Annotated in this window: 79 protein-coding genes, 1 tRNA gene, 2 pseudogenes and 1 riboswitch; of the genes and pseudogenes, 30 read left to right on the top strand and 52 right to left on the bottom strand. The window is 66.9% G+C overall.

Annotation, left to right across the window (positions count from 1 at the left end):
• Positions 1-27: 27 nt before the first annotated feature.
• From V5F66_RS20925 to V5F66_RS20910, 4 genes and pseudogenes are all read right to left on the bottom strand, one after another.
• Positions 28-659 (bottom strand): annotated as a pseudogene (locus tag V5F66_RS20925) (tyrosine-type recombinase/integrase).
• 268 nt (positions 660-927) lie between these two features.
• A complete protein-coding gene (locus V5F66_RS20920) occupies positions 928-1,461 on the bottom strand; it encodes a restriction endonuclease (protein WP_394094653.1) in 534 nt (177 codons plus the stop codon).
• Complete coding sequence (locus tag V5F66_RS20915; RefSeq protein ID WP_394094652.1) at positions 1,461-2,339, bottom strand: nucleoside 2-deoxyribosyltransferase; 879 nt, start codon at positions 2,337-2,339, stop codon at positions 1,461-1,463. Before V5F66_RS20915 ends, V5F66_RS20920 begins: the two co-directional genes overlap by 1 nt.
• A gap of 471 nt (positions 2,340-2,810) precedes the next feature.
• Positions 2,811-4,967, bottom strand: a complete 2,157-nt coding sequence (locus V5F66_RS20910; RefSeq protein ID WP_394094651.1) for a KAP family P-loop NTPase fold protein — start codon at positions 4,965-4,967, stop codon at positions 2,811-2,813.
• Positions 4,968-5,163: 196 nt separating this feature from the next.
• Between V5F66_RS20910 and V5F66_RS20905 the strand changes: the two are divergent.
• A pseudogene (locus V5F66_RS20905) lies at positions 5,164-5,334 on the top strand (IS3 family transposase); the annotation flags it as partial.
• A gap of 456 nt (positions 5,335-5,790) precedes the next feature.
• On the opposite strand, the gene V5F66_RS20900 reads toward V5F66_RS20905, so the two are convergent.
• The 3 genes from V5F66_RS20900 to V5F66_RS20890 all read right to left on the bottom strand — a co-directional run bounded on the left by V5F66_RS20900 (position 5,791) and on the right by V5F66_RS20890 (position 9,326).
• Positions 5,791-7,152 (bottom strand): hypothetical protein, encoded by a 1,362-nt coding sequence (locus V5F66_RS20900; protein ID WP_394094650.1) that lies wholly within the window; start codon positions 7,150-7,152, stop codon positions 5,791-5,793.
• An 874-nt stretch (positions 7,153-8,026) separates the two neighbouring features.
• A tRNA-Arg gene (locus V5F66_RS20895) sits at positions 8,027-8,103 on the bottom strand.
• A gap of 545 nt (positions 8,104-8,648) precedes the next feature.
• Positions 8,649-9,326 (bottom strand): GntR family transcriptional regulator, encoded by a 678-nt coding sequence (locus tag V5F66_RS20890; RefSeq protein ID WP_012112548.1) that lies wholly within the window; start codon positions 9,324-9,326, stop codon positions 8,649-8,651.
• Between the two features lie 295 nt (positions 9,327-9,621).
• On the opposite strand from V5F66_RS20890, the gene V5F66_RS20885 reads away from it, so the two are divergent.
• Both V5F66_RS20885 and V5F66_RS20880 read left to right on the top strand, forming a co-directional pair.
• Positions 9,622-10,992 carry a malonyl-CoA decarboxylase gene (locus V5F66_RS20885; protein ID WP_394094649.1) on the top strand — a complete coding sequence of 457 codons (1,371 nt, stop codon included), beginning with the start codon at positions 9,622-9,624 and terminating at the stop codon, positions 10,990-10,992.
• Between the two features lie 61 nt (positions 10,993-11,053).
• Complete coding sequence (locus V5F66_RS20880; protein ID WP_394094648.1) at positions 11,054-12,583, top strand: malonate--CoA ligase; 1,530 nt, start codon at positions 11,054-11,056, stop codon at positions 12,581-12,583.
• A gap of 85 nt (positions 12,584-12,668) precedes the next feature.
• On the opposite strand, the gene V5F66_RS20875 is transcribed toward V5F66_RS20880, so the two are convergent.
• From V5F66_RS20875 to V5F66_RS20855, 5 genes are all read right to left on the bottom strand, one after another.
• Positions 12,669-13,553, bottom strand: coding sequence for a transglutaminase family protein (locus V5F66_RS20875; protein WP_012112545.1), 885 nt, complete (start codon positions 13,551-13,553; stop codon positions 12,669-12,671).
• 180 nt (positions 13,554-13,733) lie between these two features.
• The gene (locus V5F66_RS20870; RefSeq protein ID WP_393999605.1) at positions 13,734-16,241 is read right to left on the bottom strand and encodes a circularly permuted type 2 ATP-grasp protein; all 2,508 of its coding nucleotides are present in this window, start codon (positions 16,239-16,241) and stop codon (positions 13,734-13,736) included.
• 501 nt (positions 16,242-16,742) lie between these two features.
• Complete coding sequence (locus tag V5F66_RS20865; protein WP_394094647.1) at positions 16,743-20,153, bottom strand: transglutaminase family protein; 3,411 nt, start codon at positions 20,151-20,153, stop codon at positions 16,743-16,745.
• A gap of 174 nt (positions 20,154-20,327) precedes the next feature.
• The gene (locus V5F66_RS20860; protein WP_012112542.1) at positions 20,328-23,537 is read right to left on the bottom strand and encodes an efflux RND transporter permease subunit; all 3,210 of its coding nucleotides are present in this window, start codon (positions 23,535-23,537) and stop codon (positions 20,328-20,330) included.
• 28 nt (positions 23,538-23,565) lie between these two features.
• Positions 23,566-24,873: an efflux RND transporter periplasmic adaptor subunit gene (locus V5F66_RS20855; RefSeq protein WP_394053580.1), complete on the bottom strand. Its 1,308-nt coding sequence runs from the start codon at positions 24,871-24,873 to the stop codon at positions 23,566-23,568.
• Between the two features lie 366 nt (positions 24,874-25,239).
• Here V5F66_RS20855 and secA point away from each other — a divergent pair, with 366 nt between their 5' ends.
• Complete coding sequence (gene secA / locus V5F66_RS20850; RefSeq protein ID WP_394094646.1) at positions 25,240-28,035, top strand: preprotein translocase subunit SecA; 2,796 nt, start codon at positions 25,240-25,242, stop codon at positions 28,033-28,035.
• A 138-nt stretch (positions 28,036-28,173) separates the two neighbouring features.
• Here secA and V5F66_RS20845 read toward each other — a convergent pair whose 3' ends face one another.
• The 3 genes from V5F66_RS20845 to V5F66_RS20835 form a co-directional block, all read right to left on the bottom strand.
• Positions 28,174-28,827 carry a Pr6Pr family membrane protein gene (locus tag V5F66_RS20845; RefSeq protein WP_394094645.1) on the bottom strand — a complete coding sequence of 218 codons (654 nt, stop codon included), beginning with the start codon at positions 28,825-28,827 and terminating at the stop codon, positions 28,174-28,176.
• Positions 28,828-28,962: 135 nt separating this feature from the next.
• Positions 28,963-30,282 carry a L,D-transpeptidase family protein gene (locus V5F66_RS20840; RefSeq protein WP_445329427.1) on the bottom strand — a complete coding sequence of 440 codons (1,320 nt, stop codon included), beginning with the start codon at positions 30,280-30,282 and terminating at the stop codon, positions 28,963-28,965.
• A 225-nt stretch (positions 30,283-30,507) separates the two neighbouring features.
• Positions 30,508-31,461: an acetyl-CoA carboxylase carboxyltransferase subunit alpha gene (locus V5F66_RS20835; protein ID WP_012112537.1), complete on the bottom strand. Its 954-nt coding sequence runs from the start codon at positions 31,459-31,461 to the stop codon at positions 30,508-30,510.
• 619 nt (positions 31,462-32,080) lie between these two features.
• On the opposite strand from V5F66_RS20835, the gene V5F66_RS20830 reads away from it, so the two are divergent.
• Positions 32,081-32,371 carry a YggT family protein gene (locus V5F66_RS20830; RefSeq protein ID WP_012112536.1) on the top strand — a complete coding sequence of 97 codons (291 nt, stop codon included), beginning with the start codon at positions 32,081-32,083 and terminating at the stop codon, positions 32,369-32,371.
• Between the two features lie 17 nt (positions 32,372-32,388).
• Positions 32,389-32,721, top strand: coding sequence for a DUF167 family protein (locus V5F66_RS20825; protein WP_393999611.1), 333 nt, complete (start codon positions 32,389-32,391; stop codon positions 32,719-32,721).
• Positions 32,722-33,314: 593 nt separating this feature from the next.
• Here the strand turns inward: V5F66_RS20825 and V5F66_RS20820 are convergent.
• The 3 genes from V5F66_RS20820 to V5F66_RS20810 form a co-directional block, all read right to left on the bottom strand.
• The gene (locus V5F66_RS20820) at positions 33,315-34,232 is read right to left on the bottom strand and encodes a TorF family putative porin (protein WP_041575084.1); all 918 of its coding nucleotides are present in this window, start codon (positions 34,230-34,232) and stop codon (positions 33,315-33,317) included.
• Positions 34,233-34,623: 391 nt separating this feature from the next.
• Positions 34,624-35,460, bottom strand: a complete 837-nt coding sequence (locus V5F66_RS20815) for a protease inhibitor Inh/omp19 family protein (RefSeq protein WP_394094643.1) — start codon at positions 35,458-35,460, stop codon at positions 34,624-34,626.
• Positions 35,461-35,635: 175 nt separating this feature from the next.
• The gene (locus tag V5F66_RS20810) at positions 35,636-36,604 is read right to left on the bottom strand and encodes a 2-hydroxyacid dehydrogenase (protein ID WP_394094642.1); all 969 of its coding nucleotides are present in this window, start codon (positions 36,602-36,604) and stop codon (positions 35,636-35,638) included.
• Positions 36,605-36,920: 316 nt separating this feature from the next.
• Here V5F66_RS20810 and V5F66_RS20805 point away from each other — a divergent pair, with 316 nt between their 5' ends.
• From V5F66_RS20805 to V5F66_RS20785, 5 genes are all read left to right on the top strand, one after another.
• On the top strand, positions 36,921-37,997 hold the full coding sequence (locus V5F66_RS20805) for an ABC transporter ATP-binding protein (protein WP_012112531.1): 1,077 nt from the start codon (positions 36,921-36,923) through the stop codon (positions 37,995-37,997).
• Between the two features lie 111 nt (positions 37,998-38,108).
• On the top strand, positions 38,109-39,422 hold the full coding sequence (locus V5F66_RS20800; protein WP_393999614.1) for an ABC transporter substrate-binding protein: 1,314 nt from the start codon (positions 38,109-38,111) through the stop codon (positions 39,420-39,422).
• 305 nt (positions 39,423-39,727) lie between these two features.
• On the top strand, positions 39,728-40,579 hold the full coding sequence (locus tag V5F66_RS20795; protein ID WP_393999787.1) for a carbohydrate ABC transporter permease: 852 nt from the start codon (positions 39,728-39,730) through the stop codon (positions 40,577-40,579).
• A 109-nt stretch (positions 40,580-40,688) separates the two neighbouring features.
• Entirely contained in the window at positions 40,689-41,576 is an 888-nt protein-coding gene (locus V5F66_RS20790) for a carbohydrate ABC transporter permease (protein WP_393999615.1), read from the top strand.
• 155 nt (positions 41,577-41,731) lie between these two features.
• Complete coding sequence (locus tag V5F66_RS20785; protein WP_012112526.1) at positions 41,732-42,232, top strand: TIGR00645 family protein; 501 nt, start codon at positions 41,732-41,734, stop codon at positions 42,230-42,232.
• Positions 42,233-42,251: 19 nt separating this feature from the next.
• Here V5F66_RS20785 and V5F66_RS20780 read toward each other — a convergent pair whose 3' ends face one another.
• The gene (locus tag V5F66_RS20780) at positions 42,252-43,106 is read right to left on the bottom strand and encodes an MBL fold metallo-hydrolase (protein WP_394094641.1); all 855 of its coding nucleotides are present in this window, start codon (positions 43,104-43,106) and stop codon (positions 42,252-42,254) included.
• A gap of 386 nt (positions 43,107-43,492) precedes the next feature.
• Here V5F66_RS20780 and V5F66_RS20775 point away from each other — a divergent pair, with 386 nt between their 5' ends.
• The 3 genes from V5F66_RS20775 (at position 43,493) to V5F66_RS20765 (ending at position 46,835) form a co-directional block, all read left to right on the top strand.
• Positions 43,493-43,633, top strand: a complete 141-nt coding sequence (locus tag V5F66_RS20775) for a DUF3096 domain-containing protein (RefSeq protein WP_394008472.1) — start codon at positions 43,493-43,495, stop codon at positions 43,631-43,633.
• A 111-nt stretch (positions 43,634-43,744) separates the two neighbouring features.
• On the top strand, positions 43,745-46,405 hold the full coding sequence (ppdK, locus tag V5F66_RS20770; protein WP_393999618.1) for a pyruvate, phosphate dikinase: 2,661 nt from the start codon (positions 43,745-43,747) through the stop codon (positions 46,403-46,405).
• A gap of 178 nt (positions 46,406-46,583) precedes the next feature.
• On the top strand, positions 46,584-46,835 hold the full coding sequence (locus tag V5F66_RS20765) for a GlsB/YeaQ/YmgE family stress response membrane protein (RefSeq protein WP_011996150.1): 252 nt from the start codon (positions 46,584-46,586) through the stop codon (positions 46,833-46,835).
• An 82-nt stretch (positions 46,836-46,917) separates the two neighbouring features.
• Here V5F66_RS20765 and V5F66_RS20760 read toward each other — a convergent pair whose 3' ends face one another.
• The 12 genes from V5F66_RS20760 to V5F66_RS20705 all read right to left on the bottom strand — a co-directional run bounded on the left by V5F66_RS20760 (position 46,918) and on the right by V5F66_RS20705 (position 61,277).
• Positions 46,918-47,691, bottom strand: coding sequence for a fumarylacetoacetate hydrolase family protein (locus V5F66_RS20760; protein WP_394094640.1), 774 nt, complete (start codon positions 47,689-47,691; stop codon positions 46,918-46,920).
• 273 nt (positions 47,692-47,964) lie between these two features.
• On the bottom strand, positions 47,965-48,849 hold the full coding sequence (gene sucD / locus V5F66_RS20755; protein WP_011995833.1) for a succinate--CoA ligase subunit alpha: 885 nt from the start codon (positions 48,847-48,849) through the stop codon (positions 47,965-47,967).
• On the bottom strand, positions 48,849-50,051 hold the full coding sequence (gene sucC, locus V5F66_RS20750) for an ADP-forming succinate--CoA ligase subunit beta (RefSeq protein WP_394094639.1): 1,203 nt from the start codon (positions 50,049-50,051) through the stop codon (positions 48,849-48,851). Before sucC ends, sucD begins: the two co-directional genes overlap by 1 nt.
• 465 nt (positions 50,052-50,516) lie before the next feature.
• Positions 50,517-51,770 carry a formyl-CoA transferase gene (gene frc / locus V5F66_RS20745; RefSeq protein ID WP_011996147.1) on the bottom strand — a complete coding sequence of 418 codons (1,254 nt, stop codon included), beginning with the start codon at positions 51,768-51,770 and terminating at the stop codon, positions 50,517-50,519.
• A 127-nt stretch (positions 51,771-51,897) separates the two neighbouring features.
• Positions 51,898-52,344: a PAS domain-containing protein gene (locus tag V5F66_RS20740; protein WP_011996146.1), complete on the bottom strand. Its 447-nt coding sequence runs from the start codon at positions 52,342-52,344 to the stop codon at positions 51,898-51,900.
• Between the two features lie 92 nt (positions 52,345-52,436).
• Complete coding sequence (gene frc, locus V5F66_RS20735; protein WP_011996145.1) at positions 52,437-53,714, bottom strand: formyl-CoA transferase; 1,278 nt, start codon at positions 53,712-53,714, stop codon at positions 52,437-52,439.
• A 138-nt stretch (positions 53,715-53,852) separates the two neighbouring features.
• The gene (gene oxc, locus V5F66_RS20730; RefSeq protein WP_011996144.1) at positions 53,853-55,607 is read right to left on the bottom strand and encodes an oxalyl-CoA decarboxylase; all 1,755 of its coding nucleotides are present in this window, start codon (positions 55,605-55,607) and stop codon (positions 53,853-53,855) included.
• A 46-nt stretch (positions 55,608-55,653) separates the two neighbouring features.
• Positions 55,654-56,289 (bottom strand): GntR family transcriptional regulator, encoded by a 636-nt coding sequence (locus V5F66_RS20725; protein WP_049776080.1) that lies wholly within the window; start codon positions 56,287-56,289, stop codon positions 55,654-55,656.
• Positions 56,290-56,629: 340 nt separating this feature from the next.
• The gene (locus tag V5F66_RS20720) at positions 56,630-58,096 is read right to left on the bottom strand and encodes a tripartite tricarboxylate transporter permease (protein ID WP_393999788.1); all 1,467 of its coding nucleotides are present in this window, start codon (positions 58,094-58,096) and stop codon (positions 56,630-56,632) included.
• A 368-nt stretch (positions 58,097-58,464) separates the two neighbouring features.
• Positions 58,465-58,980, bottom strand: coding sequence for a tripartite tricarboxylate transporter TctB family protein (locus V5F66_RS20715; RefSeq protein ID WP_011996141.1), 516 nt, complete (start codon positions 58,978-58,980; stop codon positions 58,465-58,467).
• A gap of 78 nt (positions 58,981-59,058) precedes the next feature.
• Positions 59,059-60,072: a Bug family tripartite tricarboxylate transporter substrate binding protein gene (locus V5F66_RS20710; RefSeq protein ID WP_394094638.1), complete on the bottom strand. Its 1,014-nt coding sequence runs from the start codon at positions 60,070-60,072 to the stop codon at positions 59,059-59,061.
• A 350-nt stretch (positions 60,073-60,422) separates the two neighbouring features.
• Complete coding sequence (locus tag V5F66_RS20705) at positions 60,423-61,277, bottom strand: IclR family transcriptional regulator (RefSeq protein ID WP_394094637.1); 855 nt, start codon at positions 61,275-61,277, stop codon at positions 60,423-60,425.
• Positions 61,278-61,482: 205 nt separating this feature from the next.
• Here V5F66_RS20705 and V5F66_RS20700 point away from each other — a divergent pair, with 205 nt between their 5' ends.
• Entirely contained in the window at positions 61,483-62,523 is a 1,041-nt protein-coding gene (locus V5F66_RS20700; RefSeq protein ID WP_011996138.1) for a 2-dehydropantoate 2-reductase, read from the top strand.
• A 174-nt stretch (positions 62,524-62,697) separates the two neighbouring features.
• On the opposite strand, the gene V5F66_RS20695 is transcribed toward V5F66_RS20700, so the two are convergent.
• On the bottom strand, positions 62,698-62,823 hold the full coding sequence (locus V5F66_RS20695; protein WP_393999621.1) for a hypothetical protein: 126 nt from the start codon (positions 62,821-62,823) through the stop codon (positions 62,698-62,700).
• A 442-nt stretch (positions 62,824-63,265) separates the two neighbouring features.
• On the opposite strand from V5F66_RS20695, the gene V5F66_RS20690 reads away from it, so the two are divergent.
• Entirely contained in the window at positions 63,266-63,847 is a 582-nt protein-coding gene (locus tag V5F66_RS20690; protein ID WP_011996137.1) for a YqaA family protein, read from the top strand.
• A 112-nt stretch (positions 63,848-63,959) separates the two neighbouring features.
• Here the strand turns inward: V5F66_RS20690 and V5F66_RS20685 are convergent, their stop codons facing one another.
• The gene (locus tag V5F66_RS20685; RefSeq protein WP_394052579.1) at positions 63,960-64,718 is read right to left on the bottom strand and encodes a hypothetical protein; all 759 of its coding nucleotides are present in this window, start codon (positions 64,716-64,718) and stop codon (positions 63,960-63,962) included.
• Positions 64,719-65,370: 652 nt separating this feature from the next.
• On the opposite strand from V5F66_RS20685, the gene gltB reads away from it, so the two are divergent.
• Positions 65,371-70,074 (top strand): glutamate synthase large subunit, encoded by a 4,704-nt coding sequence (gene gltB / locus V5F66_RS20680; RefSeq protein WP_394008461.1) that lies wholly within the window; start codon positions 65,371-65,373, stop codon positions 70,072-70,074.
• 295 nt (positions 70,075-70,369) lie between these two features.
• Entirely contained in the window at positions 70,370-71,791 is a 1,422-nt protein-coding gene (locus V5F66_RS20675; RefSeq protein WP_011996134.1) for a glutamate synthase subunit beta, read from the top strand.
• Between the two features lie 87 nt (positions 71,792-71,878).
• On the opposite strand, the gene V5F66_RS20670 is transcribed toward V5F66_RS20675, so the two are convergent.
• Both V5F66_RS20670 and zapE read right to left on the bottom strand, forming a co-directional pair.
• Positions 71,879-72,730, bottom strand: coding sequence for an outer membrane protein (locus V5F66_RS20670; RefSeq protein ID WP_394094636.1), 852 nt, complete (start codon positions 72,728-72,730; stop codon positions 71,879-71,881).
• A 106-nt stretch (positions 72,731-72,836) separates the two neighbouring features.
• Positions 72,837-74,024 (bottom strand): cell division protein ZapE, encoded by a 1,188-nt coding sequence (gene zapE / locus V5F66_RS20665; protein WP_011996132.1) that lies wholly within the window; start codon positions 74,022-74,024, stop codon positions 72,837-72,839.
• Between the two features lie 189 nt (positions 74,025-74,213).
• Here zapE and V5F66_RS20660 point away from each other — a divergent pair, with 189 nt between their 5' ends.
• Entirely contained in the window at positions 74,214-76,472 is a 2,259-nt protein-coding gene (locus V5F66_RS20660) for an FUSC family protein (protein WP_394094635.1), read from the top strand.
• 13 nt (positions 76,473-76,485) lie between these two features.
• On the opposite strand, the gene V5F66_RS20655 is transcribed toward V5F66_RS20660, so the two are convergent.
• Complete coding sequence (locus V5F66_RS20655; RefSeq protein ID WP_011996130.1) at positions 76,486-77,613, bottom strand: 2'-deoxycytidine 5'-triphosphate deaminase; 1,128 nt, start codon at positions 77,611-77,613, stop codon at positions 76,486-76,488.
• Between the two features lie 75 nt (positions 77,614-77,688).
• A riboswitch (SAM riboswitch) is annotated at positions 77,689-77,769 on the top strand.
• A gap of 80 nt (positions 77,770-77,849) precedes the next feature.
• On the opposite strand from V5F66_RS20655, the gene V5F66_RS20650 reads away from it, so the two are divergent.
• From V5F66_RS20650 to V5F66_RS20640, 3 genes are all read left to right on the top strand, one after another.
• Positions 77,850-79,070, top strand: a complete 1,221-nt coding sequence (locus V5F66_RS20650; protein WP_011996129.1) for an O-succinylhomoserine sulfhydrylase — start codon at positions 77,850-77,852, stop codon at positions 79,068-79,070.
• A 112-nt stretch (positions 79,071-79,182) separates the two neighbouring features.
• Complete coding sequence (apaG, locus tag V5F66_RS20645) at positions 79,183-79,575, top strand: Co2+/Mg2+ efflux protein ApaG (RefSeq protein ID WP_011996128.1); 393 nt, start codon at positions 79,183-79,185, stop codon at positions 79,573-79,575.
• Positions 79,576-79,708: 133 nt separating this feature from the next.
• Entirely contained in the window at positions 79,709-81,205 is a 1,497-nt protein-coding gene (locus tag V5F66_RS20640; RefSeq protein WP_394094634.1) for a TrkH family potassium uptake protein, read from the top strand.
• A 113-nt stretch (positions 81,206-81,318) separates the two neighbouring features.
• Here the strand turns inward: V5F66_RS20640 and V5F66_RS20635 are convergent, their stop codons facing one another.
• From V5F66_RS20635 to V5F66_RS20570, 14 genes are all read right to left on the bottom strand, one after another.
• Positions 81,319-82,074: an SDR family oxidoreductase gene (locus V5F66_RS20635; protein WP_011996126.1), complete on the bottom strand. Its 756-nt coding sequence runs from the start codon at positions 82,072-82,074 to the stop codon at positions 81,319-81,321.
• Positions 82,075-82,139: 65 nt separating this feature from the next.
• Entirely contained in the window at positions 82,140-83,264 is a 1,125-nt protein-coding gene (locus tag V5F66_RS20630) for a hypothetical protein (RefSeq protein ID WP_393999627.1), read from the bottom strand.
• A complete protein-coding gene (ccoS, locus tag V5F66_RS20625; protein WP_011996124.1) occupies positions 83,261-83,470 on the bottom strand; it encodes a cbb3-type cytochrome oxidase assembly protein CcoS in 210 nt (69 codons plus the stop codon). The genes V5F66_RS20630 and ccoS overlap by 4 nt, the downstream gene beginning before the upstream one ends.
• The gene (locus V5F66_RS20620; RefSeq protein WP_394094633.1) at positions 83,467-85,698 is read right to left on the bottom strand and encodes a heavy metal translocating P-type ATPase; all 2,232 of its coding nucleotides are present in this window, start codon (positions 85,696-85,698) and stop codon (positions 83,467-83,469) included. The genes ccoS and V5F66_RS20620 overlap by 4 nt, the downstream gene beginning before the upstream one ends.
• Before the next feature lie 211 nt (positions 85,699-85,909).
• Positions 85,910-86,428, bottom strand: coding sequence for a FixH family protein (locus V5F66_RS20615; RefSeq protein WP_394008446.1), 519 nt, complete (start codon positions 86,426-86,428; stop codon positions 85,910-85,912).
• A 32-nt stretch (positions 86,429-86,460) separates the two neighbouring features.
• Positions 86,461-87,918 carry a cytochrome c oxidase accessory protein CcoG gene (ccoG, locus tag V5F66_RS20610; RefSeq protein WP_157048027.1) on the bottom strand — a complete coding sequence of 486 codons (1,458 nt, stop codon included), beginning with the start codon at positions 87,916-87,918 and terminating at the stop codon, positions 86,461-86,463.
• Positions 87,919-88,344: 426 nt separating this feature from the next.
• A complete protein-coding gene (gene ccoP / locus V5F66_RS20605; RefSeq protein WP_011996120.1) occupies positions 88,345-89,229 on the bottom strand; it encodes a cytochrome-c oxidase, cbb3-type subunit III in 885 nt (294 codons plus the stop codon).
• A gap of 4 nt (positions 89,230-89,233) precedes the next feature.
• A complete protein-coding gene (locus tag V5F66_RS20600; protein WP_011996119.1) occupies positions 89,234-89,395 on the bottom strand; it encodes a cbb3-type cytochrome c oxidase subunit 3 in 162 nt (53 codons plus the stop codon).
• Between the two features lie 4 nt (positions 89,396-89,399).
• Positions 89,400-90,146 (bottom strand): cytochrome-c oxidase, cbb3-type subunit II, encoded by a 747-nt coding sequence (ccoO, locus tag V5F66_RS20595; RefSeq protein WP_393999630.1) that lies wholly within the window; start codon positions 90,144-90,146, stop codon positions 89,400-89,402.
• 10 nt (positions 90,147-90,156) lie between these two features.
• Positions 90,157-91,782, bottom strand: coding sequence for a cytochrome-c oxidase, cbb3-type subunit I (gene ccoN / locus V5F66_RS20590; RefSeq protein ID WP_041575075.1), 1,626 nt, complete (start codon positions 91,780-91,782; stop codon positions 90,157-90,159).
• Between the two features lie 355 nt (positions 91,783-92,137).
• Complete coding sequence (locus V5F66_RS20585) at positions 92,138-93,274, bottom strand: ABC transporter permease (protein ID WP_394094632.1); 1,137 nt, start codon at positions 93,272-93,274, stop codon at positions 92,138-92,140.
• Positions 93,271-94,266 carry an ABC transporter ATP-binding protein gene (locus V5F66_RS20580; RefSeq protein ID WP_394094631.1) on the bottom strand — a complete coding sequence of 332 codons (996 nt, stop codon included), beginning with the start codon at positions 94,264-94,266 and terminating at the stop codon, positions 93,271-93,273. The genes V5F66_RS20585 and V5F66_RS20580 overlap by 4 nt, the downstream gene beginning before the upstream one ends.
• Complete coding sequence (locus tag V5F66_RS20575) at positions 94,263-95,237, bottom strand: HlyD family secretion protein (RefSeq protein ID WP_394094630.1); 975 nt, start codon at positions 95,235-95,237, stop codon at positions 94,263-94,265. The genes V5F66_RS20580 and V5F66_RS20575 overlap by 4 nt, the downstream gene beginning before the upstream one ends.
• On the bottom strand, positions 95,234-95,833 hold the full coding sequence (locus V5F66_RS20570; RefSeq protein ID WP_157048025.1) for a TetR/AcrR family transcriptional regulator: 600 nt from the start codon (positions 95,831-95,833) through the stop codon (positions 95,234-95,236). The genes V5F66_RS20575 and V5F66_RS20570 overlap by 4 nt, the downstream gene beginning before the upstream one ends.
• A gap of 438 nt (positions 95,834-96,271) precedes the next feature.
• Between V5F66_RS20570 and V5F66_RS20565 the strand changes: the two genes are divergently transcribed.
• Positions 96,272-96,940 (top strand): transglutaminase-like cysteine peptidase, encoded by a 669-nt coding sequence (locus V5F66_RS20565; protein ID WP_011996112.1) that lies wholly within the window; start codon positions 96,272-96,274, stop codon positions 96,938-96,940.
• A gap of 97 nt (positions 96,941-97,037) precedes the next feature.
• Here V5F66_RS20565 and V5F66_RS20560 read toward each other — a convergent pair whose 3' ends face one another.
• Complete coding sequence (locus tag V5F66_RS20560; protein ID WP_394094629.1) at positions 97,038-97,568, bottom strand: gamma carbonic anhydrase family protein; 531 nt, start codon at positions 97,566-97,568, stop codon at positions 97,038-97,040.
• 148 nt (positions 97,569-97,716) lie between these two features.
• On the opposite strand from V5F66_RS20560, the gene V5F66_RS20555 reads away from it, so the two are divergent.
• On the top strand, positions 97,717-99,426 hold the full coding sequence (locus tag V5F66_RS20555) for an O-linked N-acetylglucosamine transferase, SPINDLY family protein (RefSeq protein WP_394094628.1): 1,710 nt from the start codon (positions 97,717-97,719) through the stop codon (positions 99,424-99,426).
• 142 nt (positions 99,427-99,568) lie between these two features.
• Positions 99,569-101,293 carry an O-linked N-acetylglucosamine transferase, SPINDLY family protein gene (locus V5F66_RS20550; RefSeq protein ID WP_011996109.1) on the top strand — a complete coding sequence of 575 codons (1,725 nt, stop codon included), beginning with the start codon at positions 99,569-99,571 and terminating at the stop codon, positions 101,291-101,293.
• Between the two features lie 13 nt (positions 101,294-101,306).
• Here V5F66_RS20550 and V5F66_RS20545 read toward each other — a convergent pair whose 3' ends face one another.
• Entirely contained in the window at positions 101,307-101,795 is a 489-nt protein-coding gene (locus V5F66_RS20545) for a low affinity iron permease family protein (protein WP_011996108.1), read from the bottom strand.
• A gap of 142 nt (positions 101,796-101,937) precedes the next feature.
• Between V5F66_RS20545 and V5F66_RS20540 the strand changes: the two genes are divergently transcribed.
• The 5 genes from V5F66_RS20540 to guaA all read left to right on the top strand — a co-directional run bounded on the left by V5F66_RS20540 (position 101,938) and on the right by guaA (position 106,864).
• Positions 101,938-102,294, top strand: a complete 357-nt coding sequence (locus V5F66_RS20540) for a hypothetical protein (protein WP_394094627.1) — start codon at positions 101,938-101,940, stop codon at positions 102,292-102,294.
• A gap of 79 nt (positions 102,295-102,373) precedes the next feature.
• Positions 102,374-103,036 carry a 5'-methylthioadenosine/S-adenosylhomocysteine nucleosidase gene (locus V5F66_RS20535; protein WP_394052606.1) on the top strand — a complete coding sequence of 221 codons (663 nt, stop codon included), beginning with the start codon at positions 102,374-102,376 and terminating at the stop codon, positions 103,034-103,036.
• A 10-nt stretch (positions 103,037-103,046) separates the two neighbouring features.
• Positions 103,047-104,348: an RsmB/NOP family class I SAM-dependent RNA methyltransferase gene (locus tag V5F66_RS20530; protein ID WP_011996105.1), complete on the top strand. Its 1,302-nt coding sequence runs from the start codon at positions 103,047-103,049 to the stop codon at positions 104,346-104,348.
• Between the two features lie 603 nt (positions 104,349-104,951).
• Positions 104,952-105,176 (top strand): hypothetical protein, encoded by a 225-nt coding sequence (locus V5F66_RS20525; protein ID WP_394094626.1) that lies wholly within the window; start codon positions 104,952-104,954, stop codon positions 105,174-105,176.
• Positions 105,177-105,289: 113 nt separating this feature from the next.
• The gene (gene guaA, locus V5F66_RS20520; RefSeq protein WP_394052610.1) at positions 105,290-106,864 is read left to right on the top strand and encodes a glutamine-hydrolyzing GMP synthase; all 1,575 of its coding nucleotides are present in this window, start codon (positions 105,290-105,292) and stop codon (positions 106,862-106,864) included.
• Positions 106,865-107,034: the final 170 nt, after the last annotated feature.

The raw sequence follows: 107,034 nt of genomic DNA, 5'->3' as shown, positions 1-107,034 counted from the left end.
GCGCCCTGCTCGGATGGCCGCCCAACGTCAGATTTCAGTGCGCTCTGCCAGCAGCAGAGCGTCCTCCACGTCGACGCCAAGATATCGGACTGTATTCTCAATCTTGGAGTGACCGAGCAAGATCTGGATGGCGCGGATGTTGCCGGTCGCTTTATAGATCATGGACGCCTTCGTGCGACGGAGCGAGTGAGTGCCATATTCCTCTGGGCGTAGGCCGATCGCGGTGACCCACTCGTCGACCAGGCGAGCATACTGCCTTGTGCTCATGTGGCGCGCGTGATCGATGCGGCTCGGAAAGGCATAGTCCTCAACGGTGCCGCCGCGCCGCTCCAGCCAAGCCAGCATGCTCGCTCGTACATCGCTGGTGATCTCGAACTGGACTGGCCGCCCTGTCTTCTGCTGCACGACGATCGCGCGAGTCCTGATCTCCGGACCGGCGACCAAGTCACGGATCCTGATCTTCACCAGGTCGCAGCCGCGAAGCTTGCTGTCGATGGCCAGATCGAAAAGCGCGCGGTCACGAATGCGTCTTTCGCGATCAAGGAAAAACCGAATTGCCCATATCTGTTTCTGGGTGAGAGGGCGCTTGGTGCCGACCAGCTTTCCGCATTCCAAGCTGCACGCTCGCGACTGGCATCATCAAATTGAGAATGGCCCATGTGAGTTCTCCTTGGCCTTGATTGGCCGACGGAGAAACGTCGAGGCGCACTACCACACAGGGGCCGGGAGCGGAACGGCCGGTTTTGGAGAGCATTCGGGGGAAGCTGCCGTTCGGCCGCATATGTGAAAATGGCTTCGCATCCGTCCCGGGCAAGACTGCCTTTGGCGAGCAGACAGCTACGCTTACATCTGCCCTCACACCGAAAGCTTTATTGCCTGACTTCTCATCCACAGCGAAGTGCGAAAGAGCGCTTCGCCTCTTTAGGCTTAGAGGCCTCCCATCCCCATCACGAACCGGCCGAATTTGGTCTTCAAAAGGACAAGCAATTCGTCTGTTGAGGTAAGGGCCTCAATTTCATTGCGTGTTACGACTATGACAATAAGACCACAAAGAAGAAATTCTTCCCTCAGGTGCGCGTGGGCGGCCGTTTTGGCGGCAGCATCGCCTGTAATCCCGTTGGCGGCCACAAGCAGGCCAAATTTCATTCCAAAAGTCCTTAATTTTGATGTAAATGCACGGCAAGTCGCCGCATTCACTGGGGTCTCCCAATTCTTGCACTCGATAACGAGATAGGGTGGAAGAAACGGAAGTCCATCCGGATGACAGTTGTTAGACAGTAAAAGATCAATTTCACAAGATCCGGCCGCATCTTTGGCGTTCTTGTAGATAAGTGTAACGCCACTGAATAAGCAAAGAGTAGCGCGGACCACTTCTTCAAGTGCGTCACCCTTCTGGTCTGTGCTCCCTGCGTCACCCGTGGCGAGCTGCGCGATGATTTGTTGTTGTGGGATAGCGACCATCACATAAGCCCGTGCGCAGCGCGGTTGCGAAGATCACGCACATACCAACCCAGGCGGCCATCGGTTGTGAGCGCTACGAAATGATCGACTGAAAGCCAAAACACGTTCGGCGACTTGAACCTAAACGAGAGTGGCGGTTCTCGCTCGGTGAGCAAGAATCCGGACTTTATTCCGCTCACACTCATGAACTGACGTAGTTGAGCTTCGACTTTTCGTGCCTGAGCTGGCGAGGCGTCGCGCTTTATCTCAATTACGGCCGGGTCAAGAAGCTGTGGTTCCTGAGCGGCCAGCCAGATTAACAAATCCGGTCGCAGCTTGGTGTCCTGATTGGAAGGCTCCACTATGGCACTTCCCCCTGCTAACTCGATAACATCGAAGACCCGCTTCTCGAGATTGCTGTGAGGCTCAGACAAGATGGTTGGGGGGAATTCGGATCTAGGCAGCACAGATCTATGTTGGGGCGGCTTTAAATGCCCCCTCTCAAAGATATCCTCGTGTGGCGTCGCTAGAAAAGCGTCCAGCTGAAAGCCGAGCTTACCGCTTTCCCTAAGTCCAACTTCCACAACGAGAAACAACGATTGAACTGCGGGGTTGACCCGTTTGTTAGTCGCAAGCGCGAGAACCGGCTTTCTCAGGCCCTCCGCAATCCCGATCTCATACATGACACGGTAGTCACTTCGGCTCCCGTCGAAGATGGCGATCAAGAAATCGCACCGGTCGATTGCGATTGCAGGGCTCAAATCGCCAGGTGCGGCTGTTGCCGCCCAATTCCAGGCAATAGCTCGCTCGTCAAGCAGCACCGTCAGAGCGCCAAGGTCAATTCCGAACGGTGCCGAAATATAGCAGCGGTGATAATGCCGCGTAGGTCCAGTGAACATTCCAGTATACTCCGATGCCTCTATTCCGACCTTTTCCGCCGCGGGTCAATTTCGCTTGGTAGCGCGCGCCTGGTGCCAACGCTGCAGGGGCTAATGATGTCTCAGTGCACTACCAATGCGTCTGCAGTTGCGTGGATTCGTTTTAAAGCAGTTAGATCTCTTTCGGCTAGTCCCACTATCGCTATGCGACGAAGGACAGCTTTTTGGTACGCCGACCAGAAACAACCTTTCCGCTTTCCACCCCGAGCCGGTCGGTGCCGCGGGAGATCCCCTTCACCCGCGCAACGGCGCAATCGGGGCCGGGAGCGGACTGTCCGCTATTGGGTTACTTCAATCGAGAAGCGGACATGTCGCCGATAAATGTCTGTGGCGGAAACTGACCCGTTGCGGGCGCTCGTCAGCTCTGCTTTTGGGGGGCAACCCATAGAGCATGATAGCGCCGCGGCTCGCGGCGCCTGCAAGGTGCTACGATCAATCGCCGAAATCGCCTCGATCTGATTGCGTCCACGCCCCCTCAAATGCCTCCAAGGCGCCACGGCTGTCCACATCGAGATTCGCGTTCGCTAGGAGTTCAGCGATCCTGGCCCTAAAAGCGCTGGGATCGACCAACGCCTCGACGGTGCCGCGGTTGAGGTGCGTGATGCGCCGGGCCACGACGTCCCCGGCGGCATGGGTCCATCCGGTCGCCACAAACGAGCGCGCTAAAGCGACCACGACGGCATCATCGACAAGCTGCTCGGCCAGCCACCCGCGCACGCGCTCGACGCCCCCGTCTCCGATGAGGTCCCGCCAACGAAACAGCTTCGACACAAAGTCGGGAAGCTGAACGAAAGTGCCCTCGGCAGCAGCCACTTCGACCCGCGCGAGGGCCAAGGCCCGGAGCCGCTCCGCCGCCTCGGCACTGGTCAGAGGCTCATCGCGCTGACGTTCCCGTTCCTTAGGCTCATGCTGCCCAACGCAGCGAAGAGCAAAATTGACAAGCCAGCGGAGGGACGCATGCTTCGCCGCCTCTTCCAAGACCGCATCGCGCTCCGCGACCGCTAGGCGCTCCCCGACCAACCTGTTGAGCAGCGAATGGATGCGGATTTGGTTGTCGCCGATAGCTAAGGCCCCGGCCTGATCGGCTTGGACATCCAATTCGTCGGCGATGCTGAAGATCGCGGTTACCAGCGGACTGATATTCGCTTCGGGCACCTGTGACGCACGGAACGTCAGCTCGTCCAGGAGAATTGCCGCTCGGGTGCCCCTGCGGCGCCGCGGAGTGGCCAGCGCTTGACGTAAGGCTTCCCGAACGAATTTTCCGTCGCCCGAATGGGCGATGAAAGCTTCGATTTCGGTGGCCGGCGCGACTTGGTCTGACAAGGCGAAACGGAAATAGGGGTCGAAGTGGGCTTGCACACAGATGCGGCGCTGGAGGCGCCACTCTTGCCCGAAATCGGCGCCGTAAAAGCGGTTGCTCCAAGCGTTTTCCAGCGCAGGGAAAAGACGCATGAGAGCTTTGCGGAGGTCCGGCTGTTTGGCCTCCGGAACGCTAGCTAGCAGGCGTCGGTCGCACTCGTCCTTAGCCAGCGCATGCGGTTCGAAGCCGAGCTGGTGACCGCAAACCAACGCCTTGTTGTTATAGATTGCACGATGGACCTGCGGCCAAAACAGCCGGAACGTCTCGACGGCCAGGAAGTCCGCTTGGTCCACGTCACCCGCCACGGCCGGCCAAGTCACCTCCAGCGCGTTGGTCAAGCGCACCACATCCCGCGGCCGCGCGATATTCGGTGCGACGACGTCAAAGAAGATGTTCATGAACCGTGTCAGCCGGTCTTCTTCGACATCGCCCATGATGCGGCTGACATTGCCAAGCAGCAGATTGCGAAGGTCGTCCGCCTCCGGCGGCGGCAGTTCGAATGTCGCCTGGATGATCTTCTCCAGGAAGTGGGCGCCCTCGGACGGGAAGCGCTCCGCGACAGCTGCCTCGGTCAGCTCGCGGTCAAAGACCATCAGGTAGATGACGTTGGGCAGCCGGCCGACCGACTTCACCAGCTTGAAGATCAGAAGCGCGTCGTCGGCGCTCAAGCGGTCAAGGTCGTCGATAATGACGAGGTAGCGCTTATTGGATTCTCGCAACGCCTTGGCAAGCTCAGCATGCTCCTCCTGCACAGTACGGCCTCCGCCGAGCAGGTCACTGACGAATTTCGTTGCTCCTCCCGACAATCCACCGGCCACCCCGGCGGTGGCAAAGTTCATCGCTGCCTCGATCAGAGGGCTAGCGCTTCCCAGCTTGCGACCAAGGGCCTGGAACGCTTCCTTTGCCTTGTCCGGTAGCGACTTGCTGATCGCCGAGCCGAGTTCGCTGAAGAAGGCCAAAGCCAAGGTATCTGCGCCACTAAACCACCACGGATTGAATTCGAGGAGGGTAAGATCTCCCGCTCCCTTCAGGTCTGCCGACGCGAGGTGGTATTTGATGAGATTGACGGCACTACTCTTGCCCGATCCCCAAGGGCCATGTACCCCAATTACCAATCCCTCAGGCGAAACTAGTGCTGCGATGCTCTTAGCAATAGCACGGGCGAAAGGATCGAAACCGAACGCGTCTTGGTTCGGCCTGTCGATCGGGTGGTCGGCGCTCAGTGACATGGTAACAGGATGACCTTCGTTCGCGCTGATAGATGGCGCAGCACTTGCGGCCTTCGGATCGGCGTTTTGGGAGGCGCCTCGACCGAACCAGCGTCGCCAAATCATAATCTGCCCCCCCTCACTTCCTCGTTGTCAGGCGTAGCTTGGCACACGTGGGGACGTCGCGGTGTGGCCGCAAGTGAACCATCGGGAGGCGGCGCCCGTGACCATCCCGATGCGGCCAAACGAACGCTGGTCGCTCGACTTCGTATCGGACCAGCTCACCTGGGGTCGCCGCTTCCGCATGCTCACCGCGGTGGATGACCGGACCCGGGAAGGCCTCACCCTGCTGGCACACACGTCGCTCTCCAGCATCCGTCAAATCCGTTTCGTATCGAAGTCCCGCGCGACTATGCTGCCGGCGAGTGGCTGGGGTCCACATCGCTCGCTCCAAGATGGCCTGAACAACTCTCTGGAATCACGAGCGCGCCAGCAGCTCAACCCTTTCGGGACGGGCTCTTAGATAACGTGCGAAGTATAACGTGTTTTATTTGGGAATAAGCCAACTTATAATTCTTTGGCACTTGTTTGAAATAGTATACTTGTACCGAGGTGGAAACTGCCTTTTGGCTGGATGGAGGAAGAGCGCCCTCACCGCCTCCGAAATGTGGCTTCAAATGCTCAATTGCTCCGCACTTGCGAGGATGGAATTTCTAATTTGATAGACCGGCGTAAAATCGAACTGATTTCAGTATGCAATAATTTTCTCGCAAATAAAATGGTCATGATCTAAAAATTATTTAGCTATTATTGTCCGTCTGTGCGTAAATGCGTTCGGATAAGGCTATTTCTTGAGCAATTCTGGGTCGCGCGCCTGCGGCGTCGCACCCGCCCAACTAAGCGATGCAAAGAGGCTGTGCCTCGCGAGCGCCTCGGCATGACTTCTCATTCTGGTCCAGTCGTGACCAATCTTGTCGCTGGTTCCGTGAATCGCGCGACTGCGGCCGTCGCTGTAGATTGTGTCGACGACCACCTTCAGGGTTGGCCCGCCTGGGTAGATTGAATCAGCCCCCTTTGCACCGAGGCGGGCCTCGATTACCTCCAGGATGGCCCGCGCCTTCTTGCCCCCGCCGAGCGCGTCGAGTGACGCTGCGAAGTCGACTACCGCCAATAGGTCGTTGCGTTCTCTGCATCCTTCATGAAACCACAGCAGCGACTGCATAAGCGCGTTCATCAACTCGGGACGAGCGACGCCACCGTCCGAGCTGACGAAGTAGGCCAGCACCTCTCCCGCCGCGGAAAAGAAGTTCGCTTCCCTGGCGAGCGTCTTATTCAAATCAGACGCGCTGATCGAAGGACCGCTTGGCCTTCCGATCATGCGCGACCCCTGTAGAATGATCTTGCTGGGAACGAACCTGAGCATCCGTTCTTTTCGCATACCCTGGTCGATTCGCAGGTTCATGCCACTCAGTGCCTTCGCCGACTGCTCCCAGAGCATCGCCATGCAGGTCAACCCGAGACGCGCCGCCGACAGAGCGAACTCGCGGCTGGCCTCCCCCGACAGACCGTTGAGCTTGACGGAGCAGACGAAACAGGTATTCCCGAGGATATCCAGGATGTCGCGCTCCCGAATGTTGTCGACGTTTTTCCTGCGCGGGCGCAACTTGGCTCCGCCCCAGGCGCGCGCTATGCGGCGATGCATCGTCTCGCTGATGCCGCCGTCCGTGAGCTTTCGATCGAGCCACTTTTCCCTAGTCTCGAACGTGACGGGGCCGATGTTGAAAGTGGGGAGATCGCGTACGTCCAGGAACGTGGTGCCGAAAGCGAACTCCGACTGACCGAGGCCCGCGATCAACGAGGTGATCTCGACATTCAGCCCCGCCAGGACGCTAGCCGCGGACGTGCTCACGGGATCCGAAGTCTTGACATTCATTAGCAATGGTCCGATCGCGGAGCGCAACCAACTACGCCATTCCTCTTCGCGGACATTCTTTACGAGCTCCGGCTTCTCGGCCTTGAGAATGCTCGCGAGCTTCGTGATGTTGTCGTCGATGGCCTTGTCTATCTGAATCGTCTCCCCGTTTCCCGCCGGCAGCAGCCTTGGCAAGCCGAACGGGTCATTCTTCGTCAGATCCTCCAATGTCCGGGTTTGCGCGGCGATCAAGTCGGAAATGATCGCTTCGACCAATGTGGCTTTGTCCACCATTTTCCCCCCAGACTATGTGCCAGTTTCTGATGCTGTCACTGGAGCTTGCGTTGATATCGTAATCGGTAGGGACAGAAAATGTCTGGAATGGCCGCCCGGGGTTTGGGATCGAACGCTGGAGGTTGGCGGTGACGGAATAGAATCTGGAGCCACGGCTAGGCTCGATCCACCCGTCCAGATGCTCCGCAACGCATCGGTGCAGAGGTCCGCTTCTTGGCGATGAGCCCGAGTCCGCTCATGGCGCAAAGGTGCCGACGTGCCTCGACTGGCAATGTCCGCTTTTGGGCCGCGGAGGTTAACAGATCGATGGCCGAGATGGGGGCGCAAAGCGGACATCGCTGGAAGGGCAGTCGAGGTCGGCCAAGGGTCACTTTGAGTCTTCCAAACAGCGCTACCCTCTTCGGCCGATCGTTAGGGCTCGACAAATTCTGAAGCGCAGTCCCGTTAAAAGCGGCAGCAGGGACGGCGGTTGCGGTTGCTGTGCCCCATCATTTAGATCGGCAGGATGGCGCCCTCTCTCGCACGTCGCATCCGTCACGGAGATTGCTCAGATCGGCGAACAAGCAGCGAGAAGTGAGGGCGAGGGCTGGGCCGCAGGATGAAAGACGGAGGCTATCCTAGGGCTTTTAAACGAAGACTTGATCGTGGCGGAGGGACGACATCGACGTCTACCGACCTCATGACAAACCAGAGGCCCTGGCAGCACGGATTGCCAAGCCGAGCATCTCATAGACCATTGAATTTGGAGTAGACGGGATTCGGATGCAGGAACGACCCGCGCCACGTCCATGCCAAGGCGTGCCAATCAGCTTCCGGCACGAGGACAAAAACGGGGCGCCTGCCACGCAAACACCAAAGCAACTTTTAGTTGCAATGGCGCACCCGACACGATTCGAACGTGTGGCCTCCGCCTTCGGAGGGCGGCGCTCTATCCAGCTGAGCTACGGGTGCCTGCTGCTTACGCAGTGCTTACTCGGATTTGCTGCGAAAGTTAAGCTCCATGAGCTAACCCTCGCAAGTCATTGAACTCAAAAACGTTTTTCTTCACACTTTTCGCATCGGCCGGCTTGACACGTGCCTTCGGAGGGCAGCGCTCTATCCAGCTGAGCTACGGGTGCCTGCTGTTGATTCAGGGCTTACGTGGATTTTCCGCAAGAGAAAAGATCTCCCGGACCATCCCTGCACGGCACTGAACTTGGTAAGACACTGAACTTGTGAACTTTTGCCTTCTCGCCTGACACATCGGCCGGAGCGGCATCCGCCGGTGGAAGGCGATGCTCATCCGGATGGTGGACCGGCGGGTGACGCGGGCGTCACTTCGGCCTTCATACTGGAAGCCGTCGCGGGCGGCAACAGGCGTCGGGACCGGCGGTCGCGACATCCCCAATGGATCTGGCGGACCTCGGCTCGATCGCCCGCGCTTCCGGGCGAGAATCCCGCGGAATATCCGGCCGGAAGATTCTCTCCCCTGACCCGGCGCCGTCTCCGTCCCGAGTTTAGAGGGCGCTCGCCGACGAAGCCTCGGCTTGCGCCTGCAAGGCTGCGAGCAGAGCCATGAAGCGCTCGCCCTGGACCTGCACATGGGCGCGCATCCGCTCCGCAGCCCCGACGCCGTCGCCTTCACAAAGCGCCGCCATGATCGCCTCGTGCTCGGCGAAGGACGCTTCCAGGCGACGCGGGACGTCGAGCTGCAGCCGGTTATAGGGCTGCAGCGCACGCTGCAGGCGCGAGGCTTCGCCATGAATCACGCGATTGCCGGTGGCGGCATGAATAGCGGCGTGGAACGCGGCGTTGGCGCTGTAATATGTTGGAACATCTCCACCTGCGAGCGCAGCGCCGCAGGCGGCATGGGCGCTGGCCAGTGCGGCGCGATCGGCATCTCCCATGCGCTGGGCGGCCAGACGCGCGCAGGCGACTTCCAGCTCCTCCATCAGCTCGAAGGATTCCAGAAGCTCGCGCGGGCCGAGCAGCACCACGAAGGCGCCGCGGCGGGGGCGGATCTCGATCAGGCCCGAGGCGGACAGCTGGATCAAGGCCTCGCGGATCGGCGTCCGCGATACGCCGAAGCGCGCGGCCAGCCCCACCTCGTCGAGCCTCTGTCCCGGCCGCAGCCGGCCGGAGACGATGTCGTCCTCCAGCGCCTCCCTGAGCCTCGGGGTCCGCTCGCCACGCACGATCCCGCTCCGTCCGCTCCACCGTCACTGGCCGGCATCAGGGATGCAGTCAGCGAAATCTTGCATACAAGATTATTGACAAGGAATCCAATCTGCATTTCAAGTCATGCATGTCAGTCGCTGATGTCGCAGTGCCCCATCTTTCCGGGCGGGAGCGTCCACGCTGCACGGCGGCGGGACGCCCTCAGCCGAAAGAGAAGGGGCGTGCGGCGCACGCGCGCCTTGCCATTGCCGGCTTCCCGCTCTCCCATAGGCGCTCCGACAGCGGGCTCTGAGACCACGGCGGGGCGATGCGATGAGTTCCAACACTTCCTTCTTCGGCGACCTCCTCACCTCCATCGCGGAGCGCGGGCGCTCGCTGCTCGACCGGTCGAGCCGGGTGTCCGGCGCGACCAAGGCGGCGACGCTGGTGGAGCGCTGCGAGCAGCTTCTCTCTGGCCGGGGCGAGGCCTCCGGCGTGGCTTTGGCCTCTGACATCCTCGACCGCTATGCCCGCATGAAGACCGGCGAGCGCATCGCCTTCTTCGAAGCGCTGGCGGAGACCTTCGGGCCGGACCGGGCGCGGCTCGAAAAAGCCATCGAGAGCTATGGCCGCACCGGCTCCGACGCGGCCGCAGCGGAAATCCACCTCGCCAGCGAGCCGCGCCGGCAGGAGCTGTTCCGCCGGTTCAACCTCGGGCCCGGCGCCACCCTCTCCCTCGTGCGCATGCGCGAGAATCTGATGGACGCCCTGGTCCATCGCCGCGATCTTGCCACCGTGGACCGGGATTTCGGACACCTCTTCTCGTCCTGGTTCAACCGGGGGTTTCTCGTGCTGCGCCGCATCGACTGGTCGACGCCCGCCAACGTGCTGGAAAAGATCATCCGCTACGAGGCGGTGCATGCCATCCGCGACTGGAACGACCTGCGCGCCCGCGTGGATACGCCGGACCGGCGCTGCTACGCCTTCTTCCACCCCGCCCTGGTGGACGAGCCACTGATCTTCGTGGAAGTGGCGCTGATGAAGGACATTCCCGGCGGCATCGCCCCGGTGCTGGACCAGGCCCGCGAGCATCTGGAGCCGGAGAAGGCCACCACCGCGGTCTTCTATTCCATCTCCAACTGCCAGCGGGGGCTCGGCGGCGTTTCCTTCGGCAACTTCCTGATCAAGCAGGTGGTGGAGGAGATTTCCCGCGAAATCCCCTCGCTCTCCACCTTCGTCACGCTCTCCCCCGTGCCCGGCTTCCGCGCCTGGCTAGACGCCGAGCGCAAGGCGGAGAACTCCCCTGCCCTCACCGCCCTCGACCGAGAGGCTTTGGCGGCGCTCGATACCCCGGACTGGGCCGAGAAGCCGGAGACGCGCGAGGCGCTGGTGCCGGTGCTCTCGGCGGCTGCGGCCTATTATTTCCTTGTCGCCCGCACCACCAAGGGCAAGCCGGTGGACCCGGTGGCCCGCTTCCACCTCGGCAATGGCGCGCGGCTGGAGCGCATCAATCCCATGGGCGACCTCTCGCCCAAGGGCATCGCACAGGCCGCCGGGCTTATGGTGAACTACCGCTATGTGCTGGCGGACATCGAGAAGAACCACGAAGCCTTCCTCGGCAAGGGCGAGGTGGTGGCGAGCGGACCCGTGAAGAAGCTGCTGAAGGCCGAGGCCGCCAGCCGCGCGCTCGTTCCCACCTCCTGAGGCAGGACGGACCAAACCAGATCGGTTCCCGGAAGAAGGGGCCGATGGCACGAGAGAAACCATGAGCGACAACCATCTCTTCGGCGCCATCCGCGCCGCCATGCCCGCCCTCGACGCCCCGCTCGCCACCCTCATGGACGGACGGGTGGAGACCTATGGCGACGCGCTGGCGCTGTCCGCCCGCCTCGCCCACCTGCTGGTGGCGCGGGGCGTGAAGCCCGGCGACCGGGTGGCGGTGCAGGTGGAGAAGTCCTGGCCGGCCCTCGCCCTTTATCTCGCTACGGTTCGCGCCGGCGGCGTCTACCTGCCGCTCAACACCGCCTATACGCTGAACGAGGTGGAGTATTTCCTCTCGGACGCGGAGCCCACGCTCTTCGTCTGCCCGCCCCACATCGAGGCCGAGGCCCGCGCCCTGGCGACACGCCTCGGCGTGCCCTCCGTCGAGACCCTGGGCGCCGACGGCACCGGATCGCTGACGGACGGGGCGGCGCACCTGCCCACGGAGTTCGCCGATGTGCCGCGCGGGCCGGAAGACCTCGGCGGCATCCTCTACACCTCCGGCACCACGGGCCGCGCCAAGGGCGCCATGCTGAGCCACGACAACCTGCTCTCCAACGCCCTGACGCTGAAGGACGAATGGCGGTTCACGGGCGACGACGTTCTGCTCCACGCCCTGCCCATCTTCCACACCCACGGGCTGTTCGTGGCCTCCAACATCGTGCTTCTGGCCGGCGCCGCCATGGTCTTCCGCGCCAAGTTCGATCCGCGCGAGGCGCTGGAGCTGATGGCGGCAGGCACGGTGACCAGCCTGATGGGCGTGCCCACCTTCTACACCCGCCTCCTCGACCAGCCCGGCCTCACCAGGGAGGCGACGGCGAAGATGCGCCTGTTCGTCTCCGGCTCGGCGCCGCTTCTGGCGGAGACCCACCGCGCCTTCTTCGAGCGCACCGGCCACGCCATTCTCGAGCGCTACGGCATGACCGAGACCGGCATGAACACCTCCAACCCCTATGACGGCGAGCGCATCGCCGGCACGGTGGGCTTCCCCCTGCCCGGCATCGTGCTGCGCGTCACCGATCCGGAGACCGGGCGGGTGCTGCCCACCGATGACATCGGCATGATCGAGGTGAAGGGACCCAACGTCTTCAAGGGCTACTGGCGCATGCCGGAGAAGACGGCGGCGGAATTCCGCGACGGCTTCTTCATCACCGGCGACCTCGGCAAGATCGACGCCCGGGGCTATGTGCACATCGTCGGCCGGGGCAAAGACCTCGTCATCACCGGCGGGTTCAATGTCTATCCCAAGGAAGTGGAAGGCGAGATCGACGCCATTCCCGGCGTGGCCGAAAGCGCGGTGATCGGCGTGCCCCACCCCGATTTCGGCGAGGGGGTCACCGCCGTGGTGGTGAAGGTGGCGGGCGCCAGCCTGACCGAGGCCGACATCCACGCGGCGCTGGAGAGCCGGCTCGCCAAGTTCAAGCAGCCCAAGCGCGTGTTCTTCGTGCCGGAGCTGCCGCGCAACACCATGGGCAAGGTGCAGAAGAACGTGCTGCGCGAGACCTACAAGGACATCTTCCGCGCCGTGGCGTGATCGCCCTCATGCCACGGCGCCGGGGCTTTGACCGGCACCGGGAACGTTCAGGCGCCGAACGGGCGGGCGGCAACGCGTGCCGGCGTCACCGCACCACAGGAGCCACGTCCACGCCTACGGACAGGCGATGGTCGCCCGAGGTGACGATCACCCCGTCCACCGGGGCCACGTCGGCATAGTCGCGGCCAACCGCGAGGATGATGTGGTCGTCCCCCACCGGAATGGCATTGGTGGGGTCAAGGCCGATCCAGCCCGCCTCCGGCCCGCACCAGATCTCGACCCAGGCGTGGGTGGCGTCCGCCCCTTCGAGGCGCGGCTGGCCTTCCGGCGGGATGGTCCGCAGATAGCCCGACACATAGCGCGCCGGCAGGCCGAGGCCGCGCAGGCCGGCGATCATCACCTGGGCGAAGTCCTGGCATACGCCGGCCTTGGCGGCAAACGCCTCGTGGGGCGGGGTTGCCACATGGGTGGCGCCGGGCTGGTAGGTGAAATCCTCATATACCCGATGCATCAGCTCCAGCCCGCCCTCCAGCACCGGGCGGTCGCCTCGGAAGCTGGTGGCGGTCCACTCGGTGATTTCGGAATCGAGCGGCACGGCGCGGCTCGGGAACAGGCCGTGGGCCGCCGCATCCGGGCCGAGGTCCGCCTCCTCCAGCGCCGCCGCGCGCACATCGTCCACCAGCAGGGTCTCGGCCGGGTCGGGCAAAGCGGTGGAGGTCACGTCCACCCGGCTGCGCGTTGTGAGCGAGAGATGGCCGTGGGGCTGGTCGATGGTGAGCCAGGTGAGGCCGTTGCCGAAGAAGTCGATGCCGTGCTCCAGCTCCGCCGGATCGGGATCGATGTCGAGGATGTGGGCGATGACATGCTGGTGGCCGATGCGGTCCACCGGCGTCATGCGCAGCACCTGCCGCACCACCCGCACGGGCACCTGATAGCTGTAGGTGGTGGTCTGGCGGATGTCGTAGAGCATCTCTTCCTTCCTCGCGGATCCCTCGGACGGGGCGCATCCGTGACCCGTTTCGCTCGATCTCAGCGCGGGCCAGAGCGCTTTGCGCTCGCTCCGGCTCACGTCAATCGCTCTAGACTCTTGACCCAACGCGTTTTCTTCACGCGAACCGGTGCCCGCTTCGCTTGAAAGCGCTCCAGGCGCTCACATGGAAAGCGAGTGCGTCATCTCCGGGGCGTGGCCCTGGAGGAAGTAATGGGCGGCGATCTCGTCGGACAGCTCCATCAGCATCTTCTCCATGGCGTCGAACCAGGATGGCTCGAAGCTCTCCGCCGTGCTCGCGGCCAGCTCTGCCTGCATGCGGGCGACAAGGCGCTCCCACAGCGGCGGCGGCGCGTCCTGGTCGCGGCCCGGCAGCACCTTCAGGTGGTTGGCCATGCGATGCACCTGGAACGCCACCGAGCGCGGATTGTCCGGATCGAGCAGCACCAGGTCGAGCACCGGCCCGCGCGCTTCCATCATCACGTAGCGGGTGCGGTAGGTGATGAGGCTGTCCGCGACCTGCAGCAGCGCATCGAGGGAGCCGAGCGGCGCACCCGCCTCGCCGAAGGTGCGGGCGAAGCGCAGGGTGCCGATGGCCCGCTCCGTGCGCCGGCCCAGCTCCAGGAACCGCCAGCCGGTGAGCCGGTTCATGTTCTCCGAGGCGAGGCCGTAGAAGGCTGCGATGATGCGCAGGGCGGCATCCGCCCGCTCCGCCGCGTCCGCCTCGGACGGGGCATTGGGGATGGGCGCGTCGACGCAGGCCTCAAGGTCCACGAGCGCCCGCCAGGCGTCGGGCGAGAAGCGGTCGCGGATCACCGAGGCCGAGGCCCGCGCCGCCTGCACCAGTTGCGGCAGGGCGCCGGGCACGTCGCGGCGGGTGAGCACCGCCACCGCATAGCGGGCCGGAGTGGCGCGGGCGAGATCGCGCGGCATGGCGCCCCAGGCGCCCAGCAGTCCGAGCAGGCGCGTGACCAGCGGGCTGGTGCCGCTGTCGCCGCTTTCCGCCAGCCGCCCCACCAGCACCCGCGACAGGCGCAGCGTCGCCTCGGCGCGCTCCACGTAGCGCCCGAGCCAAAACAGATTGTCCGCCGCCCGGCTCGGCAGCGTGCCGGAGGAGCGCCGCACCTTCACATTGGTCGAGCTTGGCAGCAGGGTGGTGTCCGACACCGCCTCGTCAGCCAGCACCCAGACATCCGCCGAGCGGTCGCCCTTCTGCATGGAGACGGCGCGGGCGTCGGGCGCGGAGGAGATGCGGCAGAAGCCGCCGGGCATCACCGTCCAGCCCTTGTCGGTGGCGGCCAGGAAGACGCGCAGCATGAACGGGCGCGGCGTGAGCTTCTCGCCGGTCCACACCGGGGTGGTGGACAGGCGCGCGATGTCCTGGCCCACCACATCGCCGCCGCGCCGGGCAAGCAGGGTGGACAGGCGCCGACGATCGGTGGCGGTGAGGTCCGCGCCCAGCACCGAGCCGCCATCCGGCAGGCCCGGCAGGGCGCGGCCGAAGGCCGAGGAGATGACCAGCTCGTCCAGATGCTCCATCACCTGCGCCCGCTCGGCGGGCTGGCCGCACCACCAGGTGGCCACATGGGGCAGCTTGAGCGGCCGGCCGAAGACGCGGGTGGCGATGCGCGGCAGGAAGGCGAGCAGGGCCGGCGCCTCGATGAGACCGGTGCCCAGCGCATTGGCGAGCGACACCCCGCCCATGCGCACCGCCTGCACCAGGCCCGGCACGCCGAGCCGCGAGCCGGCATTCAGCTCCAGCGGATCGGCGAAGTCCGCATCCAGTCGGCGCAGCAGCACGTCGATGCGCCGCAGCCCCGCCACCGTGCGCACATGGAGCGTGTCGCCGCGCACGGTCAGGTCCTCGCCCTCCACCAGCAGGAAGCCAAGATAGCGGGCGAGCAGCGCGTGCTCGAAATAGGTTTCGTTGAGCGGGCCCGGGCTGAGCAGGCCAATGCGCCCCTCCCCGGTCCGGTCGAGCTTCATCAGCGAGGTGCGTAGCGCCTGGAAGAAGGATGCGACGCGCTGCATGTTGAGGTTGCGCGACACGTCCGGCAGGGCGCGGGTGGAGGCGAGGCGGTTCTCCAGCGCGTAGCCGGCGCCGGATGGCGCCTGGGTGCGATCCGCCAGCACCCACCAGCGGCCGTCTGGGCCGCGCCCCACATCGGCGGCATAGACCCGCAGGAAACGCCCGCCCTCGGGCTTGATGCCAACCAGAGGCCGCAGGAATTCAGGGCTGCCGGCCACGGCGGCGGCGGGCAAATCGCCATCGGCGACGAGATGGCCAGCGCCGTAGAGATCCTGCAGCACCACTTCGAGAAGTTCGGCGCGCTCGATGAGGCCGGCGGAGAGCGCCTGCCAGTCCGCATCCTCGATGAGCAGCGGCATGTGGCTGAGCGACCACGGCCGCTCGCCGCCGCCGGTATCGTCATAAACGCGGTAGAAGACCCCCGAATCGCGCAGATAGCGGTCGGCGGCGGAGAAGCGCCGGCGCAGCTCGTCGGAGCCGAGTTCCGCAAGGGCAGCAAGAAACGGCATCCAGTGGCGGCGCGGCTGGCCGTCCTGGTCCATCATCTCGTCGCGGATGCCGGGCAGGGTCCGGTAGCCCCCGATGAGGCTTTCCGCGGCCGCCCGTTCAAACACCTCGCTCCGCTGCTCCGCCCCCGACACGACTACCCCTTCCAGGGCCGGATTCGGTGTGGGCGGAATGTGCGCAGCGATCCCGTCCAAAATCTGAACCCGCCTCTAAGCCTAAGAGAAGAGAACGTTTTAGCCATCAGATTGCACCGCAATCCGATGGCAACGCGCTCCAGGTGCCCGGCGTTGCCGAGCGCCCCATTATGACCCGCCCGGCGCCGGATGCACTCTTCTTTGGAAGAGGTCGACGACGACCCCCGCGCGGGGCACCTCAGGCGGCCCCGCATCTGTCCCGCCTTTGCCGTGGCGATGGAGGCCAGTCTAAAGCGCAGTTCCCGTTCGTCCCAGGCTAACCCGGCTCAAGCGGCAACCCTACACCGGTCGTTTGTTTACTAACAGTTTTCAACCCGCCCGACAGCGCGTCCATCGCGATGCGCGCCTGATCCGGCCGAAACCGGACCGCACGCGTTGCCACGGCACACGCTGCCCCATCCCCGCCTGACGAGGGGATGGGGCAGCCGATGGCCGTCGGCGTCACGCGCCGATGGGACGGCGCAGGTCGAGGGTGGTGGGGAACTCGTCCGGCGCGTTCTCCTCCGGAACGGGGGTGGTGCCGGGCGTGTGGCCGTAATCCTGGAAGCGGGCGAGGCGACGGGCCTCGGCTTCATAGGAATTGACCGGGAAGGTCTCGTAGCTGCGACCGCCCGGATGCGACACGTAATACCGGCAGCCGCCCCGTGAGCGCTCGCTCCAGGTGTCCACCACGTCGAAAGTGAGGGGCGCCTGGACCGGGATGGTGGGGTGCAGGCCCGACCAGGGCTGCCACGCCTTGTACCGCACGCCGGCGACGAAGGTGCCGTTGCGGCCGGTGGGCGCCAGCGGCAGCCGCCGCCCGTTGCAGGTGACGATATGGCGGGCGGGGTTGAAGCCCTCCACCTTCACCTGCAGGCGTTCCACGGAGGAGTCCACGTAGCGGGCGGTGCCGCCGATGACGCCCTCTTCACCCAGCACGTGCCAGCATTCGAGAGCCTGGCGGATCTCCACGTCCACGCCGCCCCGCTGCACCTTGCCATAGTGCGGGAAGCGGAACTCGAACTGGGCGCGGAACCACTCCGGATCGAAGGTGTAGCCGGCGTCCGAGAGGTCCTCCAGCACGTCCACGAAGTCGGCCCACACATAGTGCGGCAGCATGAAGCGGTCGTTCAGGATGGTGCCCCAGCGCGCGCACTTGCCGGTGACCGGCTTGTGCCACAGCCGGGCGATGAGGGCGCGCAGCAGCAGTTGCTGGGCCAAGCTCATGCGCCAGTCCGGCGGCATCTCGAAGCAGCGGAACTCCACCAGGCCCAGGCGGCCGGTGGGGCCGTCCGGCGAATAGAGCTTGTCGATCGAGATTTCGGTGCGGTGGGTGTTGCCGGTCACGTCCACCAGCAGGTTGCGCAGCAGGCGGTCCACCAGCCACGGCGGGGTCGGCCCTTCGGCCGCGCCGGGCAGGCCGATCTTGGCCAGCGCGATCTCCAGCTCGTAGAGGCTGTCGTGCCGCGCCTCGTCCACCCGCGGATGCTGGGAGGTCGGGCCGATGAACAGGCCCGAGAACATGTAGGACAACGACGGGTGGCGCTGCCAGAACAGCAGCAGGCTCTTCAGCAGGTCGGGCCGGCGCAGGAACGGGCTGTCGGCCGGGGTGGAGCCGCCTACCACCACATGGTTGCCGCCGCCGGTGCCGGTGTGGCGGCCGTCCACCATGAACTTCTCGGTGCCGAGGCGGGCGAGACGCGCTTCCTCATAAAGGATGCGGGTGATCTCCACGCAGCCGGACCAAGTGTCGGACGGATGGACGTTCACTTCCAGCACGCCCGGATCGGGCGCGAGGCGGATGAGGTTGAGGCGGTAGTCGAAGGGCGGCGGATAGCCCTCCAGGTGCAGGGGGGTGTTCAGCTCGATCGCCACCTGCTCGACGGCGGCGATGAGGTCGACATAGTCCTCCAGCGTCTCCACCGGGGGCAGGAACACGCAGAGGCGGCCGTTGCGCGGCTCCACGCAGAGCGCGGTGCGGGTGTCGGCGGTGAACACCTGGGTGTCGTTCTGGGCCAGATACTGGCGCACCAGCTCCTGCGCCCGCTCGCCGGTGCCGTAGGCCTCCCGGCGCGGGGCGACGGAGTAGCGCTCGCGGGCATCGACCGGCGTGGCGCCATCGGTGCCCGCCAGGCCTTCACCGCCGGCGCGGTAGCGGGCGGCGAGCTCATCGGCGTCGGGCAGCGGCCCGCGCGGCTCGAACGGGTCGGTGGCCACCACATAGGGGTAGCGCGTGGGCGCGAGATACTGCAGCGATTCCAGCGGCAGGCGATAGCCCATGGGGCTTTCGCCGGGGATCAGGAACAGGAACTCGCGGCGGAAGGTCCACAGCTCGGAGCGCCAGGCAAAGCCTTCGGGCGTCCACACCCGGCGCAGGGGCAGCACCGAGCCGGTGGCATTGGCAAGGCCCTGGTTGAAAGTGCGCGCCAGCATGCGGCGCTGGACCTCGTCGGCCATGCGCTCGTCGCCGGGGGCGATGTTCTCGGGAAGGCACTGCTCCTTCCACATGTAATAGATGTTGTCCTCGTAGGCCGGCAGCACGAACTGCGAGCCCACCGCGAGCTTTTCGGCCACCGCCCGGCAGAAACGCTCGGCGTCGGCCGGGGTCGGGGCGTAGTTGGTCTGCTCGTCGGCGATCAGGTCCTCGCGCCGCCACATGGGCTGGCCGTCCTTGCGCCAGAACAGGTCGAAAGACCAGCGCGGCAGCGTCTCGCCGGGATACCACTTGCCCTGGCCGTAATGCAGCACGCCCTCGGTGGAGAAGCGCTTGCGCAGGCGGCGGATCAGGTCGTCGGCGCGCACCCGCTTCTGCGGGCCAAGGGCCTCGGTGTTCCACTCCGGGGATTCATAGTCGTCGATGGAGACGAAGGTGGGCTCGCCGCCCATGGTCAGGCGCACGTCGCCGGCCATGAGGTCCTCGTCCACCTTGTGGCCCAGCTCGTCGAGGGCGGCCCAGGTCTCGTCCGAGAACGGCAGGGTCACGCGGGGCGCCTCGGCCACGCGGGCGACGCTCATGTCGAAGCCGAACTCGGTCTCCGTCTTCTCCATCAGATAGCCGGTGATGGGAGCGGCGGAGCGATAGTGCGGCGTGGCGGCGAGCGGGATGTGGCCCTCGCCGCACAGCAGGCCCGAGGTGGGGTCGAGGCCGATCCAGCCCGCGCCCGGCACATAGACCTCGCACCAGGCGTGCAGGTCGGTGAAGTCCACGTCAGTGCCGGAGGGGCCGTCAAGGGCCGCCACGTCGGGCTTCAGCTGGATCAGGTAGCCGGAAACGAAGCGCGCGGCGAGGCCGAGATGGCGCAGCACCTGCACCAGCAGCCAGCCGGTGTCGCGGCAGGAGCCAAGCTTCTTGGTGAGCGTCTCGTCCGGGGTCTGGACGCCCGGCTCCATGCGGATGACGTAGCCGATCTCCTTCTGAAGGAGCTGGTTGATCTCCACCAGGAAGTCCACGATGCGGCGCGGCTCGCGGGAGACGCCGGCGACGAAGGCATCGAACGGGGCGCCCTCCTGCTCCAGCTCGAGATAGGGGGCGAGCTCGGCCTTCAGCTCGGGGGCGTAGGCGAAGGGGAAATTCTCGGCATAGTCCTCGACGAAGAAGTCGAACGGATTGAGCACGTCGAGCTTGGCGAGGAGGTCGACCTCGACCTTGAACTCCTCCACCTTCTCCGGGAACACGATGCGCGCCAGCCAGTTGCCGAACGGGTCCTGCTGCCAGTTGATGAAATGTTCGGCTGGTGAAATCTTGAGCGAATAGGCAGGTATCTCGGTACGGCTATGCGGCGCCGGGCGCAGCCGGATGGTCTGCGGCCCCATGGTGACCGGGCGCTCGTACTTGTAGCTCGTAACGTGATGCAGGCTCGCGAGGATCGACATATATGGCACCTGGTCCTGCGGGCATTGGCCCTACGGGCAGCCCAAGGGGTGGGGTGGACGGTTTCCAGCCAAGGTTAGACAAGGCCGTTATAGGGAGAAAGCGCGACTTTGCGGCGACATCTGCCCACGGAACGGGCAGATGTCACGGGTTTCGGCAGGGCTGGCGCGCCGCGATCAGGCAGATGCGGGCGCCGGTGGCACGCCGGCATCGGCCGCAGGGCTTTCCGGCGGCTCGGGCGGCGCATGGCCCGCGGGCTTCTTCCTGCCCTTCAGCTTCTCCTCGAACCGCTGCAGCACCGTATAGAACGACGGCACGAACAGCACCGCGAGGCAGGTCGACGCCAGCATTCCCGAGACCACCGCGATGCCGATGGACTTGCGGGAATTGGCACCGGCGCCGGTAGCGAACACCAGCGGCAGCACGCCCAGGATGAAGGCGAAGGAGGTCATGAGGATGGGGCGGAACCTGAGGCGCGAAGCCTCCACCGCCGCATCCATGATCTCCATCCCCTCCGCCCGTTTCTCGCGTGCATATTCCACGATGAGGATGGCGTTCTTCGAGGCAAGGGCGATCAGAAGCACTAGGCCGATCTGGGTGTAGAGGTTGTTGGAGATGCCAAGGCCCACCAGCGCCCCCACCGTGCCGAGCAGTGCCAGAGGCACCGCCAGGATCACCGCCATGGGCTGGATCCAGCTCTCATACTGGCCCGCCAGCACGAAATACACGAGCAGGATGGCGAGGCCGAACACGTAGTAGATCTGATTGCCGACCGCCTTCTCCTGGTAGGACATGGCGGTCCATTCGAAGCCCGTGCCCGGCGGCAGGGTGGCGGAGGCGATCTGTTCCATCAGGGAGAGCGCCTGTCCCGAGGAGAAGCCCTGGGCGGTGCCGCCCACCACGGTGGAGCTGGGGTACAGGTTGTAGAGCGAGATCAGTGGCGGCCCCTGCACCATCTTCACGGTGACGAGGGTGCCGAGCGGGATCATCTGCCCCTTGGGCGTGCGCACCTTCAGGTTGGTGAGGTCGGTCGGGGTGACGCGATAACCCGATTCGGCCTGCACATAGACCTGGAAGACGTTGCCGAACCTGTTGATCTGGTTGACGTAGGTCGAGCCCAGATAGGACGAGATGGTGTCGAACACCTGCCCCACCGTGACCCCCAGCGTCTCCGCCTTGACCCGGTTGACCTCCACCTCGATCTGCGGCGCCCCGGCGCGGAACGACGAGGAGACGTGCTGCAGGGCGGACTGGGCCGACGCCTTGTCCACCATGGAGGTGGTGATCTGCTCCAGCAGGCGGTAGTCGAAATTGCCGTTGCGCAGCTGCGGCTGCATGGTGAAGCCGGCGGCGTTGCCGATGCCCTGGATGGCCGGCGGCAACAGGATCAGCACCTCCGCCTGCACCACGTCCGCCACCGCCTTGTTGAGGTTGATGTAGAGCGAGAGCAGGTCCTGTCCGGTGGTGGCGTAGCGCTCCGACCACGGCTTCAGGGTGATGTAGGTGACGCCCGCATTGGCGAGGGTGGATGAATTGTCCAGCACCGAGATGCCGGAGATGGCCAGCACGGTCTCGACCCCCGGCACCTTGCGGATGCGCTCGCTGACATCCGCCATCACCTTCTTGGTGCGGTTGAGGTTCGAGGCGTCCGGCAATTGCACGTGGGCGAGGAAATAGCCCTGGTCCTCGATCGGGAGGAAGGATGTGGGCACGCGGGTGAGGCCGTAGGCGGCGACGCCCATGAGCGCCAGGGCGATGATCACCATGACCTTGGAGTGGTGCACCATTCGGGAGATGACGCCCGTATAGCCATGCTCCGCCTTGGCGTAGATCTTGTTGAAGCCGCGGAAGATGAAGTTGCGCTTTTCCGGCGGCACTGGCTGGCGCAGCCACAGGGCGCACTGGGTGGGCTTCAGCGTCGCCGCATTGATGGCCGAGATGAAGGCCGTGGCGGCGATGACCAGCGCGAACTGCTTGAACATCTGCCCGGTCAGGCCGGGAATGAAGGAGGCCGGCAGGAACACGCTCATGAGCACCAGCGTGATGCCCACCACCGGGCCGAACAGCTCGTCCATGGCCTTCTCGGCCGCCGGCTGACCCGCCATGCCCTCCTCGATGTGACGGGCCACGCCCTCCACGATGACGATGGCGTCGTCCACCACGATGCCGATGGCCAGGATGATGGCGAACAGCGTGGACAGGTTGATGGTGAAGCCCATGGCGTCCATGGCCGCGAACGCGCCGATGATGGTCACCGGCACGGTGGTGGCCGGCACCAGGGTCGCCCGCCAGTCCTGGAGGAACAGAAGGATCACCACCAGCACCAGGATCGCCGCCTCGAACAGGGTCTTCCAGACCTCGTCGATGGAGGCGGACACGAACAGGGTGGTGTTGAACGGGATGCTGTATTCGAGGCCTTCGGGGAAGTCCTTCTTCAGCTCCTCCATTTTCTTGGAGACCCGCGCCGCCACGTCGAGGGCGTTGGCGGCGGGCAGCTGGAAGATGCCGATGCCGGCAGCAGGCTTGTTGTCCTGCATGAAATCCTTGGAATAGCTCTGCGCGCCCAGCTCCACCCGGCCGATATCGCGGATGCGGACGATGCGGCCACCGTCCGAATTGTCCACCTTGACGATGATGTTCTCATAGTCCTTGGCGTCGTCGAGGCGGCCGGCGATGTTCACCGTATATTGGAAAGCGGCATTGTCCGGCGCCGGCGGAATGCCGAGCTGGCCGGGGGTGACGATCTGGCTCTGCTTCTGGATGGCGTTGGAGATGTCCTGGGGCGTCAGGCCGAAGGCCTGCATGCGGTCCGGGTCCATCCAGATGCGCAGGGCGTAGGTGCCGGCGCCGAAGATGCCCACGTTGGCGACGCCGGCCACGCGCTCCAGCTCGTTCTGGATGTTGATGATGGCGTAGTTGTTGAGGAACAGCCCGTCATAGCGCCCGTCCGGCGAGATCAGGGTGACGAACTCGAGGATCGAGGTGCCCTTCTGCAGGATGGTGACGCCCTGCGCCTGCACCGCAGTGGGCAGCGAGGCGAGGGCGATGTTGACGCGGTTCTGCACCAGCACCTGCGCCATGTTGGGATCGGCGCCGATGTCGAAGGTCACGATCAGCGTGTAGGTGCCGTCGGAGGCCGACCAGGACTGCATGTAAAGCATGCCCTCGACGCCGTTCACCTGCTGCTCGATGGGCAGGGCGACGGTGTCGATCATGGTCTTGGCGGAAGCGCCCGGATAGGAGGTCGAGACCGAGACCGTGGGCGGCACGATGTTGGGATATTGCGACACCGGCAGCCGGGTCAACGAGACCAGGCCGATCAGCACGAAGACAAGTGCGAGTACGTTCGAGAGGACCGGCCGCTCGATGAAAAAGCGCGATATCATGGGCGCTGCCTCTTTCTTCGAGTGCGGGTCAGTTCTTCTGTGTCGCGGGAGCCTGCGACGGTGCCGCGGACGGCGCCACCGAGGGCGCGGCCTTGGCGGGTGCATCGGCGGGCGCGACGCCCGCGGGCTTGGGCAGCGGCTTGTTGCCCTGGTCGACGGCGGGCGGCGCGATGCCGACGATCGTGCCCTCGTCCACCTTGACCTTGGAGCCCGGCACCGCGCGCTGGATGCCGCTGATGATGATGCGGTCGCCGGCCTTCAGCCCGGTCTGGATGGCGCGCAGCCCGTCGGCCTGGAGTTGGCCAAGGGTCACCTGGGTCTGCGAGACCACGTTGTCCGTGCTCACGGTCAGGACGTAGGGACCAAGCTGGTTGGAATTGATGGCGGAATCCGGCACCAGCACGGTGGTCTGAGCAGCGCCCAGCGGCACCCTCACCCGCGCGAACAGGCCCGGCAGCAGCGCGAAATCGTCATTCTGGAAGATGCCGCGGACGGTCAGGGTGCCGAGGTTGGGGTCCACCTGCGGCGCCACGTAGTCGATCTTGCCCTGGTGGGGGTAGCCGGTCTCGGTCTGGAGGCCGATCTCGATGGCAAGGTCCGGCACGTCGCGGGTCAGGGAGACCAGCGAGCGCCCCTGCCTGGCGAGGTGCTCCTTGATCCGCAGCACCTCCTGCTCGCTCAGGGTGAACCAGACCCAGATGGGGTTGATCTGCACCACGGTGGCGAGCTTGGTGGGTCCGCTGTAACCCACCAGCGCCCCCACGTCCTGGAGATGGGCGGTGACGGCGCCGTCGAAGGGGGCAGTGACCTGGGTGTAGCCGAGATTGATCTGCGCCAGCACCAGGGAGGCCTGGGCGTTCGCCACCTCGGCGACAGCCGAATCGCGCTTGGCGCGGGCCTGGTCGAGGGTGGCCTGCGAGGCGAAGTCCTGCTTGGCGAGCTGGGCCTGGCGGTTGTACTCGGCCTCGGCCTGCACCTGCGATGCCTGGTTGGCAGCGAGCTGGGCCTTGGCCTGGTCCACCTGGGCCTTGTACTGGTCCTGCTCGATCACAAACAGGACGGTGCCCTTCTTGGCGAACTGGCCGTCCTTGTAGTTGATCTGAGTGAGGAAGCCCTGGACGCGGGCTTCCAGGTCCACCGAATTGATGGCGGCGGTGTTGCCGGTCAGCTCGAGGAAGCGGGTGACCGGCTTCTCAAGAACGGGGGCTACGGTGACGGCGGCAGGGGGCGGCGGTACGTAGGTGTTCTTTTCCTCACAGGCCGAGAGCAGAAAAGCCGCGCAAAGCGCCACCATGCCGTGGCGCAGCCCGCCGGACACCCCGATCCCCCCCACCATACCGCATTCCCCCATATCGCAGTTGCGCCGGATACTAAGCACCGGGTCATGACGTGTCCATGAGAGGAATGGGCCGAACGGCGCCAGCGGCCCCGACGACGCAACGGCAACGTCTCTGCCCTCCCCGCTCGCATTGACATTGCCCTGACCCGTTCATAAGTGTCCGCGTGGCACGCTGCCCGAGAAAGGGAAGCGGGACTTGAGGAGCAGGATCTGGCTGCGCGCTTTGCCGCTGCGCCCGACCCGTCCCTTCGGACTTGCTGACGCCGCATTGAAGGTGTCCAACGGCGCATCATTTCCCGGAGGGTCCGGCGGCTCGTCTCCGCCCTCCTTGTGACCTGACGGATCGGAACAGAGACACAACCCATGTTAGGTGGACTTGCCCGCAAGCTCTTCGGCTCCGCGAACGATCGCCGGGTCAAGGGATACCGTCCCCGCGTTCAGGCCATCAATGCGCTGGAGCCGGAGCTGGAAGCCCTCTCCGACGAGGCGCTCCGGGCCCGAACCGAAGATTTCCGTCGCCAGCTGGCCGAGGGCAAGACCCTCGACGACCTGCTGGTGCCGGCCTTCGCCACCGTGCGCGAGGGCGCCAAGCGGGCCCTGGGCATGCGCCCGTTCGACGTGCAGCTCATCGGCGGCATGGTGATGCACGAGGCCGGCATCGCCGAGATGAAGACCGGCGAAGGCAAGACCCTGGTCGCCACCCTCCCGGTCTATCTCAACGCGCTCGCCGGCAAGGGCGTGCACGTGGTGACGGTGAACGACTACCTCGCCAAGCGCGACGCCGAATGGATGGGGCGGCTGTACCGCTTCCTCGGCCTGACCACCGGCATCATCGTCCACGGCCTCGACGACGATGAGCGGCGCGTGGCCTATGCCAGCGATGTAACCTACGCCACCAACAACGAGCTGGGCTTCGACTATCTGCGCGACAACATGAAGTACGAGCGCGGCCAGATGGTCCAGCGCCCGCACTTCTACGCCATCGTCGACGAGGTGGACTCCATCCTCATCGACGAGGCGCGCACGCCCCTCATCATCTCCGGCCCGCTCGACGACCGCTCCGATTTCTACAACACCATCGACACCTACATTCCGCGCCTCGGCAAGGAAGACTACGAGGTGGACGAGAAGCAGCGCTCCGTCTCCATGACCGAAGCCGGCATGGAGAAGATGGAGCAGATGCTCAGCGCCGCCGGGGTGCTGAAGTCGGCCTCCCTCTACGACATCGAGAACGTCTCGGTGGTTCACCACGTGAACCAGGCCCTGCGCGCCCACACCCTGTTCCAGCGCGACAAGGACTACATCGTCCGCAACGACGAAGTGGTCATCATCGACGAGTTCACCGGCCGCATGATGCCGGGCCGGCGCTATTCGGAAGGCCTGCACCAGGCACTGGAGGCCAAGGAGCGCGTCCAGGTCCAGCCTGAGAACCAGACGCTGGCCTCCATCACCTTCCAGAATTATTTCCGCCTCTACGAGAAGCTGTCCGGCATGACCGGCACCGCCAACACCGAGGCGGCGGAATTCGCCGACATCTACAAGCTCGAGGTGGTGGAGATTCCCACCAACGTGCAGATCTCCCGCATCGACGACGATGACGAGGTCTATCGCACCGCCGGCGAGAAGTACGCCGCCATCATCGAGCTGATCAAGGAGTGCGCGGAGCGCAGCCAGCCGGTGCTGGTGGGCACCACCTCCATCGAGAAGTCCGAGCTTCTGGCCGAGCTGCTGAAGCAGGCCGGCTTCCGCCAGAAGGACTTCTCCGACCCGACCGCCTTCAACGGCCGCGAGCTTCTCGTCAACGACCGCTCGGGCAAGAGCTTCGCGGTGCTGAACGCGCGCTACCACGAGCAGGAGGCCTATATCGTCTCCCAGGCGGGCGTGCCGGGGGCGATCACCATCGCCACCAACATGGCCGGACGCGGCACCGACATCAAGCTCGGCGGCTCGGCGGACATGCGCATCGAGATCGAGCTGAAGGACCTGCCCGAGGGCGCCGAGCGCGCCGCGGCGGAGGCCAAGATCCGCGCCGAGGTGGAAGAGCTGAAGCAGAAGGCGCTGGAGGCCGGCGGCCTCTACGTGCTCGGCACCGAGCGCCACGAGAGCCGGCGCATCGACAACCAGCTGCGCGGCCGCTCCGGCCGCCAGGGCGACCCCGGCCACTCCAAGTTCTTCCTGTCGCTGGACGACGACCTGATGCGCATCTTCGGGTCGGACCGGCTCGATGGCATGCTGCAGCGCCTCGGCCTGAAAGAAGGCGAGGCCATCATCCATCCCTGGATCAACAAGGCCCTGGAGAAGGCGCAGCAGAAGGTCGAAGCGCGCAACTACGACATGCGCAAGAACGTCCTCAAGTATGACGACGTGCTCAACGACCAGCGCAAGGTGGTGTTCGAGCAGCGCGTGGAGCTGATGAACGACGAGGACGTGGCCGAGACGGTGGAGGACATGCGCCATGCCCTCATCACCGAGACCGTGGCCAAGTTCATCCCGGAGAACGCCTATCCCGAGCAGTGGGACGTGGACGGCCTCGACACCGCGCTGAGGGAAATGCTCGCCCTCGACCTTCCGGTGAAGGACTGGGCCAAGGAAGAGGGCATCGCCGGTCCCGAGGTTACCGAGCGCATCATCCGCCGCGCCGACGAGCTGATGGCCGCCAAGACCGCCCAGTATGGGCCGGACATCATGCGCTATGTGGAGAAGTCCATCCTTCTCCAGACCCTCGACCATCTCTGGCGCGAGCATATCGGCATGCTGGACCACCTGCGCCAGGTGGTGGGCCTGCGCGGCTATGCCCAGCGCGATCCGCTCAACGAATACAAGTCGGAAGCCTTCAACCTGTTCTCCGCACTGCTGAACCGGCTGCGGGAGGTGGTCACCGCCCAGCTCATGCGGGTGGAGATCGTGACCCAGCAGCCGCCGCCGGAAGAGCTGCCGCCCATGGAAGCCCACCACGCCGACCCCTTCACCGGGGAAGACGAGCTGGCCTTTGCCGGCGCGGCGCTGGGCAGCCGGCCGCAACCGCTCCTGTCCGGCGACCTCGCCGTGGCCGAACGCGATCCCAACGATCCCGAGAGCTGGGGCAAGGTGGGCCGAAACGAGGCCTGCCCCTGCGGCTCCGGCAAGAAGTACAAGCACTGCCACGGCCGCTTCGCCTGAGGCAGGATACCAGTGGTCGCCCTACACGGGGCGGGCCATAGGGCGGACCTTTGGGCGGCTTGGGCGCCGCGCTCATGTGCCGTCCTCTGGCCCGCGCCGGATAGGCTGCCCCGCAAGCCTCGGTCCCAGCCATAGGGTTCAGGACGTGCGGCGCGCCAGGAGCCGGTGGAGCCCCAGGAAAATCAGCGCCGTCGCCAGGAAGACCGCCGCCAGCAGGACGGTGTTGAGCGCCATGCGCCCCTCCCCCAGCTTGGCCGGATCCAGAAACCAGTAGGCATACCAGCCGTCCGCCTCGCCCCGCGCCAGCGCATAGGTGAGGTACAGCACCGGCGGCGCCATGGCCCAGGCGGCATCGCTGAAGCCGAGACCGCTCTCCCCGACAGCGCCACGCGCCGCCAGCACCCAGGTGGCCAGGAAGAGCACCGGCGTGACCTGATGCAGCAAGCGGTCGGCGATCAGTTGCCAGCCTTCCGGCTTCCACACATTGCGCAGCAGCAGGGCATAGATGATGCCCACGAGCACGATGGACACCACCGCCGCGAGCCGCACCCTCGGACCGGCCATGGCGCTGCCGGGACGAAGCGCATAGGCACTCGCCACCACGGCCACGAACAGGTTGGTGAGAACTGTGAAATAGCCGAGGAAGCGCCATAGGGCGGGCCCGAAGCCGTCGCCGACGGCGGCCATCTTCTCCACCACGATGCCGAGCTGAAGCGCCAGCGCCACCCAGGCCACCAGGGCCGTAGCGGCGCTTAGCCGCCGCGTCCAGATGGCTCCGCTCTCCTGTCCCATTCCCCTGCCCTCCCCCGGGGCCAAGGCGCGGCTACGGACTGGGCAGACGCGCCCCATGCGCAAGCCTAGCTGCGGCCAGGCGGCCGCCACAAGGGGACCAGGGCCGCAACCAGGCTGATGCCGGAGGCAGGAGGCTTATTGCGAGAACGTCCCGGTGGACATGATGGCCGAGCCACCCGACACCGAGGCCGGCGGCGTCAGCGTGCCGACAGAGGCGACCGTGGCGGGCTTGTAGGCCTGCGCAGCCGGCTTGTCCGAGCTGGAATTCGCCGGCTTCGCCGCAGACGCCGTGGTAGCAGGCTTGGCCGTTGCGGAAGCCGCCACCGGCTTGGCCGCCGGGGTCACCACCCGCGCCGCCGCGGCAGGCTTGGCGGTCGGTAGCGGAGCCGGCGCGCCCGCGGCTCCTGCCGCCGCCGCGGCGGGGGCCACCGGCGTCTCGGTGTCCAGTGCCACCTTCTCCGGGGTCATCTTGGGCGGGTTCACATATTCGGGCAGGGACCCGGGCGCCGCCGCGAAGGACATCTGGCCGCTCTCGCGCTCCTTGAGCTTGGCGAGGAACACCGGGTGCATGCCGCCGTCCGCATTGGTGCGCACCGGCGCCAGCGGTGCCGACGGGGCGAGCGCCGCCACCTGGGCATCGTCGCTGCGCTGCTTCTCGGCCACCGCCGAGGCCACCTGGGGCGGCACCTGGTAGGGCGGGCAGGACACGTTGGCGTCGAAGGTCCGGCCGGGCACGGGCTCGGCGTCGAACACATAGGAGCGCCCGCAGACATTGACCTTGGGCACCTGTTTGGTGACCTCGAAATGGTCGTAGCCCTGCTTCAGGTTACGCCAGAACGCCATGTTCGGGTTGTTGCGGTGCCGAGCGAGGTTCTTCGGCGTCATGCGGAAGGGATAGGCCTGCACCTGGAAGGCGCGCTGGCCGCCGGCAAAGCTCTCCCGCGCCAGCGAGAAGATCTCGGAAATCTGCTCGTCCGTCATGGCGTAGCAGCCGGCCGACGAGCAGTCGCCGTGCACCATGAGGAATTCGCCGGTCCGCCCGTAGGAGCGGTCGAAGGCGTTGGGGAATCCGAGGTTGAAGGACAGATAGTAGCTGGAGTTCGGGTTCATCTGCCCCGGGGTGATGGTGTAGAAGCCCTCCGGCGCCTGCCGGTCACCCATGCTCACCTTGGGGCCCAGCTCACCCGACCAGCGGCAGATGGGATAGGTCTTGAGCAGGGCGAACGAGCCGTCGGAGGTGGCCTTCCACACCTCAAGCTCGGCCTCCTGCTTGAAGATGCGCACGAGGATCGGGCTCGCGGGCGACATGTCCTTCTGCGCGATCAAGGACACCATCTCTGGTGTCAACGGCTTGTTGGCCCTGCGGGAGGCTTCGGAATCGGTCTGGTTGCAGGCGGCGAGCGCGAGCGCTGCGGTGGCGGCCAAAGCCACCATGCGGATGCGGGACGACACCATCGTCCACGGACGGTTCGACGCGAAACGGTTCACCGCGCAACTCCTGGGTCCGTATCGGCCACATGGACCGACAGGGTTAGCCCCTTCCCCTTGACGATGCGTTAGCGTCATCGCCAGCTGTGCGGAGCGTTGGTGCTACCGCCTGAACAGGCTTCGAGAAAATAAGGCAAATGCGGCCAAGATGAGATGCCGGGCCGGCGGGGGCCGCCGGCCCTGCGCTCATGGTTAAAGCGAGCGGCCGATTGCGAGAAATTTGTCACGCCGCGCCTTGCGCACGGCCGGCCCGTCGAGGCCGGCGAGCTGCGACAGCGCATCAGCAATGGCATCCCCGGCGGCGCCGATGGTGGCTTCCGGATCGCGATGGGCGCCGCCGGGCGGCTCCTTCACGATGGCATCGATGATACCGAACTTCAGCAGGTCCTGCGCCGTGATCTTCATGTTGGTGGCGGCTTCCTGCGCCTTCGCCGTATCGCGCCACAGGATGGAGGCCGCACCTTCCGGCGAGATCACGCTGTAGATGGCATGCTCCATCATCAGCACCTTGTTGGCGGTGGCGATGGCGATGGCGCCGCCCGAGCCGCCCTCGCCGATCACCAGCGCCACATTGGGCGCGCCCAGGGCGAGGCAGGCGTCGGTGGAGCGGGCGATGGCCTCGGCCTGGCCGCGCTCCTCGGCGCCGATGCCGGGATAGGCGCCGGCGGTGTCCACCAGCGAGATCAGGGGAATGCCGAAGCGGTCGGCGAGTTCCATGATGCGGACCGCCTTGCGGTAGCCCTCGGGGCGCGCCATGCCGAAATTGTGCCGGATGCGGGTTTCGGTGGTGGAGCCCTTCTCATGGCCCAGCACGCACACCGCCTCGCCGCGGAAGCGGGCGAAGCCGCCGATGATGGCCTCGTCCTCGCCGAACTTGCGGTCACCGGCGAGCGGGGTGAAATCCTCGAACAGGCCCTTGGCGAAATCGGCGAAATGGGGCCGCTGCGGATGCCGCGCGACCAGCGTCTTCTGCCAGGGGGTGAGATTGGCGTAGAGGGCGAGGAGCGCCTCGCGGGCCTTGGTCTCGAGCCGCTGCACCTCGTCGGTGATGGTCACGCCATCGCCGGCAGAGGCAAGCGCGCGCAGCTCTTCCACCTTGGCCTCGAGTTCGGCGACCGGCTTCTCGAAGTCCAGATAGCTGCGCATGAGGGTCCGTAAAGGTTGGAGGAGGCCCGTTGCCGGCGCCGCCCACGGGGCCGGAAGCTGCCTGCGCCGGGTCGGCAAGTCAAGGTCGGCAAGTCGAGGCTGGCGCGTTGATCCCGGTGCGCCAGACTGGTGCAGCGGAACTCTACCGGTCAAGGCCACTCTGAAACGTGAATGGCGGGCCGCCCCTTTCGCATTCGCCGCTGCAACGGAAGGGGCGGCGAGAGCGTTGTTCCCCAATCATGGTCACATCATGGAGGCAGCCATGGCCGCCCATAAACCAACCCTTCCCCGGCAGAACGCTCCGAAGGCCACAAAGCCGGTCCGCGCGCCGACCGCACGCGGCTCAGCCGCCCCGGCTCCGGCACCGGAGTATGACTTTCCAGCCGCCGGCCCCCATGCCCGGCCCGAGCTGATGGATCCCGAGCGCACCCCTGGCACCGGCGCCCTATCGGAGCCGGGCCGCTCGCGGGATGGCGACGCGACAGGCTGAGACGCGACGGGCTGACGCAGCCGCCGCAGGAAACCTGCATCGGACCTGCCACGAGCGGCCTGCGGCCTTGTTCAGAACCACTTCGGGGGGCTATTGCTGACGCGCAACTCCCCGGGGGCCCTTCCTGCGATGCGCGCGCTGCTCGACGTCATCCTTCTCGTTCTTCAGCTTTATGTCTGGCTGCTCATCGCCTCGGCGGTGCTGTCCTGGCTCGTGGCGTTCAACGTGGTGAACGCCCACAACTCATTCGTCCGCAGCGTGGGCGAGTTCCTCTACCGCATCACCGAGCCGGTGCTCGCGCCCATCCGCTCCGTGCTGCCCAACCTCGGCGGCCTCGACCTGTCGCCCATGGTGCTGATCCTGATCATCTTCTTCATCCAGCAGGTCATCGGCTACTACATCTACCCGAACGTCTTCTGACCGGCGGGGCGGGCCTGTTGTCGTTCCTGAAGCTGCTGCCCGACGGGGTGGAGGTGACCGTGCGCGCCACCCCGCGAGGTGGGCGGGACGCTCTTGATGGCGTGGCGGAACTGTCTGATGGCCGAGCGGTCCTGAAGATCAGGGTCAAGGTCGCGCCGGAGGATGGCGCGGCGACGGCGGCTGTCGCCCGCGTGCTGGCGCAGGCGGCGGGGGTGGCCGCATCCCAGGTCAGGCTCGCCTCGGGGGCCACCGCGCGGGTGAAGACGTTTCGCATTGCCGGCGATGCAGCCAAGCTGACCGCCGCCCTCACCCAGTCCGCCTCGGCGCCCGCCGGCAAGGGACGGAAATAACGCGAAGGGCTGGCGGGTCCTGATCATAGGCGATTTGGCGATCCCGAGCGGCGCTTGAAAGCGCTCGTTGGTGTGTCGGCCTCGCCCGGGACAGATCGCCCCAAAGGGCCGGCAGGGGAACCAGCTCGCCGTCAAACCATCGGGCTTGGTCGTTGACCGATCGCAGGTGGGAACGCTCAAGCGTCGCGCGGGCTGGAGCAATGGCCCATGAGTCAAGCTCATAGGTCCATACAATAGCCCCCTGCCACTGCGATCCCGAAGCACGAGCGCCGGGAGCCGGCCACCCGTTCCTTCCCCGAACTGCCGATCCGCTCCTCCAGCGCGCTCATGCGCCATGGGAAACGGCGCCCAGATCTCGTGCGCCCCCATGCACCCAGCTGCATGCATTCTGGCGGATGCATCCCCGGCAGAGCCCGAGGCCAGCGACACGCATCAGGATCAGCCACCCGTTTGCGCACCTGCGACGCTGGCGCGCTGACATCTGGCGCGCCGTGCTCCGTGCCGCCCGCTCCGGCCAGCCAACCCCTGCCACAAAGAAAAAGGCGCCGCGCGGGAAGCGCGGCGCCTTCTGGCGTCAGGGACGCCGGTTCAGATCACTTGAGGGCGTTCAGCGAAGTCGCGAACGACAGGGTCGCGAGGAACTTGTTGCCGCAAGCGTTGGTGTTGCTGATCATGAAGCCGCAATCGGCGTCGCTCAGGTCGGTGCCGGAATAGCGCAGGTCGAGGGTGGCGGCCTTGTAGGTGAAGGCGACGCCCACGTTCCACCAGTTGTAGCCGGGGATCGTCTGGATGTAGGTCAGGTCGGTGAAGGCGTAGTTGACTTCATAGTTGTAGGCGCTGGTGGACAGCCACTGATGGCCGAACTCGCCAGACGCATACCAGCCGAAGGCTTCGCCGGGACCGAAGGAGGGGAGCGGAACCTTGGCGGTCACCGACAGGGCGGTGCCGTCCGTGCCGGTGGAAGCGAAGTCGCTGGTCCAGTAGAGGTTCAGGCCGAGGGTCAGCCAGGGCGCGACGGTGTAGGTCGGCTTGGCATAGATTTCCCAGTAGTTGTAGTCGCTGGAGCCCGGTCCGATGTTCAGGCCGGTGATCGGGTCCTTGCTGGAGCCGCTGCCGGGATAGGTGTAGTAGACCGCGCCGACGTCGAGGGCGAAGTTGCCCCAAGTGTGACGCAGGCCGCCCGAGAAGTCGACTTCCAGCGAGCTGTTGCCGTTGGTGTAGCCGAGGCCGTCAATGGTGGTGTTCACCCAGTTCTGGTTGGACGCCCACACGTTGAAATACACCCAGTCGAACAGCTGCAGCTCGACGAAGCCCTGGATGGCGGGGTTGTTGTTGGTCTGGCTGATACCGCGGAAGAGGTAGTCCGACGTGCCGGTCACGCCGAAGGCCAGATCCCAAAGGGGAGCCTCGGGAGCCGGAACAGCCTTCACCGGCATCGGCGCGCTGAGGTCGGCCGCATTGGCGGCTCCGGCCAGGAGCAAGGAAGCGGCGACGACTGCGATCTTTTTCATAAGGAGGTACCCCGGCTGCGATTTAGATTGATAAAAATCAGGTCCCGGCCTCATGTCCAATGGGAAAATTAAGGCAGCAATTGCTACCGAATTGGGCAAACCCGCATGGATGCTGGATTCCTGTGTTGCGAAGATGCAACGCACTCTGGCGAAACGGTGACAACGGCCGTTCCTGACACGAAAAACATATGACGTAGGAGGAGTTGATATACCTCTTACAAGGTATCTGATTAAGGTTCCCGGCCGCAGGTGCCGCTTCTGCGCCACAGCGACTCGACCCATCCCGGTACGATGTCCCGTCCGCGCGGCACCGGCCCGGAGCAGCACGCAGCCCCCGTCGTGCCATGCAAGACCTGCGTCCGGATGGCAGGCTCAAGCCGGATATAGGTGTCTAAGGCCGGTTCATGAGCAGCGGGCGGCCACGCTCCGGGGTTCGCGCCCAGCCACCATCCTCCTGCCGCGCAAAGCGGATCACGGCGGTGTCGGTGTCGCCCCGCACCAGGATATTGCCGCCCTCAATGTCCCATGCCACGGGGCCGAAGCGCAGCAGGGCCGGATCGCAGCCGGAGGCGATGGCAAGCGCCTTCCCCTTACCGTTGCCGGCCGGCTGGTCGAGCAGGGTCACGCGGCACACCGGCGTTCCCGCCTGTCGGGCGAGGTCCCATTCGCCCACGACCTCTTCCACCTTGATCTCGGTGTCTTCGTCGGTCGCAGCGGGATTGCCGAGGAAATAGACCCCGTCGCCCTCCCGGAGCGCCTCATAGCTGCCGTTGGCCCCTTCCGTGAACTCGGCCACGGTGCGGCCCTGGGCGTTGAGCAGGCGCACGGAGCCGGACGGGTCCGGCAGCCAGGCCACCACCTGCGCCGAAAACGCGATGACGGCGCAGCCCTGCCGGTCGAACTCCACCGCGAGCCCCGGCCCGGCGGGCTCCGCCTTCAATGTAAAGGGACACGCCCGCGAACCGTCGGCATTGGCCAGACGGAACGGCGCGGCGAGCCGCGCCCCCGCTTCCCGCACCGCGGGATCAAGCCGCGGAGGGGCCTGCGGCCGCGGGGTTGCGGTGGGCGCAACAGGGCCGGACGGCGCATCACCGCGCTGCGCCAGATGGACCCCCGCAGTGAGCCCCGCCATGATGGCGGCGCCGGCCGCATCAGAGCCCACCTGGGCGGCACCCAGTTGCGTCACGCCCATCTGCGCGCCCAGCACCAGAGCTGCCGCAAGTGCCATATGCCGTGGAGCCATCCTGCCCTCGAAGCCGAACACGGGCACAAACGCTACCACCTTCCGCAAGCCTGTTCACCCCCGGCGCGCGCGAGCGCGGTTCGGCGCGCCGCTCCCGGCTGGCCGATGGTGTGGCCTTACGCCAGGGGGAGCGACGCCGCGAGGGGTCAGCGAGTGCGCCTCACGCCTTCGGCCAGGGGGTCTCCGCGACCGGGGTCAACGGACCCTTGCCGTCCAGGAAGGCGACGATGTTGTCCACCACCAGTTGGCCCATGGCCGCGCGGGTATGGTGCGTCGACGAGCCCACGTGGGGCAGCAGCACTACATTGTCGAGGCAGAGGAAGGCCTCCGGCACATGGGGCTCCTTCTCGAACACATCGAGCCCGGCGGCGAGAATGGTGCGCGATTGCAGCGCCTTGAGCAGCGCCGCCTCGTCCACCACGGTGCCGCGGGCGACGTTGATGAGGATGCCGTCCGGCCCCAGAGCGGCGAGCACGTCGGCATTCACCAGATGGCGGGTAGCCGCCCCGCCGGGGACGATGACCACCAGCACGTTCACCGCCCGCGCCAGGTCGAGCAGGCTTGCGAAATAGGGCAGGTCCACGTCCGGCTGCTGGCGCCGGCTGTGGTAGGCGACCGGCACCGCGAAGGCCTCCAGCCGCCGGGCGATGGCCTTGCCGATGCGGCCCATGCCGACGATGCCTACCGTCCGCTCGCGCAGCGTCGGCCCCAGAGGATAGGCGCCCTTCAGCCACTTGCCGTCGCGCACGAAGCGGTCGGCCTGGGGGATCTGCCGCACGGTGGCGAGCAGCAAGCCGAGGGTGAGATCGGCCACCTCCTCGTTCAGCACGTCCGGCGTGTTGGTGACGATCACGCCGCGCCGGGCGGCGGCGGCGGCATCCACCGTGTCGTAGCCGACGCCGAAATTGGCGACGATCTTCAGAGCGGGCAGGCGCGCCATCAGTGCCTCGTCCACCCGCTCCTTGCCGCGTGTGGCGATGGCGCGCACCGCGGCGGCAGTGGCGTCGGACAGGGCATCCAGGGGCAGAAGATCGAAGCGGGAGGCGAGCTGGCGCTCCACCACCTCCTCCATCACTGGTCCGGTCAGAAGGACGGCCGGGCGGGCTTGATCGGTTGCTTGATCGGTCATGGCGGGCTTTCGGTTCCGACGGTCAAATCTGGCCCAGGACCAAAGCCGAGGGCAAGCAAACGGTAGTTTGGTATCCCGGCGCAGCTGGGATCGCCCCCTGTCTAGCGCCATCGCAGGGGCCGGTTCAATGAAAGTTCAATCGTTTTAAATTCCCTCTTGATCCCGGCTTCCGCTTTCACCATGATCGCGCCGCGTCACAACGAGGGCGTAAGGTTCCCCAAAGGGACCCAAGAAACAGAATGAAGATCACGCGCGACGTTGAAGGCGGACGGATATCCGCCCGGCGCGCTGGCGAACACGAGGGAGAGGACGCTTCATGGCGACCGTGGACATTCGCGGTGTGAAGAAGGCCTATGGCGCGACGGCCGTCATCCATGGGGTGGATGTCAGCATTCGCGACGGCGAATTCGTGGTGCTCGTGGGGCCTTCCGGCTGCGGAAAATCCACCCTGCTGCGAATGATCGCGGGGCTCGAGAACATTACCGGCGGCCAGATCCTCATCGGCAACCGCGTGATCAACGAAATGCCGCCGAAGGAACGGGACATCGCGATGGTGTTCCAGAACTACGCGCTCTACCCCCACATGACGGTGGGGGCGAACATGGGCTTCTCGCTGAAGCTGCGCAAAGCGCCCCAGGAAGAGATCGATTCGCGGGTCAAACGCGCGGCGGAGATCCTCAACCTCACCAAGCTGCTCGACCGCTACCCCCGGCAGCTCTCCGGCGGCCAGCGCCAGCGTGTCGCCATGGGCCGCGCCATCGTGCGCGACCCGCAGGTGTTCCTGTTCGACGAGCCGCTCTCCAACCTCGACGCCCAGCTGCGCGTGCAGATGCGCACCGAGATCAAGGAGCTGCATCAGCGGCTGAAGACCACCACGGTCTACGTCACCCACGACCAGATCGAGGCCATGACCATGGCCGACAAGATCGTGGTGATGCACGACGGCATCGTCGAGCAGATCGGCGCACCGCTCGACCTCTACGACAAGCCTGCGAACCAGTTCGTCGCCGGCTTCATCGGCTCGCCCTCCATGAACTTCGTCAAGGGCAAGGTGCGCCTTGGCGCCGATCCGCGGCTGGTGACCGACAGCGGCGTCGAGATGCCCCTGCCGGCAGCGCCCGGCCTCACCGACGGCCAGGCGGTGGTCTACGGCCTGCGGCCCGAGCACATCCGGCTCGACCCCAACGGCGTGCCGGCCACCGTGGTGGTGACCGAGCCCACCGGCTCGGAAATCCTGGTGGTGGCCCGCCTCGGCGAGGCCGGCCAGAAGGGGCAGGAGATCACCTGCCTGTTCCGCGAGCGCCTGTCGTTTGCCCCAGGCGAGGTGATCCACATCGCGCCGCAACCCGGCCTCACACACCTTTTTGAGGAGGCGACGGGCAACCGTCTCTGACACACTCCAGACGGCAGCAAAGACGGCCCGGCAACGCCAATCCACAACGCCAGGGCCGCACCAGAACTGCACGCATGCCAAAACAAACATATCTTCACGGGAGGAAGACGAATGACCCTTTCCAGACGCGACGTGCTGATGGGCGGCGCCGGTCTCGCTGCAGGCAGCATGGCCCTGCCCTTCCTGGGCGGCACGGCGGCCCTCGGCCAGTCCGTTCCCAAGTTCGAGCCGGAGCCCGGCGCCTCCCTGCGCCTGCTGCGCTGGTCGCCCTTCGTGAAGGGCGAGGAGGATGCCTGGCTCGCCAACACCAAGAAGTTCACCGAGGCCACCGGCATTGAGGTGCGCATCGACAAGGAAAGCTGGGAGGACATCCGTCCCAAAGCCGCCGTGGCCGCCAACGTAGGCTCCGGCCCCGACATGGTCTGGGTCTGGTTCGACGACGCCCAGCAATATCCCGACAAGCTGCTGGACGTGACCGACCTCGCCAAGGGCCTCAGCGCCACCTACGGCGGCTATTATCCGGGCAACGAGGTTTACGCGAAGGTCAAGGACCGCTTCGTGGCGCTGCCGCTGGCCACCATCGGCAATGCGGTGGTCTATCGCGACAGCTGGGTGAAGCAGGCCGGCTTCAGCGAATTCCCCAAGGACACCAAGGGCCTGCTGGAACTGGGCAAGGCGCTCAAGGCCATCAACCACCCCATGGGCTTCACGCTGGGCCACGGCGTGGGCGACGGCAACAATTACTGCCACTGGATCCTGTGGAGCCACGGCGGCCGGATGGTCGACGAGAACGGCAAGGTGGTGATCAACTCGCCGGAGACCGTCGCCGGCCTGCGCTACGCCGCCGAGCTGTACAAGACCTTCATCCCCGGCACCGAGAGCTGGCTCGACGTCAACAACAACCGCGCCTTCATCGCCGGCGACCTGTCGGTGACGGCCAACGGCGTGTCCATCTATTACGCGGCGGCGAACGACCCCAAGCTCGCCGACATGGCGGCGGACATGAAGTCCACCAACTTCCCCATCGGCCCCGTCGGCAAGAAGGTGGAACTGCACCAGACCACGCAGGCCTGCATCTTCAAGTACACCAAGTACCCGAAGGCGGCGCAGGCCTACCTCGCCTTCATGTTCGACGCGCCGCAGTACAATGCCTGGCTCACCGGCGCGAGCGCCTATTGCTGCCAGACGCTGAAAGCCTTCTCCAACAATCCGGTGTGGACCTCCAAGCCCATCCACGCCGCCTATTCGGTTGCCTCCGAGACCCTGCAGCCCAACGGCTATGCGGGGCCCCTCGGCCCCAAGTCGGCGGCTGCCATGGCCGACTGGATCGTGGTGGACATGGTGGCGGAAGCCGCCACCGGCCAGCGCACCCCGGAAGAGGCCGCCAAGCGCGCCCAGCAGCGCGCCGAGCGCATCTACCGCTGATGTAACACCGGCTCCGGCGCCGACGCGCCCGAGCCGGTCACACCGTCGGCCTCGGACGGTGCCGAGGCCGCGTGGGTCCGCCCAAGCTCCTCCCCCCTTCCCCTCCCCCGCACGCGGGAGAGGGCCTTTTCCGACAGCGGCGGCACCGGCTTCAGGCCGGCCGCCCCCTCCCCCTCGGGGAGAACGGCACGTCAGATTTCCCGGAGATTGCTTCCATGGCCAACGTCACTGCGACCGAGCCGTCCCCCTCGCGGTCCTTCTGGGCCGGCATCGGCCAGGGCCGGCATGTGATCGGCATCCTCTTCATGCTGCCGGCCGCCGTGTTCCTGCTGTTCTTCCTCACCTATCCGCTGGGGCTCGGCGTCTGGCTCGGCTTCACCGACACCAAGATCGGCCGTCCCGGCGTCTTCATCGGCCTGGAGAACTACCAGTCGCTCATGGGCGACAGCCTGTTCTGGCTGGTGGTGTTCAACACCATTCTCTACACGGTGGCCGCCTCGATCCTGAAGTTCGCCCTCGGCCTGTGGCTGGCGCTGCTCTTGAACGAGAACCTGCCGTTCAAGGCCTTCTTCCGCGCCGTGGTGCTGCTGCCCTGGGTGGTGCCCACCGTGCTCTCAGCCATCGCCTTCTGGTGGATCTTCGACAGCCAGTATTCGATCATCTCCTGGGCGCTCATCAAGATGGGGCTGATCTCGGCGCCCATCAACTTCCTCGGCGACGTGGCCAACGCCCGCGCCTCGGTGATCGCCGCCAATGTGTGGCGCGGTATTCCCTTCGTCGCCATCTCGCTGCTGGCTGGCCTGCAGACCATCTCGCCCTCGCTGCACGAGGCTGCGACGCTCGACGGCGCCACCAATTGGCAGCGCTTCCGCTACATCACGCTGCCCATGCTCTCGCCCATCATCGCGGTGGTGATGACCTTCTCGGTGCTGTTCACCTTCACCGACTTCCAGCTCATCTATGTGCTGACCCGCGGCGGGCCGCTGAACTCCACCCATTTGATGGCGACCCTGTCGTTCCAGCGCGCCATTCCCGGCGGCTCGCTGGGCGAGGGCGCGGCCATCGCGGTGGCCATGATCCCGTTCCTGCTGGCCGCCATCCTGTTCAGCTATTTCGGCCTGCAGCGCCGCAAGTGGCAGCAGGGTGGAGCCGACTGATGGCAACGCCCCGCCCGGCCGGCACCGGCCCCTCCCGCCCGTTCCATTCCCCGACCCTCTCCGGCATGCGGATGAGGGAAAGCGCCGCGCCCGCGTCGAGGACCCGCCCATGACCCAAGCTTCCGAACAGATGACCGACAACTCCACGGGCATGAGCTATCTCGACAGCCTGCCCAGGCGGCTGGTCACGGTCATCCTGCCGCTGCTGGTGTTCGTCTTCGTGCTGCTGTTCCCGTTCTACTGGATGGCGATCACGGCCATCAAACCGAACTACCAGCTCACGGACTACAACAACTATTCGCCGCTCTGGGTGGTGGAGCCGACGCTGGAGCACATCAAGTACCTGCTGTTCGAGACCTCCTATCCGCACTGGCTGTGGAACACCATCTACATCTCGGTGGCGGCCACATTCATCTCGCTGGTCACCTCGGTGTTCGCCGCCTACGCCATCGAGCGGCTGCGGTTCAACGGCTCGCGCTGGGTCGGCCTCGGCATCTTCCTCGCCTATCTGGTGCCGCCCTCAATCCTGTTCATCCCGCTCGCCATCATGGTGTTCGGGCTCGGCATCTACGACACCAAGCTCGCCCTCATCCTCACCTACCCCACCTTCCTGGTGCCCTTCTCCACCTGGCTGCTGATGGGCTATTTCCGCTCCATCCCGTTCGAGCTGGAGGAATGCGCGCTGGTGGACGGCGCCTCGCGCTGGCAGATCCTCATCAAGGTGCTGCTGCCGCTCTCGGTGCCGGGGCTGATCTCGGCGGGCATCTTCTCGTTCACCCTGTCGTGGAACGAGTTCATCTACGCGCTCACCTTCATCCAGTCGTCGGAGAACAAGACCGTGCCGGTGGGCGTGCTCACCGAGCTGGTGCGCTCGGACGTGTATGAGTGGGGCTCGCTGATGGCCGGCGCGCTGCTGGGCTCGCTGCCGGTGGTGATCCTCTACTCCTTCTTCGTGGACTACTACGTGTCGTCCATGACCGGAGCGGTGAAGGAATAGGCCTCCCCGCCCAGGCGGGATTTTCCCAAGCGGGCAAAGCTTCCCCTGCGAAGCTTTGCCCGCTTGCCCTTCGGCCGCGACCGTGGCACCCCTTTGCGGCTTCGCTGCAGCGCGGCAGGGGTGGCCCGCAGGGTCGATATGGAGGGGATGGGACGATGCTGGAACGTGCGATCGAGTCGGTGCTCTTCCGCAGCCGCTGGATCATGGCGCCGTTCTATCTCGGCCTCGTCATCTCGCTGCTGGTGCTGCTGTTCAAGTTCGGCAGCGAACTGCTGCACTTTGTTCTGCATGCCACCGGCGCCACCGAGAGCGACACCATCCTCGGCATTCTCGCATTGGTGGACCTGACGCTCACCGGCAATCTGGTGCTCATCGTCATCTTCTCGGGCTACGAGAACTTCGTCTCCAAGATCGACCCCGACGGCCATCCCGACTGGCCGGAATGGATGACGCGGGTGGATTTCACCGGCCTGAAGCAGAAGCTGCTCGCCTCCATCGTCGCCATCTCCGCGATCCAGCTGCTCAAGGCCTTCATGAACATCGACAAGGGGATGAACGAGAACACGCTGATGTGGCTCGTGATCATCCATGTGGTGTTCGTCGGCTCCAGCCTCATCCTCGCCTGGTCCGACAAGCTCTCCAACAACAAGCACTAGGCTGACGCTCCTGCCGGGACTATCGCCCCGGCAGCACCAGCACGGTCGGCGCCTTCGGCAGGGTCTCGCGTGACAGCATCACGCTGGCCTCGGCGGAGCGCTCCACCTGCCACTCCCGGCCCAGGCGCGACAGGAAGCGCTCCAGCCCCCAAGCGCTGAAATAGTGCATGGGGACGACCAAGGGGGCGTTGATGGCCTTCAACGTCTCCACCATGCCCTCGATGTCGAGAGTGTAGGAGCCGTCCACCGGCGCCAGCACCACGTCAATGCGCCCCAGCGCCTCCAGGTGGGCGGGTGTCAGAAGGTGATGCAGGTGGCCGAGATGGGCGATGCACAGGCCCGCCACCTCGAACACGAACATGGAATTGCCGTCATACTCGGTGCCCGCGCCCCGCCGGATATTGGTGGGCACGTTGCGGATCCATACATCGTCGAGGGTCAGTTCGTGGTGCGCCGGGCCCCCGTCCGGGCTCCAGCCCCGCAGCACAAATTCGATCCCGGCCTCGGGCATGTCTGTGAAATGGGTGTCGTGGGCGCGGTTCATGGTGACTACCCGCGGCACCAGGGGCGGGCGGATATAGTCATTGTAGTCGGTAACGATGGTCACGCCGGCCGGACTTTCGATGAGAAAGCTCGCATGGCCGAGGAAGGTCAGCCGGACGAGGCCCGCCGCAGCAGCCAGCGGCGCCCCATCCAGCGCCGCGAGGCGGACCGGCGCGCGGTCGGCCACCATGCGGGGACATTTCTCCGGCTGCGCTGCGGCGAGGCCCGGCACCAGAACCAGTGCGGCGAGCGCGGCCAGCGCGGCTCGCCGCAAATTTTGCACCGCAGCATAAATGGACAGCGCCAACCTGGGGCAGGCAAAGGCGTCCATGGAGCCTCTCTCGGATCAGAGCCTCACGCGGACCGTGCCGGCGCATGGTCCGCGGACCGGCGCCAGAGGCGGGGAGCAAAGCCGGAATACCTTCGATTGTCGCCCGTTACCGCGCCTGCGCAATGGCACCCCATGTAACGCCGGCGTGAGCGGCACCCAAGCAAAGCGGGCGAGCGACGGCACCGCCCCCGCAGTGCAGCATGGACGAAAGACCAGCCCCATCCGCCCCGGCAAACACAGTCCGGGCCCGGATTTCGCTTTCCCCGCATGCGGGTAAAGGGCGATTCCCCGCGCGCACCAGCTCTCCAGCGCTTCCGCGCCAAGGGACCATTCTCTAGCATTGGCAGGGGATGACTATAAATCACGCGGCATGAGGAAATTTCACAATGTCTTTCAACCTCGTCATCATTCAGCCTTGGGTCGCCCTGGCGGCAGGCGTGCTGATCCTTGCGTTTCCGCGCCTTCTCAACGTTCTGGTGGCGATCTACCTCATCATCATCGGCCTCACGGGCCTCGCCGGCCACTGAGGCGCCCCCTCGGGCAGGCAGGGGCTGCGGCGATGGCCCCTGTTGATGCTTTGTGCGCTGCACGCTAAGCATCTGCCCATTCCGCACATCCCAGCTACAGGGATCAGCTACATGACGAAATGGGTCTACACCTTCGGCGACGGGAAGGCCGAGGGCAAAGCCGACATGAAGAACCTGCTCGGCGGCAAGGGCGCGAACCTCGCCGAGATGTCCAATCTCGGCTTGCCAGTCCCTCCCGGGTTCACCATTCCTACCGAGGTGTGTACCTATTATTACGCACACGGCCAGACCTATCCGGCCGAGCTGAAGGGCGACGTTGAAGCCGCCCTGGCCCAGGTCGGCCAGCTCACCGGCAAGTCGTTCGGCGATGCCGCCAACCCGCTGCTGGTCTCGGTGCGCTCCGGCGCCCGCGCCTCCATGCCGGGCATGATGGACACCGTGCTCAACCTCGGCCTCAACGACGAGACTGTGGAAGCCGTGGCCAGGCTCGCCGGCGACCGGCGCTTCGCCTATGACAGCTACCGCCGCTTCATCACCATGTACTCGGACGTGGTGCTGGGCGTGAGCCACCACCACTTCGAGGAGATCCTGGAGCACTACAAGCTCCAGAAGGGCTTCAACCTCGACACCGAGCTGTCCGCCGACGACTGGGCGGCGCTGGTGGTGAAGTACAAGGAGAAGGTCGCGGCCGAGCTCGGCAAGCCCTTCCCGCAGGATCCCCACGAGCAGCTGTGGGGCGCCATCGGCGCCGTGTTCAGCTCGTGGATGAACGCCCGCGCCATCACCTACCGCCGCCTGCACTCCATTCCGGAGAGCTGGGGCACCGCGGTGAACGTGCAGTCCATGGTGTTCGGCAACATGGGCGAGACCTCGGCCACCGGCGTCGCCTTCACCCGCAACCCGTCCACCGGCGAGAACGCCCTTTACGGCGAGTTCCTGGTGAACGCCCAGGGCGAGGACGTGGTGGCGGGCATCCGCACCCCGCAGGACCTGACCGAGAAGGCCCGCAAGACCGCCGGCTCGGACAAGCCCTCCATGGAGCTGGCGCTTCCCGAGGCCTTCAAGGAATTCGAGCGCATCTCCCACGTGCTCGAAAACCACTACCGTGACATGCAGGACCTTGAGTTCACGGTGGAGAAGGGCAAGCTCTGGATGCTCCAGACCCGTTCCGGCAAGCGCACCGCCAAGGCGGCCCTGCGCATCGCCGTGGAGCTGGCCGCCGAGGGCCTCATCACCGAGGAGGAGGCGATCGGCCGTGTCGATCCCGCCGCCCTCGACCAGCTGCTGCATCCGGCCATCGACCCCAAGGCCGAGCGCAAAGTGATCGCCACCGGCCTGCCGGCCTCCCCCGGCGCGGCGGCGGGCGCCATCGTGTTCACCGCCGACGAGGCGGAAGCGGCCAAGGAAAAGGGCCAGAAGGTCATCCTGGTGCGCGTGGAGACCTCGCCTGAGGACATCCACGGCATGCATGCGGCCCAGGGCATCCTCACCGCCCGCGGCGGCATGACCTCCCACGCGGCCGTGGTGGCCCGCGGCATGGGCAAGCCCTGCGTCTCCGGCGCCGGCTCCCTGCGCATCGATGCCGCCGCCCAGACCCTGACCGTGAACGGCCAGGTGTTCAAGAAGGGCGACCACATCACCATCGACGGCGGCACCGGACAGGTGCTCTCCGGCGAGGTCGCCATGCTCCAGCCGGAGCTGTCGGGCGAGTTCGCAACCCTGATGGGCTGGGCCGACAAGGTGCGCAAGCTGAAGGTGCGTGCCAATGCCGAGACCCCGGCGGATGCCCGCATGGCCCGCTCGTTCGGCGCCGAGGGCATCGGCCTCAGCCGCACCGAGCACATGTTCTTCGACGCCGGCCGCATCCTGGCCGTGCGCGAGATGATCCTCGCGGACGACGAGGCCGGCCGCCGCGCAGCGTTGGCCAAGCTGCTGCCCATGCAGCGCGACGACTTCGTCGAGCTGTTCGAGATCATGAAGGGCCTGCCGGTCACCATCCGCCTGCTCGACCCGCCGCTCCACGAGTTCCTGCCGCACACCGCGGAGGAAACCGAGGAGGTGGCCAAGAGCCTCGGCGTGGAAGTGGAGCGCATCGAGCGGCGCAACAAGGAGCTGCACGAGGTCAACCCGATGCTCGGGTTCCGCGGCTGCCGCATCGCCATCGCCTTCCCGGAGATTGCGGAAATGCAGGCCCGCGCCATCTTCGAGGCGGCCATCATCGCCGCCAAGAAGACCGGCGAGGCCGTGGTACCCGAGATCATGGTGCCGCTCATCGCCACCAAGGCGGAGTTCGACATTGTGGACGCTGTGATCCGCAAGACCGCCGATGCGGTCGAGAAGGAGACCGGCGCGAAGCTCACCTTCCAGGTGGGCACCATGATCGAGCTGCCCCGCGCCGCCCTGCGCGCGGAAGAGATCGCCAAGGGCGCCGAATTCTTCTCCTTCGGCACCAACGATCTCACCCAGACCACCTTCGGCGTCTCGCGCGACGACGCGGGCACCTTCCTCGGCCCCTACGTGCAGAAGGGCATCATCGAGGTGGACCCGTTCGTCTCCATCGACGTGGACGGCGTGGGCGAGCTGGTGAAGATCGGCGTGGAACGCGGCCGCAAGTCGCGTCCCGACATCAAGCTTGGCATCTGCGGCGAGCACGGCGGTGATCCCGCCTCGGTGGCCTTCTGCCACGAGGTGGGGCTCAACTACGTGTCCTGCTCGCCCTTCCGCGTGCCGATCGCCCGCCTCGCGGCGGCGCAGGCGGCGCTGAAGAAGTAGGAACAAGGTCCGGAGGGGCGCGCTCCGCCCCACCTCAATAAAAGAGGCCGCCCGGACGACATGTCCGGGCGGCCTCTTCGTTTTCATGCCGACGCGACCTGGGGCCGGAACCAGCCGCGCGGGTTTTTCGTTCTGAAGAGCGTCACCGCTACGGTGAAAACAACGCTCGAGGCGCATCATGGAACAAGCACAGATCGGCTGGATCGCCGCGATCATCATCGGCGGCTTCGCCGGCTGGATCGCGTCCAGCTTCATGAAAAGCGACACCGGCCTGTTCATGAACATCCTGCTCGGCATCATCGGCGCCGCCATCGCCAGCTTTCTCTTCGGCCTTCTGGGCGTGAGCTTCGGCGGCTGGCTGGGCTATCTCATCGCCGGCGTGATCGGCGCGTGCCTCCTCATCGGCGGCGCGCGGGCGATCCGGACGTAGGCGCAGCCTCAAGGCCTGGCAGGACGGCTCGACGGGAGCGGGCAGGCGAACCGACGCCCGCCCGCTCACTGCACGCGCCCTTTCACTGCACGAAGGTGTTGCGCAGCGTGCCGATGCCCTCGATCTCGATGGCGATGTCGTTGGACGGCTCCTTCATGACACCTACACCGATGGAGGTGCCGCAGGCGATCAGGTCGCCGGGGTTCAGCGTCATGTCCTGCGACAGCAGCGAGACGAGGCGCGCCGGCGGGAAGATCATGTCGGCCAGCGGATAATTCTGCCGTTCCACCCCGTTCAGGATGGTGCGCACATGGGCCGTCGCCGGATCGAAATCGGTGACGATCCACGGACCGAACGGGCCGTAGCCGTCGATGCCCTTGGCCCGCGCCCACTGGGGAAAGGTGGGGTCGCGGTTGAGAATGTCGGCGGCGGTGATGTCGTTGACCACCGTGTAGCCGAAGATATGGGCGGCGGCCTCTTGTTCGGACACATTGGTGGTGGGCTTGCCGATGACGATGCCCAGCTCGCCCTCATAGACCGTCTTGCCGCTATAGGCCGCCGGGCGCCGCACGGTGGCGCCGGGAGCGGCCACCGAGGTCACCGCCTTCAGCAGATAGAGCGGCTCGGCCGGCTCGGCCACGTTCAGCTTGGCGGCCAGCTGGTGGAAGTTGTTCCACAGGGCGACGATCTTGGTGGGAGCGCAGGGCGCTTCCAGCGTCACCTCGGCGAGTGGAATGCGCGCGCCCGTGGGGCTGGCGCCGGAGAACAGGCAGCCCTCGTGGACAAGGATGGTTTCGCCTTCAAGGGTGCCGAAGCCAGCGGTGCCGTTGGCGCTGAAGCGCAGCCAGGTGGTCATGGGTGTTTCCTCGTTGGAATTGTTTGGCGGATGCAAATCCCGCGGACCGGTAGAGCCCTCTCCCGCGCCGTAGCCGGACGGTTTCGGCGTCGGCCACCTTTGAACCCGACCCGGCAACAGCCGCGTGCGGGCGGGGGAGGGTCGGGAGCGGGCGGGACGTTGGGTCCGGGCCAGCGCCTGAAATGTGGAGAGCGTTTATCCTCTCCCCCCTCCCCCACACGCGGGCAAGGGAGTTTGCCGGCGCACCGTCTCAGCTACTCAACCCGAGGCCGCTCAGCCCTTGAGCACCTCGACGAGGGTCTTGCCGAGGCGGGCCGGGGACGGCGACACGCGGATGCCCGCCGCCTCCATGGCCGCGATCTTGTCCTCGGCGCCGCCCTTGCCGCCGGAGATGATGGCGCCCGCATGGCCCATGCGGCGGCCGGGAGGCGCCGTGCGGCCGGCGATGAAGCCGACCATCGGCTTCTTGCGGCCCTTCTTCGCCTCGTCGGCGATGAACTGCGCCGCCTCTTCCTCCGCCGAGCCGCCGATCTCGCCGATCATGATGATCGACTCCGTCTTGGGGTCAGCCAGGAACATCTCAAGCACGTCGATGAACTCGGTGCCCTTCACCGGGTCGCCGCCGATGCCCACCGCCGAGGTCTGGCCCAGGCCCTCCTGCGAGGTCTGGAACACTGCCTCGTAGGTCAGCGTGCCGGAGCGCGACACCACGCCCACCGAGCCGGTCTTGAAGATGTTGGCCGGCATGATGCCGATCTTCGACTGGCCGGCGGTGACGATGCCGGGGCAGTTGGGCCCCACCAGGCGCGACTTGGAGCCCGACAGCGCCCGCTTCACCTTCACCATGTCCAGCACCGGGATACCCTCGGTGATGCAGACGATGAGCGGGATCTCGGCGTCGATGGCCTCCAGGATGGCGTCGGCCGCGCCGGGCGGCGGCACGTAGATCACCGAGGCGTCGGCGCCGGTGGCTTCCTTGGCCTCGATCACGGTGTCGAACACCGGCAGGTTCAGGTGGGTGGTGCCACCCTTGCCCGGCGAGGTGCCGCCGACCATCTTGGTGCCATAGGCAATGGCCTGCTGGGCGTGGAAGGTGCCGTTCTTGCCGGTGAAGCCCTGGGTGATGACACGGGTATTGGCGTCGATAAGCACGGACATCACGCAGCTTCCTTCTTCACGGCCGCGACAATCTTCTGCGCCGCGTCATCGAGGTCATCCGCCGGGATCACGTTCAGACCACTCTCACGGATGATCTTCTTGCCCTCGTCCACGTTGGTGCCGGCAAGCCGCACCACGAGGGGCACATTCAGCCCCATCTGGCGCACGGCGGCGATAACGCCCTCCGCGATCACGTCGCAGCGCATGATGCCGCCGAAGATGTTCACCAGGATTCCCTCGACATTGGGATCGGCGGTGATGATCTTGAAGGCGGCCGTCACCTTCTCCTTGGTGGCGCCGCCACCCACGTCCAGGAAGTTCGCCGGCTCGCGGCCGTAGAGCTTGATGATGTCCATGGTCGCCATGGCGAGGCCCGCGCCGTTGACCATGCAGCCAATGGTGCCATCAAGGGCGATGTAGGACAGGTCGTAGCGCGAGGCTTCGATCTCCTTGAAGTCCTCCTCGCTCTCGTCGCGCAGCTGCACCACCTCCGGATGGCGGAACAGGGCGTTGGAATCAAACCCCACTTTCGCGTCGAGGCAGACGAGGCGATCGTCCCGCGTCAGCACCAGGGGGTTGATCTCCAGAAGGCTCATGTCCTTTTCGGTGAAGGCGCGATAGAGGTTTGCCGTCAGCGCCACCGCCTGCTTGGCGAGGTCGCCGGACAGGCCCAGCGCCTGCGCCACCTTGCGGCCGTGCAGGGGCTGCACGCCGGTGGCCGGGTCCACGGAGAAGGTGACGATGCGCTCGGGGGTGGCATGGGCCACCTCCTCGATGTCCATGCCGCCCTCGGTGGAGACCACGAAGGCGACGCGCGCGGTGGCGCGGTCCACCAGCATGGACAGGTAGAATTCCTTGTCGATGGAGGCGCCTTCCTCAATATAGAGGCGGTTCACCTGCTTGCCGTCCGGCCCGGTCTGGATGGTCACCAGAGTATTACCGAGCATCTCCGCGGCATTCGCCTTCACGTCGGCGGCGGTCTTCACCACCCGCACACCGCCCTTGGCCTCTGCGGGCAGTTCCTTGAACTTGCCCTTGCCGCGCCCGCCCGCATGGATCTGCGCCTTCACCACGAAGGCGATGCCGCCCAGCTTCGCGGCGGCGGCTTCCGCGTCCTGTGGCGTGAAGGCGGCAAGGCCGCGCGACACCGGCACGCCGAATTCCTTGAGAAGGGCTTTCGCCTGGTACTCGTGAATGTTCATGGGGTTCCTCCCTCGACGAGGGCCGCGCATGCGGCGACCTCGGGCGCGGCTCTTCCGGCTGCGTCCTGCATCCTCGGCCTTGCGACCAAAGTCGGAGTGTGCACGCATTCCGGGCCGTGCACCAATGCGACACGACGCCAGTTCACGACGCCAATCGGGGCCGCAGGCGTGACGCGCTCGGCGGGGTTCCTGAATGAAATCGCCTGCCCCTCAGGGGCGGCGCGGGATCGGCGACAGGCGCTCAGCGCCAAGGTGCCGGCAGGACATTACGTTCGGCAGCGCCACCCTGCGACAGGGGCAGGCGGGCTTCATGCACGGCGGCCTGCCCTGCCGGGCCGCCCGTTCGAATGCCGGAGCGAAGACTGATTACTGGGCGCGGACGGTTGGAACCCGGAGTCTTCCGGATTCCAATTTTGGAAAACGGAAGCCGGCGATCGCCGGCTTCCGGACTTGCCGAATGCGAGATCAGACCACGCGGCCCTCGTGCATGGACTTGATCTGGTCCGCCGAATAGCCGAGCTCGGACAGGACCTCGTCGGTGTGCTCGCCGAGCAGCGGGGAGCCGGTGATCTCCACGCTCAGGTCGGAGAACTTGATGGGGCTGCCCACGGTGAGATACTTGCCGCGCTGCTTGTGATCCACCTCGACGATGGTGCCGCTCTTGCGCAGCGACTCGTCCTCGGCGATCTCTTTCATGGTGAGCACCGGCGCGCAGGGGATGTCGAACTTGCGCAGGATGTCCACCGCCTCGAACTTGGTCTTGTCCGCCAGCCACGCCTCGATGGTGGCAAAGATGTCGAAGATCTTGTCCTGGCGGGCGCGGGCGGTGGAATAGGCCGGGTCGTTGATCCATTCCGGCTTGCCGATGGCTTCCGCCACCTTGCCCCAGGCCTGCTCCTGCACGGTGAAGTAGATGTAGGCGTTGGGATCGGTCTCCCAGCCCTTGCACTTCAGCACCCAGCCCGGCTGGCCGCCGCCGCCGGCATTGCCGCCGCGCGGAACCACGTCCGAGAAAGTGCCGTGCGGGTACTGGGGATATTCCTCCAGGTAGCCCACGCGGTCGAGGCGCTGCTGGTCGCGCAGCTTCACGCGGCACAGGTTGATCACGGCGTCCTGCATGGACACGGCGACCTTCTGGCCCTTGCCGGTCTTGTTGCGGGCGTGCAGCGCGGTGAGGATGCCGATGGCGAGGTGCATGCCGGTGTTGCTGTCGCCGAGGGCGGCTGCCGACACGGTGGGCGGGCCATCCCAGAAGCCAGTGGTGGAGGCGGCGCCGCCAGCGCACTGGGCGACGTTCTCGTACACCTTCAGGTCTTCATAGTGGTGGCCATCGGAGAAGCCCTTCACCGAGGCGACGATCAGGCCCGGGTTCAGCTCGTTGATGTGCTCCCAGGTGAAGCCCATGCGGTCGAGCGCGCCGGGGCCGAAATTCTCCACCAGGACGTCGCTCTCCTTGATGAGCTTCGTCAGCACTTCCTTGCCCGCCGGGGTCTTGGTGTCGAGGGTCAGGGAGCGCTTGTTGGAGTTCAGCATGGTGAAGTAGAGCGCGTCGGCATTGGAGATGTCGCGCAGCTGGTTGCGCGTCACGTCGCCGGAGCCGGGGCGCTCCACCTTGATCACGTCCGCGCCGAACCAGGCGAGGAGCTGGGTGCAGGCGGGGCCGGCCTGGACGTGGGTGAAATCGATGATCTTGATGCCTTCCAACGGCTTGGTCGTCATGGTCGCGTTCCCTTATCAAGCGTTGCCTTAAGACCGGGAGGAGACGGGCAGTGGCGCCCTCTCGTCCCGAAAACCTCCGGTCGCGGCGGCCGGGCCGCCATCAACCGATCCATGCCGGTTGATCCGGCTATTGTGCTTGTTCCGTCGCCTTCAGCTTCGCCTCGAGCTCGGCGACGCGCTTCTGAAGGTTGCGTTCTTCCTTCCAGCGCTCCGTCTCGTCGCGAATGACCGCGGCGACGTGCGTCGGCTTTCCGTCGGCCGAATGGACGAGGGCGACGGTGAAGGCGATGGACAGGGCGTGGCCGTCCTTGTGGACGGCCGGGACGCGCAGCAGGCTGGTCCCGTAGCGGGTGACGCCGGTGCGCATGGTCACGTCGTAGCCATCCCAGTGCCGCTTGCGCTGGCGCTCGGGGATGATGATGTCGAGCGACTGGCCCAGGGCCTCGGCGGGCGCGAAGCCGAACATGCGCTCGGCGCCCGTGTTCCAGAGCGTGATGGCGCCGGCCTGGTCGCAGACGACGATGGCGTCTCCGACGGCATCTAGCAGCTGAGCAAGATCTAGGGCCGCAGTCATGACTTCCGTTCCTTCCTGCCTTTTGCTCCCCGCCGGCATGCGGCCGGCGGCAAGGGGCGGCCCCTCAGGGTGCCGCCCGGAGGCGCGATGCCCTACTCCGCCGCCATCCGGCGCGGCGCGCCGAGCGCACCCGACTGGCGCAGGGCGTCGATGCGGTCAGGGGCAAGGCCCAGCACCTGGGAGAGCACCTCATCCGTGTGCTCCCCAAGCAGCGGCGAGCGCTCCACATCCACCTGGTTGTCCGAGAGCTTGATGGGGTTGCCGACCGTGAGGTAGGTGCCGCGCACCGGGTGCTCCACCTCCACCAGCGTGCCGGTGGCGTAGAGCGAGCGGTCCTCGGCGATCTCCTTCATGGACAGGATCGGCCCGCAGGGGATGTCGTACTGGTTGAGGATCTCCATGGCCTCGAACTTGGTGTGGGCCATGGTCCACGCCTCGATGCGGGTGAAGATCTCGTTGAGATGCGGCAGGCGGGCGGCCGGGCTCGCATAGTCCGGCTTGGTCTTCCACTCCGGCTCGCCGATGACGTCGCAGATCTTCGCCCACACCGGGCCCTGGGTGATGAAGTAGATGTATGCGTTGGGGTCCTGCTCCCAGCCCTTGCAGCGCAGGATGCGGCCGGGCTGGCCGCCACCGGAATCGTTGCCGGCGCGCGGCACGGTCTCGCCGAACGGGACGCCCTCGCCGAACTGGCTGTATTCCTTGAGCGGGCCGTGGCCGAGGCGCTGCTGGTCGCGCAGCTTCACCCGGCACAGGTTCAGCACCGCGTCCTGCATGGCGCACAGCACCTTCTGGCCGCGTCCGGTGTGCTCGCGCTGGAACAGCGCGGTGACGATGCCCAGCGCCAGGTGCAGGCCGGTGCCGCTGTCGCCGATCTGGGCGGCGCTGACCACGGGCGGCCCATCGCGGAAGCCGGTGGTGGAGGCCGCGCCGCCGGCGCACTGGGCCACGTTCTCATAGACCTTGCAGTCCTCGAACGGGCCGGGGCCGAAGCCCTTCACCGAGGCCAGGATGAGGCGCGGATTGATGGCGGACAGGCGCTCCCACGTCAGCCCCATGCGATCCAGCGCACCGGGGGCGAAATTCTCCACCAGCACGTCGCAGCGCCGCACCAGGTCCTCCAGCACGGCCTTGCCGTCCGCGGTCTTGGTGTCGAGCGTGATGGAGCGCTTGTTGGAGTTGAGCATGGTGAAATAGAGGCTGTCCGCGTCGTCGACATCGCGCAGCTGGCCGCGCGTCACGTCGCCTTCGCCCGGCCGCTCCACCTTGATCACGTCGGCGCCGAACCATGCGAGCAGCTGGGTGCAGCTCGGGCCGGATTGAACGTGGGTGAAGTCCAGGATGCGGACCCCCTCTAGTGCCTTGCCCATCTTGTCCTCGCTCCGGCTGGTCTTGCGACGCTGCGCCGCTTCTAGTGTCTCGTTCCCGGTTTACTGTTTTTGTTATTTGGTCTTCGGGTTTGACAGGCGGGACTTGTCCCGCCTGTCAGTCTCATGGGATCGAAAAGCTCACTTCTTCTTTTTGACCACGCTCTGCGGGTTGAGCGAGCCGATGTTGCCGCTCTCGGAGCCGGCCGCCGGGTCGATCACCGCGTTGATCAGGGTGGGCTTGCCGCTGTCCATGGCGGCGCTCACGGCGCGATAGAGCTCGTCGGGGGAGGTGACATGCACGCCCACGCCGCCGAAGGCTTCCATCATCTTGTCGTAGCGGGCGCCGGGCACGAACACCGTGGTGCCGGGATCACGCCCGGTGGGGTCAGTGTCGGTGCCGCGATAGATGCCGTTGTTGTTGAAGATGACGATGGTGACCGGCAGGTCGTAGCGGCAGATGGTCTCCACCTCCATGCCTGAGAAGCCAAAGGCGCTGTCGCCTTCCACCGCGAGCACCGGCTTGCCGGTCTCCACGGCCGCGCCCACCGCGAAGCCCATGCCGATGCCCATCACGCCCCAGGTGCCCACATCCAGGCGCTTGCGCGGCTGGTGCATGTCGATGATGCCGCGGGCAAGATCGAGCGTGTTGGCGCCCTCGTTGACGAGGATGGCGTCGGGCCGCTCCTTGATGACGTTCTTCAGCGCGCCGAGCGCCGAGTGGAAGTCCATGGGCACCGAATTCTTGAGCAGCTTCGGCGCCATCTTGGCGATGTTGGCTTCCTTCTTGGAGCGGATGGTCTCCACCCACTCGGCGGGCGGAGCCTGCCAGCTGCCGTCGATGCGGGCGTTCAGCGCCGCGATGACAGAGCCGATGTCACCCACCAGCGGCGCCTTGATCTCCACGTTGGAGTCCATCTCGCGGGGCTCGATGTCCACCTGGATGAACTGCTTGGGCTTGTCGCCCCAGGTCTTGCCCTTGCCGTGCGACAGCAGCCAGTTGAGGCGGGCGCCGACGAGGAGCACCACGTCGGCATCCTTCAGCGCGGTGGAGCGCGCGGCGCCGGCGGACTGGGGATGGGTGTCGGGCAGGAGGCCCTTGGCCATGCTCATGGGCAGGAAGGGAATGCCGCTGTTCTCGACGAACGCGCGGATCTCTTCATCCGCCTGGGCATAGGCCGCGCCCTTGCCGAGGATGATGAGGGGCTTCTTGGCGCCCTTCAGCAGGTCGATGGCGCGGTCCACGGCGGCGGGCGAGGGGATCTGCGCGGGAGCGGCATCGATCACCTTCACCAGCGATTTCGCACCGGCTTCGGCATCCATCGCCTGGGAGAAGAGCTTCGCCGGCAGGTCGAGATAGACGCCCCCGGGACGGCCCGACACCGCCGCGCGGATGGCCCGCGCCACGCCGATGCCGATGTCCGCCGCGTGCAGCACGCGGAAGGCCGCCTTGCACAGGGGCTTGGCGATGGCGAGCTGGTCCATCTCCTCGTAGTCGCCCTGCTGGAGATCCACGATCTCGCGCTCGGACGAGCCGGAGATGAGGATCATCGGGAAGCAGTTGGTGGTGGCGTTCGCCAGCGCGGTCAGGCCGTTGAGGAAGCCCGGCGCGGAGACGGTGAGGCACACGCCCGGCTTCTTGGTGAGGAAGCCGGCGATGGCCGCCGCGTTGCCGGCATTCTGCTCATGACGGAAAGAGATGACGCGGATCCCCTCCTCCTGGGCCATGCGGCCGAGGTCGGTGATCGGGATGCCGGGGACGCCGTAGATGGTCTCGATGCCGTTCAGCTTCAGGGCATCAATGACGAGGTGGAAGCCGTCGGTAAGCTCCTGCTCGGCCGCGGGGTCGAGATGCACCACGTTGTCTTCGATCTTGGTCTTTTCCGCCGTTGCCATGAGGCGTCTCCTTCAGCGCGTCGTCCCGGTTTGGCTTGTTTTCGGCCTATTCGGGAAAGACACCGTGCCGCTCCACATGGGCCGCAAGACCCATGGTGTGTTCCCGCACCAGGCGCTCGGCGAGATCTGGGTCCCTTTGCTCGAGCGCGTCGATGATCGCCATGTGTTCCCGCATGGAGATTTCAAACCGGTTCTCCTGCCGCACCGACACCGCGCGGATGGCGCGCATGTGCAGGAACAGGTTCCCGGTCATGTCCACGATCAGGCGGCAGCCTCCCATGCGGATGACCGCCTGGTGGAAGGCGATGTTCGCCTGCGAATATTCATGCATGGGGCTCGCCGGCGGCGTGGCCTCGAATTCGTTGAACAGCCGGCGCAGGCTGTCGATCTCGTCGTCGGAGGCATTGGTCGCGGCAAGCCGCGCCGCCATGCCTTCCAGCGCCGCCCAGACCACGATGAGGTCGAGGATCTCGCGCTTGGTCTTGCGCACCACGAAGATGCCCCGGCGCGGCACCGAACGCACGAAACCTTCCTGCTCCAGCACCGTCATCGCCTCGCGGATCGGCGTCCGCGACACCCCGAGCGTCTCGGAGAGTTGGCGCTCGTCGAGGCGGAACTCGGCGGCACTGCCGTAGATGTCCATTTGGGTGATGGCTCGCTTGAGCGCATCGTAAGCAAGCATGCGCAGGCTCGAGGCAGCCTCCAGCGGCTCGACGTTGAGCTTCGGAGCGTCCGTGACCGGCGCGGGGGTCTGATGCACTGGCAGTTGATGCACGACCTTGGCTTCCTCTCCCTGGAACGGCCACCTTCTGGCGAGGCGGTCCAACTCCGTGAAATACTGTATACGGTCTTCATAACGCCAACGCAATCCCGATGCCCGGAGATTCGATTGCGCACCGCAGCATTGCTGGGCTTGCGCGGGCTCGGAGCAGGTGTCGGGCGGCTCCGCGAAGGCCTGCCCACCGCGTTGAAATCGGGGCGACGACCCACCGCCGCCCCGAGGGCTTCCGCTCAGCCTCCCGTCACTCGGCGGCGGCGGGCTTCGAGCCGGGTCCCTTGAGCCGGGCAAGGACGATGGAGATCAGCGGCCAGATCAGCATGACCAGGGCCAGCGTCACGATTGAGCCCACCAGCGGGTTGGACCAGAAGATAGACAGGTGGCCCTGGGACACCAGCATGGCCTGCCGGAACGAGGATTCCGCCATGTCGCCCAGCACCAGGGCCAGCACCAGCGGCGCCAGCGGATATTGCAGCTTCTTGAACAGGTAGCCGATGACGCCGAACACCAGCATCACGGCGATGTCCAGCCCCGCATTGTGCACCGTGTAGGCCCCCACCGCGCAGATCACGAGGATGACGGGCGCGATGACGCTGAACGGAATGCGCAGGATGGCCGCGAAGATCGGCACGGTGGTCAGCACCACGATGAGGCCCGCGATGTTGCCGAGATAGATGGAGGCGATGAGGCCCCACACGAAGTCCTTCTGCTCCACAAAGAGGAGCGGTCCCGGCTGGAGGCCCCAGATGAGCAGGCCGCCCAGGAGCACCGCCGCCGTGGGCGAGCCGGGGATGCCGAGCGTCAGCATGGGCAGGAGCGCCGAAGTGCCGGCGGCGTGGGCCGCCACTTCCGGCATCACCACACCCTCCAGTTCTCCCTTGCCGAAGTTGCGCCCGTTCCGGGAGAACTTCTTGGCGAGGCCATAGCTCATGAAGGAGGCCGGGGTAGCGCCGCCGGGGGTGACACCCATCCAGCAGCCGACGATGGCCGAGCGCAGGCAGCCCACCCAGTATTGCGGCAGCTTCTTCCAGGTCTCCCACACCACCTTGGCGTTGATGGCCGCGCTCTTGCCCTTGAAGGCGAGGCCCTCTTCCATGGTGAGCAGGATTTCGCCCACGCCGAACAGGCCGATGACCGCCACCAGGAAGTCGAAGCCGCGCAGCAGCTCCACCGAGCCGAAGGTCATGCGCAACTGGCCGGTCACCGTATCGATGCCCACGGCCGCCAGTGCGAAGCCCAGCATCATGGCCGCGATGACCTTCGCCGCCGGCTCCCGCCCCATGCCCACGAAGGCGCAGAAGGTGAGGAGATAGACCGCGAAGAATTCCGCCGGCCCGAACTGCAGCGCGAACTTCGCGATGACCGGCGCCAGGAAGGTGATGAGCAGCACGGCGAAGAAGGCGCCGATGAAGGAGCCGGTGAAGGCCCCCGTCAGGGCCTCGCCGGCTTTCCCCTTCTGGGCCATGGGGTGCCCGTCGAAGGTGGTGGCGACGCTCCACGGCTCGCCGGGAATGTTGAACAGGATGGAGGTGATGGCGCCACCGAACAGCGCCCCCCAATAGATGGAGGACAGCATGATGATGGCGGAGACCGGCGTCATGGAGAAGGTGAGCGGCAACAGGATGGCGACACCGTTCGCGCCCCCCAGCCCCGGCAGCACCCCGATGAGCACGCCGAGCGTGATGCCGACGAACATGTAGACGATGTTCATGGGGTCGGCGAGGACACCGAACCCTCCGATGAGTGAGGTGAGCGCTTCCACGGGGGCCTCCGTTGCACCGCCTCACGCCGCGTCTGGCGGCGGCCTTGAGGGGCGGGCGCGTTGTCTTGTCAGGGTTGGGCCGTGTTGCGGCATCGCGGCTGAGCCGGCGCGCCGGGCTTGTCTTCGCGGGGCGCCCGCTGATCCGTCCGGCGGACGGGGGATGCGGGTGCAGCGCCACAACGCACGGGACGTGCCGCGCGCGGCTCGATCATCTTCGCGTTTCATCGAACGGTGAAAATGATCGCGTTATTTTTCTGCGACTACTTTTCTTGGCGCGACCTGGTCTTGCGCGCTCTTCCTGCGCGCCGGCAACCGGATCAGTAGCCGAGCGCGGTTTCCAGCGGCCCCTTGGGCAGGGGCACCAGGAACCAGATCTCGAACATCACGAACAGCGCGAGGGGCACGCCCACCGCGACCGGGATGATCTTCGCCGGCGAATACTTGCCCAGCCACCACATGAAGAAGGCGATGAACACGGCGGAGGCGAGATAGATCCCCAGAAGGAAGATCAGCCCCACATAGAGCGTGGTCGGGATCAGCACCTGCATCACCGAGACCAGCTGGGTGCGGTCGACGAAATTGGTGAGGTCGGGATGGCGGGTGACGATGTTCTGCACCAGCGTGACCGTGCTGGCGACGAACATGATCAGCCCCACGTAGAACGGGAAATATCCCGCCTGCGGCCCGTCCGCCGCCCAGCTTGCGCCGACGCGCCAGCTGTCGCTCATCACCAGCGCCGAGACGCCCATGAAGACGAGGGCCACCACCATGTCCATGGTGCGGTTGGTGACGGTTTTCTCATTTTGGCCGGTATGGCCGGTTTCGCTGCTCATGACCCATCCTCCCGTTGCCGAAGACCTGCCTGTCGCGTCGGGAACGGCTCCGCCGGACACCCGGCGGAGCCGTGCCCGCTACTTCGCGACGAAGCCGGCCTTCTCCATCAGGTCCTTGTGGGTCCCGGCGGCCTTCTCAAGCCAGGCGGCATAGTCCGTGCCGGTGAGGGCGGTGGTGTTGAAGGCGCCCTTCTGCATGAAGTCCTGCCACTCGGGCGTGGCGCGCACCCGCTTGAACAGATCGACGAAATACTCGACCTGTTCCTTCGAGGCGCCCGGCGGCATGAAGATGCCGCGCAGCATCAAATATTCGATGTCGAGCCCGGCTTCCTTGCAGGTAGGAATGTCTGCCCACGACTTGCCGTTGGCGATGGGCTCCTTGTAGGGCAAGCGTTGGTCGTCGAACACGCACAGCGGCTTCAGCTCGCCGGCGCGCCACTGGGAGACCGCCTCGATGGGATTGTTCACCGACGAGGTGACATGCCCGCCCACAAGCTGCGCAGCCACGTCACCGCCGCCCTTGTAGGGCACGTAGATGAACTTGGCGCCGGTCTTCTGCTCGATGGCGGCGGTGATGATCTGGTCTTCCTGCTTGGAGCCGGTGCCGCCCATCTTGAAGACTTGGTCTCCCGACGCCGCCTTCAGCGCATCGAGATAGCCCTTCACATCGTCATAAGGCGCCTTCGCGTTCACCCACAGGACGAATTCATCCAGGGCCAGCATGGAAACCGGCGTCATGTCCTTCCAGGAGAAGGGCACGCCGGTGGCGAGCGGCGTGGTGAAGAGGTTGGACAGGGAAATGATGATCTTGTGCGGGTTCCTGTTGGAGCCCTTCACATCGAGAAAGCCTTCGGCACCCGCGCCGCCTGACTTGTTGATGACGACGAGGGGTTGGGTCATCAGGTTGTTCTTCTGAACAATGCCCTGAATCATGCGCGCCATCTGGTCGGCGCCCCCGCCCGTACCCGCCGGCACGATGAATTCCACGGTCTTGGTCGGTTCCCAGGCGTGCGCCGCCAGGGGGGAAAAAGCTGCGGCCACGGCGAGCGCGGCTGCACCTCGCCGGATGGTTCTGGCGATTGCCGAATTCATGATGGTTTTCCTCCCGGATCGTCCGCGTTTTTGTTGTGCGGATCGAGACTTGTGCCGATCGATATCGGAGCCGCGTGCCCATGGGCCGGCCGGCCCGCAAACAGGTTCCGTCCCTCTCTGTTTCAGGTGAGACGCGCTTTGGCGACCCAATGACGATGTGAATCGGGCCGAAACGGGCGCTCACGTCTTGTTCGAGCTGGCACTCTATTTGGCGTTACCACCGCTTACGTTAGGGCGGCCGGGGAAGAGTATAATGAGCTTCCCTTGTGTCAATTGGAATTTTCAATTCCGAATTTGGTACTCCGTATTCCAATATTTGGAATACTGTATGCCAATTCAGTCAACAAGCCTTACCGATACGTAGCGTAATCCTGCGACACGCTTTCATCGACGCCGGAATAAAGCCGCGTCATCTGCTCGGCGGCAGCGGCCACGCGCCGGCCGAGGCGCAGGATGCGGTCCTCGCTCATGCGCACCGCGGGCGCGGAGACCGAGACCGCACCGATGGGGTCGCGCCATTCGTTGAGAATCGCTGCGGCCACCGCTCGCATGCCGGGGGCATGCTCTTCCCGGTCCACGGCGAAGCCACGTTCCAGAATCTCAGCCACATCGTCCATCAGCTCCCGCTCCTCGCGGTGGGTGGCGGTGGTGAAGGGCTCGTAGCGGATCTGGCCAAGGCAGGCGCCGCGGAAGGCGGGCGTGGCGGCGGCCAGCACGGCCTTGCCGGCGGCGGTGGCATGCAGCGGCAGCCGCGCTCCGAGGCGGAAGAAGGCGCGCACCGGGGCATGCGCCTCCGCCTGGGCCACCACCACCAGCTCCATGGCGTCGAACATGGCGAGGTTCACGGTCTCGTCGGTCTCGTGCAGCAGCCGGCGGATCACCGGGCGGCCGATGTCCGGCAGCTTGCGGATGCGCAGGTAGGCCGAGCCGATGCGGAACAGTCCGAGCCCCACGGTCCACAGCCCGGTGGACAGGTCGTGATTCACCAGCTGGCGCTTCTCCAGCGTGGTGAGCAGCCGATGCACGGTGGACACCGGCAGTTCCGCCCGGCGGGCGATCTCGGCCAGCGCCATGCCATCCTGGTCCGCCACCACCCGCAGCAGGGCGATGGCGCGATCCAGCGACTGGACCTCGGCCCCACCCTCGGCGGCGGTGCCCGAGGCGGGGCGACCCCTGCGGCGTGGCGCGACCTCGGTCTCCGGCATCCCAATACTCCCTACCTGCTTGGTGCGGCTCAGCGCGTCGGCCCCCAAAGTAGCTGGACGGCGGCCGGCGTCCACCCTGTGACAAATTTTCCATCTTCCGGAATTAATTTCCACTGCTATCGTGGGGACCATGGTTGCCAAGGGCGGAGCGTGCGCTCTAATCTGGCATACATAATACGCAATGAACGATCGGGAGGGATCTGCCATGAAGGTGTGCATCTACGGAGCCGGAGCCATCGGCGGATATCTGGGCGCCCAGCTCGCCAGCGCCGGCGCCGAGGTGAGCCTGGTGGCCCGCGGTGGCCATCTGGAAGCCATGCAGACCAACGGCCTGAAGCTGCTGATCAACGGCGAGGAGCGCGTGAGCCATGTCCGCGCCACCGACGATCCCCGCGAGCTCGGCCCGCAGGATTACGTCATCATCGCCCTCAAGGGACATTCGGTGCCGGGCGTGGTGGACCGGCTGCGCCCCCTCATGGGCAACGACACCGCCATCGTCACCGCCGTGAACGGTGTGCCCTACTGGTATTTCTACAAGCATGGCGGCGCGCTGGAGAACCGGACCCTGTCCACCATCGATCCCGGCGCCCGCCAGTGGGAGGTGCTGGGGCCTGAGCGCGCGCTCGGCTGCATCGTCTATCCGGCCACCGAGGTGGTGGCGCCGGGCGTGATCCAGCACATCTACGGCGACAAGTTCCCCCTCGGCGAGCCCTCGGGCGAGATCACGCCGCGGGTCACCGCCCTCAGCCAGATGATGGAGAAGGGCGGCCTGCGCGCGCCGGTTTTGACCAACATCCGCGACGAGCTGTGGCTGAAGCTGTGGGGCAATCTCTGCTTCAACCCCATCAGCGCCCTCACCCACGCCACCCTCGACATCATCGCCGCAGATCCCGGCACCCGCGCCGTGGCCCGCTCCATGATGCTGGAGGCCAAGGCCGTCGCCGAGAAGCTGGGCATCAACTTCCGGGTGGATGTGGAGCGGCGCATCAACGGCGCCGGCGCGGTGGGGGCCCACAAGACCTCCATGCTGCAGGACCTCGAGCGCGATCGCCCCATGGAGATCGACCCGCTGGTGAGCGTGGTCCAGGAAATGGCGCAGATGCTCGAACTTCCCACCCCCACCCTCGACGTGGTGCTGGCTCTGGTGCGCCAGCGCGCGGCCATGGCGGGTCTGGGCGACATCCTCGCCGTGCCGCCGGTCACCGCCGCCGATCTCGTGCCCGCCAAGAAGGCCGCCGCGCACTGAGCCGGGCGAGGCTCCGGCCGGCGGCAACGCCCCGGAGCCTCTGCCCCAAGGTCATGACACACGCAAAAGAAAAGGCCGGGTCTCGCCCGGCCTTTTTCGTTTCAGTGGCTGAATGTCCGGATCAGGCCCGGCCCCGTACGCTGCGCTGGCACTTTGCCAGCGCCGCGGGTGCGATCACTCGCTCTCCGTCATCGTGGCGGCGAGGGGGGTGCCCGGGTTCGGCTGGCTGGCGTTCAGCGCCATTCCCGTCAGGACATAGCCGAGCACGAGAGCGGCAAACACGGCGATTCGCTTGAACATCCTCATCCCTCAACTTGGTCGCGGCCAGACCGAGCCGAAATTGTGCATCGCCCTGGCGTCGCATGCTTAGTCGCCATGCGCCGCACAAGAGCTGAACACCTACTTCAGCTGCAGTTCATAAAGCCTGAACAAGCTGGCCCCACCTGGGTTCCGGAACTTCTCCCGGACAGCGGCACCATGCCCGTCGGCACCGAAACCGGGGCTCGCCCCGCGCGACTCAGGCTTCGGTGCCTGAGGTCTTACACCGCACGAAACGCGCTGTCTGTGTCCGCCCGGTCACAGCCCGCCATCGCGTGGGGATCACAGTAAAGCAATGGTTTACGTGTCGTGAGGGGGGCTGACGGGATGTCGCGGGGGCGTTTCACAGCCTCCCGGCGCTTTACTCGACCGGTGGGACGCTCTAAGCCGAGGGACCTTTTATACTGCACCGCACAAGGCGCCCATGCTCCGCAAGCTCTACGACTGGATCATCGCCTACTCCGCGAAGCCGTCGGCGCCTTGGGCGCTCGCTTTGGTTGCGTTTGCGGAAAGCTCCGTCTTCCCGGTGCCGCCGGATGTGCTGCAGGTGCCCATGACCCTGGCGCGCCCGGATCGCGCCTGGCGCTATGCGCTCATCGCCACAGTCGCGTCGGTTCTCGGGGGGCTGGTGGGCTATGCCATCGGCGCCTTGCTCTATGACAGCGTCGGCAAGTTCCTGATCGACCTTTATGGCTACGGCTCCAAGGTGGACCAGTTCCGCGCCGCCTACGCCCATTACGGCCATTGGGTGATCCTGCTGAAGGGGCTGACGCCGATCCCCTTCAAGCTGGTGACCATCACCTCGGGCTTCGCCGACTACAATCTGTTCTGGTTCGTGGTGCTGTCGATCATCACCCGCGGCGCGCGCTTCTTCATCCTCGCGGCGATCCTGCATTATTTCGGGCCGTCGGCGCGGGAATTCATCGAGAAGCGGCTCGGGCTCGTCACCCTCGGCTTCCTCGGCGTGCTGGTGATCGGCCTCGTGGCGGCCGCCTACTTCGCCTGACGAAAGGCCTGGTCGCTCGCGGCCGGGGCTGAGGCGCGGGCAGCGCCCTGATATCATAAGGACGACATGGTCCGGACCAACGGCCGGTGAGCCTGCTCACCGGCCGTTTTCGTTACTGCGCCTTCGGCCGCGACAGCACCGAGGCGGAACCGGCGGTGGCGCTATCCGTGGTCGCGGTGCCCGCCCCGGCCTTGCGCTTTTGCGGTGCGGCCGATGCCGACTGCGCGGCGGACCGTCCTGCCTCCGGGTTCGCCGGGGTTGCCCCCGGATTGGCCGGCGCGGCCTGCGGAGCGGCGGATTGCGCAGGCGGTGACGGTGTCGCGGCGGCCGGCTGAGGCGCAGCAGGAGCTTGGGGCGCGGCGGCTTTGGCTGCATCTGGCGCCGGGGCGATCTGAGGCACGGCCGGGGCCGGTGTCACCGTGGCCACGGCCGGCTCAGGCGGACGCGACGGCGGCAGCGGCTTGGCCGGCGATGACGGTGCGGCAGCCACCGGCGGCTGGGACCGCGGCGGGGCCGAGGGCGGCGGGGGGCGGCGGGGGCCAGGCCCGGGCGGTGTCGGCACGGCGATGGTCGGCCCGCCATAGACGCTGCGCGCGCTCACTACCCGGCCGGTGAAGGCATCGAGCCGCAGCACAGCCGGCCCGTCCTCATCCACCGCCGTCACCACATAGGTGCGCCCGGCCAGACGCGGCCGCGACACCTGCCGATAGCCCATGCCGACCACGATGGCGCGCACTTCGCCCGGCGGCAGCATGCCATAGCCGCGGGGCGGCGCGGGCACATAGGCACGAGGCGGCGGTCCATAGGGTCGCGCATAGCCATAGGGCCCCTCATAGATGAGCACCTGTGCCGCTATGGGGGCAGATGGCATAATCGCGGCGCTCAAAATTAAGGCACCGATCCCGAAGCGCACGGGGCCTGTGAGGGTTCGCGGCATGGCGCGCCTCTCCATTCTTGAACCTCATTTATCCCAACACGCCAGCCGGCGCGCCGAAGTCTGAACACCCGCCCTGCCGACGACCGGCGCCTGCGCGTGAGTCCCGCGAAACTTAAGGCGCCCAATGCGGCAGCCTTTGGACGCGCCCGCGGTGTCACGGCGACGGCCGGCAATGGGTCTCCTGAAACTCCGTTGCGTCGCGGCGCCGCGCGCCGTACCGTTCTTTCGTCCTGACGGTATTAAGCGCAACTTTTCGCCGATCCGGCTGCTTTTGCGCCATTGAGGCGCTTGTAGGCGTGCCGCTTTTCTGGCATGTTCCATGAGATAGGGAAACCATGCTTCCCTATCTCCCGTGTCGATGGTTCAGATTGTCTCAAGCTCGCGTTCAGACGAACGGGGGGCCTTCTGTGCGGCGCGGCAGTGGTGCAAAAGTTGCAGCGTAGCCGTAGGACATCATCGGGCAGGCCCGGACCGATGGGGGCTGCGGCCCGATCCGCGGGGAACCCGGATCGCGGCGCAAGGGCAAAGGTTGGGGAAGGACGGCGGGGCGCATCTGCCCGGCCGCCAGCACAGAAGGAACGACGAGATGGCAGCGACGGATCGCACGGATGGCTTGAACGGAAGCGTGGCTCGGACGGCCGCCGCCGTGAAAGACACGGCGATCGTCGGGCGCCCGGAACCCTTCGGCCTGTTTGACCCGGCCCATGAACGGGATGCGTGCGGCGTCGGCTTCATCGCCGACATCAAGGGCCGCAAGTCCCACCGCATCATCCAGGACGGCATCAACATCCTGCTCAACCTGGAGCATCGCGGCGCCGTGGGCGCCGACCCGCGCGCCGGCGACGGCGCGGGCATGCTGGTGCAGATCCCGCACAAGTTCTTCCTGAAGGAAGCGGCCCGGCTCGGCTTCTCCCTGCCGGAGCCCGGCCTCTATGCGGTCGGCCACATCTTCCTGCCCCGCGATCCCGAGGGCGAGCAGATCGTGCGCGCCACTTATGAGCGGGCGGTGGCGGAGGAAGGCCTTGTCATCCTCGGCTGGCGCGACGTGCCCACCGACAATTCCTCCCTTGGCTGGAGCGTGTTGCCCACCGAGCCCAAGCACGCCCAGGTGTTCATCGGCCGCGGCGAGTTCGCCGGCGACGAGGACGGCTTCGAGCGCCGGCTGTTCGTGCTGCGCAAGGTGATCTCCAACACCGTCTACGGCGCCAAGGACCCCCGCACCGCGGGCTATTATCCGGTGTCGCTGTCCTGCCGCACCCTGGTCTACAAGGGCATGTTCCTTGCCGACCAGCTGGGCGCCTATTACGCCGACCTGCACGACCCGGACTTCGAGAGCGCGCTCGCCCTCGTGCACCAGCGCTTCTCCACCAACACCTTCCCGGCCTGGCCGCTGGCCCACCCCTACCGGATGGTGGCCCACAACGGCGAGATCAACACCCTGCGCGGCAACGTCAACTGGATGGCGGCGCGTCAGGCTTCCGTGGACACCGAGCTGTTCGGTGCCGACATCTCCAAGCTGTGGCCCATCTCCTATGAAGGCCAGTCGGACACCGCCTGCTTCGACAACGCGCTCGAATTCCTGACCCAGGGCGGCTATTCCCTGCCCCACGCGGCCATGATGCTGGTGCCCGAGGCCTGGGCGGGCAATCCGCTCATGGACGAGGAGCGCCGCGCCTTCTACGAATACCACGCTGCCCTCATGGAGCCGTGGGACGGCCCGGCCGCCATCGTCGCCACCGACGGCCGCCAGATCGTCGCGACCCTCGACCGCAACGGCCTGCGCCCCGCCCGTTACATGGTGACGAGCGACGACACCATCGTGCTCGCCTCCGAAATGGGCGTCTTGACCCTGCCCGAGGAAAAGATCGTCACCAAGTGGCGCCTCCAGCCGGGCAAGATGCTGCTGGTGGACCTCGTGGAAGGCCGCCTCGTTCCCGACGAGGAGATCAAGACCCAGCTCGCCCGCGCCAATCCCTACAAGGAGTGGCTGAAGCACACCCAGCTGGTGCTGGAGGACCTGCGCCCCGTGGAGGCGCGCGAGGTGCGCACCGACGTGGCCCTGCTCGATCGCCAGCAGGCGTTCGGCTACACCCAGGAAGACCTCAAGCTGCTCATGGCGCCCATGGCCATCACCGGCCAGGAGGCGGTGGGCTCCATGGGCACCGACACGCCCATCAGCGTGCTCTCCAACAAGTCGAAGCTGCTCTACACCTATTTCCAGCAGAACTTCGCCCAGGTGACGAACCCGCCCATCGACCCGATCCGCGAGGAGCTGGTGATGAGCCTTGTCTCCTTCATCGGGCCGCGGCCGAATATCTTCGACCTGGAAGGCACTGCCCGCCGCAAGCGGCTGGAAGTGCGCCAGCCTATCCTCACCAATGAGGACCTGGAGAAGATCCGCTCCATCGGCTTCATGGAAGAGCGGTTCGACACCCGCACCCTCGACATCACCTACCCGTCCGACAAGGGCGCGGCGGGTATGAGCGACGCGGTCGAGCGGCTGTGCGAGCGCGCCGAGGCGGCGGTCCACGGCGGCTACAACATCATCATCCTGTCCGATCGCCTGGTCGGCCCGGACCGCATCCCGATCCCGGCGCTGCTCGCCACCGCCGCCGTGCACCATCACCTGATCCGCAAGGGCCTGCGCACCTCCGTGGGCCTGGTGGTGGAGACGGGCGAGGCGCGCGAGGTGCACCATTTCGCCTGCCTCGCCGGCTACGGCGCCGAGGCCATCAACCCCTATCTCGCCTTCGAGACCCTGCTCTCCATGAAGGACGAGATCCCGGAGGAGGTGGACGACAAGGAGATCGTCAAGCGCTTCATCAAGTCCATCGACAAGGGGCTCTTGAAGGTGATGTCCAAGATGGGCATCTCCACCTACCAGTCCTATTGCGGCGCGCAGATCTTCGACGCGGTGGGCCTCTCCTCCGAGCTGGTGAATAAGTATTTCTTCGGCACCGCCACCACCATCGAGGGCGTGGGCCTCGCCGAGATCGCCGAGGAAAGCGAGCGCCGCCACACCCTCGCCTTCTCCGACGCCCCGATCTTCCGCATGGCGCTGGATGTGGGCGGCGAATATGCCTACCGCATCCGCGGCGAGGATCACGCCTGGTCGCCGGAATCGGTGGCCGAGCTGCAGCACGCCGTGCGCGGCAATGCGCGGGACAAGTTCCGCGCCTTCTCCACCATGATCAACGATCATGACTCCCGCCTGCTTACCGTGCGCTCCCTGTTCCGCATCAAGAGCGCGGAAGAGCTGGGCCAGGCGCCGGTGGACCTGTCGGAGGTGGAGCCCGCCGCCGACATCGTGAAGCGCTTCGTCACCGGGGCCATGTCGTTCGGCTCCATCTCCCGCGAGGCGCACACCACGCTGGCCATCGCCATGAACCGGATCGGCGGCAAGTCGAACACCGGCGAGGGCGGCGAGGAGCCCGAGCGCTTCAAGCCCCTGCCCAACGGCGACAGCATGCGCTCCGCCATCAAGCAGGTGGCCTCCGGCCGCTTCGGCGTGACGGCGGAATATCTCGTCAATTCCGACGTGATGCAGATCAAGGTCGCGCAGGGCGCCAAGCCCGGCGAAGGTGGCCAGTTGCCCGGCCACAAGGTGGACGCGGTGATCGCCAAGGTGCGCCACTCCACCCCCGGCGTCGGCCTCATCTCGCCGCCGCCGCACCACGACATCTATTCCATCGAGGACCTCGCCCAGCTCATCTACGACCTGAAGAACGTGAATCCCGACGCGGACGTGTCGGTGAAGCTCGTGTCGGAGGTGGGCGTGGGCACGGTGGCGGCGGGCGTCGCCAAGGCCCGCGCCGACCACATCACCATCTCCGGCTTCGAGGGCGGCACGGGCGCATCGCCGCTCACCTCCATCAAGCATGCCGGCTCGCCGTGGGAGATGGGCCTCGCCGAGACCCAGCAGACCCTGGTGGCCAACCGACTGCGCTCGCGCGTCGCGCTGCAGGTGGACGGCGGCCTGCGCACCGGCCGCGACGTGATCATCGGTGCCCTGCTCGGTGCCGACGAGTTCGCCTTCTCCACCGCCCCGCTCATCGCGGCGGGCTGCATCATGATGCGCAAGTGCCACCTGAACACCTGCCCGGTGGGCGTGGCGACCCAGGACCCGGTGCTGCGCAAGCGCTTCAAGGGCACACCCGAGCACGTGATCAACTACTTCTTCTTCGTCGCCGAGGAAGTGCGGGAGATCATGGCTTCCCTCGGCTTCCGCAAGATGGATGAGATGGTGGGCCGCTCCGAGGTGCTCGACCAGAACGCCGCCATCAACCACTGGAAGGCGAAGGGCCTCGACTTCTCGCGCATCTTCGCCAAGCCCGACATGCCGCCCGAGGTGGGCATCCGCCACACCGAGCGCCAGCACCATCCCATCGAGAGGGTGCTGGACCGCACCCTCATCGCCCAGGCCGCTCCGGCCCTGGAACGGGGCGAGCGCGTCGAGATCAAGACGCCGATCCGCTCGGTGGACCGTTCAGCCGGCGCCATGCTGTCGGGTGCCGTGGCCAAGGCCTATGGCGGCCAGGGCCTGCCGGACGACACCATCCATGTGGAGCTGAGCGGCACCGCGGGCCAGGCGTTCGCCGCCTTCCTCGCCGCCGGCGTCACCTTCGACCTGATCGGCGAGGCCAACGACTATGTGGGCAAGGGCTTGTCGGGCGGGCGCATCATCGTCCGGCCGCCGGCCAATGCCGCCATCGTGCCGGAGGACTCCATCATCGTCGGCAATACGGTGATGTACGGCGCCACCGAGGGCGAGTGCTACTTCCGCGGCATCGCCGGCGAGCGCTTCGCGGTGCGCAATTCCGGTGCAATCGCCGTCGTTGAAGGCACCGGCGACCACGGCTGCGAGTACATGACCGGCGGCATCGTGGTGGTGATCGGCCAGACCGGGCGCAACTTCGCGGCCGGCATGTCCGGCGGCGTCGCCTATGTGCTGGACGAGGACAAGAGCTTCGCCAAGCGCTGCAACCTCTCCATGGTGGACCTCGAGCCGGTGGAGGAGGAGGAGGACCTGCTGGAACGCCTCCACCACCACGGCGGCGACCTGGAGTTCAAGGGCCGTATCGACGTGCAGGGCGACATGTCCCGCCACGACGAGGAACGCCTGCACCAGCTCATCGCCAAGCACCTGCATTACACGGGCTCGGCCCGGGCGCAGGCGATCCTCGACAACTGGGCCGAGTACCGCTCCAAGTTCGTCAAGGTGATGCCGGTGGAATACCGCCGCGCCCTGCGCGACATGGAAAAGCGCCGCGGCCTGGCGGCGGCGGAATAGCGCGAGTTCCTTCTCGCCCGCCCCGCTGCGGGGCGGGTCGGGGAGCGCCGCCCCGGCGGCTCACCATCGCCGGATACGGCGCTCAACGGAACGGGCCAGCCCCTCCCCATCCTCTCCCGCAAGCGGGAGAGAACGTTCGCCCGGTGTGCTGGACTTGAACGGGCGCGCGGATCGCGCGTGCGAATTCCGAGTCCTCAAGCTGGAACAATTCTTGTATTTGGACACGTGGTGCGGCACCCGGATCGATGGGGTGCGCGCGGCGGTTCCCTCAACGAGGTTCGCCTAAGGGGTTCTGATGGGCAAGGTCACGGGTTTTCTGGAGATCGACCGGCGGGAGCAGAAGTATCAGCCCGCTTCCGACCGCATCCGCCATTTCCGCGAGTTCACGCTGCCATTGCCGGACGCGGAGGTGGCTAACCAGGCCTCGCGCTGCATGGATTGCGGCGTGCCCTTCTGCCACGGGCCCAACGGCTGCCCCGTGCACAACCAGATTCCAGACTGGAACGACCTCGTCTATCGCGACGAGTGGGAGGAAGCCGCGCGCAACCTCCACACCACGAACAACTTTCCCGAGTTCACCGGCCGCATCTGCCCCGCCCCGTGCGAGGAAGCCTGCACCCTGAACCTCGAGGACATGCCCGTCACCATCAAGACGGTGGAGCAGGCCATCGCCGACAAGGCGTGGAAGAAGGGCTGGATCAAGCCCGAGCCCGCCCTGGTGAAGACCGGCAAGAAGGTGGCCATCGTCGGCTCCGGCCCGGCGGGCCTTGCCGCCGCCCAGCAGCTCGCCCGCGCCGGCCATGACGTGCATGTCTTTGAGCGCGAGCCCAAGGCCGGTGGCCTGCTGCGCTACGGCATCCCCGACTTCAAGATGGAAAAGCACCACATCGACCGTCGCGTGAAGCAGATGGAAGCGGAAGGTGTGACGTTCCACTACAACGAGAACATCGGCATCGTGCGCCCGTTCCAGGAGCTGCTCGATACCCACGATGCGGTGCTCCTCGCCGGTGGCTCCGAAGCCCCGCGCGATCCCAAGCTGCCGGGCCAGGAGATGGAGGGCGTGCACTTCGCCATGCCCTATCTCGTGCAGTCGAACCGCCGCGAAGGCGACGAGCCGGTCAACGAGATCCCGATCGTCGCCGGCGGCAAGCATGTGGTGGTGGTGGGCGGCGGCGACACCGCTTCCGACTGCGTGGGCACCGCCTTCCGGCAGGGGGCGCTCTCGGTCACCCAGCTCGACATCCGCGCCGTGCCTCCCATGAAGGAGGACAAGCTGGCGGTGTGGCCCTATTGGCCCACCAAGTTTCGCACCTCCTCCTCCCAGGCCGAGGGCGCCGAGCGTGAGTTCGCCTGCGCCACCCTGGGCATCGAGGGGCGCAACGGCCGCGTCACCGGCGTGAAGTGCGCCCGCGTGGACCAGAAGCGCCAGCCCATTCCCGGCACCGAGTTCGTGCTGCGCGCGGACCTGGTGTTCCTCGCCATCGGCTTTGCCCATGCGGCCCATCCCGGCCTCATCGAGCAGTCCGGCGTGGTGCTGGACAAGCGCGGCAACGTGCAGGCCGACGATCTCGCCTATGCCACGTCCGTGCCCAAGCTGTTCGCGGCGGGCGACATGCGGCGCGGCCAGTCGCTGGTGGTGTGGGCCATCCGGGAAGGCCGCCAGGCCGCCCACGCCATCGACAAGGAACTCATGGGCGCGACCACCCTGCCGCGCTGAGCCGGCAGGGGACGGAGTGATCCCTCAGGACCGCTCACGCTATCCCCGCACACGGGGCCGAAATCGGCACCGTGTGCGGGCGGGTCTTCAGAACTTATAATTCACGCCCAGCCGCGCCACATTCAGCTTGGTCGAACTGGTCCAGGTGACGAATTCATCACCGCCAATTGCCTCGGGAATCCGGTAGTCGTTGCTCCCGAGATCGACGTAGAGATATTCGCCCTTTACCGTGATGTTGTCGGTGATGGCGTATTCAAGCCCGCCGCCCGCCGTCCAGCCCCAACGTACCGAGCTATCGGAGCCGCCGAATCCGCCGCTGCGGTCAAAGGCGTGGTCGCCCGGGCCGCCCCACCAGAAGCCGTATTCACGCCACGAATAGCTACCGCTGCCGCTCACCTTGCCATAGGCGGCGCCACCCGTCGCATAGACCAGAAGGCGGTCGAGCGCAGTGACGCCCAGGCGAGCACGGATGGTCCCGAACCACTCCACCGATGCGCTCGCGTCAAGCTGCTCTCTCAGGTGGTAATTGTAATCGGGCCTATCGACGGGATAAGGGTAAAGATCATAAGTGCTGCTTGCGGCATAAGTTTGGCTCACATCAGCATAGTTTATATCCGCCTCGAACCCTAAAACAGCTCGCCCAATCTGGTAATTATAACCGGCTTGCGCACCTCCGGTGAAAGAGTTGCTTTCGGATGATCTCTGCCCATTGAACCAGCCATTGCTGTAGGAGCCGTAATCGCTCCCATAGATATAGCCGACGCCATCCAACGCTCCGGAGTTCCAGGCATAGCCGGCATTGCCGCCGATATAGAAGCCCGTCCAGTTGAAGGATGCAGGTGCAGGCGGCGCCTTGGTGACGGCGACCGCCAAATCCGCCGCGCATGCGGCTCCACTCATCACTGAAGCAGCAAAAACCGCGACGAAGTAGGAGCGCATCGATCTCTCCCGGAGGTAAATAAATCCTTTACCCGCACGGCAAAATTGCGTCAATGCGCCCATTCAAAAGCGCTGGGTACCAGCCCGCGCGGCGGGCCACGTGGCTTCAGGTTTCCACCAGGCCCGTGGTGTCCCCCGACGCGGCCGAATCCGGGCGGCCGTGGGGCTTCGCCAGATATTCGCCCGAGCGCATCTCGTGGATGCGCGACACCGTGCGCGCGAACTCGAACGCCTCAGCCCCCTCGGTGCCGAGATAAAGCGCATCTGGCTCCGCCGCCGCCGAGGCGATGAGCTTCACGTTGGAATCGTACAGCGTGTCGATCAGCGAGATGAAGCGCTTGGCCTCGTTGCGCTGGTCCGGTCCCAGGATGGGGATGTGCTCCAGCACGACGGTGTGGAACATGCGCGCGAGGCGCAGGTAATCGGGGTTGGGGCCCAGCGCCGCCTCGCACAGGTTGGCGAAGGTGAAGCGCGCCGCGCCGTTGGCCATGGCCGGGATGGCGACGCGCCGGCCCTTCAACAGGATCTCGCCGGGCACGCCGCCGCCAGGACCGGCGAGCCGGCGCCAGGCCTGCGCCACCGCTCCATCCGCCACCGGTCCGAGGGGCGTGTACCAGGTGGACACCCCTTCCAGCTTCTCCATGCGGTAGTCGGTGCGCGAATCCAGCGTCATCACCTGCATGCGCTCCTCGATCATGCCGATGAACGGCAGGAACAGCGCGCGGTTGAGGCCGCCGGAATACAGGTCCTGCGGCGCCACGTTGGAGGTGGCCACCACCACCACGCCGTCGGCGAACAGCTTCTCGAACAGCCGGCCGAGGATCATGGCATCGGCGATGTCGGTGACGTGGAATTCGTCGAAGCACAGGATCTTCGCCTCGTCGGCCAGCGCCGCCGCCACCGCGATGATGGGATCGCCCACCTTGCGGTCGCCCTGCTTCTGGGCCTGGCGCTCGCGGAAGATGCGCTCGTGCACGTCGCCCATGAATTCGTGGAAATGGGCCCGCCTTTTGGCCCGGGGCGGCAGGGCGTCGAAGAAGAGGTCCATGAGCATGGTCTTGCCGCGGCCGACCTTGCCGTAGACATACATGCCCTTGGGCGTCACCGGGGCGCGGCGCTGGAACAGCCAGCCCAGCGCCGAAGACTTCTGCGCCATGGCCCGCTCGCGCAGCTCCAGCTCCAGGCGGGCGAATTCCTGCACCACCATGGCCTGCGCCGGATCGTCCGAAATATCGCCCGCGGCCAGCTTCGCCGCATACAACTCCCGTACCCGCGCCTTCGTTTCCGCTGTCATTGAGCCCATTCCCGTTCGCCGCAAGGAAGTCTCGGCGCCGTGCTTCGCCGAAGGCAGGGCTGGCTATAGAGCAGATGCGGGAAAAGTTGAATGCATGCCGGCGCAGCTCTTGCCGCACTGGACAGGCCCGGCGAACCGTGAATTCCTCCGCCCATGCCCGAGACGTCGCGCCGCCCCGGACCCGACCCCATGTCGCCCCCACTGTCATCTCCAGTTCCATTATTCCCGCCCCACCCCCGCAAGCCGCTCCTCGACCGGCTGAAGGGGTGGCTCGCCGACCATGATCCCGGCGGGGTCGATCTCACGCGGGCGTTCCATCTCGGTGTTTCGTTCGTGATCGTCATCCTGGTGGGCTACGCGACCTCCACCGGGTTCCGGCTGAACATGGATGTCACCTTTCCCATGATGGCCGGCTGTGCCGCGCTGGTGATGATCAGCTTCAATCCGGCGGCGAGCGTCGCTGCCGAGGCGCGCACCATGGCGCGCCTGTTCGCCCTCGGCTTCGTCTTCCTGCTGGCGGTGACGCTGGTGGGCCCCGGCGAGGGGCCGGGCAACGACATCGTCCAGAAGCTGCTGCTCATCCCCCTCGCCTTCTTCGCCCTGGCGCTGCGGCGCTATGGCATGGACGGGCAGAGGCTCGGCCTCGCTCTCATCGTCGTCGCCACGGTGGGCACCATCCTCAGGCCGACGCGGTTCGAGGGGGCGCTGCTGCTCGCCGCCTTCTGCCAGGGCGCGCTGGTGGCGGCGGCGGTGCGCCTGTCCCCCTGGCGCCCCTCCGCCGTCAATGCCTTCGTCGAAACCACGCTCGACATGCAAGGCGCGGTGGCGACCTATCTGCGCGAACTGTCCGAGGCGGTGCGCCACGGCCGGCATTTCCCGGAAGAGGCCAATGACGCGCTGGAGAACCTGCGCGGCCGGGTCTGGAACGCGCTGGCCTCGGCCATTGCCGAGGACCCCTCCGCCCAGCCGGATTTCGAGCGCCTGCGTGTCCGCTTCTACCGGCTGCGGGTGGCGGTAGAGCTGCTTGCCAGCTGCGTGCCCGAGAAGGCACCGAACACGCCGGACTGGCGCCACCCCTTCGCCGCCGCAGCCGACCACATCGCCCGGCGGCTGGAGGCAGTCGAGGTCTCCGACGTACACGCGGAGGAGCGCTTCGAGCGCGCGGTGGCGTCCCTGCGCCGCCTCGCCTTCGCTCCGGAACTGCCGCCGGATGCCCGCTTCGCCCTGCTGCGGGCTCTGACCGCGTTCGACCGGCTGTCCCTCGTGGTCACCGGCATCGCCGCCGCCGAGACCGCGCCCTTCCCGCCGCCCCACGACGACGCGGCGCCCACCCCGCCGGCGCCGCGCGTCATCCCCGCGCTGGTGAAGGGGCCGGACGGCCGGCGCACCCTGTCCGCGCCCATGCGCGTCGCCTGCCAGGGCGCCATCGCCACGGCCGTCACCACCGCCCTCGACCTCGGGGTGCATCTCGACCACGCCTATTGGGCGACCATGACGGTCATGTTCGTCATCGGCAACAGCGTGGGCGAGACCTATATGCGGGTGCGCTACCGCACCGTGGGCACCCTCATCGGCGTGGTGGTGGGCATGGCGCTGTTCCTGGGCCTTGGCCCGCACATCTGGATTCTCGCCGCCTTCTGCATGGCGGCCCAGATGATCGCGCTCGTCACCCAGAAGGACCGCTACGACGTGGCATCCGCCGCCGTGGGCCTGTCGGTGGTTCTGGGACTGCACATCATTTCCGGCCTTGGCACCGAGGGCATGCTGGCCCGCATCTACGAGACCGCCATCGGCGCCGCCATCGCCCTGGTGGTGTCCTATCTGGTGCTGCCGGTCTATCTCGCCGAGCAGTTGCGGCCCGAGGTGAAGGCGCTGGTGCGCCGCGCCCGCGTCGCCTTCGCCTCCTGGTGGCCCCACCCGGGGGAGAAGGCGAGCGTCTCCGCCCTCGCCCAGGACGTGCGGGCCATGGGCACGCGCCTGCCCAATCTCGGCGCCGAGCAGGTGTTCGGCCATTCGACGGGGGACGCGGCCAACATCGTCTCCACCCTCGACGTGCTCATCACCTATCTCGCGCTGATGGAGGACGTGGCGCTGCGCCTGTGCGCCATGGGCGCCGATGCGCGCGAGGAGGTCGTGGCCGTGATCGAGGCGGCGCGCTCGCGCATCCTCACCGGCTTCGAGGTGGTGCTGGGCGAGGCCGGCAGCGGCAGCGCCGATGCGGCGACCCCGGCGGTGGATGCCGCGGTCTCCACCGTGCTGGGCATGGCGGACGACCCCGCCGTGATGGAGGTGCTGCCGCTGGTGGCGGACTATCTCGCCTATTCCGACGCGGTGCTGCGCCCGCTGCGCGAACTCAATGCCGCGCTCAACGACGCCGTGCCGTGGCGCAAGGAGGAGATGATCGCCGCCGGCCGCGCGGCCGCCACCTCTACCATCGGCAAGGGGTAAGGCGCCGGAGTGCTCAGCTCCCCACGGGCTTGAAATGCTTGGAGAGCTTCAGCCCCTGCCCCTGGTAGTGGGAACGCATGTCGGCGCCGTAGAGCGTGCCTGGGCGGCCCGCCATGCGCTCATAGACGAGGCGGCCCACGGTCTGGCCATGCTCCAGAATGAAGGGCACCTCCCGCGAGCGCACCTCCAGCACCGCGCGGGCGCCGCGCCCGCCGGCCGCCGGATTGCCGAAGCCGGGATCGAAGAAGCCGGCATAGTGCACCCGGAATTCGCCCACCAGGGGATCGAACGGCACCATCTCCGCCGCATAGTCCGGCGGCACGTGCACCGCCTCCCGCGAGGCGAGGATGTAGAAGGCGTCGGGGTCCAGCACCAGCCCCGCCGTGCGGCCCGGCCGCAGCCGGATGGGCTCCCAGAAATCCTCCACGTCGAGCACGCCGGCCTCGTCCACGTCTATGACGCCGGTATGCTTCTTCGCGCGGAAGCCCTGCAGGCCGGGGATCACCTCGCCGGCGAGATCGACGCCCAGCGCGATGCCGCCCGCCGCCACGTCCGGCTGGGGGGCATCCACCAGGCATTCGGCGGATTGCAGGCTCAGCAATTCGAGATCCGACAGCCGCGACACGCCGCGACGGAAGCGCACCTGCGACAGGCGCGAGCCGGTGCGCACCAGGATGGGGAAGGTGCGCGGAGAGATTTCCAGATAGAGCGGGCCGTTGTAGCCGGCGGGAATGGTGTCGAAGGCCCGCGCGCCGTCGGTGATGACGCGCACGAACACGTCGAGCCGGCCGGTGGAGCTCTTGGGGTTCGCCGCCGCCGCCAGATCAAAGGGCAGCTTCAGGCGCTCGAACAATTCCACCAGATAGACGCACCCGGTCTCCAGCACCGCACCCTTGGCGAGGTCGAAATCGTGCAGGGCGAGATCGGCGAGGCGCTCCTTCACCGAGACGCCGGCCCCCGGCAGGAAGCTCGCGCGCACTCGCCACGCCGTGCGGCCGAGCCGCAGGTCCAGGCTCGCCGGCTGGATCTGGTCCGCATCGAGCGGCCGGCGGCAGGAGATGGCGCCCGTCGCCTTCAGCGCCGAAATGGCCTCGGCGGGCAGGATGCCGGGCTTCTGGTGCTCCGTCGCTCGCACGGTCATATCCGCTTTCCCGTCCTTTTTGTTCGCTTTACCGGACGAAACCCTTGACGCCAAGGGGAGGCCGGGCGTTTACTGGCGCTCACTCGTGGTGAATTTGAGCCGGCCCGCTTGCAGCCACGTTAAACAACCTTGCTAAAAGGCCGGGGACGAACAGACGGGCAAGCCGCGCGCGCCGCACACCGGCCACCGCGGCGGCGAACCGCGCCTGATCCCCTCGGCCTCCCCCGGAGACCGTCATGTCCGTGGCGCAAAAGCCAGCCCCCAAATTCATCCCCAAAGATCCCCTTACACTCCACCCGGAGACGCGCCTAGTCCATGGCGGTACCACGCGCTCGCCCTATGGGGAGACCTCCGAGGCGCTGTTCCTGACCCAGGGCTTCGTCTACGACAATGCCGAGTCCTGCGAGGCCCGCTTCAAGGGCGAGGATCCGGGCTTCGTCTATTCCCGCTACGGCAATCCCACCACCGCCATGTTCGAGGAACGCATGGCGCTGCTGGAGGGCGCGGAGGCGGCCCGGGCCACGGCTTCCGGCATGGCGGCGGTGAACGCGGCGCTGCTGTGCCAGCTCTCGGCCGGCGACCATGTGGTGGCGGCGCGCGCGCTGTTCGGCTCGTGTCGCTGGATCCTGGAGGATTTCCTGCCGCGCTTCGGCATCGAGACCACCCTGGTGGACGGCACCGACCTTGCCGCCTGGCAGGCGGCGGCGCGGCCGAGCACCAAGGTGTTCTTCCTGGAAAGCCCCACCAATCCCACCCTGGAGCTGATCGACATCGCGGCGGTGGCGCAGATCGCCCACGCCGCCGGCGCCCGGCTGGTGGTGGACAATGTGTTCGCCACTCCCCTGCTCCAGCACCCGTTCGAGCTGGGCGCGGACATCGTGGTCTATTCCACCACCAAGCATGTGGACGGCCAGGGCCGCTGCCTCGGCGGCGTCATCCTCTCCTCCCAGCAGTTCGTCACTGACCACCTGCAGACCTTCCTGCGCCAGACCGGCCCCTCCATCTCCCCCTTCAACGCCTGGATCATGCTGAAGGGCCTGGAGACGCTGGCGCTGCGGGTGGAGCGCATGCAGGCGAGCGCCGGCCGCATCGCCGATGCTCTGGCCGGCCTGCCCAAGATCGAGACCGTGCTCTATCCCGGCCGCGCCGACCATCCGCAGGCCGAGCTGGCCCGCCGGCAGATGAAGGGCGGCGGCACCCTCGTCACCTTCGTGGTGGAGGGCGGCAAGGAGGGCGCCTTCCGTTTCGCCAACGCCCTCGGGCTGATCCGCATCTCCAACAACCTCGGCGATGCCAAGAGCCTGATCACCCATCCGGCCACCACCACCCACCAGCGCTTCACGCCGGAGGCCCGCGCCGAGATGGGGATTTCCGACGGCCTGCTTCGCCTGTCCGTGGGGCTCGAGCATCCCGACGACCTGATCGCCGATCTCGCCACCGCCGCCGGAGCCTTGTAACGGCTCCATTCCGGCGGCGTGACGGAGCGGACTGTTGCGCCCGGACGGCAACGCGGGTTCACTGTGGCCCGCGGGGGCATTTTCTCCCGCGGTGAGGGGAGCTCGAGCGGGTATGTACCGCGCCATCACTCGGAATATTCAGGTGACCGCGACGCCGCGTTATGTGGCGGAGCGATCGGAGCCCGACCAGGGCCGTCATTTTTGGGCTTATACCGTCGAGGTGGCCAATTTGGGCCAGGAGACCGTGCAACTGAAGGGTCGCCACTGGGTCATTACCGACGCCAACGGGCACACCGAGGAGGTCCACGGCGCCGGTGTCGTGGGCGAGGAGCCCACCCTGCCGCCCGGCGGCCGATTCGAATACACCAGCGGCGTGCCGCTCAACACCTCCACCGGGATCATGAGCGGGCACTACGAGATGCTGGCCGACAACGGCGAGACCTTCTCCATCGAGATCCCCGCCTTCTCGCTGGATGTGCCGGACGTGCGCCGCGTCCTGAACTGAGAAACGCCACGGGCGAGAGCATTTTCCGTGCACGACGTTCCCGGAAAATGCTCTATCTCGTTTGCGCATCGCATTTTTTGAACTAACCCGGCATCCACTTCGCTCGAAGACGCATTAGGGGAAGGGGGACGTCATGCACGCCGCGCGCATCCCAACGGTGGAGGCCGAGGCCGTTTCGGTGCTCAGCCTGCGTCCGGTGGCGGCGACGCTCGGCGTCCTCCTCGCCATCCTCGGCGTCGCCATGCTGGTGCCGGCGATGGTCGATTTCGCCACGCGCTCCGGCGGACAGGGTGCCTTCGTCGGCGCCTCTGCCATCACCATCTTCGTCGGCGTGCTGCTATGGATGAGCGGGCGCAGCCAGAAGGTCAGCAAGCTCGACCTCCGGCAGGCCTTCCTCCTGACCTCGTCGGTCTGGGTGGTGCTGTCGCTGTTCGCGGCCCTGCCGCTCATGTGGGGCCACTCCCGCCTCTCCTTCACCGCCGCCATGTTCGAGAGCATGTCCGGGCTCACCACCACCGGCGCCAGCGTGATGTCGGGGCTGGACGCCATGTCGCCCGGCATCCTGTTGTGGCGGGCGCTGCTGCACTGGTTTGGCGGCATCGGCATCGTGGCCATCGCCATAGCGGTGCTGCCCATGCTGTCCATCGGCGGCATGCAGCTGTTCCGCACGGAATCCTCCGACAAGTCGGAGAAGTTCCTGCCCCGCGCCGGCGCCATCGCCAAGCGCCTGCTCGTCGCCTATGTGCTGCTCACCGCCGTCTGCGCCGGCTTCTACCTGATGGCGGGGCTGAAGCCCTTCGATGCCGTCACCATCGCCATGTCCACCCTGTCGAGCGGCGGCTTCGCCAATTCGGACTCATCGCTCACCGTGTTCGCCAAGCCCGCGGTGGACTATGTGGCCGTGGTCTTCATGCTCATGGCCGCCCTGCCCTTCCCGCTCTATGTGCGCGCCCTGTCCGGTGACCCGTGGCGGATCTTCTCCAATCCGGAGGTGCGGCTGTTCCTCGCCATCGTGGCGCTGTTCACCGGCCTCTCCTTCCTGCAGCTCACGGTCAGCGGCGTCGCCTCCGGCGAGACGGCGCTGCGCTGGGCGCTGTTCACCGTCGCCTCGCTCATTTCCACCACCGGCTTCATGGCGGCGGACTACACCAACTGGGGCACCACCTCCGACGCCATCTTCTTCGTTCTGATGTTCATCGGCGGCTGCACCGGCTCCACCTCCGGCGGCCTCAAGGCCCTGCGCCTTGCCATCACCGCCAAGGCCATCCGCCAGCACCTGAAGCGCATCTCGTTCCGCGCCGGGGTGTTCCCCCTGCGCTACGGCGGCGCGCCGGTGGCGGACGACGTGGTGGCCTCGGTTCTGTCCTTCGTTTTCCTCTATCTGCTGGCCTTCTTCCTGTTCGGCGTCGCCCTCAACATGCTGGGGCTCGACCTGAAAACCGCCTTCTCCGCCACCATCGCCTGCCTCGCCAACGTGGGGCCGGGGCTGGGGCCGCTGGTGGGGCCGGCCTCCAACTACAGCGTCCTGCCGGATTCCGCCCTGTGGCTGCTCACGGCGGCCATGCTGCTGGGGCGGCTGGAGATCCTGACCGTGCTGGTGCTGTTCCTGCCGCGCTTCTGGGTGCGCTGACGCGCCCTCGCAGCACTGCAGCCGCGCGCTCAAGCCCGCGCGGCGATTGAGCGAAGGCGCCTGGAAGCCCCACGCGGCGCTTGAGCGAAAGAACGCGGAAAGAGCGAAGCCGCTCAGAAGTGCGCCATGTAGCCGCCGTCCACCGCCAGCACATGACCGGTGACATAGGAAGCGGCGGGCGAGGCGAGGAACACCGCCGCCCCCGCCACCTCGTCCGGCCGCCCCCAGCGGGCAAGCGAGGTGCGGCGCGACAGCCATTCCCCCACCGCCTGGTCGCGGGCCAGCTCGGCATTGGGCTCGGTGAGGAAATAGCCGGGCGCGATGGCGTTCACCGTGATGGCGTGCGGCCCGAGATCGGCGGCGAGCGCCCGTGTCAGCGCCTCCAACCCGCCCTTCGCGGTGGTGTAGGCGGCATCCCCCGCCCGCGACAGCGGCCCGGCGATGGAGGTGATGTTGATGATGCGCCCGCCCTTGCCGCGCGCCACCATGGCTTTGGCCACCTCCCGCGTGAGGTGGGCGGGGGCGAACAGGTCCAGCTCCACGAGCCGGCGGAACGCGGCGTCCTCCATGTCGAGGAAGCCGCGCCGGTCGCGGGCGCCGGCGTTGTTTACGAGGATATGGATGGGCGGCGCCGCCGCGATGGCCTTGGTGACCGCCTCGGCATCGCACACGTCGAGCACGAACGGCTCGGCCTTGCCGCCCTTGCGGATGATGGCGGTCACCGCCGGGCCGAGGCGGGCGGCGTCGCGGCCGTTCACCAGCACATGGGCCCCCGCCAGCGCGAGGGCGGTCGCGATCTCATAGCCGAGGCCGGCCACCGAGCCGGTGACGAGGGCGGTCTGGCCGTCCAGCGAGAAGGGATGTGTCAAGGCGGGCTCCCGGCCATTGGGCGATCCCGCCTTCCTACCGTCTGGCGCACACTCCGGCCAAGCCGTCAGGCCAGAACATAGCCCAGCAGCGCGCCGCAGATGGCGCCGAAGAACAGGCCGCCATCATGCAGCGCCAAAGCGAGGCGGCTGGGCTGGCCGGCACGATAGATCCACGCCGTCGCGCCCACGGTTGCTATCGACCAGCCGGCCCCCACGCAGATGAGGGCGGCGGTGATGGTCTCCGGCGTGCCCAGGCTCTGGAGCGGGATGCCGATGGCCACCAGCAGCGCTCCGGCCACTGCGATCACCAGCGGCGGCACACGATCTCCCACGAAGGCCAGCGGCACGGCGGGCGCATACATGGCGGCCACGTGCAAGGCGATGAAACCGAACACGGCGGCCCCACCGATGCCGCAGCCCACCAGCGCCAGAGGCGCGCCGGACATGACAGTGTTCATGCCGAACCAGGCCGCGCCGCCCACCAGGGTCGGCCACAGGATGGCAGAGAGGGGCGCCTTGGCCTTGGGATGGAACACGGTGGTCGGGTCGGACGCGAGCGTCACCGCGACCCCGAGGGAACAGGTGTGCGCCAGGGCCGCCAGCGCCGCCGCGCCCACCAGGAAATAAGGTGCGGCAAGCTGTTCGGCGAAGCCGGCCAGCGTCGGCCCGGCAAAGGCGGCGGCGACGCCGCCCGCCAGCACGCCGGCCGTGGCGGCGGCGGGCCGCCCGCTCGCGGCGGCGGCCTCGTGCCGGTAGAAGAAGGAGAAGCCCTGCGCCATGCCGAGCCACAGGGCTCCCAGGCAGGCCCAGGCGAACTGGCGCTGGATCAGCGCCGCCACCAAAAGCGCCCCGCCGGCGATGCCCAGCGACGCGCCGAGCGCAAACCCGGTGCGCCGGCCGAACGCGTCACGCAGGAAGGACGCCGGGAAGGAGGCGAGCGCAGCCCCCAGCAGCATGGCCGCGAACGGCCAGGTCACCAGTTCCGGACGCGGCGCCAGCTGGGCGCCGGCGAGCGGCAGGGCGGCGGAGGCCACGGTCTGCGCCAGCACGGCGAAGGCGAAGCCCAGGGCCAGGCCGAAGGTGGAGACGGGACGCGGCCCGTTGTCGTTGGCGGGGGCGTCGAGCTGCGGGTCGCAGACGCACACCAGCATGCCCGCGCGGGGTTCGGGGGCGGACGCGGTGCGTCTCATGGCTTGGATCCACCGTTGCGGGGCTTGCTCGCCGGTGAATTGCGCTCGGCCGAGCCCGAGCCGGGCAAGTCGTCGTCCGACAGGACGCGGACGGCGGCGCCGTCGAGATCGTCATACTGGCCGCTCTTCAGGCTCCACAGGAAGGCGAAGAGGCCGGTGAGGCCGAGCAGCAGCGCGAGCGGCAGGAGATAGACGAGGACGTTCACGCGGCCGCCTCTTCCAATGTGCGGGCATCGCCGCCGGCAGGGGCCGCGGCGTCGGTCGCCTCATCCTTGCGCCCCGGCCGCGCCGCGCGCAAGGCGTTGACGGTCACGAGTATGGAAGAGCCGGACATGGCAAGCGCTGCCACCAGCGGCGTCACAAAGCCGGCGATGGCCAGCGGCACCGCGATCACATTGTAGAGCACGGCGATGGCGAGGTTCTGCCGCATCAGCCGCGCCGCGACCCCCGCCCCGTCCACCGCCGCCATCACCGGTGCGAGGCGGCGGCCGAGGAACACCGCGTCCGCATGGGCCTGCGTCACCGCCGCGCCGGTGGCGGGGGAGAGGGACACGGTGGCGGCGGCCAGCGCCGGAGCATCGTTGAGGCCATCGCCCACCATCAGCACGCGCCGGCCTTCCGCCTTCAGGCGATCAAGGGCGGCAATCTTGTCGGCGGGCTTCAGGCCTGCGTCCCAATGGGCGATGCCCAGCGCCTGCGCCACGGGGGTCACGGCGGCCTCCCGGTCGCCGGAGAGGATGCGCACGTCGAGGCCGCGCGCCTTCAGCGCCGCCACCACATCCTGCGCGTCCGGCCGCAGGGCCTGTTCGACACCCATGACCAGGGTCTGGCCGCCACGACGCAGGGCGATGAGGGAGGCGCCGGCCGGCAGATCGGCGGGCAGGGTCGCGCCGCAGAAGGCGAGGCTGCCGAGGCGCACGACCGCGCCGTCCACCAGCGCCTCCACGCCCTGCCCGCTCACCTCGGTCACGCCCTCGATGGCCGGCCCGTCCGCGCGCGGGGCGAGGGCCCGGGCCAGCGGGTGGCGGCTCGACAGGGCCAGCCGCCCGGCAAGGCCCACCAGCGCCCGGTCCGCCCCGCGCGGCAGGGCAAGGGCGGGCTCCGGCAGCGTCAGGGTGCCGGTCTTGTCGAACACCACCGTGTCCACGGCGGCGAGACGCTCCAGCATGTCGCCGGCATTGATGAGAAGGCCGGCGCGGAACAGCCGGCCGGTGGCCGTCACCTGCACCGCGGGCACGGCGAGGGCCAGCGCGCAGGGACAGGTGATGATGAGCACGGCCACCGCGATCATCACCGCATGATGCAGGTCCGCTCCGGCGAGGAGCCAGCCGATGGCGGAGACCAGCGCCGTCAGATGCACCATGGGGGCGTAGAGCCGCGCCACCCGGTCGGCGAGGCGCACATAGGCGCCCTTCTCGGCCAGCGCGCCATCCAGCAGGCGCTGCACATCGTCCACCAGGGTGTTCTCGCCGCCGGCGGTAACCGTCAGGTGCAACGCGCCCTCGCCGTTGAGGCTGCCGGCATAGACCGCATCCCCCGCCTTCAGGGCGCGCGGCAGGGTCTCGCCGGTGACGAGGCTTTCGTCGATGCTGGACTGGCCGGAGGCGATGACGCCATCCGCCGCCACCCGCTCACCGGGCGCGACGAGGATGGTGTCGCCCGGCTGCAGGGCCTGCACCGGCACCAGCACCGGCACGCCGTCGGCGCCGAGGCGATGGGCCATCTCGCCCCGCAGGGCGGCGATGTTGCCGGCCGTGGCGCGGGTGCGCCGGCGCGCCTCATGGTCGAGGTAGCGCCCGGCCAAAAGGAAGAACAGCAGCATGATGGCGCTGTCGAAATAAGCGTGGGGCTGGCTCAGCGCCGTCTCCAGCACGCTCATGCCCAGCGCCAGGGTGACGCCGATAGTGATGGGCACGTCCATGTTGAGCCGGCCCGAGCGCACCGCCCGGAAAGCGCTCTGGAAGAAGGGCTGGCCGGCATAGGCCGCCGCCGGCAGCGCGATGAGGGCCGAGACCCAATGGAAGAAATCCCGCGTCTCCGGCGTGATGTCGGTGACATTGCCCGACCACACCGACACCGACAGCAGCATGATGTTCATGGCCGCGAAGCCGGCGACGCCCAGGCAGCGCAGCAGCCAGCGGGCGTGGCGGGCCTCGCTCTCCTCGGCCCGGCCGGCGAAGGGGTGGGCGCGATAGCCCAGGGCTTCCAGCTGGCTCACCACCCGGTCCGGTGAGGTCTCCTCGCGCCAGGCGACGGTGAGGCGGTGGGTGGAATAATTGAGGCGCGCGCGCACCACGCCAGGCAGCGCCTTTACCCCGTCCTCGATCTCGGCGATGCAGGCGGCGCAGTCGATGCCGTCCACGGCGAGGCTCATCTGGGCGAGGCCGTCCTCGGACCGCGCGACGAAAACGGAATAGTCGATCGCCTCAGCCATGGCTCCATCCCCGGGGGCTGCGGGGCCCCGCCGCACCGCGCGGCGGGAAGATGCGGACCCGAATGAGAGAAAAGTACGACAGGCCGGCCGGCGCGACGAACCAACCGGCCTGATCGTACTCAAGGTGCGGACGACTCTGGACGGATGCCGCCCGGCAGTCTCGATGCCGCATCGGGAGGCCGGAGGAAGCCGGTTGCCCGTTCACAGCGGCTTACGGAAGCTGCACGCGATTTTTGGACCGGAACTGCCGCTCTCCGCCTTGCGCAAAATCAATCACCAGATCCCACTGGCCAGGTCCCGCCACCGCCGTGGCGCGGTAGCGGCCGTCGCCGAGGGGCTTCAGGTCCAGGTCCACGTCGCGCCGGGCGTCGGTGGGGTGGGCAAAACGCCCGTCAGGGGTGAGCTGCGACAGCGGCATCCCCGAGGGATCCAGGACGCGGATGGTGACCACCCGCGCCTCATTGCCCGGAGAAGCCAGTTCCACGTTCACGTTCCAGTGCCGGGCGACCTGCGCCTCGGCGGCGCGATGCTCGGCCGAGAAGGCGAGCCCGGCCTTGTAGGAACTCTCCGTCTCCACGCCTGCGAACGTGGAGACGGCGAAGCGCGCCATGATGACATTGACCACGATCACCACGCCGAAGAAGGCGAGGAGGATCAAGAGCACCGCCCGGCCGGTCAGCTCACGCGGCCGGCGGGGGACATCGGCATGGGCCACGTCCTGATGTGCCACCTCCTGCCTCCCTTGTTTTTGCGGTCCGTTGCTCACGGGCCGATGAAGTGATCGTTGACCGCCGCCGTCAAGCCCGAAGCCTTGTCGCGGATGCGGAAGGTGATGGGCAGGGACGCCTGCGACGCGAGCTTGTCGTGGGTGGTCACCAGCACGCGGATCTCACGGGTCTGATCGGGACCGATGGTGAGGCCGTCGGCATTGTCGCCGATCACCTCCATGGTCGCGCCAGGCACGCCTTCTACCGAGAGGATGAAGGTGCGCTCCTCCAGCTTCTTGTTGATCAGCCGCACCGTATAGGCGTTGCGGACGGAGCCGTCCGACAGCCGCACGTACAACGGGTTGCGATCATGGATGGCGGCCAGGCCCTCGGTCGAGCGGCCGATGAGGGAGGTGAGCATCAGCCCGGCGGCCAGGCAGATCAGCACCGCATACAGAATGGTGCGGGGACGGATGATGCGCTGGGTGAACGGCTTGTGGGCAAGCCGCGCCTCGAGGTTCGCCTCGCTGTCGTAGGAGATCAGGTCGCGCGGGCGGCCCACCTTGTCCATCACCGTGTTACAGGCATCGATGCACAGGCCGCACTGGATGCAGGGCAGCTGCATGCCATGGCGGATGTCCACGCCCGTGGGGCAGACGGCGACGCACTGGCCGCAGTCGACGCAGTCGCCCGCCGGCAGGCCCTTCTCGCGGGCAGCCTCGGCCTTCTTCAGCGAGCCGCGGGGTTCGCCACGGTCATAGGCATAGGTGACGTTGAGGGCATATTCGTCCGTAAGCGCGGCCTGGATGCGCGGCCACGGGCACATGTAGGTGCACACCTGCTCGCGCATGTGGCCGGCGAGCGCGTAGGTGGTGAAGGTGAGGATGCCGATGGACATGTAGGCCACCGCCGGCGCCTGGAAGGTGGCGAGTTCCACCACCAGCGTGGGCGCATCGGCGAAATAGAGCACCCAGGCGCCGCCGGTCCACCAGGCAATGAGCAGCCAGATGGAGTGCTTCAGCGTCTTGTGGGCGAACTTTTCCATGCTCCAGGGCGCCGCGTCCGAGCGCATGCGCTCGCGCCGGTCGCCCTCGACCAGTCGCTCCACCGCCATGAACAGGTCGGTCCAGACCGTCTGCGGGCACAGGTATCCGCACCACACGCGCCCGGCCACCGCGTTCATCAGGAACAGGATGAGCGCCGCGAGGATGAGCAGGCCGGCGACATAGTAGAATTCCTGCGGCCAGATCTCGAGGAAGAAGAAGTAGAAGCGCCGCGCGGGGAAGTCGATCAGAACCGCCTGGTTCGGCGCATCGGGACCGCGATCCCAGCGCACGAACGGCAGGAAATAATAGATGCCGAGCGTGACCGCGAGCACGATCCACTTGATGGTGCGGAAGCGGCCGTGAACGCTCTGCGGATAGATCTGGCGCCGGGCCTCGTAGAGCGGGATGTCGTCCGGGTCGGCCACGGGCGCGGCCTTCTGCTCGGATTTCGTGGACAGGGCGGTCATGGGTTGCTTGCCGAAGGTTGGCCAGCCGCCTCGGGCCGGCGATACGGATTGAGGGCGGACCCTCGTTGGGTCGGCTCTGGTTTCGGGACATTCACCCGATGCCGACACGATAACATTCATAGCTTAGAATGTTCGTTCGGCCCTGCGGGCGAAAGGTCGCGCCGTCGATTGGTCGCGCGACCTTTTGGCTCCCCCTGCGCCCCGCGCCGGCTCCCCTCGACGCCGGCGTCGGCCCCTCTTCGCTCCTGCCGGCTGGCTGGCGACGGCCCGACCTGACCGGGTCGATCCACCCGCATCGGCCAATTCACCTTCCACCCCGGAAAGGGCACGCGCCGGACCGGGCAACTGCCTCGATCCGGCGCGCTTCTCATTCAGTCTGCGCGCCCGGCCGGCGCGGGGCAAGCCGGGCCGCGCGGGGCTCTCCCGTCAGCGACCGCCGCCGAGGGAGTGCACGTAGACGGTCAGCGCCTTGACGGTGGTCGGCTCGAGGCGGGCGTGCCATGCCGGCATCACGTTGCCGCGGCCATTGACGATGCCGTACTCGATGGTGGCCTTGTCCGAGCCGTAGAGCCAGATGCCATCCGTCAGGTTGGGGGCACCCAGTTCCTGGTTGCCCTTGCCGTCGTCGCCATGGCAGGCGGCGCAATTGGCGGCGAACACTTCCTTGCCCTTGGCGAAATCCGCGCCGGGCTGGGCGATGCCGGACAGGGTGCGCACATAGTCCGCCACCGCCGAGATTTCCGGCTTCTGCAGGATGCCGTCGCGGCCGAAGGCGGGCATGGAGCCGGTGCGCGCCTCGGCATCGCCGGAGCGGATGCCGTACTGGATGGTCTGCTGGATCTGCTCCAGCGAACCGCCCCACAGCCAGTCGTCGTCATTGAGGTTGGGGAAGCCGGTGGCCCCGCCGCCGCCGGCGCCGTGGCACGGCGCGCAATTGTCGGCGAAGGCGACGCGTCCCTGGGCCCGGGCGAGGGTCAAAAGCGCCGGCGTCTGCTCGATCTGCTCGAGCGAGGCGTTGGCGAGCTTGGCCGCGCTCTCGGCACGCAGCGCCTGGAGATCGGTGAGCTGGACCTGGACGGCCGAACGCGAATGCCAGCCCAGAAGGCCCGGCGTCGCCGAGCTGACCAGCGGCCAGGCGGGATACAGGATCCAGTAGCCGATGGCCCAGACGATGCAGGCATACCACACCCACAGCCACCACCGCGGAAGCGGGTTGTTCAGCTCCGAGATGCCATCCCATTCGTGACCGGTGGTCGAGACCCCGGTTGCGGCATCCACCTTGCCATGGTGGGAATCTTGAGTCGTGCTCACGGGATCAATCCTCTTTGAGCGGAATGTTGGCGGCGTCGTCGAATGCCTTCGTCCTCGTTTTCGAGGGCCAGAAGACGTAGGCGATCACCAGCATGAAACCGAGGACGAAGAGCACGAGGCCCCAGGTCTGAGCGAAGGACGCAAGCCAGAGATAGGTCTCGTGCATGGGCTCACCTCACGTTGGCTTGGTTGTCGTAGAGCTTGAAGTCCACGAGCGTGCCCAGCATCTGGAGGTAGGCGATGAGCGCGTCGGCCTCGGTCAACTCGCCGGGATTGCCGTCGAAGTCGCGGGACTGGGCCTTGGGGTAGCGCTTGTCGAGACCTGAGGTGTCGCCGTCGGTGGTGGACTGGGCCTTCAGGTCTTCCTGCACGTTGGCGATCATCTCGTCCGTGTAGGGGACACCGAGCAGCCTGAGGTCCTTCAGGTCATCGGCGAGGTGCTTGGTGTCGAGCTTGGTCTGCGCCAGCCAGGGATAGCCCGGCATGATGGAGGCCGGCACCACGGAGCGCGGGTTGTGGAGATGCTCGCGCTGCCACAGGTCCGAATACTTGCCGCCGACGCGGGCAAGGTCAGGGCCGGTGCGCTTGGAGCCCCACTGGAAGGGATGGTCGTACATGCTCTCGGCCGCCAGCGAATAGTGGCCGTAGCGCTCCACCTCGTCACGCAGCGGACGGATCATCTGCGAGTGGCAGTTGTAGCAGCCCTCGCGCAGATAGATGTTGCGTCCCGCCAGCTCGAGGGGGGTGTAGGGGCGCATCCCCTCCACCTTCTCGATGGTGCTCTTCAGGTAGAAGAGCGGCGCGATCTCCACCAGGCCACCGATCGAGATCACGATCAGGATGCCGAGCATCAGCCAGTAGGAGTGCTTCTCGAAGATCTGGTGCTTGGACCAGATGGAGGTGCCTTGCGTTGCCATGAGTGCCTCCTCATTCCGCAGGCGCAAGGGCGAGCGACTGCTCGGCCGCCGCTTCGGGCATGGTGATGGTCTTCCAGACGTTCCAGGCCATGATCAGAGCACCCGACAGGAACAGGATGCCGCCGAGGGCGCGGATGACATAGAGCGGGTGCATGGCCTCGACGCTCTCGATGAACGAGTATTCGAGGAAGCCGAGCTGGGTGTAGGCGCGCCACATCAGGCCCTGCAGGATGCCCGCCACCCACATGGAGGAGATGTAGAGCACGATGCCGAGGGTCGAGACCCAGAAGTGCCAGGACACAGCCTTGAGCGAGTACATTTCGCGCTTGTTCCACAGCCAGGGCACCAAGCAGTAGATGGCGCCGAAGGAGATGTAGGCCACCCAGCCGAGCGCGCCGGAATGCACGTGGCCGATGGTCCATTCGGTGTAGTGGCTCAGCGAGTTCACCGCCTTCACCGACATCATCGGGCCTTCGAAGGTGGACATGCCGTAGAAGGCCACAGCCACCACCATCATGCGGATGATCGGATCGGTGCGCAGCTTGTCCCAGGCCCCCGAAAGGGTCATCAGGCCGTTGATCATGCCACCCCAGGAGGGCATCCACAGGATGATCGAGAAGGTCATGCCCAGCGTCTGCGCCCAGTCCGGCAGCGCCGTGTAGTGCAGGTGATGCGGGCCGGCCCAGATGTAGATGAAGATCAGCGCCCAGAAGTGGACGATGGACAGCCGGTAGGAATAGACCGGCCGCTCCGCCCGCTTCGGGATGAAGTAGTACATCAGCGCGAGGAAGCCGGCGGTCAGGAAGAAGCCCACCGCGTTATGGCCGTACCACCACTGGAACATGGCGTCCTGGACGCCAGACCAGAGGATGTAGGACTTCGGCGAGAACACCGACACCGGCACCGAGGCATTGTTGCCGAGATGCAGCACCGCGATGGTGATGATGAAGGCAAGGTAGAACCAGTTCGCCACGTAGATGTGGGGTTCCTTGCGCTTCAGGATCGTACCCAGGAACACCAGCAGATAGGTGACCCAGACCACCGTCAGGAACAGGTCGGCATACCATTCCGGCTCGGCGTATTCCTTGCCCTGGGTGATGCCGAGCAGATAGCCCGTGCCGGCGATGACGATGAAGAGATTGTAGCCCAGCACCACGAACCAGGGGGCGAGGTCGCCCACGAGGCGCGCATGGGAGGTGCGCTGGACCACATAGAAGGAGGTGCCGATCAGCACGTTGCCGCCGAAGGCGAAGATCACCGCCGAGGTGTGCAGCGGGCGCAGGCGGCCGAAGGAGATCCACGGCAGGTCCAGATTGACCACCGGGAACGCCAGCTGGAGCGCGGCGATCACCCCCACGAGGAAGCCCGCGATGCCCCAGACGACTGCGGCGATGGTGCAGAATTTCACCACGTCGAAATTGTAGTTCGGCTTGCCGTCGGCATTGACCTGCGGCACGGGCCCGGCCGGCCGGGCCATGTAGCGGTTGCCGATGGCGAACACCGCCGCGATGCTGGCAGCGGCGAACACATAGGCATGGAACGCGTAGGCGGGCGTGTAGGCCTTGGCGGCTACAATGATCGCGAAGAAGGCGAAGGCGGCGAACACCACCAGCAGTCCGGCTTCGCCGAACCGCATGGCCTTCGCCGGCGTCCGGATCGGATCTTGGATTGTTGACATTTCAGAACCCCTCGCGCCGAGGCGTGAACACTGCACCTTCGGAGCCGCGCCGCACCATGCGCCGCAAGCCCATTTTCTCCTTGATACAGGTCAAAGCTGCGTGAAGTGACGCGGTCGATGAGCGCTGCGACGGCCGGTCGCAACCATCAAGGGTTAGGCTCGGGTGTTTTACGGAGGTGACGTTGCGTTTGTCATTACCCCACGGCGCGACACCTTGACCGAAGCCCGTCTGAACGCTGCGGGTGCAGCATTTTTTCCACAGGCCGTCCAATCGTGGCGCGGCTCACCTTAGCGGCAACGTGCCGCGCGGCATTCAGTCAAGGGTTTGACGAAATCTCGCCACGGCAATGCCCATGGCCAGCAACATCAGCGCCACAAGCGCCGCCGCATCCACCTTCAGGTCGCCAAACCCTGATCCCTTCAGCAGAATGCCCCGCACCATGCGCAGGTAATGGGTGAGCGGCAGGCCCTCGCCGATCCATTGCGCCCATGCCGGCATGCCCGAAAACGGGAACATGAAGCCCGACAGAAGAATCGAGGGCAGGAAGAACATGAAGGACATCTGCACCGCCTGGAGCTGGTTCTGCGCCAGTGTGGAGAAGGTATAGCCAATGGACAGGTTCGCGGTGATGAAGAGCAGCGTCGCCGCCGCGAGGAAGATGGCGCTGCCTTCCAGCGGCACCCCGAACAGCACCATGCCCGAGCCGAGAATCAGGATCGCCTGCACGATGCCCACCAGCACATAGGGGATGATCTTGCCCAGCATGATCTCCACCGGGTGGATCGGCATGGACAGGAGGCTCTCCATGGTACCGCGCTCGGTCTCCCGGGTCACCGACAGCGCGGTATAGATCAGCATGGTCATGGTGAGGATGGTACCCAGCAGCCCGGGCACGATGTTCAACTGGCTGGTGCCGGCGGGATTGTAGCGCCGGTGCTGGACGATCTCGAACGGCATGTCGCCCGCCGCATCAACGAACCGCTCGCGCACCAGAGCCGAACTGACGACCCCGGCCAGCGCCGCCAGCGCATTGGCCGAGCCTACCGGATCGGTGGCATCGGCCGCCACCAGCAGTTGCGGCTGGCCGCCGCGCCTGAGCGCCCGCTCGAAGCCGGCCGGGATCTCCACGAAAAACAGCACCTCGCCGGCGCGGATCATGTGCTCCGCCTCGTCCGCGCTCCCGACCTCCTTCACGAAGTCGAAGAAGGCGGTGTTGCGCAAGGCGGCGAGGATGGCGCGGCTCGCGTCCGTGTTTTCGTGTGCGAACACCGCCGTGGGCAGGTGTCGGGGTGTGGTGTTGATGGCGTAGCCGAACAGGATCAGCTGCAGCAGCGGGATCATGATCATGGTGGCGAACGTCACCCGGTCGCGCCGCAGCTGGATGAACTCCTTGACGATCATGGCGCCGACGCGCCTCGCGAAGCCGGCGGTGGCGGTGAGCGCACTCATCGCAGGTCGTCCTTCGAGCGGCTCATGAGGTCGATGAACACGTCTTCCAGCGTGGGGGCGTCGGCGCGGATGACGAGGCGCGCATCGGTGCGGTAGGGCGCGATCGCCGCTTCCAGTGCCGCCGGGTCGCGGCCGGACACGTGCAGGGCGGTGCCGAAGGGCGCCACCATCTCCACGCCGTCGAGGACGGACAGCTCGCGGGCGAGGCGGGTGACGAGCAACCCCGCCTCGTGGCCCGCCGCCCCGGCGATCTCGATGGTGACGGTGGCAAGGCCCGCCGCCGCGATCACGCTCTGCACCGTGCCCTGGGCCAGCAGCTGGCCGTAGGCGATGTAGGCGATCTCGTGGCAGCGCTCCGCCTCGTCCATGTAATGGGTGGAGACCAGCACGGTGAGCCCTTCGGCCGCAAGGTCGTGGATCTGCGCCCAGAACTCGCGCCGCGCCTTGGGATCGACGCCTGCGGTGGGCTCGTCCAGCAGCAGCAGGTCGGGACCGGGCAGGATGCAGGCGCCCAGCGCCAGACGCTGCTTCCAGCCGCCGGAGAGCGCGCCGGCCAGCTGCTTGCCGCGCCCCTCCAAACCGAGCCGCTTCAACGCGTCGCCTGCCGCCTTCTCCGGCTCGGGAACGCCGTAGACCCGCGCCACGAACTCCAGGTTCTCCCGCACCGACAGGTCCTGGTAGAGGGAGAAGCGCTGCGTCATGTAACCCACGTGCTCGCGGATGCGCCGGGCCTGGGTGAGGATATCCATGCCGAGGCAGGTGCCGCGTCCGGAATCCGGCGTCAGCAGTCCGCAGAGCATGCGGATGGTTGTGGTCTTGCCCGAGCCGTTGGGACCGAGGAAGCCGTAGATCTGCCCGCGCATGACGCGCATGGAGAGATTGTCCACCACCCGCCGGCCGCCGAAGCTCTTGCAGAGATTCTCCACCTCGATGGCGACCTCCGGGGTGGCGCGGCCGGGCGCAGCCGGTGCGGCCTCCTGGGCCGGATTCATGGCGTCGCCCCCAGCGCGACGTTCACCGGCTGGCCCGGCCGGGCCTTGGCGGGATCGTCGGGCCGCGCCTCCACCAGATAGACGAGCTTGGAGCGCTCCTCCCGGCTGTAGATGACGGGCGGGGTATATTCCGCCTGGGCGGAGATGAAGAAGACCTTCGCCGTGGTGGTCGGACAGCCGTCGCAGGTGACGGTGACGCGGCTGCCCAGCGCCACCTTCGGCAGCACCTGTTCCGGCACGAAGAAGCGCACCTTCACCAGGCCCGGCGGCAGAATGGAGACCACCGGCCGGCCCTCGGGCACCAGCTCGCCGACGCGGTAGTAGACGGTCTGCACCGGACCGTCCGTGGGCGCCTTCAGGGTGCGCCGGTCGAGCCGGACCTGCGCGGCGGCAAGGGTGGCGCGCGCGGCGGACACCGCCTGCTCGGCGGCATCGATGGCGTGGGTGCGGGCGGCGATGCCGGCGGCGGCGATGCGCTTGCGCGCCTCGTCGAGGGCCGCCTGGTTCTGGTCGAACTGGTGCTGGGCCGCATCGAGGTTGGCCTGTGAGGATGCGCCCTTGGGCACCAGCGCCTTCTGGCGGTCGAGATCGAGGCGGGACTGGTCGAGGGCGGCGGCGGCGCGGTGCTCGGCGGCATCGAGCACGGCGATTTCCTCGGGCCGCTGCAGCGGCGCGCGCGCATCGGCGAGCCGGGCCTCGGCCTCCTTCAGCTGGGCGGCCGCCGCGTCCCGATCGGCGACCTGCAGGTCGTCCTCCACCCGGGCGACCACGTCGCCGGGCTTCACCACGCTGCCCTCCTCCACCGCGAGCGCGCTCACCCGGCCGGCCTCGGTGGGGCCGATGAAGACAATGTCACCCTCCACATAGCCGGAGAAGCTGTCTGCGGGTTCAGGGGCGCATGCGGCGAGGCCGAGCGTCGCGAGGACGGCGGCGACAGGACGGAGCAGGAAAGAATATCGATGGGGTCTCACGTGTCTCTCCATCCGAGCCCGCGCAGCAGCAGGTCCCGGTGCGCCGAGAGGAACGCCCTCACGTCGAGCGGGTCGAAGCTGCCGAACATGCCGTTCCACACCACGGCCACGACGGCAGGGGAAATCATCAGCTGGGGAAAGCGTACGGCGATATCGGACGTGATCTCGCCCCGGTCCAGCCCGCGCTGGGCGATGGCACGCACGATGCCGAGGGCACGCGACACCACCTCCCGATGGTAGAAGGCGGCCAGCTCGGGAAACCTTGACCCCTCGGCGATCATCAGCCGGACCAGCGCCTCGGCCGGGGTGCCGATGACCCGCTGGCTCAGGATCGCGATGACGAGGTCGATGAGGTCTCGGGTGGAGCCCGGAAACACGGCGATGGCGGCATCCGCATCCGCCAGCACGGGCGCGAAGTTCTGCTCCACCAGGCCACGGAACAGGGCTTCCTTGTCGGCGAAGTAGAGATAGAGCGTGCCCTTGGCCACTCCGGCCTGCCGGGCCACGTCATCGAGGCGGGCGCCGGCAAAGCCGTGGCGCGCGAAAACGGTGAGCGCGGCCGCAAGGATGGCGCGGCGGCGCTCAGCCTTGTCCATGGGGGCCGCCCGTCGCCGGCGCGTCCCGGGGGCCGGCGGTTGCAGTTGCGGATCCTGGTCGGGCAGGCGTGCCACAATCGTTAACTTTCATTGACTGACCCGTCAGTCATTAACATGAATAAGGGCGGGCTCCAACGTTCTCCGCAGACCCCCAGCGCCCGAGCGCGAGCAAGCCCCCGGCTTCCCGGCCCGAACGGGGTGTCTTCGTTCACCGTGTTGAAAACAGGGAACTTTGCGATTTCGAAGGGGCTGCCCGAGCCCCCTGAGCGGCATCAGGCCGGTGCCGGCGCACCCCCCTCCCCGGACGGCACCGACAAAAGGCCGCACCGATCAGAGGTATCTAAAAACCTAGCCCATTAAGGTTAATAGAAGGTTGACGGCGCAAATGCGGCGCGCATCGGGCATTATCATTTCATTAACCCGGTCGGATTTCCCGCCATGTCGAAGCGCATCTCGCCTCCCCGCCTCCTGTTGGCCCTCGCCGCAGCGCTCCTGTGCGCCGGGGTGAGCGCCGCCAGTGCTCAAGAGCAGCGGGCCCAGAACACGCGCTTCGCCAATCTCGCTTCCGCCTTCGCGCCCCGCCATCTCGCCGACGGGCGTGTCACCACCGCCCCCACCGGCTATGTGCGCTTCTGCGCCGAGCATGCCCAGGATTGCGAAGCGGCCGGCGCCGGCGTCACGGTTATGAAGCTCGACACCCAGCGCAGCGCCGAGCTGGAGCGCGTCAACCACACCGTGAACGAGACGGTCCAGCCCGAGACCGACCTCGACCATTACGGCGAGACCGAGCGCTGGGCCTATCCCGACGACGGCCGCGGCGACTGCGAGGACTATGTGCTGGAGAAGCGCCGGCGCCTCATCAATATCGGCTGGCCCTCGTCGGTCCTGCTCATCACCGTGGTGCGCGACCGCGAGGGCGACGGCCATGCGGTGCTGACCGTCATGACCGACAAGGGCGACCTGATCCTCGACAACCAGGAAACCGAAATCCACGCCTGGAAGGACACCGGGTACCGCTACGTCAAGCGCCAGTCCCAGACCGATCCCTCCACCTGGGTGTCCCTGGGCGAGACCCGCGTTCCCCCCGTGGTGGGCACCGGGCGCTGATCAGCTTCCGCCGGCACGCGGCTTCGGCCGTGCCACGGCGGCAAGACGGGCCGGAACCGACGCCGCGGTTCCGGCCCGTTTTCTATCCCAGGCCCGGTCAGTCGATGCGCTTCAGGCCCTTGGCATAGCGCTGCCAGTTGCGCTGGTAATGCTCTGCGGTGCCGACGAGGCGCGCCGCCGTCGCCTCGTCGATCTGCCTCGCCACCTTGGCGGGCGCCCCGACGATGAGCGAAAAGGGCTCGAACACCTTGCCTTCCGTCACCAGCGCCTTGGAGCCGACGAGGCATTTGCTGGCGATATTCGCCCCGTTCAGCACCGTGGAGCCCATGCCGATGAGGCTGCCGTCGCCCACGATGCAGCCGTGCAGGGTCGCCATGTGGCCCACGGTCACGTTGGTGCCGAGGGTGAGCGGAAAGCCGGGATCGGTGTGGAGCACGCAGTTTTCCTGGATGTTTGACCCCTCCCCCACCACGATGGGCTCGTTGTCGCCGCGCAGCACGCTGCCGAACCAGATGCTGGCGCCTTCCTTCAGGGTCACATTGCCGATGAGCACCGCGTCCGGCGCGATCCAGTAATGTCCCAAGGCGGGCAGGGTGGGCGCGACACCGTCGAGGGCATAGATGGGCATGGCGGTCTCCGGTCGTACAGGGTCCGGTTGCGTCACTATACCGGCCCAAGCCGCCGTGCTAGCGTCCAATCGCATCCCGCTGGCGCCAAGCTGGCGTAACTCGCCGGCGCAATTCGCGCGTGCGGTCAGAACCTTCCGAAGCCCCTTCGTGTCGATCCCCCCGCTTTCCCCCGACCAGACCCGCCTGCTGCACGACGGCTATCAGGCCCAAATGCGCGGCCTTCTGGATGACGCGGCCCGCCAGTATCGCAAGATCCTGAAGAAGGTGCCGGACCATCCCGACGTCATGCACCTTCTGGCCATGGTGCGCGCGCGCCAGCATCGCACCGACGAGGCCATCGCGCTCTACCGCGCCGCCGCCGCGCTGAAGCCGCAGGACGCCAAGCTCTGGTATAATTTCGGCCTCGCCTGCACCGCCGTGGAACGCAACCGCGAGGGTGCGGAGGCCTTCGCCCGCGCCCTGGCGCTGGACGCCTCCCTCCCCGAGGGGGTGGGCATGCTGTTTTCGGCCCGCCGCTCGGTCTGCGACTGGCGGGACGACGCTCAGCTTCTGGCGGCCATCGCCCGCGCCGGGGACCCGGCGAGGCCGGAGATCCCGCCCTTCTTCACCCTGTGGCTCGACGACCCGGCGCTGCAGCTTGCCGCCGCGCGGCGCACCGTGCGCCGCCGCTGCGCCGGCATCGTTCCGACGCCGCTCCCCGCCCGCGCGCCAACCGACGGACGGGTGCGCATCGGCTACCTGTCGGCCGATTTTCGCAACCACCCGACCACCCATCTGCTGGTCCGGCTGCTGGAGGTTCACGACCGCTCGAAGTTCGAGATCACCGCCTTCTCCATCGGCCCGGACGACGCCTCCCCGGCCCGCAAACGGGTGGAGGCAAGCGTCGACCGCTTCATCGACTGCGAGCGGGAGCAGCCGCTTGAAACCGCCGCACGCGCCCGCAGCCTCGGCATCGACATCCTGGTGGATGTGATGGGCCACACCAACGGCAACCGCGTCGAGATCTTGGCCGCCCGCGCCGCGCCGGTTCAGGTGAGCTATCTGGGCTATCCCGGCACCAGCGGCGCCGATTTCATGGATTATGTGATCGCCGACCCGTTCGTGCTGCCGCTGGAAGATGCCCGATTCTTCAGCGAGAAGGTGGTCCAGCTTCCCGATACCTACCAGCCCAATGACCCCACCCTCGCCCTCGCCGCGCGCCCCGGCCGGGCGGAATGCGGCCTGCCGGACACCGGCTTCGTGTTCTGCGCCTTCAACAATACGCGCAAGCTCGATCCCGCCACCTTCGCCCTCTGGCTGCGCCTGCTGATGGAGGTGTCGGGCAGCGTGCTGTGGCTGCTGGCCGGCGACGACGCCCGCGCCAATCTCAGGCGCGAAGCCGAGGCCGCAGGCGTCGCGCCTGAGCGACTCGTCTTCGCACCGCACCGCCCCCTGCCGGAGCATTTGGCCCGCATGGCGCTGGCGGACCTGTTCCTCGACACCTTTCCCTACACCGCCCACACCACGGCCTCGGACGCGCTCCGGGTCGGGCTGCCGCTGGTGACGCGGACCGGCCGCTCCTTCGCCTCGAAGGTCGCCGGCCGCCTGCTGCAATTGTCCGGAGTGGGAGACCTCGTCACCGACACGCCTGCCGCCTACGAGGCGCTGGCCCTGTCGCTGGCCCGCGACCCGGCCCGGCTCGCCGCCCTCCGGGCAAGGCTCCAGGACAGCGCGGCGCGGGCGCGCCTGTTTGACATCCAGCGCTACCGCGCTCAGATCGAAGCGGCCTATCTCGCCATGATGGAGCGGGCCATGGCCGGCGCTGCGCCGGACCATATCATCATCGCGCCCTCCGCCGCCGAGGGCCCCGGCGCCTGAGTTCCCGAGGCCCGGAACCGTGCGGCGCCCTCGGCTATCGCCTCGATCCCGCCCATGCTAGAGCACCCGCCGATCCTCTTGCGGCACGGGCTGGTCCGATCCGGCTCCAGAGACGGCTTTCAGGGAACGACCACGCGACGCCATGCCTCCTTCTCCCCCGCCCGGCCCACCGCCCCTCACGCCCGCGCTCCAGAAGCTGCTCTACGATGGCTACCAGCACCAGTTGCGCGGCCAGTATGAGGAAGCGGCCCGGCACTATCGCAAGATCCTGCGGGCGGCGCCGGATCAGGCGGACGTGATGCACCTGCTCGGCATCGTCCGCGCCCGGCAAAGTCGGGAAATCGAGGCCATCGAGCTTTACAAGAAGGTGCTGGCGCGCCGGCCTGACGACGCCAAGGCCTGGCACAACCTTTCCCTCGCCTACGGGGCTCTGAATAAATCGGACGAGTCGCTCGCCGCTATCGAGCGGGCGTTCGACCTCGACCCCAGCCTGCCGCTGTCCGCCAATCTATTGCTGCCGCACCGGCGGGCGATCTGGGACTGGCGCGGCCACGACCGACTGTTCGAGAACCTGAAGCGGGGCGTTTCCGAGCCGAATGTTCCGGCCCTGCCCTTCGCCGCCCTCTATGTGGACGATCCGGCGCTGCATCTGGCCTCGGCCCGGCGCAAGGTGGCCGAGGAACAGACCCCGGCCCGCCCGCGCACGTTCGACCATTCGGCCCGGCGCACCGCCTCGGGACCGATCCGCGTCGCCTATCTGTCCGCGGACTTCCGCACCCATGCCACCACCTTCCTGATCTCCAAGCTGCTGGCGCGGCATGACCGCAGCCGCTTCGAGGTGACCGCCATATCGGTGAGCTACAACGACGCGTCCGAGCATCGCCAGAGAATCATCGACGCGGTCGACCACTTTCTCGACAGGGAGAAGGCGACCCCGGCGGCCATCGCCGAGGAGGTGGCTGCCCTCGGGATCGACGTGTTCGTGGATCTCATGGGCCACACCAGCGGCGAGCGGCTGGCCGCGTTCGCGGAACGCCCGGCGCCGGTGCAGGTGAGTTATCTCGGCTATCCGGGCACCAGCGGCGCGCCCTTCATGGACTATGTGATCGCCGACCCGGTGGTCCTGCCGTTCGCCGACGCCGCCTTCTACACTGAGAAGATCGTCCACCTGCCGGACTGCTACCAGCCCAATGACCCGGACCTGCCGGTGGGCGAGCGCCCGACCCGGGCCGATTGCGGCCTGCCGGACGACGCCTTCGTGTTCTGCGCCTTCAATTCAGCCTGGAAGCTCGATCCGGAGGTCTTTTCCGCCTACACGCGCATTCTCAAGGCGGTGCCCGGCTCGGTGCTATGGGTGCTGGAGAGCCGGGAGAACAGCGCCGACAACCTGCGCCGGGAGGCGGAAGCACGGGGCCTCGACCCCGCCCGCCTTGTGTTCGCGCCCATGGTGCCGCTGAAAGATCATTTCGCCCGGCTCCCGCTAGCGGACCTCTTCCTCGACACCTTCCCCTACACCGCCCACACCACGGCCAGCGACATGCTGCGCATGGGCCTGCCCATGGTGACGCGCACCGGCCGCTCGTTCGCGTCGCGGGTCGCCGCCAGCATTATGACCCAGATGGACCTGGCCGACTTCATCACCACCGACGTGGAGGGCTTCGTCGCCAAGGCCGTGGCCATCGCCAACGATCCGGCGGCGCTGGCGCAGGCCCGCGCGCGCCTTGCGGCTGCCCGCCCCACCTCGCCCCTGTTCGACATCGACCGCCACGCCCGCCACATGGAGCGGGCGTTCGAGACCATGGTGGCACGCGCCCGCGCCGGCCTGCCGCCCGAGGCCTTCGCGGTCGATCCCCTGCCCCGCGGCTGAACGCGCCGCGCGCTCACGCCTTGGCGCCTGCCGGGTCCGCCGGCTCGGGGCAGGCAGCCTCCCGCCTGGCGCCGGAATCCTGGCTCTCCCGTGCCTTGTCGGCCAGGAGGGCGTATTCCAGGCGCAGGCGCTCCAGCGTGTCCTCGTCCAGGTCCTCCAGATCCAGCAGCACCTCGCGCGGCCCGTCGAGGCGCGCGATGAGTTCGTCCAGCTTGATCTGGAGCGCCGCCGTGTCCCGGTTCTGGCTGTTCTGGATCAGGAACACCATGAGGAAGGTGACGATGGAGGTGGAGGTGTTGATGACCAGCTGCCAGGTGTCGTTGAAGCCGAACAGCGGGCCCGTCATCCCCCACACCACGATGATGGCCATGGCGCCGATGAAAGTCGCGGGCTTGCCGGTGTAGCGGGCCGCCATCTGGGAGAAGCGGGTGAACAGCGGGCGCGGGGCACGGCCTTGCTCCACGGTACGCCGCAGCTCCTCGATCGATCCCTGTGCAGCCATGTCGTCTCCTCCTGACCTCGGAGGGAACGAACGGCCGCGGCTGCGGTTCCCCCCTTTGGCGACGCTTGAGCTGGCGACGTTCGAGCCGGCGCGGCTTGAGCGGGTGAGGCTGGGGCTTGCGCGTCCCGCGACGGAGGCCCCCATGTCGGTCCAGATGATCCTTCTTCCTTTGTTCGTGCATGTGGCCCTGGTGCTCGCGGTGCTGCTGCGCGCCGTCAAATCCACCGAGGTGACGGCCGACGGCCTGCGCGCCGGGCTAGCGGCGGTGCTGTTCTACACGCTGACCATCCTCGCCCTTTACACCCGCAAGGCAGACATCATCTTCGTGGTGCTGGCCTGGGTGTTCGTGCTGCTGCGCCTGATCTCCGCCTTCCCGCACCTGCTGTCCGCGGAGGCACGCGGGCACATCAATTTCGGGGGCAGCTTCGACCTGGCGAGCCTTGCGGTGCTGGCGCTGATGTGGGTGCTGTTCGCCTTCGCCATCCTGCTCAACATCTGAAGGCGACTGGTTGACAGGCGAAGCGGGGCGGTCGAGGAGTTGAACTTTGCGCTCCCGCCTTGCGTCTCAGGTGATCTTGATGACCGACCCCGCCCGCCACCTGTCTTCCATCGGCGGCCATTCCATTTTGTTCGTGATGGCCACCAGCCAGGAATACGGCCCCCATCTGAAGTCCCGCATCGATCCCCTCATCACCGGGGTTGGGCCGGTGGAGGCGGCGGTGGAGACGGCACGGGCCCTCGCCCTCCTCGCCCACCAGAACCTTCTGCCGGACGTGGTCTTCACCCTCGGCTCGGCCGGCTCGCGCCGCCTTGACCATGCGGAAGTCTACCAGGTGGCGAGGGTCGCCTATCGCGACATGGATGCCTCCGCCTTGGGCTTCGAGAAGGGGCGCACCCCCTTCCTCGACGAGCCAGCGGTGATCGAGCTGGCCCACCGCATCAAGGGCGTGCCGGAAGCCTCCCTGTCCACCGGCGCCAACATCGTGTCGGGCGCCGCCTATGATGCCATCGCTGAGGACATGGTGGACATGGAGAGCTTCGCCGTGCTGCGCGCCGCCCGGCGCCACGGCCTGCCCATGATCGGCCTGCGCGGCATCAGCGACGGCAAGGCCGAGCTGACCGGCTATGGCGACTGGACCGAATATCTCCACGTGATCGACGAGAAGCTGGGCGCAGCCCTCGACCTCTTCGCCCGGCAGCTGGAGGCGGAAGGTCTTCAGCCCGCCCCCGCGCGCCCCTGACGGATAGACCATGATCCCCGCCGCCCGTATCTCCGCCGCCATCGAGGTCCTCACCGACCTCACCACCCGCCGCCGGCCCGCCGCCGATGCCCTGAAGGACTGGGGCCTCTCCCACCGCTTCGCCGGCTCCGGAGACCGCGCCGCCATCGCCGGCATCGTCTACGATACCCTGCGCCGGCGCGCCTCCGCCGCCCATGTCATGGGCTCCGAGGAGCCGCGCGCGCTGGTGCTGGGCATGCTGGTGCTCATGCGGGGACTGGATGGCGAGGCCATCGCGGCACTGGCGGACGGCTCCCGCTTCGCGCCGGCGCCCCTGACCGAGGACGAGCGCGCCCGCCTCGCCGACCCGAGCATCAAGGGCGCGCCGCCCTTCGTCCGCGGCGACTATCCCCAGTGGCTCCACGCCTCCCTGCGCCACGTGTTCGGCGAGGACGTGGTGGCGGAAGGCGCTGCGCTCGCCACCCGCGCCCCCCTCGACCTGCGCGTCAACACCCTGAAGGGCGAGCCGGAGGCGGTGCGCGCCGAGCTGTCCCATCTCAACCCGGCACCCGGCCGCTTCTCGCCCCTCGCCCTGCGCATCCTGCTGGATTCCGAGGGCAAGGCCCCGCCGGTCTCCGCCGAGCCCGCCTTCCTGCGGGGCGAGGTGGAGGTGCAGGACGAGGGCTCGCAGATCGCCGCCATCCTCGCCCGCCCGGTGCCCGGATCCCAGGTGCTGGACCTGTGCGCGGGTGCTGGCGGCAAGACGCTGGAATTTGCCGCCCTCATGGACAACAAGGGCCAGCTTTACGCCCACGACAGCGACATCCGCCGCCTGAAACCCATGCACGAGCGCCTCGCCCGCGCCGGCGTGCGCAACGTGCAGGTGAGGAGCCCTCGCGGCGCCGAGGACGTGCTGCATGACCTCGAAGGCCGCATGGATCTCGTTCTGGTGGACGCCCCCTGCACCGGCACCGGTACCTGGCGCCGCAACCCCGACGCCAAATGGCGGGTGCGCCCTGGCGCACTCGCCCAGCGCACCGCCGAGCAGGCCAAGATCCTGGAGGAGGCCGCCCATTATGTGCGCCCCGGCGGGCGGCTCGCCTATGTCACCTGCTCGCTGCTGGACGAGGAGAACGGAGCGCAGGTGCGCGCGCTGCTCTCCAAGCGGGAGGATTTCCACGTGGTGCCGCCCAACGAGACTGTTCTGTCCCTCGGCGCGCACGGGCAGGCCCTTGCGGACGCAGCCCTCACCAGCCGCGAGGGCATCCTGATGACCCCCCGCCGGACGGGGACGGACGGCTTCTTCGTCAGCGTGATGAAGCGGGCGGGGTGAGGCGGGTTCAGATGTCCGGCGGAGGCGCGCCATGCCGAGCTACAGCGAAGACTGGAACCCGTTTCCCAAGCTGACGCCGAAATTCCAGTTGAAGGTAACGCGGCTCGCGGCGGTGGGGTGTCTCCTTGTTTTGGCGACGACCATCGGCATCTTGGCTTGGATCGACTCCTCGCGAACCTATTGTCCCGGCTGGGTCTTCGATCAAAAGACCGGCACAAGGATCTGGGAATTCGCGTTGATCTGGAGCCTTCCAGTAACAACCTTCTGGTGCTGGCGCGCGATATTCATGACGGAACGCAAGTTCCTGACAGAACAAAAAGCCAAATATGAAAAGGGTCCGCCTTACAACCTCGGGGAGGACATCACTTACGCGACGCCGGAAGAGTTCCGGAAAATCGATTTCGATGAGGGTATTTGCGCGGGCGCAGTCTTTTGCGGCCTCATCTCCGCCATCCCGCTCTTCCTCATGCTCGCCCTGTGCTCCCCCCTCTCCACCCTCTGGCCCTCCGCCCCCGCACAGCGCCCCGGCGTGAACCTTCACCGTAGCTCCGGCGTTCCCGCCATGCCCGTGATGCGCACGGGTGAAGGAGAAGGCGTCACGCCATGGGTCTCATCCGCCTGCTGCTCATCGTGGTCGTCCTCGTCGGCGGCTATTGGGCCTTCTACGTCTATGTCTCCGGCGAGCCCTATGACGAGATCGGCACCGCCATCAATTCCAAGCTCCCCGCCGATGCCCGCGCTTTCGGCTGCGCCGAGCTGAAGCGCCGCCACGGAGCCACAGCCGCGAAGCCGCCGGCCGGGTGCGAGCCGTACTGGACCGCCCTCTAAGCGGGCCTCACCCGGCGCAAGGCCGGCCTGCGCCGGCCTTGACTTTTTAAATGGCCGCTTTGCCGCTAAAGGAGGGCGCAACATTTCCTCCTTCGCGCGCAAGGTGCCCCTTCATGTCCTCCCCCGCTCTGGATACTGCCGCCCAGGAAACCGTCCTCATCATCGATTTCGGCAGCCAGGTGACCCAGCTCATCGCCCGGCGGGTGCGCGAGGAAGGGGTTTATTCCGAGGTGGTGCCGTTCCAGAAGGGCGCGGAAGCCATCCAGCGGCTGAAGCCCAAGGCCATCATCCTCTCCGGAGGCCCCGCCTCCGTCATCGAGGGCCAGAGCCCCAAGGCGCCCGACGAAGCCTTCGCCGCCGGCGTGCCGGTGCTCGGCATCTGCTATGGCGAGCAGTGCATGGCGGCCCAGCTGGGCGGCGCGGTGGAGGCGGGCCACCATCGCGAGTTCGGCCGCGCCGAGCTGACCGTGCAGAAGGTGGTGCCCCTGTTCGAGGGCGTCTGGCGCGCGGGCGAGCGCCACACGGTGTGGATGAGCCACGGCGACCGCGTCACCGCCCTGCCCGAGGGCTTCGAGGTGGTGGCCACCTCCGACAACGCCCCCTTCGCCGCCATCGCCGACCTGTCGCGCAACTATTACGGCGTGCAGTTCCACCCCGAGGTAGTGCACACCCCGGACGGCGCACGGCTGCTCTCCAATTTCGTGCGCAAGGTGGCGAAGCTCGAGGGCGCCTGGACCATGGGCGCCTTCCGCGAGCGCGCCATCGCCCGCATCCGCGAGCAGGTGGGCACGGGGCGCGTCATCTGCGGCCTGTCCGGCGGCGTGGATTCGTCCGTTGCGGCTGTGCTCATCCACGAGGCCATCGGCGACCAGCTCACCTGTGTGTTCGTGGACCACGGCCTGATGCGCCAGGCCGAGGCCGACGAGGTGGTTTCGCTGTTCCGCGGCCACTACAACATCCCGCTGGTGCATGTGGACGCCTCCGAGCTGTTCCTGAAGGAGCTGGAGGGCGTCGAGGATCCCGAGGCCAAGCGCAAGACCATCGGCCGGCTGTTCATCGACGTGTTCGATGCCGAGGCCAGGAAGGTGGGCGGCGCCGATTTCCTCGCCCAGGGCACGCTCTATCCCGACGTGATCGAGAGCGTCTCGTTCGCCGGCGGCCCCTCGGTGACCATCAAGAGCCACCACAATGTGGGCGGCCTGCCCGAGCGCATGAACATGAAGCTGGTGGAGCCCCTGCGCGACCTGTTCAAGGACGAGGTGCGCGCGCTCGGCCGCGAGCTCGGCCTGCCCGAGAGCTTCGTGGGCCGCCACCCCTTCCCCGGCCCCGGCCTCGCCATCCGCTGCCCGGGCGCCATCACCCGCGAGAAGCTGGACATCCTGCGCAAGGCCGACGCCATCTATCTGGAAGAGATCCGCTATGCCGGCCTCTACGACGTGATCTGGCAGGCCTTTGCCGTGCTGCTCCCGGTGCGCACCGTGGGCGTGATGGGCGACGGCCGCACCTACGACCACGTCCTCGCCCTGCGCGCGGTGACCTCCGTGGACGGCATGACCGCCGACTTCTACCCCTTCGACATGGGCTTCCTCGGCCGCACCGCTACACGCATCATCAACGAGGTAAAGGGCATCAACCGCGTGGTCTACGACGTCACCAGCAAGCCCCCGGGAACAATCGAGTGGGAGTGAAATGATGTGGTTCGCAGCGTTTCGCGAACTATCGCCACATTCTCATAACTAGCTGAAATCAAACAAAAAGTCAATCACTCACTATCGGAGCCTATCGCCTTCAAGCGATGGGTTCTGACGGTGTGCGCGACGGTATGCGTTTTTCGCCGTCCGCCGGATTTTTGCCATAC

It is taken from the genome of Xanthobacter versatilis (genome assembly GCF_043193975.1).
Taxonomy (GTDB): Bacteria; Pseudomonadota; Alphaproteobacteria; order Rhizobiales; family Xanthobacteraceae; genus Xanthobacter; species Xanthobacter autotrophicus_E.
Note: the sequence above shows the minus strand (reverse complement) of the source record. Positions and strands in the feature narration are given on the sequence as shown.

Coding starts and splice junctions, on each gene's coding strand:
- V5F66_RS20920 (WP_394094653.1), bottom strand. CDS start 1,461: ATGGTCGCTATCCCACAACAACAAATCATCGCGCAGCTCGCCACGGGT.
- V5F66_RS20915 (WP_394094652.1), bottom strand. CDS start 2,339: ATGTTCACTGGACCTACGCGGCATTATCACCGCTGCTATATTTCGGCA.
- V5F66_RS20910 (WP_394094651.1), bottom strand. CDS start 4,967: ATGTCACTGAGCGCCGACCACCCGATCGACAGGCCGAACCAAGACGCG.
- V5F66_RS20900 (WP_394094650.1), bottom strand. CDS start 7,152: ATGGTGGACAAAGCCACATTGGTCGAAGCGATCATTTCCGACTTGATC.
- V5F66_RS20885 (WP_394094649.1), top strand. CDS start 9,622: ATGAGTTCCAACACTTCCTTCTTCGGCGACCTCCTCACCTCCATCGCG.
- V5F66_RS20880 (WP_394094648.1), top strand. CDS start 11,054: ATGAGCGACAACCATCTCTTCGGCGCCATCCGCGCCGCCATGCCCGCC.
- V5F66_RS20875 (WP_012112545.1), bottom strand. CDS start 13,553: ATGCTCTACGACATCCGCCAGACCACCACCTACAGCTATCAGGTGCCC.
- V5F66_RS20865 (WP_394094647.1), bottom strand. CDS start 20,153: ATGTCGATCCTCGCGAGCCTGCATCACGTTACGAGCTACAAGTACGAG.
- V5F66_RS20860 (WP_012112542.1), bottom strand. CDS start 23,537: ATGATATCGCGCTTTTTCATCGAGCGGCCGGTCCTCTCGAACGTACTC.
- V5F66_RS20855 (WP_394053580.1), bottom strand. CDS start 24,873: ATGGTGGGGGGGATCGGGGTGTCCGGCGGGCTGCGCCACGGCATGGTG.
- secA (WP_394094646.1), top strand. CDS start 25,240: ATGTTAGGTGGACTTGCCCGCAAGCTCTTCGGCTCCGCGAACGATCGC.
- V5F66_RS20845 (WP_394094645.1), bottom strand. CDS start 28,827: ATGGGACAGGAGAGCGGAGCCATCTGGACGCGGCGGCTAAGCGCCGCT.
- V5F66_RS20840 (WP_445329427.1), bottom strand. CDS start 30,282: ATGGTGTCGTCCCGCATCCGCATGGTGGCTTTGGCCGCCACCGCAGCG.
- V5F66_RS20835 (WP_012112537.1), bottom strand. CDS start 31,461: ATGCGCAGCTATCTGGACTTCGAGAAGCCGGTCGCCGAACTCGAGGCC.
- V5F66_RS20830 (WP_012112536.1), top strand. CDS start 32,081: ATGCGCGCGCTGCTCGACGTCATCCTTCTCGTTCTTCAGCTTTATGTC.
- V5F66_RS20820 (WP_041575084.1), bottom strand. CDS start 34,232: ATGAAAAAGATCGCAGTCGTCGCCGCTTCCTTGCTCCTGGCCGGAGCC.
- V5F66_RS20815 (WP_394094643.1), bottom strand. CDS start 35,460: ATGGCACTTGCGGCAGCTCTGGTGCTGGGCGCGCAGATGGGCGTGACG.
- V5F66_RS20810 (WP_394094642.1), bottom strand. CDS start 36,604: ATGACCGATCAAGCAACCGATCAAGCCCGCCCGGCCGTCCTTCTGACC.
- V5F66_RS20805 (WP_012112531.1), top strand. CDS start 36,921: ATGGCGACCGTGGACATTCGCGGTGTGAAGAAGGCCTATGGCGCGACG.
- V5F66_RS20800 (WP_393999614.1), top strand. CDS start 38,109: ATGACCCTTTCCAGACGCGACGTGCTGATGGGCGGCGCCGGTCTCGCT.
- V5F66_RS20795 (WP_393999787.1), top strand. CDS start 39,728: ATGCTGCCGGCCGCCGTGTTCCTGCTGTTCTTCCTCACCTATCCGCTG.
- V5F66_RS20790 (WP_393999615.1), top strand. CDS start 40,689: ATGACCCAAGCTTCCGAACAGATGACCGACAACTCCACGGGCATGAGC.
- V5F66_RS20785 (WP_012112526.1), top strand. CDS start 41,732: ATGCTGGAACGTGCGATCGAGTCGGTGCTCTTCCGCAGCCGCTGGATC.
- V5F66_RS20780 (WP_394094641.1), bottom strand. CDS start 43,106: ATGGACGCCTTTGCCTGCCCCAGGTTGGCGCTGTCCATTTATGCTGCG.
- V5F66_RS20775 (WP_394008472.1), top strand. CDS start 43,493: ATGTCTTTCAACCTCGTCATCATTCAGCCTTGGGTCGCCCTGGCGGCA.
- ppdK (WP_393999618.1), top strand. CDS start 43,745: ATGACGAAATGGGTCTACACCTTCGGCGACGGGAAGGCCGAGGGCAAA.
- V5F66_RS20765 (WP_011996150.1), top strand. CDS start 46,584: ATGGAACAAGCACAGATCGGCTGGATCGCCGCGATCATCATCGGCGGC.
- V5F66_RS20760 (WP_394094640.1), bottom strand. CDS start 47,691: ATGACCACCTGGCTGCGCTTCAGCGCCAACGGCACCGCTGGCTTCGGC.
- sucD (WP_011995833.1), bottom strand. CDS start 48,849: ATGTCCGTGCTTATCGACGCCAATACCCGTGTCATCACCCAGGGCTTC.
- sucC (WP_394094639.1), bottom strand. CDS start 50,051: ATGAACATTCACGAGTACCAGGCGAAAGCCCTTCTCAAGGAATTCGGC.
- frc (WP_011996147.1), bottom strand. CDS start 51,770: ATGACGACCAAGCCGTTGGAAGGCATCAAGATCATCGATTTCACCCAC.
- V5F66_RS20740 (WP_011996146.1), bottom strand. CDS start 52,344: ATGACTGCGGCCCTAGATCTTGCTCAGCTGCTAGATGCCGTCGGAGAC.
- frc (WP_011996145.1), bottom strand. CDS start 53,714: ATGGGCAAGGCACTAGAGGGGGTCCGCATCCTGGACTTCACCCACGTT.
- oxc (WP_011996144.1), bottom strand. CDS start 55,607: ATGGCAACGGCGGAAAAGACCAAGATCGAAGACAACGTGGTGCATCTC.
- V5F66_RS20725 (WP_049776080.1), bottom strand. CDS start 56,289: ATGCTTGCTTACGATGCGCTCAAGCGAGCCATCACCCAAATGGACATC.
- V5F66_RS20720 (WP_393999788.1), bottom strand. CDS start 58,096: ATGAACATCGTCTACATGTTCGTCGGCATCACGCTCGGCGTGCTCATC.
- V5F66_RS20715 (WP_011996141.1), bottom strand. CDS start 58,980: ATGAGCAGCGAAACCGGCCATACCGGCCAAAATGAGAAAACCGTCACC.
- V5F66_RS20710 (WP_394094638.1), bottom strand. CDS start 60,072: ATGAATTCGGCAATCGCCAGAACCATCCGGCGAGGTGCAGCCGCGCTC.
- V5F66_RS20705 (WP_394094637.1), bottom strand. CDS start 61,277: ATGCCGGAGACCGAGGTCGCGCCACGCCGCAGGGGTCGCCCCGCCTCG.
- V5F66_RS20700 (WP_011996138.1), top strand. CDS start 61,483: ATGAAGGTGTGCATCTACGGAGCCGGAGCCATCGGCGGATATCTGGGC.
- V5F66_RS20695 (WP_393999621.1), bottom strand. CDS start 62,823: ATGTTCAAGCGAATCGCCGTGTTTGCCGCTCTCGTGCTCGGCTATGTC.
- V5F66_RS20690 (WP_011996137.1), top strand. CDS start 63,266: ATGCTCCGCAAGCTCTACGACTGGATCATCGCCTACTCCGCGAAGCCG.
- V5F66_RS20685 (WP_394052579.1), bottom strand. CDS start 64,718: ATGCCATCTGCCCCCATAGCGGCACAGGTGCTCATCTATGAGGGGCCC.
- gltB (WP_394008461.1), top strand. CDS start 65,371: ATGGCAGCGACGGATCGCACGGATGGCTTGAACGGAAGCGTGGCTCGG.
- V5F66_RS20675 (WP_011996134.1), top strand. CDS start 70,370: ATGGGCAAGGTCACGGGTTTTCTGGAGATCGACCGGCGGGAGCAGAAG.
- V5F66_RS20670 (WP_394094636.1), bottom strand. CDS start 72,730: ATGCGCTCCTACTTCGTCGCGGTTTTTGCTGCTTCAGTGATGAGTGGA.
- zapE (WP_011996132.1), bottom strand. CDS start 74,024: ATGACAGCGGAAACGAAGGCGCGGGTACGGGAGTTGTATGCGGCGAAG.
- V5F66_RS20660 (WP_394094635.1), top strand. CDS start 74,214: ATGTCGCCCCCACTGTCATCTCCAGTTCCATTATTCCCGCCCCACCCC.
- V5F66_RS20655 (WP_011996130.1), bottom strand. CDS start 77,613: ATGACCGTGCGAGCGACGGAGCACCAGAAGCCCGGCATCCTGCCCGCC.
- V5F66_RS20650 (WP_011996129.1), top strand. CDS start 77,850: ATGTCCGTGGCGCAAAAGCCAGCCCCCAAATTCATCCCCAAAGATCCC.
- apaG (WP_011996128.1), top strand. CDS start 79,183: ATGTACCGCGCCATCACTCGGAATATTCAGGTGACCGCGACGCCGCGT.
- V5F66_RS20640 (WP_394094634.1), top strand. CDS start 79,709: ATGCACGCCGCGCGCATCCCAACGGTGGAGGCCGAGGCCGTTTCGGTG.
- V5F66_RS20630 (WP_393999627.1), bottom strand. CDS start 83,264: ATGAGACGCACCGCGTCCGCCCCCGAACCCCGCGCGGGCATGCTGGTG.
- V5F66_RS20620 (WP_394094633.1), bottom strand. CDS start 85,698: ATGGCTGAGGCGATCGACTATTCCGTTTTCGTCGCGCGGTCCGAGGAC.
- ccoG (WP_157048027.1), bottom strand. CDS start 87,918: ATGACCGCCCTGTCCACGAAATCCGAGCAGAAGGCCGCGCCCGTGGCC.
- V5F66_RS20600 (WP_011996119.1), bottom strand. CDS start 89,395: ATGCACGAGACCTATCTCTGGCTTGCGTCCTTCGCTCAGACCTGGGGC.
- ccoO (WP_393999630.1), bottom strand. CDS start 90,146: ATGGCAACGCAAGGCACCTCCATCTGGTCCAAGCACCAGATCTTCGAG.
- ccoN (WP_041575075.1), bottom strand. CDS start 91,782: ATGCGGTTCGGCGAAGCCGGACTGCTGGTGGTGTTCGCCGCCTTCGCC.
- V5F66_RS20585 (WP_394094632.1), bottom strand. CDS start 93,274: ATGAGTGCGCTCACCGCCACCGCCGGCTTCGCGAGGCGCGTCGGCGCC.
- V5F66_RS20580 (WP_394094631.1), bottom strand. CDS start 94,266: ATGAATCCGGCCCAGGAGGCCGCACCGGCTGCGCCCGGCCGCGCCACC.
- V5F66_RS20570 (WP_157048025.1), bottom strand. CDS start 95,833: ATGGACAAGGCTGAGCGCCGCCGCGCCATCCTTGCGGCCGCGCTCACC.
- V5F66_RS20565 (WP_011996112.1), top strand. CDS start 96,272: ATGTCGAAGCGCATCTCGCCTCCCCGCCTCCTGTTGGCCCTCGCCGCA.
- V5F66_RS20560 (WP_394094629.1), bottom strand. CDS start 97,568: ATGCCCATCTATGCCCTCGACGGTGTCGCGCCCACCCTGCCCGCCTTG.
- V5F66_RS20550 (WP_011996109.1), top strand. CDS start 99,569: ATGCCTCCTTCTCCCCCGCCCGGCCCACCGCCCCTCACGCCCGCGCTC.
- V5F66_RS20545 (WP_011996108.1), bottom strand. CDS start 101,795: ATGGCTGCACAGGGATCGATCGAGGAGCTGCGGCGTACCGTGGAGCAA.
- V5F66_RS20540 (WP_394094627.1), top strand. CDS start 101,938: ATGTCGGTCCAGATGATCCTTCTTCCTTTGTTCGTGCATGTGGCCCTG.
- V5F66_RS20535 (WP_394052606.1), top strand. CDS start 102,374: ATGACCGACCCCGCCCGCCACCTGTCTTCCATCGGCGGCCATTCCATT.
- V5F66_RS20530 (WP_011996105.1), top strand. CDS start 103,047: ATGATCCCCGCCGCCCGTATCTCCGCCGCCATCGAGGTCCTCACCGAC.
- V5F66_RS20525 (WP_394094626.1), top strand. CDS start 104,952: ATGGGTCTCATCCGCCTGCTGCTCATCGTGGTCGTCCTCGTCGGCGGC.
- guaA (WP_394052610.1), top strand. CDS start 105,290: ATGTCCTCCCCCGCTCTGGATACTGCCGCCCAGGAAACCGTCCTCATC.